The organism is Borrelia sp. RT5S (assembly GCF_021165755.1).
Classification (GTDB): Bacteria; Spirochaetota; Spirochaetia; order Borreliales; family Borreliaceae; genus Borrelia.
Window position 1 is genome coordinate 519,043 of sequence record NZ_CP088936.1, and the last position, 115,343, is coordinate 634,385.

Annotated in this window: 96 protein-coding genes, 3 tRNA genes and 2 pseudogenes (2 of these 101 only partly in view); 63 read left to right on the forward strand and 38 right to left on the reverse strand. The window is 33.3% G+C overall.

Annotation, left to right across the window (positions count from 1 at the left end):
- From rplO to LSO06_RS02625, 10 genes are all read left to right on the forward strand, one after another.
- Positions 1 to 320 carry the 3' portion of a 50S ribosomal protein L15 gene (rplO, locus tag LSO06_RS02580; RefSeq protein ID WP_231760513.1) on the forward strand. The gene continues 118 nt to the left of window position 1, outside the view, so the window shows 320 of its 438 coding nt (coding positions 119–438); its start codon lies off the left edge, out of view; the stop codon is at positions 318 to 320.
- Positions 321 to 332: 12 nt separating this feature from the next.
- A complete protein-coding gene (gene secY, locus LSO06_RS02585; RefSeq protein ID WP_231760514.1) occupies positions 333 to 1,637 on the forward strand; it encodes a preprotein translocase subunit SecY in 1,305 nt (434 codons plus the stop codon).
- A gap of 9 nt (positions 1,638 to 1,646) precedes the next feature.
- On the forward strand, positions 1,647 to 1,760 hold the full coding sequence (rpmJ, locus tag LSO06_RS02590) for a 50S ribosomal protein L36 (protein ID WP_002557090.1): 114 nt from the start codon (positions 1,647 to 1,649) through the stop codon (positions 1,758 to 1,760).
- A 9-nt stretch (positions 1,761 to 1,769) separates the two neighbouring features.
- Positions 1,770 to 2,147 carry a 30S ribosomal protein S13 gene (rpsM, locus tag LSO06_RS02595; RefSeq protein WP_231760515.1) on the forward strand — a complete coding sequence of 126 codons (378 nt, stop codon included), beginning with the start codon at positions 1,770 to 1,772 and terminating at the stop codon, positions 2,145 to 2,147.
- Between the two features lie 27 nt (positions 2,148 to 2,174).
- Positions 2,175 to 2,564 (forward strand): 30S ribosomal protein S11, encoded by a 390-nt coding sequence (gene rpsK, locus LSO06_RS02600; protein WP_231760516.1) that lies wholly within the window; start codon positions 2,175 to 2,177, stop codon positions 2,562 to 2,564.
- Between the two features lie 16 nt (positions 2,565 to 2,580).
- Positions 2,581 to 3,612 carry a DNA-directed RNA polymerase subunit alpha gene (locus LSO06_RS02605; RefSeq protein WP_231760517.1) on the forward strand — a complete coding sequence of 344 codons (1,032 nt, stop codon included), beginning with the start codon at positions 2,581 to 2,583 and terminating at the stop codon, positions 3,610 to 3,612.
- Between the two features lie 16 nt (positions 3,613 to 3,628).
- Positions 3,629 to 4,000 carry a 50S ribosomal protein L17 gene (gene rplQ / locus LSO06_RS02610; RefSeq protein WP_231760518.1) on the forward strand — a complete coding sequence of 124 codons (372 nt, stop codon included), beginning with the start codon at positions 3,629 to 3,631 and terminating at the stop codon, positions 3,998 to 4,000.
- A 74-nt stretch (positions 4,001 to 4,074) separates the two neighbouring features.
- Positions 4,075 to 5,616 carry a ribonuclease Y gene (rny, locus tag LSO06_RS02615; protein WP_231760519.1) on the forward strand — a complete coding sequence of 514 codons (1,542 nt, stop codon included), beginning with the start codon at positions 4,075 to 4,077 and terminating at the stop codon, positions 5,614 to 5,616.
- Positions 5,606 to 6,397, forward strand: coding sequence for a TIGR00282 family metallophosphoesterase (locus LSO06_RS02620; RefSeq protein WP_231760520.1), 792 nt, complete (start codon positions 5,606 to 5,608; stop codon positions 6,395 to 6,397). Before rny ends, LSO06_RS02620 begins: the two co-directional genes overlap by 11 nt.
- A complete protein-coding gene (locus tag LSO06_RS02625) occupies positions 6,378 to 7,169 on the forward strand; it encodes a TlyA family RNA methyltransferase (protein ID WP_231760521.1) in 792 nt (263 codons plus the stop codon). The genes LSO06_RS02620 and LSO06_RS02625 overlap by 20 nt, the downstream gene beginning before the upstream one ends.
- On the opposite strand, the gene LSO06_RS02630 is transcribed toward LSO06_RS02625, so the two are convergent.
- The gene (locus LSO06_RS02630; RefSeq protein WP_231760522.1) at positions 7,159 to 7,923 is read right to left on the reverse strand and encodes a GerMN domain-containing protein; all 765 of its coding nucleotides are present in this window, start codon (positions 7,921 to 7,923) and stop codon (positions 7,159 to 7,161) included. The genes LSO06_RS02625 and LSO06_RS02630 overlap by 11 nt on opposite strands.
- Before the next feature lie 86 nt (positions 7,924 to 8,009).
- On the opposite strand from LSO06_RS02630, the gene der reads away from it, so the two are divergent.
- The 7 genes from der to trxB all read left to right on the forward strand — a co-directional run bounded on the left by der (position 8,010) and on the right by trxB (position 22,239).
- Entirely contained in the window at positions 8,010 to 9,338 is a 1,329-nt protein-coding gene (gene der / locus LSO06_RS02635) for a ribosome biogenesis GTPase Der (RefSeq protein WP_231760523.1), read from the forward strand.
- Positions 9,335 to 10,588, forward strand: coding sequence for a hypothetical protein (locus LSO06_RS02640; RefSeq protein ID WP_231760524.1), 1,254 nt, complete (start codon positions 9,335 to 9,337; stop codon positions 10,586 to 10,588). The genes der and LSO06_RS02640 overlap by 4 nt, the downstream gene beginning before the upstream one ends.
- A gap of 5 nt (positions 10,589 to 10,593) precedes the next feature.
- Positions 10,594 to 11,280, forward strand: a complete 687-nt coding sequence (locus LSO06_RS02645) for an HAD family hydrolase (RefSeq protein WP_231760525.1) — start codon at positions 10,594 to 10,596, stop codon at positions 11,278 to 11,280.
- A gap of 16 nt (positions 11,281 to 11,296) precedes the next feature.
- On the forward strand, positions 11,297 to 17,887 hold the full coding sequence (locus tag LSO06_RS02650; protein WP_231760526.1) for a SpiroCoCo family coiled-coil protein: 6,591 nt from the start codon (positions 11,297 to 11,299) through the stop codon (positions 17,885 to 17,887).
- 30 nt (positions 17,888 to 17,917) lie between these two features.
- Positions 17,918 to 19,447: a phenylalanine--tRNA ligase subunit alpha gene (pheS, locus tag LSO06_RS02655; RefSeq protein WP_231760874.1), complete on the forward strand. Its 1,530-nt coding sequence runs from the start codon at positions 17,918 to 17,920 to the stop codon at positions 19,445 to 19,447.
- A complete protein-coding gene (pheT, locus tag LSO06_RS02660; protein WP_231760527.1) occupies positions 19,448 to 21,193 on the forward strand; it encodes a phenylalanine--tRNA ligase subunit beta in 1,746 nt (581 codons plus the stop codon).
- Between the two features lie 65 nt (positions 21,194 to 21,258).
- On the forward strand, positions 21,259 to 22,239 hold the full coding sequence (gene trxB / locus LSO06_RS02665) for a thioredoxin-disulfide reductase (protein WP_231760528.1): 981 nt from the start codon (positions 21,259 to 21,261) through the stop codon (positions 22,237 to 22,239).
- Between the two features lie 241 nt (positions 22,240 to 22,480).
- Here trxB and rlmB read toward each other — a convergent pair whose 3' ends face one another.
- From rlmB to grpE, 4 genes are read right to left on the reverse strand one after another with little or no spacing between them, the layout of a single operon-like run.
- Positions 22,481 to 23,215 carry a 23S rRNA (guanosine(2251)-2'-O)-methyltransferase RlmB gene (rlmB, locus tag LSO06_RS02670; RefSeq protein WP_231760529.1) on the reverse strand — a complete coding sequence of 245 codons (735 nt, stop codon included), beginning with the start codon at positions 23,213 to 23,215 and terminating at the stop codon, positions 22,481 to 22,483.
- A gap of 1 nt (position 23,216) precedes the next feature.
- Positions 23,217 to 24,317 (reverse strand): molecular chaperone DnaJ, encoded by a 1,101-nt coding sequence (dnaJ, locus tag LSO06_RS02675; protein WP_231760530.1) that lies wholly within the window; start codon positions 24,315 to 24,317, stop codon positions 23,217 to 23,219.
- Positions 24,317 to 26,215, reverse strand: coding sequence for a molecular chaperone DnaK (gene dnaK, locus LSO06_RS02680; RefSeq protein ID WP_231760531.1), 1,899 nt, complete (start codon positions 26,213 to 26,215; stop codon positions 24,317 to 24,319). The genes dnaJ and dnaK overlap by 1 nt, the downstream gene beginning before the upstream one ends.
- A 25-nt stretch (positions 26,216 to 26,240) precedes the next feature.
- Entirely contained in the window at positions 26,241 to 26,789 is a 549-nt protein-coding gene (gene grpE, locus LSO06_RS02685) for a nucleotide exchange factor GrpE (RefSeq protein ID WP_231760532.1), read from the reverse strand.
- Positions 26,790 to 27,049: 260 nt separating this feature from the next.
- On the opposite strand from grpE, the gene LSO06_RS02690 reads away from it, so the two are divergent.
- From LSO06_RS02690 to LSO06_RS02700, 3 genes are read left to right on the forward strand one after another with little or no spacing between them, the layout of a single operon-like run.
- Positions 27,050 to 27,532 carry a glutathione peroxidase gene (locus LSO06_RS02690; protein WP_231760533.1) on the forward strand — a complete coding sequence of 161 codons (483 nt, stop codon included), beginning with the start codon at positions 27,050 to 27,052 and terminating at the stop codon, positions 27,530 to 27,532.
- 45 nt (positions 27,533 to 27,577) lie between these two features.
- A complete protein-coding gene (gene nadE, locus LSO06_RS02695) occupies positions 27,578 to 29,128 on the forward strand; it encodes an NAD(+) synthase (protein ID WP_231760534.1) in 1,551 nt (516 codons plus the stop codon).
- Positions 29,121 to 30,701 carry a SpoIIE family protein phosphatase gene (locus LSO06_RS02700; protein WP_231760535.1) on the forward strand — a complete coding sequence of 527 codons (1,581 nt, stop codon included), beginning with the start codon at positions 29,121 to 29,123 and terminating at the stop codon, positions 30,699 to 30,701. Before nadE ends, LSO06_RS02700 begins: the two co-directional genes overlap by 8 nt.
- Before the next feature lie 60 nt (positions 30,702 to 30,761).
- On the opposite strand, the gene LSO06_RS02705 is transcribed toward LSO06_RS02700, so the two are convergent.
- Positions 30,762 to 31,214 carry a hypothetical protein gene (locus LSO06_RS02705; RefSeq protein WP_231760536.1) on the reverse strand — a complete coding sequence of 151 codons (453 nt, stop codon included), beginning with the start codon at positions 31,212 to 31,214 and terminating at the stop codon, positions 30,762 to 30,764.
- A 111-nt stretch (positions 31,215 to 31,325) separates the two neighbouring features.
- Here LSO06_RS02705 and LSO06_RS02710 point away from each other — a divergent pair, with 111 nt between their 5' ends.
- Positions 31,326 to 33,134 carry a hypothetical protein gene (locus tag LSO06_RS02710; protein ID WP_231760537.1) on the forward strand — a complete coding sequence of 603 codons (1,809 nt, stop codon included), beginning with the start codon at positions 31,326 to 31,328 and terminating at the stop codon, positions 33,132 to 33,134.
- A complete protein-coding gene (locus LSO06_RS02715) occupies positions 33,127 to 33,906 on the forward strand; it encodes a type III pantothenate kinase (RefSeq protein WP_231760538.1) in 780 nt (259 codons plus the stop codon). Before LSO06_RS02710 ends, LSO06_RS02715 begins: the two co-directional genes overlap by 8 nt.
- Before the next feature lie 498 nt (positions 33,907 to 34,404).
- Here LSO06_RS02715 and LSO06_RS02720 read toward each other — a convergent pair whose 3' ends face one another.
- Genes LSO06_RS02720 through LSO06_RS02730 form a run of 3 tightly spaced genes read right to left on the reverse strand, consistent with a single transcriptional unit; the run spans position 34,405 to position 37,110 of the window.
- Positions 34,405 to 35,211 (reverse strand): TIGR02757 family protein, encoded by an 807-nt coding sequence (locus tag LSO06_RS02720; RefSeq protein ID WP_231760539.1) that lies wholly within the window; start codon positions 35,209 to 35,211, stop codon positions 34,405 to 34,407.
- A complete protein-coding gene (locus LSO06_RS02725; RefSeq protein WP_231760540.1) occupies positions 35,198 to 35,815 on the reverse strand; it encodes a glucosaminidase domain-containing protein in 618 nt (205 codons plus the stop codon). The genes LSO06_RS02720 and LSO06_RS02725 overlap by 14 nt, the downstream gene beginning before the upstream one ends.
- Before the next feature lie 2 nt (positions 35,816 to 35,817).
- Positions 35,818 to 37,110, reverse strand: a complete 1,293-nt coding sequence (locus tag LSO06_RS02730) for a hypothetical protein (protein ID WP_231760541.1) — start codon at positions 37,108 to 37,110, stop codon at positions 35,818 to 35,820.
- A gap of 325 nt (positions 37,111 to 37,435) precedes the next feature.
- Here LSO06_RS02730 and LSO06_RS02735 point away from each other — a divergent pair, with 325 nt between their 5' ends.
- The 4 genes from LSO06_RS02735 to LSO06_RS02750 are packed head-to-tail and all read left to right on the forward strand — an operon-like array spanning position 37,436 to position 42,542.
- Positions 37,436 to 38,194 (forward strand): MBL fold metallo-hydrolase, encoded by a 759-nt coding sequence (locus LSO06_RS02735; protein WP_231760542.1) that lies wholly within the window; start codon positions 37,436 to 37,438, stop codon positions 38,192 to 38,194.
- A 20-nt stretch (positions 38,195 to 38,214) separates the two neighbouring features.
- A complete protein-coding gene (xth, locus tag LSO06_RS02740) occupies positions 38,215 to 38,979 on the forward strand; it encodes an exodeoxyribonuclease III (RefSeq protein ID WP_231760543.1) in 765 nt (254 codons plus the stop codon).
- A gap of 12 nt (positions 38,980 to 38,991) precedes the next feature.
- Positions 38,992 to 39,735, forward strand: coding sequence for a hypothetical protein (locus LSO06_RS02745; protein WP_231760544.1), 744 nt, complete (start codon positions 38,992 to 38,994; stop codon positions 39,733 to 39,735).
- The gene (locus LSO06_RS02750; protein WP_231760545.1) at positions 39,732 to 42,542 is read left to right on the forward strand and encodes a M16 family metallopeptidase; all 2,811 of its coding nucleotides are present in this window, start codon (positions 39,732 to 39,734) and stop codon (positions 42,540 to 42,542) included. The genes LSO06_RS02745 and LSO06_RS02750 overlap by 4 nt, the downstream gene beginning before the upstream one ends.
- On the opposite strand, the gene LSO06_RS02755 is transcribed toward LSO06_RS02750, so the two are convergent.
- From LSO06_RS02755 to fusA, 7 genes are all read right to left on the reverse strand, one after another.
- The gene (locus LSO06_RS02755) at positions 42,543 to 44,006 is read right to left on the reverse strand and encodes a hypothetical protein (RefSeq protein ID WP_231760546.1); all 1,464 of its coding nucleotides are present in this window, start codon (positions 44,004 to 44,006) and stop codon (positions 42,543 to 42,545) included.
- Between the two features lie 119 nt (positions 44,007 to 44,125).
- Positions 44,126 to 44,198, reverse strand: a tRNA-Lys gene (locus LSO06_RS02760).
- A 76-nt stretch (positions 44,199 to 44,274) separates the two neighbouring features.
- A tRNA-Lys gene (locus tag LSO06_RS02765) sits at positions 44,275 to 44,347 on the reverse strand.
- 76 nt (positions 44,348 to 44,423) lie between these two features.
- Positions 44,424 to 45,056, reverse strand: coding sequence for a tetratricopeptide repeat protein (locus tag LSO06_RS02770; RefSeq protein WP_370639785.1), 633 nt, complete (start codon positions 45,054 to 45,056; stop codon positions 44,424 to 44,426).
- Positions 45,053 to 45,403: a bactofilin family protein gene (locus tag LSO06_RS02775; RefSeq protein WP_231760547.1), complete on the reverse strand. Its 351-nt coding sequence runs from the start codon at positions 45,401 to 45,403 to the stop codon at positions 45,053 to 45,055. Before LSO06_RS02775 ends, LSO06_RS02770 begins: the two co-directional genes overlap by 4 nt.
- Before the next feature lie 70 nt (positions 45,404 to 45,473).
- Positions 45,474 to 46,169, reverse strand: a complete 696-nt coding sequence (locus LSO06_RS02780; protein WP_231760548.1) for a Bax inhibitor-1/YccA family protein — start codon at positions 46,167 to 46,169, stop codon at positions 45,474 to 45,476.
- Between the two features lie 14 nt (positions 46,170 to 46,183).
- Positions 46,184 to 48,262, reverse strand: coding sequence for an elongation factor G (gene fusA / locus LSO06_RS02785; protein ID WP_231760549.1), 2,079 nt, complete (start codon positions 48,260 to 48,262; stop codon positions 46,184 to 46,186).
- A gap of 408 nt (positions 48,263 to 48,670) precedes the next feature.
- Between fusA and LSO06_RS02790 the strand changes: the two genes are divergently transcribed.
- From LSO06_RS02790 to LSO06_RS02815, 6 genes are all read left to right on the forward strand, one after another.
- The gene (locus LSO06_RS02790; RefSeq protein ID WP_231760550.1) at positions 48,671 to 48,898 is read left to right on the forward strand and encodes a KTSC domain-containing protein; all 228 of its coding nucleotides are present in this window, start codon (positions 48,671 to 48,673) and stop codon (positions 48,896 to 48,898) included.
- Positions 48,899 to 49,243: 345 nt separating this feature from the next.
- Positions 49,244 to 50,170 carry a hypothetical protein gene (locus LSO06_RS02795; RefSeq protein WP_231760551.1) on the forward strand — a complete coding sequence of 309 codons (927 nt, stop codon included), beginning with the start codon at positions 49,244 to 49,246 and terminating at the stop codon, positions 50,168 to 50,170.
- Between the two features lie 71 nt (positions 50,171 to 50,241).
- Entirely contained in the window at positions 50,242 to 50,775 is a 534-nt protein-coding gene (locus LSO06_RS02800; RefSeq protein ID WP_231760552.1) for a tetratricopeptide repeat protein, read from the forward strand.
- Between the two features lie 116 nt (positions 50,776 to 50,891).
- Positions 50,892 to 51,524 carry a hypothetical protein gene (locus LSO06_RS02805; RefSeq protein WP_231760553.1) on the forward strand — a complete coding sequence of 211 codons (633 nt, stop codon included), beginning with the start codon at positions 50,892 to 50,894 and terminating at the stop codon, positions 51,522 to 51,524.
- A gap of 171 nt (positions 51,525 to 51,695) precedes the next feature.
- The gene (locus LSO06_RS02810) at positions 51,696 to 52,916 is read left to right on the forward strand and encodes a ribose-phosphate pyrophosphokinase (RefSeq protein ID WP_231760554.1); all 1,221 of its coding nucleotides are present in this window, start codon (positions 51,696 to 51,698) and stop codon (positions 52,914 to 52,916) included.
- A 4-nt stretch (positions 52,917 to 52,920) separates the two neighbouring features.
- A complete protein-coding gene (locus LSO06_RS02815; RefSeq protein WP_231760555.1) occupies positions 52,921 to 54,285 on the forward strand; it encodes an FGGY-family carbohydrate kinase in 1,365 nt (454 codons plus the stop codon).
- Here the strand turns inward: LSO06_RS02815 and LSO06_RS02820 are convergent.
- From LSO06_RS02820 to LSO06_RS02845, 6 genes are read right to left on the reverse strand one after another with little or no spacing between them, the layout of a single operon-like run.
- Positions 54,268 to 54,933, reverse strand: coding sequence for an SPOR domain-containing protein (locus tag LSO06_RS02820; protein WP_231760556.1), 666 nt, complete (start codon positions 54,931 to 54,933; stop codon positions 54,268 to 54,270). The genes LSO06_RS02815 and LSO06_RS02820 overlap by 18 nt on opposite strands.
- A complete protein-coding gene (gene coaE, locus LSO06_RS02825) occupies positions 54,917 to 55,528 on the reverse strand; it encodes a dephospho-CoA kinase (RefSeq protein ID WP_231760557.1) in 612 nt (203 codons plus the stop codon). The genes LSO06_RS02820 and coaE overlap by 17 nt, the downstream gene beginning before the upstream one ends.
- Complete coding sequence (polA, locus tag LSO06_RS02830) at positions 55,507 to 58,275, reverse strand: DNA polymerase I (RefSeq protein WP_231760558.1); 2,769 nt, start codon at positions 58,273 to 58,275, stop codon at positions 55,507 to 55,509. Before polA ends, coaE begins: the two co-directional genes overlap by 22 nt.
- Positions 58,272 to 58,670, reverse strand: a complete 399-nt coding sequence (locus tag LSO06_RS02835; RefSeq protein ID WP_231760559.1) for a hypothetical protein — start codon at positions 58,668 to 58,670, stop codon at positions 58,272 to 58,274. The genes polA and LSO06_RS02835 overlap by 4 nt, the downstream gene beginning before the upstream one ends.
- Positions 58,660 to 59,079 carry a flagellar export chaperone FliS gene (gene fliS, locus LSO06_RS02840; RefSeq protein WP_231760560.1) on the reverse strand — a complete coding sequence of 140 codons (420 nt, stop codon included), beginning with the start codon at positions 59,077 to 59,079 and terminating at the stop codon, positions 58,660 to 58,662. Before fliS ends, LSO06_RS02835 begins: the two co-directional genes overlap by 11 nt.
- Before the next feature lie 10 nt (positions 59,080 to 59,089).
- Positions 59,090 to 59,470: a response regulator gene (locus LSO06_RS02845; RefSeq protein ID WP_231760876.1), complete on the reverse strand. Its 381-nt coding sequence runs from the start codon at positions 59,468 to 59,470 to the stop codon at positions 59,090 to 59,092.
- Positions 59,471 to 59,814: 344 nt separating this feature from the next.
- Between LSO06_RS02845 and ligA the strand changes: the two genes are divergently transcribed.
- Positions 59,815 to 61,830, forward strand: coding sequence for an NAD-dependent DNA ligase LigA (ligA, locus tag LSO06_RS02850; RefSeq protein WP_231760877.1), 2,016 nt, complete (start codon positions 59,815 to 59,817; stop codon positions 61,828 to 61,830).
- Positions 61,831 to 61,832: 2 nt separating this feature from the next.
- Here ligA and LSO06_RS02855 read toward each other — a convergent pair whose 3' ends face one another.
- On the reverse strand, positions 61,833 to 63,659 hold the full coding sequence (locus LSO06_RS02855; RefSeq protein WP_231760561.1) for a coiled-coil domain-containing protein: 1,827 nt from the start codon (positions 63,657 to 63,659) through the stop codon (positions 61,833 to 61,835).
- A gap of 266 nt (positions 63,660 to 63,925) precedes the next feature.
- On the opposite strand from LSO06_RS02855, the gene LSO06_RS02860 reads away from it, so the two are divergent.
- The 6 genes from LSO06_RS02860 to crr all read left to right on the forward strand — a co-directional run bounded on the left by LSO06_RS02860 (position 63,926) and on the right by crr (position 69,797).
- Positions 63,926 to 65,761, forward strand: coding sequence for a hypothetical protein (locus tag LSO06_RS02860; RefSeq protein ID WP_231760878.1), 1,836 nt, complete (start codon positions 63,926 to 63,928; stop codon positions 65,759 to 65,761).
- The gene (locus LSO06_RS02865; RefSeq protein WP_231760562.1) at positions 65,748 to 66,209 is read left to right on the forward strand and encodes a hypothetical protein; all 462 of its coding nucleotides are present in this window, start codon (positions 65,748 to 65,750) and stop codon (positions 66,207 to 66,209) included. Before LSO06_RS02860 ends, LSO06_RS02865 begins: the two co-directional genes overlap by 14 nt.
- The gene (locus LSO06_RS02870; protein ID WP_231760563.1) at positions 66,206 to 67,069 is read left to right on the forward strand and encodes a xanthine dehydrogenase family protein subunit M; all 864 of its coding nucleotides are present in this window, start codon (positions 66,206 to 66,208) and stop codon (positions 67,067 to 67,069) included. Before LSO06_RS02865 ends, LSO06_RS02870 begins: the two co-directional genes overlap by 4 nt.
- A gap of 158 nt (positions 67,070 to 67,227) precedes the next feature.
- On the forward strand, positions 67,228 to 67,488 hold the full coding sequence (locus tag LSO06_RS02875; protein ID WP_231760879.1) for an HPr family phosphocarrier protein: 261 nt from the start codon (positions 67,228 to 67,230) through the stop codon (positions 67,486 to 67,488).
- 15 nt (positions 67,489 to 67,503) lie between these two features.
- A complete protein-coding gene (ptsP, locus tag LSO06_RS02880) occupies positions 67,504 to 69,225 on the forward strand; it encodes a phosphoenolpyruvate--protein phosphotransferase (RefSeq protein ID WP_231760564.1) in 1,722 nt (573 codons plus the stop codon).
- A gap of 2 nt (positions 69,226 to 69,227) precedes the next feature.
- Positions 69,228 to 69,797 (forward strand): PTS glucose transporter subunit IIA, encoded by a 570-nt coding sequence (gene crr / locus LSO06_RS02885; protein ID WP_231760565.1) that lies wholly within the window; start codon positions 69,228 to 69,230, stop codon positions 69,795 to 69,797.
- 22 nt (positions 69,798 to 69,819) lie between these two features.
- Here crr and htpG read toward each other — a convergent pair whose 3' ends face one another.
- The gene (gene htpG / locus LSO06_RS02890; protein WP_231760566.1) at positions 69,820 to 71,667 is read right to left on the reverse strand and encodes a molecular chaperone HtpG; all 1,848 of its coding nucleotides are present in this window, start codon (positions 71,665 to 71,667) and stop codon (positions 69,820 to 69,822) included.
- A gap of 119 nt (positions 71,668 to 71,786) precedes the next feature.
- Here htpG and gnd point away from each other — a divergent pair, with 119 nt between their 5' ends.
- Positions 71,787 to 73,181: a decarboxylating NADP(+)-dependent phosphogluconate dehydrogenase gene (gnd, locus tag LSO06_RS02895; RefSeq protein ID WP_231760880.1), complete on the forward strand. Its 1,395-nt coding sequence runs from the start codon at positions 71,787 to 71,789 to the stop codon at positions 73,179 to 73,181.
- 13 nt (positions 73,182 to 73,194) lie between these two features.
- On the opposite strand, the gene LSO06_RS02900 is transcribed toward gnd, so the two are convergent.
- From LSO06_RS02900 to LSO06_RS02915, 4 genes are all read right to left on the reverse strand, one after another.
- Positions 73,195 to 73,734 carry a BAPKO_0422 family outer member beta-barrel protein gene (locus LSO06_RS02900; RefSeq protein ID WP_231760567.1) on the reverse strand — a complete coding sequence of 180 codons (540 nt, stop codon included), beginning with the start codon at positions 73,732 to 73,734 and terminating at the stop codon, positions 73,195 to 73,197.
- Between the two features lie 111 nt (positions 73,735 to 73,845).
- Positions 73,846 to 74,367 carry a BAPKO_0422 family outer member beta-barrel protein gene (locus tag LSO06_RS02905; protein WP_231760568.1) on the reverse strand — a complete coding sequence of 174 codons (522 nt, stop codon included), beginning with the start codon at positions 74,365 to 74,367 and terminating at the stop codon, positions 73,846 to 73,848.
- A gap of 137 nt (positions 74,368 to 74,504) precedes the next feature.
- Entirely contained in the window at positions 74,505 to 75,017 is a 513-nt protein-coding gene (locus LSO06_RS02910) for a DUF3996 domain-containing protein (RefSeq protein WP_231760569.1), read from the reverse strand.
- Positions 75,018 to 75,099: 82 nt separating this feature from the next.
- Complete coding sequence (locus tag LSO06_RS02915; RefSeq protein ID WP_231760570.1) at positions 75,100 to 75,675, reverse strand: BAPKO_0422 family outer member beta-barrel protein; 576 nt, start codon at positions 75,673 to 75,675, stop codon at positions 75,100 to 75,102.
- 205 nt (positions 75,676 to 75,880) lie between these two features.
- Between LSO06_RS02915 and LSO06_RS02920 the strand changes: the two genes are divergently transcribed.
- The 8 genes and pseudogenes from LSO06_RS02920 to LSO06_RS02950 all read left to right on the forward strand — a co-directional run bounded on the left by LSO06_RS02920 (position 75,881) and on the right by LSO06_RS02950 (position 83,826).
- Positions 75,881 to 76,420 (forward strand): chemotaxis protein CheW, encoded by a 540-nt coding sequence (locus tag LSO06_RS02920; protein WP_231760571.1) that lies wholly within the window; start codon positions 75,881 to 75,883, stop codon positions 76,418 to 76,420.
- Positions 76,421 to 76,432: 12 nt separating this feature from the next.
- Entirely contained in the window at positions 76,433 to 76,744 is a 312-nt protein-coding gene (locus LSO06_RS02925; protein WP_231760572.1) for a hypothetical protein, read from the forward strand.
- A 24-nt stretch (positions 76,745 to 76,768) separates the two neighbouring features.
- Positions 76,769 to 77,105, forward strand: a pseudogene (locus LSO06_RS05825) (Hpt domain-containing protein); the annotation flags it as partial.
- 173 nt (positions 77,106 to 77,278) lie between these two features.
- Positions 77,279 to 78,934, forward strand: a pseudogene (locus LSO06_RS02930) (chemotaxis protein CheA); the annotation flags it as partial.
- A gap of 60 nt (positions 78,935 to 78,994) precedes the next feature.
- Positions 78,995 to 80,146: a chemotaxis protein CheB gene (locus LSO06_RS02935; protein WP_231760574.1), complete on the forward strand. Its 1,152-nt coding sequence runs from the start codon at positions 78,995 to 78,997 to the stop codon at positions 80,144 to 80,146.
- Complete coding sequence (locus tag LSO06_RS02940) at positions 80,146 to 81,915, forward strand: BB0569 family chemotaxis protein (RefSeq protein ID WP_231760575.1); 1,770 nt, start codon at positions 80,146 to 80,148, stop codon at positions 81,913 to 81,915. Before LSO06_RS02935 ends, LSO06_RS02940 begins: the two co-directional genes overlap by 1 nt.
- 76 nt (positions 81,916 to 81,991) lie before the next feature.
- Complete coding sequence (locus LSO06_RS02945; RefSeq protein WP_231760576.1) at positions 81,992 to 82,366, forward strand: response regulator; 375 nt, start codon at positions 81,992 to 81,994, stop codon at positions 82,364 to 82,366.
- A gap of 116 nt (positions 82,367 to 82,482) precedes the next feature.
- On the forward strand, positions 82,483 to 83,826 hold the full coding sequence (locus LSO06_RS02950) for a Sapep family Mn(2+)-dependent dipeptidase (protein WP_231760577.1): 1,344 nt from the start codon (positions 82,483 to 82,485) through the stop codon (positions 83,824 to 83,826).
- 113 nt (positions 83,827 to 83,939) lie between these two features.
- Here LSO06_RS02950 and LSO06_RS02955 read toward each other — a convergent pair.
- Together LSO06_RS02955 and pyrH are read right to left on the reverse strand one after the other, a co-directional pair.
- Positions 83,940 to 84,023: transfer RNA gene (locus tag LSO06_RS02955), tRNA-Leu, on the reverse strand.
- A gap of 8 nt (positions 84,024 to 84,031) precedes the next feature.
- Positions 84,032 to 84,721, reverse strand: coding sequence for a UMP kinase (pyrH, locus tag LSO06_RS02960; protein ID WP_231760578.1), 690 nt, complete (start codon positions 84,719 to 84,721; stop codon positions 84,032 to 84,034).
- A 230-nt stretch (positions 84,722 to 84,951) separates the two neighbouring features.
- Between pyrH and LSO06_RS02965 the strand changes: the two genes are divergently transcribed.
- The 9 genes from LSO06_RS02965 to recG all read left to right on the forward strand — a co-directional run bounded on the left by LSO06_RS02965 (position 84,952) and on the right by recG (position 97,849).
- Positions 84,952 to 86,019, forward strand: a complete 1,068-nt coding sequence (locus tag LSO06_RS02965; RefSeq protein WP_231760579.1) for a glycosyltransferase family 2 protein — start codon at positions 84,952 to 84,954, stop codon at positions 86,017 to 86,019.
- A 42-nt stretch (positions 86,020 to 86,061) separates the two neighbouring features.
- On the forward strand, positions 86,062 to 86,880 hold the full coding sequence (locus tag LSO06_RS02970) for an ATP-binding cassette domain-containing protein (protein WP_231760580.1): 819 nt from the start codon (positions 86,062 to 86,064) through the stop codon (positions 86,878 to 86,880).
- 28 nt (positions 86,881 to 86,908) lie between these two features.
- Positions 86,909 to 87,715 (forward strand): ABC transporter permease, encoded by an 807-nt coding sequence (locus LSO06_RS02975; protein WP_231760581.1) that lies wholly within the window; start codon positions 86,909 to 86,911, stop codon positions 87,713 to 87,715.
- 252 nt (positions 87,716 to 87,967) lie between these two features.
- Positions 87,968 to 89,566, forward strand: coding sequence for a glutamine hydrolyzing CTP synthase (pyrG, locus tag LSO06_RS02980; protein WP_231760582.1), 1,599 nt, complete (start codon positions 87,968 to 87,970; stop codon positions 89,564 to 89,566).
- 126 nt (positions 89,567 to 89,692) lie between these two features.
- Positions 89,693 to 90,280: a hypothetical protein gene (locus tag LSO06_RS02985; RefSeq protein ID WP_231760583.1), complete on the forward strand. Its 588-nt coding sequence runs from the start codon at positions 89,693 to 89,695 to the stop codon at positions 90,278 to 90,280.
- Between the two features lie 181 nt (positions 90,281 to 90,461).
- On the forward strand, positions 90,462 to 91,637 hold the full coding sequence (locus LSO06_RS02990; RefSeq protein ID WP_370639796.1) for a methyl-accepting chemotaxis protein: 1,176 nt from the start codon (positions 90,462 to 90,464) through the stop codon (positions 91,635 to 91,637).
- Positions 91,638 to 91,752: 115 nt separating this feature from the next.
- The gene (gene dnaE / locus LSO06_RS02995; protein ID WP_231760585.1) at positions 91,753 to 95,196 is read left to right on the forward strand and encodes a DNA polymerase III subunit alpha; all 3,444 of its coding nucleotides are present in this window, start codon (positions 91,753 to 91,755) and stop codon (positions 95,194 to 95,196) included.
- 11 nt (positions 95,197 to 95,207) lie between these two features.
- On the forward strand, positions 95,208 to 95,780 hold the full coding sequence (locus tag LSO06_RS03000; protein ID WP_231760586.1) for a YggT family protein: 573 nt from the start codon (positions 95,208 to 95,210) through the stop codon (positions 95,778 to 95,780).
- Between the two features lie 8 nt (positions 95,781 to 95,788).
- Positions 95,789 to 97,849: an ATP-dependent DNA helicase RecG gene (recG, locus tag LSO06_RS03005; RefSeq protein WP_231760587.1), complete on the forward strand. Its 2,061-nt coding sequence runs from the start codon at positions 95,789 to 95,791 to the stop codon at positions 97,847 to 97,849.
- Between the two features lie 4 nt (positions 97,850 to 97,853).
- On the opposite strand, the gene LSO06_RS03010 is transcribed toward recG, so the two are convergent.
- A complete protein-coding gene (locus LSO06_RS03010; RefSeq protein WP_370639797.1) occupies positions 97,854 to 98,660 on the reverse strand; it encodes a M15 family metallopeptidase in 807 nt (268 codons plus the stop codon).
- 102 nt (positions 98,661 to 98,762) lie between these two features.
- On the opposite strand from LSO06_RS03010, the gene LSO06_RS03015 reads away from it, so the two are divergent.
- The 3 genes from LSO06_RS03015 to murD all read left to right on the forward strand — a co-directional run bounded on the left by LSO06_RS03015 (position 98,763) and on the right by murD (position 103,018).
- Positions 98,763 to 100,103 carry an MATE family efflux transporter gene (locus LSO06_RS03015; RefSeq protein WP_231760588.1) on the forward strand — a complete coding sequence of 447 codons (1,341 nt, stop codon included), beginning with the start codon at positions 98,763 to 98,765 and terminating at the stop codon, positions 100,101 to 100,103.
- A 193-nt stretch (positions 100,104 to 100,296) separates the two neighbouring features.
- Positions 100,297 to 101,640, forward strand: a complete 1,344-nt coding sequence (locus LSO06_RS03020; RefSeq protein ID WP_231760589.1) for an MATE family efflux transporter — start codon at positions 100,297 to 100,299, stop codon at positions 101,638 to 101,640.
- Between the two features lie 25 nt (positions 101,641 to 101,665).
- Positions 101,666 to 103,018 carry a UDP-N-acetylmuramoyl-L-alanine--D-glutamate ligase gene (murD, locus tag LSO06_RS03025; protein ID WP_231760590.1) on the forward strand — a complete coding sequence of 451 codons (1,353 nt, stop codon included), beginning with the start codon at positions 101,666 to 101,668 and terminating at the stop codon, positions 103,016 to 103,018.
- Here the strand turns inward: murD and LSO06_RS03030 are convergent.
- Positions 103,015 to 104,064, reverse strand: coding sequence for a lipid II:glycine glycyltransferase FemX (locus LSO06_RS03030; protein ID WP_231760591.1), 1,050 nt, complete (start codon positions 104,062 to 104,064; stop codon positions 103,015 to 103,017). The two genes, murD and LSO06_RS03030, sit on opposite strands and share 4 nt — an antisense overlap.
- Before the next feature lie 19 nt (positions 104,065 to 104,083).
- Entirely contained in the window at positions 104,084 to 106,264 is a 2,181-nt protein-coding gene (gene metG, locus LSO06_RS03035; RefSeq protein ID WP_231760592.1) for a methionine--tRNA ligase, read from the reverse strand.
- A gap of 132 nt (positions 106,265 to 106,396) precedes the next feature.
- On the opposite strand from metG, the gene pta reads away from it, so the two are divergent.
- Positions 106,397 to 107,443, forward strand: a complete 1,047-nt coding sequence (gene pta / locus LSO06_RS03040; RefSeq protein ID WP_231760593.1) for a phosphate acetyltransferase — start codon at positions 106,397 to 106,399, stop codon at positions 107,441 to 107,443.
- Here pta and rsmA read toward each other — a convergent pair.
- The gene (rsmA, locus tag LSO06_RS03045; protein ID WP_231760594.1) at positions 107,414 to 108,268 is read right to left on the reverse strand and encodes a 16S rRNA (adenine(1518)-N(6)/adenine(1519)-N(6))-dimethyltransferase RsmA; all 855 of its coding nucleotides are present in this window, start codon (positions 108,266 to 108,268) and stop codon (positions 107,414 to 107,416) included. The two genes, pta and rsmA, sit on opposite strands and share 30 nt — an antisense overlap.
- Positions 108,256 to 109,551, reverse strand: coding sequence for a ComEC/Rec2 family competence protein (locus LSO06_RS03050; RefSeq protein ID WP_231760595.1), 1,296 nt, complete (start codon positions 109,549 to 109,551; stop codon positions 108,256 to 108,258). Before LSO06_RS03050 ends, rsmA begins: the two co-directional genes overlap by 13 nt.
- Before the next feature lie 102 nt (positions 109,552 to 109,653).
- Between LSO06_RS03050 and LSO06_RS03055 the strand changes: the two genes are divergently transcribed.
- Positions 109,654 to 110,364, forward strand: a complete 711-nt coding sequence (locus LSO06_RS03055) for a CPBP family intramembrane glutamic endopeptidase (protein WP_231760596.1) — start codon at positions 109,654 to 109,656, stop codon at positions 110,362 to 110,364.
- A gap of 13 nt (positions 110,365 to 110,377) precedes the next feature.
- A complete protein-coding gene (locus LSO06_RS03060) occupies positions 110,378 to 112,309 on the forward strand; it encodes an AMP-binding protein (RefSeq protein ID WP_231760597.1) in 1,932 nt (643 codons plus the stop codon).
- A gap of 18 nt (positions 112,310 to 112,327) precedes the next feature.
- On the opposite strand, the gene argS is transcribed toward LSO06_RS03060, so the two are convergent.
- The 3 genes in view from argS to LSO06_RS03075 are tightly spaced (at most 18 nt apart) and all read right to left on the reverse strand, a layout consistent with a single transcriptional unit that may run on beyond the window.
- The gene (gene argS / locus LSO06_RS03065; protein WP_231760598.1) at positions 112,328 to 114,082 is read right to left on the reverse strand and encodes an arginine--tRNA ligase; all 1,755 of its coding nucleotides are present in this window, start codon (positions 114,080 to 114,082) and stop codon (positions 112,328 to 112,330) included.
- The gene (locus LSO06_RS03070) at positions 114,075 to 114,665 is read right to left on the reverse strand and encodes a hypothetical protein (RefSeq protein ID WP_231760599.1); all 591 of its coding nucleotides are present in this window, start codon (positions 114,663 to 114,665) and stop codon (positions 114,075 to 114,077) included. The genes argS and LSO06_RS03070 overlap by 8 nt, the downstream gene beginning before the upstream one ends.
- An 18-nt stretch (positions 114,666 to 114,683) precedes the next feature.
- Positions 114,684 to 115,343: the 3' end of a methyl-accepting chemotaxis protein gene (locus LSO06_RS03075; RefSeq protein WP_231760600.1), read on the reverse strand. Its footprint extends 1,509 nt past the window's final position; 660 of the gene's 2,169 nt are visible here — the last part of the coding sequence; the start codon falls outside the window, past its right edge; the stop codon is at positions 114,684 to 114,686.

Here is a 115,343-nt window from a genome sequence, read left to right on the forward strand (position 1 = left end):
ATAGTTCGCCAAGGCCTGGATTTGAAGGGGGGCAAACTCCTCTTTATAGGAGACTTCCAAGGAGAGGATTCTCCAATTATGATTATAAGTTAAGATATGAGATTGTGGGGCTTGATGATATAGAGAAAAAATTTGAGCCTGGTGATGTAGTAAGTTGTAGCACTTTATTTGAGAAAGGACTTGTGGGCAGGAATGTTAAGAATATTAAAATTTTGGCTAACGGTGAGCTTACTAAGAAGGTTGATTTTGAAATTTCTCGCATTTCAAAATCTGCTGAAGAACTTGTAGTAAAAATGGGTTGTAAAATTAAGTTAATTTAGAATGGTAGTGGGATGAAAGATTTGTTTTTCAATTTGTTTAGTATCAAGGAGTTAAGGACTAAGTTTTTGTTTACTCTGTCTATTCTTTTTATTTTCAGGGTTGGTTCGTATTTGCCAATACCGGGAATAAATCCTGTGGCTCTCAGGAGCTATTTTAAGGCACAGGCAGATTTTTCGATCACTAATTATTTTGATTTTTTTTCAGGTGGTGCTTTTAGTAATTTTTCTGTGTTTATGCTTGGCATAGGACCCTATATATCGGCTTCAATCATCATACAGCTTCTCGTTTATTCTTTTCCTTCTCTTAAGAGAATGCAGGAGGGGGATGGTGGAAGAAAAAAGGTTAAAAAATATACAAAGTATCTAACGATTGTTGCGGCCTTGGCCCAGGGGTATGCTACTAGCCTTTACGCAAGAAGTATTCCAGGTGCACTTAATATGCCTTTTAGTAGATATATTTTTATTGCTATTTTGACTGTCACGGCTGGGACTTTTATACTTTTGTGGCTTGGTGAACAAATCAATCAAAGGGGAATTGGAAACGGTGTGTCTTTGATAATTTTTTCAGGAATAGTAGTGAGACTGCAGGCGGCTTTGTTTAATTTGTTTCAGGGGATGAGAGACCCTTCTCAAAATATTAATCCCGTTTTTGTGATATTGGTTTTAGGTGTTTTTGTTGTAGTCGTAGTGCTAATTATATATGAGTATAAGGCACAAAGAAGGATTGCTATACACTATGCTAGGGCAAGTTCAAGGGGTACTGTGAGTTCGTATTTACCAATAAAACTTAATCCATCGGGAGTTCTACCTGTCATTTTTGCGTCTGTTCTTATTACTTTGCCTTTGCAAATTTTGAGTGGGTTTGCTGAGACTTCTGCACTTGCAAGACAATTTTTATCCTATCTAAGACCCAACGGACTTTATTATAATTTGTTGAATGTAGTCTTAATAGTAGGGTTTACATATTTTTATTCGAAGATACAATTAAGTCCTAAGGATATAAGCAATAATATTAGGAAAAATGGAGGTACTATTCCAGGAATAAAGGCAGATGAAATGGAGGGCTATTTGGATAGTATTATGAATAGAACGCTATTTTCGGGCTCTATTTTTTTGTCTATTATTGCAATAATTCCATTTTTGGTGCAGACTATCTTCAGATTTCCGTATGATGTCTCAAGGATCGTGGGCAGTTCTTCATTGTTGATTATGGTGGGGGTGGCTCTTGATACGTTAATTCAGATTGATGCGTATTTAAAGACCCGAGGAGTGTCTCGTGGGAATGATAAAAAGAGTGCTTTTTTACAAAAAATTTAGGGGTAGGTTATGAAAGTTAGGGTAAGCGTGAAGCCGATTTGTGAAAAATGTAAGGTAATAAAGAGAAAGGGTGTTTTAAGGATTATTTGTGATAACCTCAAGCACAAACAAAGACAAAAATAAGGGGATATAATGGCTAGGATAGCGGGAATAGATTTACCTAATGGTAAACAACTTCAGATAGCTCTTACATCTATTTATGGCATAGGAAGGGCTAGAGCTTTGGAAGTCTGCAGAAAGACGGATATTGCGCCAGATAAAAAAGCGAAGGATTTAGATAATAATGAAATTAATAAGCTTAGAAAGATAGTTGAAAGTGATTATGTTGTCGAGGGGAAGCTTAGAAGTGAGTTGGCTATGTCTATTAAGAGGCTTATGGATATTGCATGTTATAGGGGAGTTAGGCATAGGAAGGGGTTGCCCTTAAGGGGACAGAGAACTAAAACTAATGCAAGGACTAGAAAGGGTAAGCGAAGAACTGTTGCTAATAAGAAAATAGCTGCTAAATAAGATTGTTTTGTATATGGAGGGTGAAGATTGAGTGCAAAATTATCGACTAACAAAAGAAGAGTAAAGAGGACTATTGGAGAGGGTAATGTTTATATACAAGCTACTTTTAATAACACAATCGTGACTGTATCGGATATAAGGGGTAATACTTTAGCTTGGGCAAGTGCGGGGGGTATGGGGTTTAAGGGGGCTAAGAAATCGACTCCTTATGCTGCTCAGATGACTGCTGAGTCTGCTTTGGGTAAGGTTAAGGATTTTGGTATTAATTATGTACATGTCTTTGTGAAAGGACCAGGGATTGGTAGAGAGTCTGCTATACGTGCTGTTGGATCGGCTGGTATAGTTGTTAAGTCAATCTCAGATGTAACTCCGATACCGCATAATGGGTGTAGGCCTAAGAAAACTAGACGAGTTTAATTGGAGGAACTAACTGATGTCTTTAGATAAACTTTTGAAAGATTTTACTATACCTGATAGGATTGAGTTTTTAAGGGGAGAGGATGATGGTTCTTATGGGAAATTTGTAATATATCCTTTTGAGAAAGGGTTTGGTGTTACCATTGGAAATACTCTAAGGCGAGTTTTGTTATCTTCTATTGAGGGGTACGCTATATCTGCTATGAGAATTCAGTCTAATCAGGGGGGATCTTCGAGGGCTGTTTCAAGTGAATTTGATTTAATACCTGGAGTTGTGGAAGATACTCTTGAAGTAATTGCTAATATTAAGAATATTCATTTAAAGCTAGACAGGGGGATTAGTAGTACGGTTATAAGTTTTTCTGTTAATGGTAGGGACACTAATGTGTTAAGAGCTGCTAATTTTGAAAGAGAGGGCGTTGAAGTATTAAATAAAGATTTGGTTATTGCTACACTTTCAGGTGATGCAAGTTTGGATTTTGAGTTTCAAGTTAATTATGGGAGAGGTTATGTTTCTTCTGAGCACAATGCTAGGTATTTGGAAGAAGTTAATACTATTGCGCTTGATTCTATATTTTCCCCAATAGAAAAGGTGTCATATTCTATTGAGGACACTAGGGTGGGGCAACGATCTGATTATGATAAGCTTATTATGGAAATATGGACAACGGGTGCAATTAGTGCTAATGATGCTATAAGAAAGGCTGCTTCTGTAGTGCGAGAGTTTTTACTTCCATTGGTGAATTTTGAGGATAAGATTGTTCAATCGCTTGAAAATTCTGAATTGAAAGAATCTGACTTGCTTAATATGAGTATTAAGAAGTTAGATTTGTCTGTTAGATCCTTAAATTGTTTGACTAAGGAGAATGTTAAAACTTTGGGGGAGCTTATTAGTAAGACTTCGGAAGAGCTTTCAAGGGCTAGAAACTTTGGGAAAAAAAGTTTAGAAGAAATAATTGAGAAGCTTAGTATTTATGGGTTATTCTTAGGGATGGCTAAGACGGAGGCTATTAAAGTATTAAACAAAAACGATAAAATATCTAAGTAAAAGGAAACTGTTTCATATGAAGACTAGGATAGGATTTAATAGATTAGACAGGAAATCAAGCCACAGGAGGGCGCTTTTAAGGAATATGGTAATTTCTCTTTTTAGGCACGAGAGAATAACTTCTACTAAAGTTAAGTTGGGTGAAGTTAAGAGATTTGCTGAAAAACTAATTACTAGAGCAAAGGTAGATAGCGTGCATAACAGAAGGGAAGTGTCAAGGTTTATACACGATAAGTATATTCTTAATAAATTATTTACCAATATTTCCCCCATTTTTAAAGAAAGAAAGGGCGGTTATACTAGGGTTATTAAACTAGGGCAGAGACGTGGAGATGCTGCTGAGATGGCTATTCTTGAGCTAGTTGATAAAACCCTAGAAGAAAAGTAATAGTCTTTACATATTAAGTATTTCCTTTTTAAGGAGTTATATTTAGTTAGTTTAGAGGATAAGAGGTAAGCTATATGTTGTATATTACTTTTTCTTCTATTCTTGCTGTTGTTATAGGCGTTGTATTAGGTTTTGCAATAAGAATTGTTTTAGATAGAATTTCTTTATTAAACTTAGGTAAAAAGCTAGAAAAGATAAAAGAAGAAGCAATTTTAGAGATAGGCAATGAAAAAAAGCAGATTATTTCGAATGCAAAAGCTCAGATGCTTAAAGAAAAGAATCAGCAAGATAAGGAAATAAGAGAACGAAGGAATGAAATTTTTAACTTAGAAAAAAGGTTTTTACAAAGAGAGGAGACACTGGACAAGAGAATGTCTGCTCTTGATAAGCAACAAAGTAGAATTGATTCCAGAGTTAAGGAATTTGAACAAAAAGAAAAGACGATACGAGAAAAAGAAATATCTTTAGTTAAAAAATTAGAAAATATTTCTGGCTTAACGAAAGAGGAAGCAAAAAAGATCGTCATTGAGAGAGTTGAAAATGAGGCTAGAAGGGATGCTCAGATTATTATCAATAAAAGCGAACAAGAGGCTCAGCTTTTAGCAGATAAGCTTTCAAAGGATATATTGGTATCCACCATGCAGCGCATGGTTACAGAAGTTAGCTCTGAATTTACTATTGCTTCTGTTGCATTGCCTAACGATGAGATGAAAGGCAGGATAATTGGCAAGGAAGGGCGCAATATTAGGGTGCTTGAAACATTAATAGGGGCTGATATCATTATTGATGATACTCCTGAAGCTGTTGTTATATCTTGTTTTAATCCAGTAAGAAAGGAAATAGCTAAAAGAACGCTTGAGAGACTTATTACAGATGGGAGAATTCACCCCGCAAGAATTGAAGAAGTTGTTCATAGTGTTACTAATGAAATAAATAATATTATCCTTGAAGAAGGAGAGAAGGTAGTATTTGATTTAAATATTCATGGACTTGATAAGAGACTTATTAGGGGGCTTGGTAGGCTTTACTTTAGAAGTAGCTATGGTCAAAATGTCTTAAGTCACTCAAAAGAAACAGCAATAATGGGTGAAATTTTAGCTAAGGAGATGAAGTTAGATCCTGTTGTCGTAAAGAGAGCGTGTCTTTTGCATGACATTGGTAAGGGCATGGAAAGTATTTCAGAGAATAGCGAGGGGCATGCCATTACGGGAGCTGAGCTTGCGCAAAGTTGTGGAGAGAGTGACATTGTTGTTAACGCTATTGCTGCTCATCATAACGAAATAAAACCAGAGAGTCTTGAAGCTATTGTTGTTCAAATAGCGGATGCTATTTCTGCATCTCGGCCTGGCGCAAGGCGTGAAAGTTTGAATAATTATATAAACAGACTTAAGAGGCTAGAGGAAATTGCTTATGGGTTTGAGGGCGTTCAAAAATGTTATGCAATTCAGGCTGGGCGTGAAGTTAGGATTATTGTTGACAATTTATTGGTTAATGACGAGAAAGCCACCATGCTTGCAAGGAACATTGCAAAGAAAATAGAAGTTGAGATGAGATATCCTGGTAAAATTAAAGTTACTATTATTCGAGAAACCAGAGTTATTGAATATGCAAGATAGTGGCATTATTAGGACTTTAATAATTGGGGATATAATAGGTGATTCGGGATTGAAAAAGATTTTTTTTAATCTTAAGATCCTTAAGGATAAATATAACGTTGATCTTGTTATTGCTAATGGAGAAAATTCGTCTGGGGGGTTTGGAATTACCCCAGAGATAGCAGATAATCTTTTTAAAGCTGGTGTTAATGTTGTTACTACAGGTAATCATGTCTATTCTGACCATAGTATAAAAGAATATTTAGATAAGCAGAAATATATATTAAGACCAAATAATTTTTCAGATTTACTTGAGGGACATGGTTATTGTGTTTTAAATATCAGAAATGAAAAGGTTGCTGTTGTAAATGTTCAAGGGTTTTTGGGAATGACTTTTATTGTTAAAAACCCTTTTGAAAATATAAAAAAGTTTGTAAATATGATCAAGAATAAGGTCAAAACTATTTTTGTTGATTTTCATGCTGAGAGTAATTATGAAAAAGAGAGCTTTGGATATTTTTTGGATGGACTTGTTACGGGAGTTGTTGGCACACACACGCACGTAATGACACAAGATGAGAGAATTTTAGAAAAAGGAACTGCTTATATCAGTGATCTTGGTATGACAGGCAGTTTAAATTCTGTAATAGGGTTTAGTCCTGAAATTTCTCTTAAGGGGTTGCTTGAGTGTGTTTCCCTGCGAACAGAGGTTGTTGAGGATAACGTGATTATACAAGGGGTTGTCATTACTTCTGATATTAAGACGGGACGTGCTTTAAAGATTGAGAGAATACAGAAATAGTTTACTTAATTTGCTTTGTCAAAGTTACCCTAATTTGACAAGAGATGAGTTGCGGATATTAATTTTAACTGGAAGTGTGTACGTCAATTCGCACAAGGAGCTCAATCCCAAGGTTTTACTGGTAAAGAGTAGTGAAATAAGTTTGGTACAATCCGAAGTTAATCAGTTTGTGTCAAGAGGAGGGGGTAAACTTTTAGAAGCATTGGAATCGTTTAAAATCGCAGTTAAAGGTAAGGTCTGTGTTGATGTTGGAGCTTCAACGGGTGGGTTTACAGATTGTCTTTTGCAAAAAGGAGCTTTGTTAGTTTATGCTGTTGATGTTGGCTTTAATCAGCTTTCTTATAAGCTGCGAGTTGACCCAAGGGTTAAGGTTTATGAGAAGACTAATATATTTGATGTTAAACAATATGACGTCTCCCCCAATTTAGCTGTTGTTGATGTTTCTTTTAGATCTGCAGTTGGCATATGCATAGATTTAATTAATAAGCTTTCTGACGGGTTTATCATTGCTCTTATTAAACCTCAGTTTGAACTTAAAGGATTAGATTTAGATATAAAAGGTTTTAGTGGTGTGGTCGATTCTAAACACCTGACTAAAATACTAGATAAGGTAATTAGAAGATTTTATGACAACAACTTACAAGTTAAAAACATACTAAAACTTAAAATCAAGGGAAGAAAGGGAAATCAAGAATTTATGTTTTTAATTACCAAGAACGCCCAGATGGAGCTTAATCAGTCTCTGGAACTACTTAAAAGTATTAATGATTGATACTTTGAAGTGTTTTTTTATCTAAAACGCCTGAGAAATTTAAATTGAAATCTTCAAGTATTATTGGATTATTGCCAATTTTTAAAGTTATTCCGTTAATGCCCTGGATCTCAAGGCATGTTAAGATAATCTGGTTTACTTGGTTGATTGTACCCTCTACTCCAAAGCTATTTTCATAAAATTCCTTAGATAGGTTGATGTGAGCAATACCATCACTTATGCTTAAATTTAGTATTTTAGTATTAATGGGAATTAAACTTAAATAGTTGTTTTTAAGTTCATATTCATTTGGTCCATTAATAAGTGCTTTTAGCGTTTCTTCAAGAATATTTTTGTCATAGTGAATAGTCCTTTTAATGTCTTGCTTTAAAAAATGCCCTTCAGCAGTAACTTTTATGAAATACAGTTTAACTGCTTTTTTCTTTTTTGAAAGTTTTTGTTGTTGGTGCTTAAATTCTTCTTCGATTTTTTGTATTTCAGGAGGTTTGATTAAAAATTTCTCATCACTAACCATCTTAACAGTTTCTCTTTTTGTATTGTCTAACTCAGCCTCTATTACTTTACTAGGTTTTGATGAATCAAATTCAAAGTTTTCATAACCAGTAATTTGCTCATTAAATATGTTCTTGATTAACGAATTTTTAACCATTAGCAATAAACAAAGTCCCGTAGCAAAAATGGCAAACAGTACCAGGAATACATCTGTCTTGCTAAAATTACTTCTCTTGCGTCTATTCCTTTTCTTCCTCTTCAACCGAACATCCGTCTATAATTGGCATAAACATATAATATCTGATATTATAATGAAAATAACTATATAAAGAAAGAGGCAAATTATCCTTGATTAATTCTAGGACGCAAGACTATCGTAGTGTTTTTATTGTAGGCAGGCCGAATGTTGGTAAGTCTACTTTGTTTAATAAGCTTTTAAACTCAAGAAGAAGCATTACGGACGAAACTTATGGGGTTACTAGAGATTTGATTAAAGAGATTTGTGAGGTTGATTCTTGTAGATTTTATTTGGTGGATACTGGCGGATTTACGCTTTTAAGGGATGAAGTTAGCAAAATTGTAGTTGATAAGGTTATCAACTCGCTTGATGGTGCTGATTTGATCTTGCTTGTTCTAGACGTAAACGAAATGCTATCAGAGGATTATGAACTTATTGAAATACTGAGAAAATATAGTGATAAGATAGTCTTGGTATTAAATAAAATAGACGGGCAGAGTAAGGAATCTTTGGTTTATGAGTTTCAAAAATTGGGATTTAAGAAGAGGTTTTTAGTCAGTGCGGCTCGTGGAAAAGGGATTAATTCTTTAAGGGTTTTTTTAAAAAATTCGATTGGTAAATTAGCAAGTGGCGGTGAGAGCGAGGAAAATGTTGATGTTAGAATTGGTATTATAGGCAAGCCAAATTCGGGCAAATCCACTCTTATTAACTTTTTGTCAGGAAGTGAGGTCTCTATTGTTTCTCAGGAGGCAGGCACTACAAGGGATTTTGTTAGGACGAAATTTCAAAGGAATGGAAGGACATTTGAGGTCATTGACACGGCTGGAATAAGAAGAAGATCGAGGGTAGATGAACTTATTGAGTATTATTCTGTAAGTAGGGCTTTAAGAGTGATTGATATGGTGGATGTTGTTTTTTTATTAATTGATACTAATGAAGACTTAACAGCTCAAGATAAGAAAATTGCTCACTATGCAACTAAGAAGGGCAAGGGTATTGTCGTTGTATTTACCAAGTGGGATTGTGTAGAGATCAAGAAAGGTTATTTTGAAGCCGTAAAGAATCGTGTTAATTTCTTTTTTCCACTTTTAAACTTTGCCCCCGTATTAAGAATATCCGTTCATGAGAAGATAGGTTTAGACGGTCTTTTTAAGGAAGCAATTAAATTAAAGAAACAACTTGAGCTTAAGATCAATACCGCTGATTTGAATAAAATGTTAAATTTGTGGATTAAGGATTATCATTTAAATACAACGCACAAGGTGAAGTACATAACCCAGGTTAGTGTTAATCCTGTCAGGTTTATTTTATTTGCTAATAAAATTACTAATTTTCCAAATTCTTACTATAATTATTTAGTAAATAACATTCGTAAGATTGGGTATGCAAATATTCCAATTCTGATAGAAATTAGAGAAAAGGCAAGAAGTTCGAAGTGAGATGTATACTTTTATTCCTAGTCATTATCAGGATCAATCTTTTAGCATATGGGAGTTTTTTCCACGATTTTACCGTTAGGGCAAACCACTCTCGGTATTTTAGTTCAAGCAATTTTTCAGAAAGGATCAAGCCTCACAAGCATTATACTACAAACGGTTATTATGTCGAGGTTTCAAGTTCAACAAAGGGAGATTACGTTTACTATTCTTTTTTCCATCGCAAAGACGGGGTATCCTATATTTTTCCAGGTTCTTATGTAGTTAAAGTTGGAAAGGATGGAATTGAGCAAATAAAAATATTTTTTATACACAGGGCAGATACTTTTATTAGAATAAAACCGAGTGGTTCGCATTCTAGTGCTGACTTTTATCTAATAAATACTTTAATACACAAAGAGGTCAAATTGCCTTTTAAGATCGTAGATATTGCTACGGGTTCTTTCCTAGAAATAGCTGATTATGTTAGCAGTTTTATTGACTTGAAATTTTTTGATCCTCAATATTTTGAAGTCTATGAGAATGTTTCCAGCATGGTTGACAAGTTTAGAACATTCTTAAAGAATTCTTCAATTGCTGAGGTTCCCGATGGTGCAATGAGCGATTTGGGAGAGATGGTGTATATTAAAACAGGAGAACCTCAAGGTGAGGTTGAGGGATTTAATTGCTCTGGGTTTGGTAAATGGGTAGCTGATTCAATTTACAAGACAATGACGAAGGGGCTTTTAAAAATAGAAGATCTTAAGGTAAAGCACATTGGAGTCAGGGGTAATAGTTTTACTGAAAAATATGAATTTAGTAGGGATTTGTTTTTTGGACTTGACTGGATCCGTAATATTGGATACAGGCTTAAAAATATTAATGCTGACTTGGATTTAACTAGAATTAAAGAAAATGATGTAAACAATGTTAGCTTCTTCAAATACATTGAAAATCGTGGGTATGAGATTGATAACTTAGAGTTTATTCTTTATTACTTAACGTTAAACGAACCTGGTCATATATATTTTGGTTCTATTAATACAACAATGAAAGGGGGGGCTTCTGGGAAAGTGTTTCATAAACACGTTGTTGTGTTATTTCCATTTATTGATAAAGAATCGATTTTTAGAACCTCTGTGATGGAGGTTAATAGTGAGACTTCAATTAAATCGCTTAGGAAAAGATATCCGAATTCGTATATCCATTTAGTTAGAGCAAAATCTATAAAGGGTGTGACTGTAGTTCCAATACTAAATAGGATAAATAGTTAGCTACTATGATAAAAGCTGTAGTATTTGATCTTGATGGAACTCTTTATCCTGAGATTAGTATGAATTTGGCAATGTTGCCTGAGTTTTTAAGAAATATTAGGTTTTTTTTGGTTTTCAAAAAGGTAAGAAAGGAAATAAGAATTTTACAAAGAGAAAAAAGTGAGCCTTCTAGCAGAGATAAATTAGTGTCTATGCAGATTGAAATGCTTGCTATGCGTTTAAGGTTTAGTAAGAGCAAGTGCGAATTTTTATTAAATAAGATTTATTATGGGGAGGCTTTTGGAAATAAATTTAAAAAATTTAAACCTTATTCTGGTGTGCGTGATTTGATTTACTCTCTTAAAGATAAGGGAATAAAACTGGGTGTGATGTCAGATTTTCCAATTGCAACCCGCGTAAGCAACTTGTTAGACATTAAGGACAGTTTTTGGGATGTTCTTTATTCATCAGAGGATACTGGGTATTTAAAGCCAAGCAAAATGGCCTTCTTAAGGATTATGGATGAGCTTGGTATGCAAGGTAGGCATATTTTATATGTTGGGAATTCTTATGAGTATGATATTTTAGGTGCTGGTGGAGTTTTAATGAGAACGGCTTATTTGTCTGGTAGAAAATTATTAAATAATTTGAAATGTGATTTCATTTTTAATGACTATAAGGAATTGCAAAAATATATACTTTTAAATATATAGATGGGTAAAATATTTTATGATAGATTTTGTAACCATTTTAGTTAATCTTTTATTGGTTTTTATAATTTTATTTATCTATAGACAATATGACAGGCGTTCAAGGGCCCTAGATAAGATTAAAAAATTTGTCGATATTGCCAAGGATAATCTTGAAGATTTTATTGAAGAGAAGACAAAAGAGATCAGCAATCTTGCCGTTGACATGGAAGCTTATCAGCGTTCTAGCATAGAGATTATAAAAAAAATAGATGAAGTTCAACAAAAAATTAAGAATAAAAGTAATGATTTTGCGGAAGTGGAGAAAAAGATTGCTTATCATGACTCTATGCTTAAAGAGCTAGATGACATGACGCTTAAAGTACAGGACAATATACAAAGACTGCAAGTCGATGGAAAAATCGTAGATAAGCTTTCAAAGACTTTAAAGCATTTTAATACTCAGATTGATTCTGTTGATTCTAGGCTGAATTCGGTTTTTGAAAAATTCGATAAGACAAATAAGGAAAATCTTGAGGCGATTAAGATTGAAAGTTGGAAGAAGTTTGACAACACCGTTGAAGAACTAAGCTTGAGAATGAATAATCTAGATCAAGATATTATGTCTTATCAAGAGTCTTTAGGAATTATTGAGGAGAGGAAGAGTGAAATTTTAGATAAAGGTAATGAGAAGCTTGATAATGAGTTTAAGGAATTTTTATTCAAGATTGAATCTAATATAGAGAGCTATAACAAGTCAATAGAAGAATCTTTGATTGTGTATGAAGACAAGTATAAATCGATAGAGGATTCTATTGAGCTTATACTTGAAAAGGCAAAAACTAAAATTAATGATAAGGAAGACTTTATTTTAAACAGATTGAATGAGGAGCTACAGGCAAAGTTTGATGGAGTATTTGTTTATGTCAATGAACGTTCTGTGCAAATGAGAGATAAACTTGAGGACAAGCTTATGTTAATAGATAACGAAATTTCTTCTGTAAGTTCTGTTTTTAAAGATAATGCTTATTCTAGATTGAATTCTATTGAAGAGACCATTAAACAAGAAATAAGACAATATGAAGAACAAGTTGCGGATATCTTTGATCAATTTAGGGTCCAGATTGAATCTAATGTAGGAGAGATTTATAAAGAGTATGATAATAAGATAAATCAGTTTAACAGTGATATAAGAGAGAGAATAGAACTTAGCCTAGATAACGCTAATTCTAGAATGGAAAGTGTAGAGACAAATGTTAAGACATTGTTAGATGAACTTGAGGAAGACTCTAATAAAATATATGTTGATTTTAAGACAAAGGTAGAGGGAGATATTGATAAATTTAGCGAAAGTGTATTTTCAAGGATGAGTAGCACTGGGAATGAATTAGAAACAAAGATTTCAAGTATTGAGGGAGATGTTCAGGATAAGATACTTAAGTTGGAAAACGGCTTGTATGCGGATCTTAAAAAGATCAATGATAGGCTTGTTAGTGATTATTCTTATTTAGATGAAAGTATTAATTCAAAATATAATACTCTCTTTGAATCTTTAAATCTGAAAAGTAGTGATTTAGAAAATCAGCTGGAAAGTAAGTATAAGAATATTGCAGATAAACTTGAGTGCAATATTGATGATTTTGCTATCAAGTACAATGAGAAATTTGACAAAGCTTTTGAAAAATCAAATATTGATTACCAGAATTTTGATGTTACTAGTAAAAAGTTAGAAGATGACATGAGATCTTTGAATGATTTGCTGAAGAAAGACTTTGAAATTTTAAGGTCAGATTTTCAATCCAATTTGATTAGCATCAGTGATGATATTGGTAGGGAAATATCTAATTTGAAGAGTAATTATAGTGAAGATATAGGTGAATTTATTAGTAAAATGGAAGCTACCAAATTGCAGTACGAAAATTGGCAGAAGGAAGTAAGTTCTAATCTAGAGAATATTGAGTCCAATTTGAATAAAACCAATGAAGAATTTTTAAATTTGATTGAAGTGCAAAGGGCAAAAGGAAAAGAGCTTAGTGAAAGTATCTTTGGCGAACTTTCAGATCATATTCAGAAGAAGGCAATGGATATGCATAGCAATTGGAAAGATGAGCTTATTGCTTTAAACAAATCTTTACTAGATATTAAGATCTCAAGTGAAGAGCTACTCTTATCAGCTTCTTCTAAAGTGGAGTCCTTAGAAAGAGATGTTAATGAAAGACTTGAGTACGTTTCATCAAAAACGGAGGATCTTGAAAGTTCAGTATTAGAAAAGTACAAAGAGTTGAAAGATATGTCATATAGGAAGGGCAATGATACATTGTTAGGCATTAAAGAGTTTATTGATAATCAGGCTGAAATAATTCATGATAAGGCCATTATGATGCTTAATGGCCTTAATGAAGAATTTTCTGGTAAAGAAGAGTTGATTAGAAACAAAATAGAAGAACTTGAATATAGATTGAAAGATTTTAAACTCGAGGGTGAAGATGTCCTAAGTAATTTTAGGACGGATCTTGATTCTTTTATTGAAACTAGAGTGCGAGAGTTTGCCGGAATTAAGAATGAGAATCAAAAGCAAATAGACAATTTTTTAAACTCGATATCTGAGGACATTTTGAGTAGAAAAGATATGCTTAGTGTTGAAATGGATAGCAAGATTACTGATTGGCAGGGGAAATTGAGCGAAATAGCAGTTAATATCGAAAATGTATTGACTTCAGGAAGGGTTGATATTAATTCATTAGAATCTGAGGTATCCCTAAAGGTTAGGGATCTTAAGAATACCATAGAGGGGCTTGAGAGTTACTATCTTGAAAAGATAGATGAATTTAGAAACCAAGGGAATATATATTCGGATGAGTTGCTGTCTAATATCATTAGTCATTTTGACGCAGACACTAAGGAGATAGAAGAAAATTTATCTAAGAAATTTGCTACGGTATTAGAAAGATCTGAAGAGTTTGTTAAAGAAGTTGACAGTTTATTGCAAGACAAAAGAACGGATATTACTTCATTTCAGGCAAATATTGATATTACTCTTGACTCTCTCAGTTCAAGGTTTAATGATTTAAACAAAGAGATTAATGAAAAATATAATGAGGTAATACTTAATTCTAGAGGGTATTCAGAAACTCTTTCAAATAAATTAGAGAATGAGATAGTATATGAGATTGAAGATATAAGCAAAAAATTGACAGACAAGATAGATGTTCTTAGTAGGAATATGAATGAAAATTTACAGAGTTTTAAATCATCTTTTGATGTGTCGAAGTATCAAGTTGAAAACTTTGAAATTAAGATTAAGGACATAATAGAAAAAGAAGAAATAAGAATTAATGAATTTTTAAAGGAAATTGAACAGCAATATGAAACCAGAAGAGAAGAAGCTGTTGATTACAAGAGGATAATGGACAATGATGTTGTTAAGTTAAAAGAGCAGTTTATAGAAAGGATTAATGAACTTAAGAGTAATATTGAGGATAAATCTGAGTTTTTAAATGATCTTTATAAGGAAAGATTTAAAGTTTTTGAAAATAATCTTGAAGAAAGGTATTCAACTTTTTTAATTGAAAGTGAAGGGGCTATTTTAAAGATTAGAGATGAAATATATAAAATACTTACAGATAATGATGAAAATTTGAGGATAAAAATAAGCGAGATTGATCGCAATTTTGAGATAGTGGAGGAAAGGTCAAAGGAGATTTTAGAGTTTGAGGAGAGTTTAAGAAAAAGGATAAGTGAGAATAACGACACGATAAGCTATCAATTTGATTTAATTAAGTCAGATATTGAGAAAGAAATGAAGATACAATTTGAGTCACATATGATGAGAACAACTGCTTCAATTGATGAAGAGATTGCAAAGTATGAGAATGGGATTAATAACAAAATATCTTCACTTAAGTTAATTGAAAATAGTTTTAAGGACATAGAAAAAGATTTAAAAGATAAAATTGGTAAATGTCATGCTGAAATCAGCAGTACTCTTGACTTGAAGTATAGAGAGTTAGAGGGGAAGTACAGTGAGAAGCAGGAGCAGATTGAGGGCAAGATAGAGGAGAGGAGTAGTTTTGTAGAAGAGATGATATTGAATAAGTATAGGGAGTTAGAGGGGAAGTATATTGAGAAGCAGGAGCAGATTGAGGGTAAGATAGAGGAGAGGAGTAGTTTTGTAGAAGAGATGATATTGAATAAGTATAGAGAGTTAGAGGGGAAGTATAATAGTATGCATCGTGATATGGAGGGCAGATTAAATTCATGTATTTCTGATTTGGGTGAAGAACTTGCCCATGCAAATACAAGAATGACAGGAGAAATTAGGGAACAGTTAAAAAATCTTGGAGAACTTAAATTAAGTCTAAGTAATATTGAAAAGGATGTTGTGAGGCTTAAAGAAGATTCTTATCAGAACGTGTCAACACATTTAAAGTTTATTGAAGAAGATTTTTTTGAAGACTTAAAGAAGAGAAGTGAGCATTTAAGGACTTCTTTGGAAAGTTTTGTTGAAGTGTCGGATCAGAGGATTGAGAATTTAGAAAGAGATATAGTTAAGAGTTTAGAAGATAAATCAGTCCTTATGAAAAGTTATAAGGTTGAGTTGCAGCAGGAACTTATTCTTAATAAGGAAAATTTTTACTCAGAATTTAGTAAAGAATTTGATATTAGGAAGAGAGAAGCAGAGAATAAAATGATTAAAATGGAAGCAAATGCTGCTAGTCGTATGGATGAATTTATTGAATTAATAGATAATCGTCAAAATAATGTTGACTCTTGGTTTTTAAGGGTTAAGGATGAGATGAAGAATTGGCAAGAAAGTACTTACGAAACACTTGAAGAGAAGACAAATGCTGCAGAAAGAAGTGTAAAAAGGATTGAAAGCGATATTTCTGTTATTGAAAATACTGTAAGGGCCATTAAGGATAGTGTTGAGCAAAGAGCAGAAGAAATTTTTAATGATTTGCAAGAAGATATTAAGAAGTTTAACGATAGTTCTAGTCTTAACTTGAATAATATTACGGATGAATTTAAGGATAGAATTTCAAACATTGAGAAAATTATTGGTTCTAGAGTTGAATCTCTGGATGAGAAGATCAATTTGCATATTGAGGAGGCTAGGGTTCAGATAGAGGAGAGAGTTTTAAATCAACAAAGAGATATTAAGGCTAGAATAGAAGAGGCTAACCAGAAATTGGAGGATGAATTTGGTTTAATAGTTTCAAGACTTGAGAGAGAGAAGCAGGAAATTGTAGATAAATTTTTAGATAATAAGGATGATTTTGAATCTCGAGTAGATATTATGAGAAATGATGTTTTAGATATTTCTGAGAAGCTAAACACATACAGGGTTGATATTGAGAGGACAATTCGGGAGAGCTATGATTCTTTTACTGGTTCTATGAAAGAGGATTACATTTCATTTGAAAATGAAATTAAGAGTGGTTTTAGTTATTCAGAAGAAGAAATTAAAGCTTTAAAAGATAGATTAAGTAATAGGGTTAATCAGATGGAAGTTGAGCTTAAGGAAACATGCGGAGCAATGTTTAAAGAGATAGATGAGAATGCTTCACAGCTTAAGTTGAAGATTTTGGATTATGATAGCGAGCTTGATCGATTTGTCGATGAAGTTAGGAATGATTTGACTTTATACAAGGCTGATTTAAATGAAGAATTTGAGAGCCGTTACTCTGCCATAAGTGTTCAAGTTGAAAAATACAAGGAGTTTGAAGTTGAATTGGCAAGAAATAATGATGTACTCAGAGAAGCTTATTCTTTCAAGGACAAATTAGAAAGTCTATGGGGCACTTTAACGGATGAGATGAAGCTTGTTCAAAACTACAAGAAAGATTTTGAAAAAATTAATAAAGAAATCAAAAATATCCAAAGTCAATCATCAGATATTGTTGAGGTATTTAATGATTTAAAGGAACAACAAACAGATCTTCAAGGTATTAAGAAGGATTTTGATCAATTTCTTGAGTTTTATGCTTCTTTTAGGGATAGATATAAGAGATTTACAGAAACTTATGATGAGATGCAAATTTATAAAACTAAGCTTAAGGAAATTAGGGAAGAGCAGAATAATATCCTTGATAATTATGATAGGATCAGTAACAAAGAGAGCATACTAAAGGCTACCGTAGAATCTGTTGATAAAAATTTTGACTTAATAATTGAAATAGAGAATAGAATGCAGTCATTGGTTAAAGAGGGTTCAGAATTTCAGGCAAGACTTGGTGAATTAAGAGTAATTATGGCGGAATTAATGGTAAATAAGAATTTATCGCAAGAAGCGTTGGGTAATGCCCAAACTCTTACAGAAATGCTAGCAGAGATTGAGAGCAAGTTGGAGCACACTAGAAACATAAGAGAGAGGGTTGCTAAATCTGAGACTAGACTAGAGAACCTAAATGTAGCTGCGGAAGAGAGAATAAAAACCCTTGGAATTCTTGTAAAGACAGAGTCTAAGTATAAGGATAATGTTGGGCTTAATAATGAAACCGTTCGAGATTCTGTTATTAAGCTTATGAGGCAAGGTTGGAGTGCTTCAGAAATTTCTAGGGCCACTAAATTATCCGTTGGAGAGGTAGAACTTATTTTGGAACTTGGAATTAATAGTAAAAATGAAGATTAAAGGGATAGTTTTGTGGACAATAGACTGGAAATGACATTAAAAACATTGCATCCTCTTGAGGTAGAAGTAATTCTTCGTTACACAGAGGGTGATAAAATTTCTGCTTTCAATCTTTCTGAGGATTTATCGTACAATGAGGGTCAATCAAATAAAGTAATTGAATGGCTTTCTTGTAAGGGTATTATTAGTGAAATTTTTAGAAAGGTTAATGTGTTTTATCATTTAACTGCAAAAGGGCTTGATGCTTTAGAAAATGGTTTGGTTGAAGAGAGAATAATCAATCTTGTATCTGGTAAGAGGGTTTTAGTTACCGATTTGTCGAAAGAATTGGGTGTTGAGGTTAAGGATATTGGCAAGGCATTTGGAAATTTAATTAAAGAAGAAGTGATATCTTTAGGTCCAAATAAGGAAATTATTGTTAAAGATTTAGAAAAACCTGCTAATTATAAAATGGTTAAAAGACTTCTTTTAAGAGCTCAAGGTGGCGGTATATTGGAAGACGCCTTGTCAGAAGATGAGTTGCTTGTTATTTCTAGCGTGTCTAAACGAAAAGGAGCTAGTGATACCTTATTTAAGGTTAAAGAAAGGTTGGATTTAAGATTTGAACTTACTAAGTTTGGATTGGAAGTAAGATCTGAGTATGTAGCTCGTGAGTTTCCAACGGATCAGATTGTAAAATTAACACCAGAAATTTTAAAAAAGGGATCTTATTTAGGTAAAAAATTTAGAGCGTATGATATTCATGTTTTGTCAAACAAGACTTTCATCGGGCGTGCAAATCCTTATTCTGAGTATATCGCTATGGTTAAGGATAGACTTGTGGGTCTTGGATTTGAAGAGTTTGATGGACCTTTGGTAGAGTCAGAGTTCTTTAACAATGATGCTCTTTTTATGCCTCAATTTCATCCTGCTCGTGATGTAAGAGATGTTTATTATATTAAAGAGCCAAATTCGTTAGGATCATTACCAGAATCTTTATTCTTTAATGTTAAATCTGCTCATGAGGGTGGGTTTAACACAGGATCGAGAGGGTGGAGATATAATTTTGATGAGAGTATTTCAAGAAGGTTAGTATTAAGAACTCAGGGTACAGTTTTATCGGCTAAGCAATTAATGAATGCAAAAAATCCTGGCAAATATTTTGGAATTGTTAGGTGTTTTAGGTATGATCAAGTTGATTCTACTCATGGAGCCGATTTTTACCAAACAGAGGGGGTAGTTATTGGGGATGATGTTAATGTTAAGACCTTACTTGGCCTGCTTGAGATTTTTGCTAGGGAACTTGCTGGGGCTACCGAGGTTAGATATGTTCCTGCTTATTTCCCATTTACAGAGCCTTCGATTGAAATACATGTGAAACATCCTATTCTTGGGTGGTTTGAGTTGGGCGGTAGCGGCATATTCAGGCCAGAGGTTACAAAACCATTTGGAGTTGATGTGCCCGTCGTTGCTTGGGGCATTGGTATTGATAGAATGGCTTTAATGCACTTAGGGCTAAATGATTTGAGGGAACTTTTTACTCATGATATTGGGAGTGTTATCTTAAGACGAGGAAGGTAAATGCCGAAGGTTGAAGTTTATAAGAGTATTTTATTGGAAAAAATAGGAAAGAAGCTAACAGATCGTGAACTCGCGTCTGTGCTTGAGATAGCCAAGGCTGAAATTGATGAGTTTGATGCAGGAAATGATAAGATAAAAATTGAGTTTAACGATACAAATAGACCAGATTTGTGGTCGGCTGTAGGGCTTGCGCGCCAAATTAAAGCATATCTTTTTGAAAGCCTGCCTTCTTTTGAATTTTTCTCCAAGGCTGATGATTTGAAAAAGTCTTATGGGCAGATTAGAGTTTCTACTCAGATGATGTCTGGTATTAGGCCTTTTGTTTTCGGATTTTTAGCAAAGGGAATGGTTTGTGATGATAAGACACTTGATGCTTTAATTCAGTTGCAGGAAAAACTTTGTCAGAATTATGGACAAAAACGTAGAAGAATTGCAATGGGAATGTATTCTGCGGAGTCTATTGAGTTTCCAATAAACTATATTGGATGCGGCCGAGACTATAAATTCATACCACTGGGTATGAAAACCGAGATGTCTATTGCGGAAATCAATGAAAGACACCCTAAAGGAATAGAATATTCTTCAATTCTTAAAGATTGCAATACGTACCCCTTGCTGGTAGATAATAAGGGTAACGTTCTCTCCTATCCGCCAATAATTAATTCTTATGATATTGGAGCTTTAAAGGTGGGTGATACTGATTTATTCATTGAGGTTACGGGGACTAATCTTGAGGCTACTCTATTATGCTTGTCGGTTGTTTCTTGTGATTTGTATGATATGGGATTCGATATTTTACCGGTAAAGACAGTTTTCCCCAATGATACTTTATTGGGGAAGGAAATAATTTGTCCTTATTATTTCCAAGATAAGGTGGGGATTAGTGTTGATAATGTTAACAGAATGCTTGGAAGCAAGTTAACCGCAAGTGATATGTGTCTTGATCTGAAAAAATTGGGGGTGCCTGCATTTACTTACTGTGATAGGGAGAGTGATTCTAGAAATGTAGACAAGATATATATCACCCCTCCCGTTTACAGAAATGATTTTCTTCATGAAGTGGACGCTATTGAAGAGATAATGATAGCAAGAGGGTTGGATAGTTTCAAGCCAGAGCTGCCCAGAAATTTTACTATAGGCAGACTCACCCAGATAGAAGAACTGTCAAGAAAAGTTAAATCTTTAATGATCGGAATGGGATTTCAGGAAATGATTTATAATTATCTAGGATCTAGGAAAGATCTAATTGAGAAGGCATGCATGGAAGAAGATTGTTTTCTCAGCATTGCCAATCCGATGACAGAAAATTATGAATATATTAGAGCCTCTATAATACCTGATTTGCTTAAGTCTGAAAGCATTAGCTCTAATTTTCCTTATCCACATAAAATTTTTGAAATTGGTAAGGTGGTTTTAAGGGAATCAAATAGTCTAGAGGGTACTGTGACTTATGATAATTTGGGGTTTTTGATGGCAGATAAGGATCTTACATTTAACGAAATTAGCTCTTTGTTTGCATCTCTCTTTTATTACTTACATATTGAATTTAAACTGGAAGAATCGAATGCAAGGCTCTATATAGTTGGAAGAGGAGCTGATATTTTTGTAGATGACTTTTGTATAGGTAATTTTGGTGAGGTATCGCCTTATGTGTTAAGTAATTTCGGAATTACTGTTCCGTGTTCTGTTCTAGAAATTAATATTAGCAATCTTTTAAAAGCTGCTCGGATATCCAAGACAGTGTAATGAAGTTATGTTAAAGAGTTTTATCTACATATTGAAAGGGTACAGAAAGGGAGGTAGAGGGAATTATGTTGAAGTTTGAGTCACTTGAGGTAAAGAAGCGAGACGCTAAAGAGAATTCGAGAGTAGAGATGAATTCTGTTGAAGATGTAATAATTGTTGGTTCAGGTCCGGCTGGGTTTACAGTTGGAATTTACTCTGTTATGGGGGGATATAAAACGGTTATTTTGGAAGGCCCTGAACCTGGAGGACAGCTTACAACGACAACAGAGGTGTACAATTATCCAGGGTTTAAAAATGGCATAAATGGAAGAGAATTGATGTTAAATATGAAAGAGCAGGCGGTGAATTTGGGAGCTACTACTTATCCTGAAACTGTAAGATCTATAGAAAAGAGAGATAATGTTTTTTATCTCTTTACTGATAATTATATCTATAAAAGTAAGGCTGTTGTTATTGCAGCAGGATCGGCACCTCGAAAGCTTGACAATCTTAAGAATTCGGATTTATTTTGGAACAGGGGTGTTTCTGTTTGTGCAATTTGCGATGGACATCTTTTTAAGGGCAAAAATGTGGCAGTAATTGGCGGAGGCGATACAGCAATTACAGAGGCCATTTATTTGAGTAAATTAACGGCAAAGGTGTATGTTATTGTGAGAAAAGGCTATTTAAGGGCTGTCGCTATGCTAAGGGAGAATGTTTCAAAGCTATCTAATGTTGAAATTTTATATAATTGTGAAGCTATAGAGGTTAATGGAGAAGGTTCTGTATCTAGAGTGAGAGTTGTAAATAATAGAGATAATTCTACTTTCGAATTAAGTGTAAGTGGGTTGTTTATGGCCATTGGGTACAGGCCGAACACAGATTTTCTGGAAGGATTTTTAGAACTCGATGAGGATGGGTATATTGTGACGCAAAATTGTGTTAAAACAAGTGTGGAGGGTGTATTTTCCTGTGGGGATGTTAGTAATAAGCTTTATGCGCAGGCTGTTACAGCGGCGGCCGAAGGATTTGTGGCTTCTGTTGAACTTGGAAAGTTTTTAGGTTAATTCTTTAACTCTGTTTTTAATAATAAGAAGTATCATACAACTAAGTTTTTAATCTTTTGTGCTGTGTCTTTTATATTAAGCAAATTCAAAAAAGACTCCCGATTTTTATTTGGTGTTCTGTTTCTTTGACTTTAGATCTACGCTGATCTTTTTCCGCTTTCTGTTTGCAACTTTAATCATGTTTGAGCTCAGGATCTGCTTTGTGTAGATTTTTTGCCTTCTCTAGGGCAGGAACTTGCTTTTAAAGTAAGTTAAGTTGTCTTTTGATTTCAAATATTAAAATGCCTGCTGAAACAGAGACATTCAATGAGTCTATTCTACCACTGGTTGGAATTTTTACTAAAAAGTCGGCATTTTCTTTCGTAAGTTTGTGTATTCCCTTCCCCTCATTCCCCATAATTAGTGCAATTCTGGTATCATCTATTTTAATTCTGTTTATTTCCTTTCCCTCGATATCGCTTGCGTATACCCAAAATCCGTTTTCTTTTAAAGATTTTATTGCATTATTTATGTTTGGAACCATTACTTTGTTGACGTACTGACTTGCTCCAGAGCTAGTGCGTAGGATAGTTGAGTTGTTTTTAGCACTTCGTTTCTGACTAATAATTACAAGATCAATGTTAAGCTGTTCTGCTGTTCTCAGAATTGCGCCAAGGTTTTGAGGATCTTCGATTCCATCCAGTATTAGGATAAATATACGATTTTTTTGTTTAAATTCTTTTAAAAGTTCCTCCAAACTTTTATTGCTAGTACTTGTATTTTGAAACTTTAAGTCCTGTAATCTTAGTGCAAATCCTCTGTGGTTACTGTTTCCAATTATGCTAGTAACATCTTTAACTTTGATTATTTTTATGTTGTGTTCCCTAGCTAATTCTTCAATGGCCCTGCTCTTTGGACTCACCTTTGAAAGGTACAACTCAAATCCCTTATTGTTTTTTATACTCTCAATGATGGAATTAGCATGTGTGATGTACATATTAAATTTTATCTAAGTTTACCGCATCGATATCTTTAATCTCTTGACTTAAGGCCTTCAGTAAATTAATGGCATTTTGATTTAGATTTTTAGGAATTTTTATTTTAGTAATTAAAATAAGATTTCCGAACTTTTCCGTCTGTAATATTGGCATACCTTCGTTCTTAATAATGATTTGTTCATCATTTTCTATACCTCTCGGAATTTTAATTGTGATTTTTTTTTCGGATATTGTTTTTATTTTTATTTCCTTACCAAGAGCTGACTGAGTAAAGCTTATTGGTAGTGCTGCATATAGATCCCTTCCGTTTCTTTTAAAAATTTTATGTGGTCTTATTGAAACTCTTACATAAAGATCACCATATTTTCTATTGTCAGGATTTATGCTTCCTTTTTCTCTCATTTTGATTTGTTGTGAATCATCAATTCCTGGTGGAATATTGAGTTCAATTGTTTCCTGACAAGTAAAACTTCCCCTTCCTTTACATGGCTTGCATGGATTTGATATTACTTTTCCGTTCCCATGACATTTCGGGCATGGTGTTGTTACCCTAAAAACCCCCCCCCCTTGCATTACGCGCCCGCTGCCATTGCACATGTTACATATCGAAGGATTTGTTCCTTTCTCAGATTTCTTCCCCAAGCAGGATTCACATAGTTTTTCCCTTGTGATATTAATATTGTTTTTGTAGCCAAGATAAGCATCTTCCAGTGATATTTCTATTTGATATGATACGTCCTTGCCCTTCATACTCTGGCCGTGTCTTCCTTGTCCACTTCTTCCAGTGAAGAATGAATCAAAAATATCTCCAAAATCTTCAAAGATGTCTGTAAATCCACTAAATCCGCCGGAAAACCCACTAAAGCCAGAACCTCCGCCTTCAAAAGCCGTGTGTCCAAATCTATCATATTGAGCACGTTTATTGTCATCCCCCAAAACTTCATAAGCCTCTGTAGCTGCTTTAAAGAGATTTTCGGCCTCTTTATTGCCCTGATTCTTATCAGGATGATATTTGATTGCTATTTTCCTATATGCTTTCTTGATTTCATCTTTTGAGGCTCCTTTTGAGAGCCCCAAAATTTCGTAATAATCTTTTTTCACTACCCCTTATCCTCGTCAACAACTTCGTAATCAGCTTCTTTGCCTTCACTACCTGTATTGTTTTGAGCATTGCCTTGACTTGATGCATTGGCCTGAGCATCCTTATACATTACCTCAGCTATTTTATATGAAGCTTGCTGAAGTTCTTCTGTTTTTGATTTAATCAAAGATACATCAGATCCTTCTAATGCGTCTTTAAGCTCTTTAATTTTATCTTCAATCGCCTGCCTGTCTTGACTTGTAATTTTATCGCCATGTTCTTTAAGAGATTTTTCTGTTTGATAAATTAAGGAATTGCCAGTATTTTTTGCTTCTATGTCTTCTTTTAGCCTTTTATCTTCCTCAGCATGAGCTTCTGCGTCTCTTACCATTCTCTCAATTTCATCCTCAGATAGGCCCGATGAGGATTCAATTCTAATCTTTTGCTCTTTTCCAGTTCCCATATCTTTAGCAGAAACGTGAACTATTCCGTTAGCATCAATGTCAAAACTAACCTCAATTTGTGGAACTCCTCTAGGCGCTGCTGGTATGCCGTCAAGAATGAAATTACCAAGCACCCTATTTTGAGCCGCCATCTCACGTTCCCCTTGTAAAACCTTAATATCTACGGAAGTTTGATTGTCAGCTGCTGTTGAGAAGACTTGACTCTTCTTTGTAGGAATTGTAGTGTTTCTCTCAATTAATTTTGTCATGACTCCACCCAGAGTTTCAATTCCTAAAGAAAGTGGAGTAACGTCAAGCAGAACCATATCTTTAGTTTCGCCTGTTAAAATTCCACCTTGAATAGCAGCTCCTATAGCAACAGCTTCATCAGGGTTTACTCCCTTGTTTGGTTCTTGACCAAATATTTCCTTTACAATCTTTTGAATAGCCGGTATTCTTGTAGAACCCCCAACCAGTATTACCTCATTTATGTCAGAAGCCTTAAGGCCGGCATCTTTAATGGCTTTAAGGCAAGGCTCTTTTGTCTTTTGAACTAGGTGATCTACCATCTGTTCAAATTTTGCTCTTGTTAGAGTGTATTGTAAGTGTTTAGGCCCATTTGCATCTGCTGTTATGAATGGAAGATTTATTGATGCTTCTTGAGCACCAGAGAGCTCTATTTTTGCCTTCTCAGATGCTTCTTTAAGTCTTTGAAGTGCCATTTTATCATTTGAAAGATCGATAGCACTATCCTTCTTAAACTCTGTAATTAAGTGTTTAATGATTTCATCATCAAAGTTATCCCCTCCAAGATGAGTATCACCATTTGTTGATTTAACTTCAAAAACACCATCTCCAAGTTCAAGTATTGAGATATCAAAAGTACCCCCACCAAGGTCATAGACAGCTACTATTTCTTCATGTTTTTTCTCAATCCCATAAGCAAGGGCCGCGGCTGTAGGCTCATTAACAATTCTCTTAACATCAAGCCCTGCGATCTTGCCAGCATCCTTTGTTGCCTGTCTTTGTGCATCATTAAAATAAGCAGGCACGGTAATTACGGCCTCAGTAACCGTCTCTCCCAAATAAGCCTCGGCCGTTTCCTTCATTTTCGTAAGAGTTGCAGCTGATATCTCTGGAGGTGACATCTGTTTCTTTATGTTAGAGATGTTTACACGAGCATCTCCATTTTGGCCCTTTTCTACCTTGTAAGGAACCATCTTGATTTCACTCGCAACTTCTTCAAACCTTCTTCCCATGAATCTTTTTATTGAATATATGGTATTTTCAGGATTTGTAACCATTTGGTTCTTCGCAACTTGTCCCACAAGTCTCTCACCCTTGTTTGTGTAAGCTACAATTGATGGTGTGGTTCTTCCTCCTTCTGAATTTTGTATCACGACAGGCTTCCCGTGTTCCATTATAGCAACACATGAATTTGTTGTTCCTAAGTCAATTCCTATGATTTTTCCCATATATAACCTCCTTTTATTTTTAACGTTAGTTTTTGCTTTGTGCAACTTTAACTTTCGCAGTTCTTAATACGCGATTATTGTAGCAGTACCCCTTCTGGTACACTTCTACTATTTCTGGAACTTTAAGCTTTTCTTTTTCTTCTATACTCAGTGCTTCATGTTGACTTGGATCAAAAGCATCACCAAGATTTCCAAATTTTTTCAAGTTGTATTTTTTGTCGAAGCTAGAGAGTATTTCACTTTCAATCATACTAATGCCTGACAGCAAAGTATCAAAATCCTTTGATTTCTTTGATGAATCTATTGCTCGTTCTAAGTTGTCAAGAAAGTTGACTATGTCTTTCATTATGTTCTCATTTGCAAATTTAACGAAGTTATCCTTTTCTTTTTCAAGTCTTTTTCTAAAATTTTCAAATTCTGCTTGTTTCCTTAAATACAAATCTTTCATATTTGAAATTTCATTTTCTAGTTCAGAAATTTTTTTCTCCATACTGAAGCTGTCTTTGTTTGGGAGCGTACCATGTTCCTGTTCTTGAGCCTTCTCAGATTCTTCATCTTTGTTCTTTCCTTCCATTTTAGCCTCCTTCCGTAAAGTATTTTATCTTTAAAGAAAATGTTTTACAAATTTTTTTTTGGAAGAATTTGCGGGGAATTTGACTCATTTTGATTATCTTTAAAGGAGTGAATTTTTACTATTCAATTGTGTTAGTATAATATTTACACATATTTTAAAATCAGGGAATTTTCATGTGTATTTTTTTGTCAAAAAATATTTATTTCTTTATTATTTAAAAGCGGTGTATACAAGTTTTCTGAGTGTCTTTGGAGGATTTTATGAGTATTTATGATTTTAGGGTAAGACTTGCATCTGGACCTGAGATTTCTATTTCAGATTATATGCGCAAGGTGTTACTAATTGTAAACGTAGCAAGTAATTGTAGTTATACAAGTCAATATCAAGATCTTGAAATGCTTTACAGAATATATAGAAGGAGGGGCCTTTTTATATTAGGATTTCCTTGTAATCAGTTTGGTTTACAGGAACCTGGTGCAAACGAGGAGATTTTAAGGTTTTGTCAGACAATTTATAATGTTTCATTTCCTATTTTTTCTAAAATTGAGGTTAATGGTGAGAATGCCCACCCTTTGTATAAGTATTTAACAGAAAAGTCTCCTCAAGAGTTTAAGGGAGATATTCGTTGGAATTTTACTAAGTTTTTAGTAAACAGAGAAGGAGAGATAGTAGATAGATATGATTCTAGAGTTACTCCAATGAGTATTAAGGGTAGGATTGAAAGACTATTGAATGTGAGGTAGCCCTTTTTGTTGTAATTTTTGCTGTTATTGCTTATGATTTAGCTTGTGAGAGTATGCATAGCTCAGATAAAGCATAGGGTTTCTAGGTTTGAGGAAACGTTGAGTGAATTTAAAAAAAATTGTGAATGTGCTTTGCAGAATAATGTTGACGTTCTAGTTTTCCCTTTTATGTATATTGGCCATTTTGAATATGAAAGTTTGCTAAATAGGCCAGAGTTTTTGAAATCTAACCTTGATTATCTTAATTTTGTAAAAAATCAAGTTGACAATAGACTATGTGTCGTATTTGGACATTATGATATTTGTGGAGGGAAGGTAGTGGACTGTTTATCTGTGGTAAGCGGCCGCGAGCTTGTTTTAACAACTAAAGAAGTTAATGTTCCAATTTTGTTTAGATATAAGGGAAAGAGCCTTGCCATCTTGAATTTTGAAGATGATTTTTTATCCAAAGAGTTTAAAGCTGAGAGTATGGCTTGTTTAAGGGAATCCCAATATCTCTTAATTCCATCAAAGTCTTATTTTACTAGGGGGAAAAATAATTTAAGACTTTCTTTTTTTAAAAGAATAGCTATTGAAAATAATATGGAAGTTGCTTATGCCAATTCATATGGTGTTCATGATCCAATTGTATTTGATGGTCTGAGTTTTTTTATTAACAAGCACGGCGAATTAGTTCAAGCTAAAGAGCTTGAAGAAGATATTTTACTAAATGAAGGATTTGCTTCGTTAGAGCTTGACTCTCCTTTTGTAATTCTTGATAGAGTGATCTCAGCGTTAGTAACTGCTTTAAGGGAATATGTTTGTCTTGCTGGATTTAATAAAGTTCATTTGGGTATTTCGGGAGGTATTGATTCTGCTATTGTTGCTTATCTTGCGTGTGTTGCTTTGGGTGGGGATAGAGTTACTGGTATTTCTATGCCCAGTAGGTTTTCGTCGCGTGGGTCTGTTGCTGACGCTAAGGAGCTGGCTAGAGGATTGGGATTTAAGTTGATTGACATGCCTATTGAGGCTGTGTTTTCAACCACTTTAGAATTTTTTGGTGATTATTTTAGTACAAAGGGAATTACTGAAGAGAATTTGCAGGCAAGGCTTAGAGGTCTTTTCTTAATGTCTTATAGCAACTCGAATCGTTCTTTGCTTTTAAATACTGGTAATAAAAGCGAAATTGCTGTTGGTTATTACACACTTTATGGTGACTCTTGTGGGGGGATTGCTTTGATTGGGGATTTGTTTAAAGGTGATGTGTATGAGCTTGCAAGACATATTAATGTAAAAGAAGGTAGAGATGTTATTCCTACTAGTATTATTTTAAAAGAACCTTCTGCTGAGTTAAGGCTTGAGCAAAAAGATAGCGATTCTCTTCCTACATATGAAGTTCTTGACGAGATTTTGAATAGATATTTGATTAAAAATGAACCTTTGGATCTTTTGTATAAATCTTTTGGAAAAGAATTGGTCGTAAAAGTGTTAGATCTTTACTCCGGTAGTGAACATAAAAGGAGACAAGGCGCTATGATAGTTAAAGTTTCTAATAAGACTTTTGGTAACGATATTTTGCTGCCTATATCAAAGGTTAAATTAGCGATAGATGAATAATGCTAATATTGTTAGTGTATTAAATGAATTTAACTTAAAGTTAGAAAAGATTTTTTTGCTGATAAATACTTATTCTTACGAGCTTTATAAAGAAACCCCTAGATATTTTTATGGTGATATTACTAATTATCTTGAGTTAACTCTAGAAGTATCGAATAAATTTAAAGAAGAGCTTGAAGCTTCTGAAGAATTAAGAGTAGGTAAGTTTCTTATTAAAAGCGTTAAGTGTGATTTAGTTTCTTATTTGTATCTATCTTTAGAGTTAATAGATAATTCTATGAGTTATGATGAGGTTAAAGATGCTGGTTTTGCTTTTCTGAAGGCTATTTCTTTCAAGATTTCATCAATAGTATCCTATACGGAGATTGAACTTGAAAGGTTAACTCTCTCTTCTGAGCATACAAGTAAGCAAGTTGTAAATAAAGATAGGCATAAAATATTAATTTTTTCTGGGGATGAAAGTCACAGTAAGGAACTTACGAGGTATTTCATGTTGAAATACGATGTTATATCCGTAGATACTATTGATTTTTTCAATAAGATGCTTTGTAGTGATTTTTATGATTTAATTATTCTTGATTTTTTTTCAGACAGAGATGTAGCTATAATTTTGAATTTACTTAAAGGAATTAAAAAAAATAGTCTTTATGAAAAAATTCCCGTCATTATTGTTTCTAATATAACTAGAAAGGATATTGTTACAATCTTTGTCCAAGAGGGAGTGGATGATTATTTTTTAAAAAGTTTAGATTTATTAGTGTTAGAGGCTAGGATAAGTGGGTTTATTGAGAAGAAAAAGAGCATAGAGCAGGGACAGAAGTATTTAGATCTCATACTTAAGAGCAGAGAATATCTTGAGAGTGGATTGCTTGAGGCTGGGAACTATGTTGAAAGCTTATTGCCTGATAAATTACAAAACGAGTTTTTTAGTACCGATTGGATTTTTATACCTTCAGAGAGAATTGGAGGTGATTTCTTTAATTACTATTTTGTTAGTGATGATGAATTAGTAATCTATTTAATAGATATTTCAGGCCATGGGGTAGGTTCTACTCTTTTATCTTTAAGTGTTTCAAGTGTTATTAACTCTTATGTTATGAATAATAATGATATTAATCCCTCCAAGGTTCTAGGATACATTAATAGTTATTTCGTTAAGTTTAGAAGTGATATGTTTATTACATTATGGTATGGGGTGTTAAATGTGAAGACAAGACAGCTGAGGTTTGCAACAGCAGGAGCACCTCCTGCTGTTGCTATAACCCATGGGGATAATTTTTGTCTCCATGCAAGAGGGATGATTCTTGGAATTGAAGAGATATATTCTTGTCAGGAGAGTGAGGTTTTATTGGATAAAGATTCTCACCTCTTGCTTTTCAGTGATGGTGTTTATGAAATTGAAAATAAGAAAAATCTAATAATGTCCATTGATGATTTTTATGGAGTAATTAAAGAAAATACACAACATTTGGATGACTTTATCTTAATGCGTATTTATAAGAGTATGTTGGGGTTATCTAAACATAACAAATTTAGAGATGATTTTTCCGTTCTAGAGTTCATTATCAAATAGCAGAGGTCCTTAAACGAAGAAAAGTTGACTATGCATAGTTCTTCAATCATCGGTACAATTCTATTTTTTCTTAATCTCTCGGGGTTTTTCTTGTTTTCTAGATTGTTTGTCTTTATTTGTGTTCAGTTCGGTAAGAGATCTCAGTAGTTTATTCAGTGTCCAAGTAGAAAACTTTATATAAAGTATTTTGAAGGGATTTTTTGTATTCCTGAGTAGTACTTTCAAGGATTCCAGGTTCATTATAGTTATTATCTCTCTTAAAATCTTTGGAAGATTATTAAAAACTTTAGAACCGACTTTATGACCCTCCATGATGAAATTCTGAAGCATTGTCTGGTCTTTTTTTTGCAATCTTCTCATGTACAATTTTAATATTCTCTCCTGGGTTCTCATTATTTCTGAATTTATTTGCTCTTGTTTTTTTGATACTTTTTTATTTGGTTCAATCATGGGCTTTCTAGGGAGAGATTTGTATGGATTTGTGCCCGGGATATGATTTTTCGTAATTTTCATCTACACTCACTCCTGTTTAAATAAACTAGGTTCCAGTTAATTTTATTAAGTTTTTTTCTTTTATACAACTGACATTGATATTTTGATTCTTTATTACTAAAATCTAGTGGTATGAAGAAATATTTAAGGATAAGTTTTTTAAATTTATTAATTGGTGTGGTTGTTTTGTTTTTGATCATATTTGTTCAATTTAGGGATTTAAGCTTGAATGTATTTTTATTAAAAGATTTAAAATTTTTGGTTGGTAATAAAGTTGAGGATGGTAAATATGCCCTGGACAATCTTACTCTCATCATAAGGGGAATGAGAATAAATTTATCTAAGGAAAACCCCCTCATTGTCCCTGATAGTGAACTCTATCTTAATCCTATTTCATATAAATTACAGGGCAATGAAATCTATGTCTATTTTCAAAACAATATTTTCTTGCTATTTTCGTTTGACCCAGAAGATAGCTTTAGTATTAGCTCAAATCTTTCCAGAAAGTTAATACTAACTTATGAAATAGAAAGTGATTATAAAATTTTTTTTGATGAAAATGTTTTAATTAGGAGCAGAGATTACTTTTTTGAAATTTTTTTGGGTAAAAATACTCAAATCAATGAGAGAGAAATTCTGATTAGTCCTCAAGAAATTTTTAAGATTGGAAATTTGAATAAAGAAATTGAAAAATCCAAAGAGCCTGTAACAAAGGAAGCATCTGGAAGCGTTTCTTTAGATATAAATTCTTCCGCTGTTTATGGATCAATTAAGGAAGTAGAAGAGGGAATTTTTGACTCGGCAATAGTTAGGTTTAAAAATAAAGCATATGATGCATGGAGTAGTAAGTCTGCTTTCAACGTTAAGCAGGGTGGATGGCTTAAGGGCAATGTATATTCTTTTGATGAAGATATATTTGTTTATCTTCTAGCGGAGTCTTTGACAAGGGCAGAACGTGAAGATATTTTTTTAAAGCTTGAGTCTTTAGCAAACCTTAATGAGCACAAACTGACATATTTAAGCTCAAGTTATTATGTTAATGAAGAAAAGATAGATAAATTTTTCAGTTATTTGTCTCTAAATAGGACTTTTATTAATTCTCTTGAGTCGGATAAGCTTTTAGGGTATTTAAAAGAAGATTCTTCTCTTTTGGAGAAGATTTTTTTATCTGAGAATGTTTCTCTTTTCAATGAGGCATTAAATATTTTAAAGGAGCCAGAAGTAGTACTGAGCTTTGACTTTAATGTGGTGCAAGCGTACAACATATTGTCTAATTACATTGTATTTTTGAAATTGAATAATGATAGTTCTGTTGTTGGGAAATTAAAAAAAGAGTTCGTTAATTTTATAGCTACCTTATTTCTTGTGTCTGGCAATGGGAAAGCCTACATACCTAGCGATAAGAATAATTTGTCTTGGGATTTTGAGTACACATTAAAGGTGGCCGGATTACTTAAAAGATTAGCTTATGCAGTAGGAGATGATTTAATATTAAGGGTTTCCTTTAACGCCATCTATTATGCCTTGATGAGCAAGGAGGTTGATCAGATTCCTTATGAAGCTTATTATGCAGATATTGTAGATAATGATTATCTTCCAAAATTTACCTTGATCCCAAGTATTGGAATTGGGAATTGGGTATATGGGGCATCAAAAATTTCAAATTACAATATTTCTGATGTTAGTTATTCCCTTGATTTCAATCGTAGTTTAAATTCTCCCGGGTATTTTTTCTTCAAAGGTATTTCAAGTCCTACTTTGGTTAGGTTTAGAAGTATTAATTGGTATACTGATCCTCAATTTTACATATATTCTGATGGATGGAGATATTATCCTGGTAATAGGATGTTGGTTTTAAAAATAACACCCAAAAAGAGTGAAGACACGAACATTTTATTAAGATTTGATGATGTTAAGATAGTTAGGAATATTGATGAATAATTTTGTTGATAGGGTTCAATTGATAATTGATGTTGGAAATACAAGTATTTCTTTTGCATTGTATATGCAAAATGAAATGCAGGTATTTTGTAAGCTTGAGATGAGGCATGATTTAAGTTTTAATGAGATTTATAAATTTCTCAAATTGAAATTTGATAGTAAGATCGATCAAGTATTTGTAAGTAGTGTTGTACCAATTGTTGATAAAGTGCTCATAAGTGCTGTTAATTCTCTTTATAAGGTGATCCCTTTATTTATCAGATTTGATTTGAATTACGATTTAAGCTTTGATCCGTATAGGGGTAATCGATTTTTGTTAGGATCGGATGTTTTTGCAAATCTTGTTGGAGCCATTGAGCTTTATAAGCTTGATAATGCTTTAGTTGTGGATATTGGAACGGCTTGCACTGTCTTTGCTATTAGTAGGGAAGATGGGATACTAGGGGGTATTATCAACGGAGGGCCTTTCACAAATTTTAATGCATTAATTAAGAGTGCATATCTTTTAAAAGAGTGTGCACTGACAACGCCAAAAGAATTGCTAGGGACCTCAACAATTTCTAGTGTTAATAGTGGAGTTATCTATCAGTACAAATATTTAATAGAAGGTGTTTATTATGATCTTGTTAAAAAATATGAGAGAGAATTTAATTTGATAATTACGGGAGGCAATTCTCATTTAGTTTTACCTTTATTAAGCATAAATTTTGTTTTCAATCTGTATTTAACCATTGGAGGAATTAGGATTTTGGGAAATTCCTTTAATGGTTAAAGGGGGCTTATTGTTGATATTTTAAAGCTTGTAAATATGTGCTATTATTGCGTTAACAGTAATAGTAGGAAGGGTATTTAGGTGAGGTTACTATTTGTTATTCTGTTCACAGTGGCTGTTGCTTTTTTTACTTCTTGTCCCTTGTGTGTGTTGGGGATTTATTTTTGTATTTTTGATTTTGTAAGTTATGGTTTGGTTAATCTTGTTTTCAGGTTCGTAAGAGAAAAAGGTTAAGTCTAGGGTTTAGTATTGTGTCTTGATTGCAGTGTTTTTCTACTACTTACGGGGAATCTTCTTGCTGCGTCTAGGAATACAAGCCTTTCTAAGTTGCATAGATGATTCGGTACCTAATTGCTAAATTCTTGAAATTGATTGTCTATTGTTTGTCTCCTCTTCAAGATTTTACCTGACTGTGTATCTTCTCCATAGATGAGCTTGCCCTTTCTTCATGTTAATGAGTTAATTATAGCTTGTACTTTATTTTTTATAAAATAGACATTAAAGCTTTAGAATGTTTGTGAATAAGTCTTCTTTTTTAAATTCTCTGTTGATACCAAATCGAGTTAATGAAAAATCATATTTAACAGGATCATTTTTATTACTCCTTGAGAAATATTGCGTAACTTCTATTGCTTTCTTAAGACTTACATTTTTATTATGTTTAAGACCAAACAGTTTAGAAGATATATCTGTCATATGAGTGTCCATTGGAACTATTAAGTTTGAAGGATTAAACTTATCCCAGACTCCTAAATCCACATCATCTTTTCTTATCATCCATCTTAAAAATAAAAATAATCTTTTGCATGCACTTCCCTTTGAGGGTTTTGGAATGAGTATGCCAAAGGGTTGCCCATTAATTTTTTCCATATAAGTTATTAGTTTGTCTAGGCTTGATATAAAGTTTCCATTTTCTTTGTAGATATTATAGAAAAGATTCTCAATTGTTGAGTATCTGTTTTGTATTTCCTTAATAGCTATTATCAGTCTTACTATGTCTTCTGTTTTAAAGAATCTGTAAATAAAGTCTTTATATATCGTATTTAGTTCATCTTTCGTGAGATGTTTGAGTTTTTCTGAAGGTTTTGTTCCCAATGGTTTTAAAACTCTGTTGATTCCTTCTAATATTTTTTCAACTCTACCAAGTGCTAGTGATGAACCAATAAGGCCCACAAGTTCAATGTCTTCTTTTTCTGTGTAGTTATATAAAAATTCCAGAGGGTCGGGATGAACGAATTCTCTCTTATTATATTGGTTATATATGGACTCTAGGATATCAAATGTAGTATCTCTAGCTTTTTGCACTGTTAAATTCTAGTAATTTAATCAATATTTTTTTTAATTTTTTGTCATAGAATTTGTCTTGTGCCCATTTGCCCGTAAGATCATATATAGTTGGAGCAGAACCTCTTTTTACAAGGTAGAATCTAGGATCGACCATATTGGAATTTATGTTTTGTCTTGAAGCATAAGCTTTTAAGTGTTGAATATGTGCTCTGATGCCTTCTTTAATGTTGGAAAAGGAATTGCCCTTTGTAAAATTGTCAGTGGCTCCTATGCCTGAGAAATTATGCTGTTCTTTAGAAACAATGCCATTAAATCTCAAAATTCCTGTCTCAAGTAACATCTGTGCGTAAGCAATGTCACAATTTATCCCCTCAATTAATGCCTCATCTATGTAGGTCTGTGCAATCAACTTGACATATTCTGATTCAAGATAGGGGTTCATTTTCAGCGTATATTCTACAAGATCCTCCACCTGACTTATCCCTTTGCTCAGAAGAAAAGGGATATACCTTTCTTCTTCTATTTCAGTGCTTATTTCAATTATGTCGTCTTCACAATAACCCGTCACGGTTAGCAATACTAATATTTTTGATATTACTAAGAGTATAGATTTTTTTGACATTCTTAAAATCCTCTTTCTTCGATAAATTTGTTAATTTCTTTAATAACAAACTCGAACCTTGGTAACATTAATTTTTTGTCTTTAAATAAATTGAAACTTTTTAAATACCTTCTACTAAATATGAAGTCAGAAATTTCTCCAACATTAGCCATGTTGATGACTTTAATAGATGACGAGGCCACTTGGGTTTCTTTTAATTCATTTTCGTCCTGTTTCATTAATAATTGCAAAGTTTTTATTTTGTTTAAAGTTTGAGGTTTTCCCCCTATGTTTATGTATTTAGTTATTTGTTTGTTTTTACTAACAATTGAGTTTGCGATATCTGCTTGATTTCCAATAGTAATTAATACTAATTTATCCAAGTTCATCTTTAGATCCAAAAATTCTAGTTTTTGAGTCGACTTAATGAGTTCAAAGACATTTTGAATCTCTTTAACCTCAGATGATTTATCTGCTCTCTCATCTAAAATTTTTGTAGGTTCTATTAAATACCTAATGACCTTATTTGAAATATCGGTTAATAAGCTATTATCATCATTCTTAATAAAGCCATCAGTATGATAGGATCGATATTTGGGCGCGTACAAATAAACAATATTGCCTCTCTTAACCAGTCTATTTACTAATGATTTAAACATCGAATCATGGGAGTGAAAGGGGAGTACAACGAACACACTGTTGTATAGCTTTTGGTTGTTGCTAATGAAAGCATTTTCATATACATTGGTGTATTTAGGTATGTAATTCATCTCGTTTATGAAAAACGGATTAAACTCGTAGGAAAGAAAAGGATTTTGGCTCTTAAGGCCCATAGTTAGGCTAGTTGGATACCAAACAGACAGATTTAAATTATTTGTGTGGTCTTTAATTCTGGTGAAACCTATTTTATAGTTAGACTGCTCATCCTTCGGGTAATCTGTAAACAGGCCGAGGTATGAAAATGTAGTAGCGATCAGTAATATCATTATTGAGGGTATTACTAATATTCCTTTAAAGAGTAAGGAATAGGTTATTTTCTTAAATTTGTTATGTTGTCCATCTAATCCTTTTCTCAGAAAAAGGATTGTGTTTAAGTTTTTCGCGATGACCATTACTAAAAAGAACAAAAATAGTGATCCAACATAAAACATAAGCGGCCTGATTTCCACCAAATAAAGATTTAGTAGAAAGAATATTCCTGGAGCAATTATCAGGTAATCCTCATGCGAGAATTCTCTTTTAAAATTGAAGAAGTTTATAATCAAAAAAACACTAAAACTCAGTAAAAATATAATCTCACAGAATTGCTCATTCATAAAAGTACTTTTTCCTTAAGTAATTATAAGCATAAAAATGTTATTTACAAAATAATTTCTAAATAAACAGCCTTGTAAATAAGAATTTGTAGGCTATATAATTGCTGCTTGATAAACCAGAGATAACCATCAATAAATGAGTTGTTTTTCATGACTTACAACGTCAGAAAATATTTTGATTAAAGGAGTTAAAGTTTTAAATTAGAGATATGCTTTCAGTCTGGTCTTTGTGTTTAATTTTCCGTAAAGGGTGGGTTTATTTATCCTTTTAGTTTATTGTGGTATGGTATAGTGAGATGTCTTTAAGAGTTGAAGGGAAGGCGATGTGTTGGGGATTTTTTTAGGGACGGGTGCGTCGAGTGGCGTTCCTATGTTAAACTGCGATTGCAGGGTATGTGGCTCAAGCTCTGATAAAAATAAAAGACTTAGAAGTTCATTTTTCCTTTGTGTATCTGGAGTTAACTTGCTAATTGACACAGGTCCTGATATTAGAACACAGCTTTTAAGGGAAAATATTTCTAGACTTGATTTGGTATTGTACACTCATGAGCACTATGATCATGTTATGGGGCTTGATGATATTAAATTTCATACAAGACAGGCTCCTTTGAATATGTACGCACGAGGGAGCACAATGCAGCATATTAAAAATGCTTTCCCCCACAATTTTACATCAAGGATGTCCATAAGTGGAAAGGCTAATATCATTCCCAAATTGGCAGTAGAGTTAGAACCTATTGTTTTTAAGGGAGTAGAAATAATGCCAATTCCTTTATTGCATGGGGACATAATTAGTTTAGGGTATAGGATAAACGATTTAGCGTATCTTACTGATGTTAAATCTATTCCTGATGTTTCTTATAAATATTTAGATGGCCTAGGTGTATTAATAATAGATGCTTTAAGAATAAAACCTCATCCTAGCCATTTAAATTTTGATGAGGCTGTTAGTGAGGTTAAAAAAATAAAGCCAAAAGTTGCTTATTTTACTCACATAGCACATGATATAATGCACGAAGACTTTAATTACTTAAATAAAGATAGTATTTATTTGGCTTATGATGGACTTCGGATACATATTTAACCTAAGGGGTGGTAGGTTTTGTGAATTTGATTTCTTGGAACGTGAATGGGATAAGAGCCCTTCTTAAGAAAGGGTTCCTTGATTTTGTTAAAAAGTATAATCCAGACATTTTGTGTCTTCAAGAAACTAAAGCATGCATGGAGCACTTGCCAAGAGAACTTATCAATGTTGAGGCGTATTTTTCATATTTTTCAAAATCCACAATAAAGGGGTATAGTGGGGTTGGTATTTATTCAAAGATTGAGCCTATTAGGGTAGAGAATATGGGTAGAGAAATATTTGATAAGGAGGGAAGGTGTCTTATTGCTCATTATCGTGATTTCGTTCTTATTAATGCTTATTTTCCCAATTCTCAATCTTTTAGAAAAAGGTTACAATTCAAACTTGATTTTTTAACGAATCTTAGGGATATTGTGAATTCATTCACAAATTCTGGAAAGAACCTCGTTGTATGTGGGGATTTTAATATTGCTCATACTGAGATTGATTTATCCAACCCTGGGATTAGCAGAGACTCTGCTGGGTATTATGTTGAGGAAACTACTTGGATGGATAGTTTTTTAAATGAGGGGTATGTTGATACCTTTAGGATGTTTAATAAGAATCCAGGTAACTATACTTGGTGGGATTATAAAACTAGAGCAAGAGAACGCAATGTTGGGTGGAGAATTGATTACTTTATTGTGAATGAAGTTTTAAAGTCTAGGATAAAGGATGCTCTAATTTTAAACGAGGTAATGGGTAGTGATCATTGTCCTATTTCTCTACATTTAGATTGGAGATAAATGAGGTTTTACATGAATAAATTTTTCTTGGTTATTCTTATTTTTTTTATTCACGGATTTGTTTTTGGGATTGATTTAGAAGATATTGATTTTTATCGTAGTCTTGATAGGGAAGAATTAGTATTTGTAATTCATTTGTTTGAGCGGGAAAAATATCTAAGTCAAAACGGTAATCTTTTAACATACATTGACTTGGCTAGGGAAGCTTTAGCCGAGAGAAGTATTCGGGTTTTGCAAGGCGATAGAGTGGGAGATGTACAACATGTTGAGTCTTTAAGAAGGCCGGATGGTTACAGTAGCGCTAGACTTGCTTTAAGTGCATCAAAGGCTTTAAATATTTTAGTTTATTGTGATGGCAAGGATAGATTTTTAAAAACCTTAGATGGGCGAAATGTGGGTGTTCAAAATGGTAATTTTGTAATTCTAGATTCCTTTCATAGCAAGAGCTATGGCGATGCCCCAAACGAATATACTACTATTGAAATTTATAAGGAAAGTATTTTAAATCCCAATTTTAATAAATTTGCATTAGATCAAACTGGTTCTTTTGTTTACATTAGTGAGTTAGATAAAAAGGTGTATCTTGATGATGTTTCAAATTTATCTAGGATGGAGCTTTTGTTTTTGTTTTATGAGCTGTTCCCTATTTCAAAATTAAAGAGTGTAGGGGATTGGTATGATTTTGGGTTTTCATCTATTCTTAAAGAGCTTAAAAAAGCTTATAATTTGGAAATAAATTCAAGGAGAATTAAATGAAGTATCGAGATGTCAGTAAAATGTTTAAGTTTATCGTTTTAATTTTAGTATTTCTTCTTTTGTCTTGTGCTCCTACTAAGTTAAGAACGGACAAAAATTTAGTAAGTGGTCAACTTGAGAATGGATTTAGGTATTATGTTTATGCTAATAAAACGCCGGAGAAGGCTGTTTATATGGGAATTTTATTTAATGTTGGCTCTTTGCATGAAGAAGAACATGAGAGAGGTTTGGCTCATTATCTTGAGCATATGGCTTTTAAGGGAACAGAAGATTATCCGGGTGGCGAGGGTATTTTGAAGGTTCTTAAAAAGTTTGGGATGGCATTTGGAGCGGATATTAATGCATATACTACCTTTGATAAGACTTATTATAGCCTTGATTTGCCCGATGGTAATAATGAAGAAGAAGTTGATGAGGCTTTAAATGTGTTGAAAAACTGGGCATCACAGATGGAATTGGATGAAGTAGAAATAGAGAAAGAGCGTAATATTATTATTGAAGAGAAGAAACGTGGAGAGCGTTATCCCAACAGAATTATTGAAAAAATATTTAAATTCATTCTTGGTGGTAGCAAATATGTGGACAGGTTTCCTATTGGACTTGAGGATAGAATTTTATCTTTTAAGTCGGGGGATTTTAAGGAATTTTATAAAAAATGGTACAGACCGGAACTTACTAGTGTTATTATCGTGGGAGACATTGAGCCTAATAGAATTGAGAAAAAAATAAAAGAAAAATTTTCGTCTTTTAAAAAACCTGAGGGTGAAATAGGAAAGATTAAGATAAATCTGGATACGGTAATGAATGAAAAATTTGCTAGCATAGAAGATTTTGAAAAACCGTTCCCTGGCATGGCTTTTATTAAAAAAGATAACTACGACATATCGCCTACGTCTAGTTACATTAAAAAAAAGGTTGAACAAGCCTTGTTGAATAATCTTTTTGCAAACAGGTTTGCCGAGTTGAAGACTTCTGGAATTAATTATTTTATGTCTTTTGATAAACAGGCTTCTCCATTAAGGTCGGACGATAAGTATATTCTAATTGATCAAATTTCTGTTGATTTAAATCCAGAATATTTAAAAGAAGGTATTGAAGAGTTTTTTTATCAGTTTGAGAGGATAAAGAAATTTGGATTTACGCAGGGGGAAGTGGATAAGGTGAAATCTCAACTTGTGAGTTCTTATAAGCTTAATAAAGATAACATAGAGAAGAGAAATTCATCTACTATTGTGGATGTTTTAGTAGAAGTTGCATCAGGAGGTACTGATCTGCTTGATATGCATGAGTATTATGATATTGCTGTTGATCATCTAGATAAGATTAGTCTATCTACAATAACGGGTTTTGCTAAGAATGAAGCTTATGTAAGTGATAGTGCTATCATTTATTCTTATTCCAATAAATCTCATCTTGGTTTGACTCTTGAAGAAATCCAGGGAATTCAAAAGCTTGCATTAGGAAGAGAGATTGCTCCTTATGAAGATGTATCAATTCAGGGAAAATTTTTGAAGGAGGATTTGGAGAGTAGAGATATTATTGATGAGAAAGAATTTTTTGGAGGAGTTTCATCCTTTACTCTTGATAATGGGGTTGAAGTTTACTTTAAACACAATGAGCATAAGAAGAATGTAGTTGCTCTTCAAGCAAGTTCTTGGGGTGGTTTGTCAAATGAGGATTCTGACCTTATACCTGTTTTGGATTTAGCACCGAGTTTAGTTGCAAATTCAGGGTATGGGGATTATTCTCAACTTCAAGTTGAAAAGTATTTAGCAGATAAGGTTGTAAGTTTAAGTCCAGCAATTAATTTTCAAAAGACAAGCATTAGTGGTAGTTCTGAGGTTAAAAACCTTAAAACTCTTTTTGAGCTTATATATTTTACATTTCAAGAACCAAAGATAGATGATATTGTTTTACAAAATACTATTAACGATATAAGGGCCGTCATTAAAAGCAATGAGAATAATTCTAAGTATCTGTTTAGACGAGCTGTTAGGGGGTTTTATAGTAATGATGATTATCGCCATAGAGATATTAGGGAATCTGATTTGAATAACATGACAAAAGAGATCCTTTTGAATTTTTATAAAAAGAGATTTACTTACGCAAATAACTTTAAATTTGTGTTTGTGGGGGATGTGGATTTAGATACGATTAAGACTCTTTCAAGGAAGTATTTAGGTAATCTTAACTCTAAAAAAATGGATGAGTTTAAAGATTTAGACTATTCTTACAAGAAGGATTCGGACAGAATAGTTATAAAAAAAGGTGAGGATTCAAGTAGTGTCGTGCATGTTTTCTATCCCTTTGAATTTAACTATACACCTGGGAATGTGTTAAACTACGAGGCGTTAACTTCGCTTCTAACAGATGGTCTTATTAAGCATATCAGAAGGGATATGTCTAGTGTTTATTCAATAAATGCATATTTTGACTATTCTATTAGAAAATATAAACATTCGGATGGTTTTGTGGTTGTAAATTTTACAGTAGAGCCTAGGGTACTTGATGATGTTTTAAAATCTGTTAATGAGTATATGTTAGAGAGACAAAAGACAGATTACACGGAAGAAGATTTTGATTATGTTAAAAAAAATATTATCAAAGAAGAAGAAATCAAATTTCAATCTAATTTGCATTGGTGTTCGTCTATATTAGATTTGGTTCTCCGGACAGGGACATTTGAAGATACTATGAGTGCTACATTTATTGAAAATAATTTAAATAGAGATACCATAAATTCATTGTTGAAGAAAATTAATTTTGAGCAGAAGACAGAAATTGTTTTGGTACCAGAGAAAGAATAATCAATTTGGATTTTGGTTAAAAGGCATTTTGTTATCTTTGCTTGTCACGTCTTTGAAAAGGATTAGTAGCTCTCCAGCTATTAGTCCTTTTGCGTTCCATAGTAGTTTTTCTAATTTTGATGCCAATTCCTCATAATTTTTGGCATCAGATTTGTGAAAATATTTGGTATTAACTAAAAACTCTGCAATGTCTTCTTTTGGAATTTGGAGCATGTAGGCATAAAATTCGTTTATTACTAGGCTATTAGACTTAATGTCATAGTCCTTGCTGTCTAAAAATTTGATCCAAGCTCTTTTATCTTTTTGAGGAACATTTTTATACCATAAAGCAGAGATTGCTTTACTAATATTAGCATCTGTAAAGAAATACATGTGTAAAATTTCATGCATGAATATTATCATTTGGGCTTCCCTTGATATAGTTGCATCTTCTGAGTAAGTGGCAAATGCAATATTCCTTGATTTATCTCTGACTTTTATTGTATTGTCTTCAATGTATGCTAGTTTGTTGTTTATAATAATGTTTCTTAATATGAGCTCTTCTTTGTTTAACTTGGTGTTTGATTTTTTAGCCATGTTGAAAAATGTAATTATATCCTCGAGTCTATAATTATGTCCGGCCCATCCTTTTTTATTTTCTAGTTCTTCGTTTGATAATATCCTTCCTCGAAAATTTTTCTTCTCCATAAAAAATGCCAATCTCTTAAGCATTAAAGATTGATCTTTTAGGTGTTTAAATTTTAATACGTATATTTCAGGTTTCACTATAAGGTTGAAGATTTCAAAAGAATCTCTTCTATAATTTTCTTTTTTATAGTTAAAAATAAACTTTAAATCAGAACTTATTGGTTTATTGATATCATAATAGTCATTTGTGTTGATATATCCAATTTCACTTATTTGAATCATCTTATTGTTTCTACTCAACCTTATTTCATCTTTTTCATTTACTAATGATGTGTATTTTGTGAAATTGGACAATGCTATTTTTTGAGATTCTTTCTCTGAATATAAATCCGAAATTATGGGATTTAATATTTTTTCTTGGGCTTTAAACCCTAGGATGGGAAAAGTATTCTTATCAAGATTAAATTCGATAGAATATTCATTTTTACTAATTGATACTTTTAGATTTTGGGGGTTTGTTTCTCCTATTTCCGTATCTGAGCTTCTTATTTCAATATTATTCAATACAATGGATGAAACATTAGCCACTTTGACATCTACTGTCAACTTTTCGTTTGAATTAATCAGCCTTGGAATCTTGTATGAATAAACACCGCCTTGATTAACAACTTCTATACTTGCGTTTTCATTTATCTGAAGGCCTGGCAAAAGGGTGCTTAACTTTTTATCATCGCACTGTACGATGATTCGACGACCCTCTCCTGTTCGCTCCACACCACCTGCATTCATCTCATAAAAACTTGCTAATGAAAACAATATCGTTAAGAATTTTTTCATTACCACACAAAAAAGAGAGAAACCAACAGGTCCCTCTCTAAAACATCCTCTAGGGGAGTCGAACCCCTCTTGCCAGGATGAAAACCTGGAGTCCTAACCGATAGACGAAGAGGACATAATGAGCTCAGTAGGACTCGAACCTACGACAAACGCCTTAAAAGGGCGCTGCTCTACCACCTGAGCTATGAGCCCCAGTAATAAATCAAATCCACCAAAGCCAATGGTACCATTCATTTAAAAATACGTCAACACAAGTACCCGGGTCTTTTGAGCTGCACAGGACTCGAACCTGTAACCGGCGGATTAAGAGTCCGACGCTCTACCACTTGAGCTAGCAGCCCTTTATTGTCAAACTAGTAAATAGGATAAGTCTTTATAAGTTCAATGTCAAGAATTATTACTACTTTTTTCGATATGTCAAGAATTATTACTACTTTCAATATCTTCTAGCAACTTTTTTGCTTCTAAGTGATTGGGGTTTAAGTTTAGCAATGTTGTCAGAGTTTTTCTTGCTAAAATTTTGTTTTTTGAGCTAATTCTTGCCTTTGAAAGTTTTAACAGCAAATTTTGGTTATTTGGCAAGAATCTTAGAGCGTTCTCATATGAAAAATCGGATTCATTGTATCTTTCAAGTTTGTAGAAAGAATCTGCCATTAAGTTGTATACCTTCATTATTCTTGCTCCATTTGGATCAAGGCCAATGTATTCTTGAAAATATTTGAGTGCGTTTTTGTATTGCTTTTGGAAAAAATAAGACTCTCCCAACGCTTGAATTATCCTTGAATCATATCTTTTTATTGCAAGCCCTTTAACAGATTCCAGTTCGGCTCTCTTGTATTCACCTGCTCCTATTAGACTCCACACAAGTATTACCCTTGCATCCAAATTGGTTGGGTTCCGATTTAATTCTTCTTGAGTATTTATAATAGCCTCTTGAAACCTGCCTTCTCTGTACAATAAAAGCGAATCCTCCCTATTCTGTGCAACCAAAAAACCCGAATATGAAAAGATAAGTAAGATCATCTTTAAGTAAAACATTTTCCCTATCATTCGACCTCCATTACACAATTCCCTTCAAATATTGCTCCTGAATCTATGAAAAGTTCTTTAGTTTTTATATTGCCAATTAATTTTCCAGTTTTGTAAATTTTTATAGCATCTAAGGCTTCAACACTGCCTTTCATTGTTCCATGAGTTAGGAAATTGTTGCATTTAATTTCCGCTTCCACATTAGCTTTTTCTCTTAAATACACTGAACTTGTAGATTTTATGAAGCCCTTAAGTAAGCCTTCAACTATTATTGGCTTATTACTTTCTATGTACCCCTCAAATTCGAAATTACCCCTTATTACATTCTGAGTATTACTTTCCTCAAATTCTAGACTGTCTACGCCCATCTTAACTCCCAAAAATGAATGCATACTGCATCCATTTTTGTCCTAAATATTAATACGCCACACTTTGCTTTCAGTCTCTTCTTTGCCCTAAAAACCTTAGCAGATATAGGAATAAGTTTATGAAATCTAGATAGAGCTTCAAGGAAGCTACAACTACCATCCTATTCTTAAGTTCAGTCCCATCCTCTAACATTCTGTTCATCTTAGAGATATTTTGAACATCATAAGCTGTTAAACCCGTGAACAATATTACTCCCATTATTGAGATTAAAAAATTAAGCCCCGAGCTTCTGAAGAAAATGTTGAAAACAGAAGCGATAATAATACCCCACAGCCCCATAACAAAGTAACTTCCCATTTTAGTAAGGTCTGTACTAGTCGTGTATCCGTAAAAGGACATTGCAAGGAAGGTTAGAGAAGTAATTCCGAAGGTATAAAAAACAGAACCTTGGGTGTATATTAGGAAAACAGAGGATAGTGTTACACCCGTTAACGCTGAGTACCCTAAAAAAAGAGCCGTTGCTGTACTACTTGATATTTTCTCAATTGCACCGCTTATTGCGTAAACAAGCCCAAACTGCACGAGTATTATTGCCATAAATGACATCGGGTTTGAGAAGATTATGGACCGCATAACCATATTCTCAGATGTTGTGTAGGCGAACACAGCAGATATTAGAAGACCAATCGCCATTAGTCCAAAAACCTGAGCTAAGAACTTGTTTTTTATTCTTATCTCCTGTTTATCTTGAGTTAATTCAAACATAATAGTTCCTCCTTTTATTTGTTTCCTTCATTAAATTTCCTACATAATTCATCAAATACCGAGCTTGGAACTTTACCATATCTTAAAAATTCCATTGAAAACTCAGCTTTTCCTTGTGTAGATGATCTTAAAACAGTGGAGAATCCAAACATTTCGCTTAAAGGTACCTCAGCTTCAACTTTTGAAAAACTCCCCTCTTCAAGAGATCCCAAGATTATACCTCTTCTTTGATTTAGAAGCCCAAACATGTTGCCCTGAAATTCTGTTGGGCCCTCAAGAGTTACTCTCATTATCGGTTCAAGTATAGTAGGTCTTGCTCTATTATAAGCTTCTCTGAAGGCCCCAAGCGCTGCGAGCTGGAACGCAATATCAGATGAGTCTACAATGTGGTATTGCCCATCGTTAATTGTAACCTTAATGCCTACAATCGGGAAACCGATTAAGGTACCCTTTTCCATAGCTTTTTGGAATCCCTTATCACATGATGGAATATATTCCGTTGGAATTACTCCACCCTTTATGAGGTTTACAAATTCGTAAGTCTGTTCCTCTGTGTCAAGCGGTTCCATAAACCCAGCTACTCTTCCAAATTGACCTGCTCCTCCTGACTGCTTCTTGTGTGTATAATCAAACTCTGCCCTTTCCGTGATAGTTTCTCTGTATGCGACCTGAGGCATTCCCGTATCAACCTCTGCTTTAAATTCTCTCTTCATCCTCTCAATGTAGACCTCTAAATGCAACTCTCCCATTCCCTGTATTATCGTTTCACTTGACTCGGGGTCCACATAGGTCTTAAACGTAGGATCCTCTTTAGTAAACCTTCCAAGAGCCTTGGCCATGTTATCGGCTGATTTCTTATCCCTAGGCTTAACAGAAAGAGATATTACCGGAGCTGGAATATACATTGATGTCATTGAGTAATTAATCGAGGGATCACAAAAAGTATCCCCCGAAGCACATTCTATTCCAAATAGGGCTACAATATCCCCGCTACATCCAAATTCAATATCTTCAGTATTATCGGCATGCATTCTAATAAGTCTTCCAACTTTAAACTTCCTAGAAGTTCTTGAGTTAATAAGTTCTTGTCCCTTTTTTAAAATTCCTTGGTATATTCTGACATAAGTCAATTGTCCATACTGACCATCTTCTAACTTGAATGCAAGAGCCACAGTGGACAAGCTATCGTCCGTTTTAAGATTAACTTCTTTTTCATTATCGTTTATGTCAAGCGCCACATTCTTAATATCATGTGGAGAAGGCAAAAACTTAGTTACAGCGTCAAGTAAAAGTTGAACTCCCTTGTTCTTGTAAGCGGAACCCATAAATACAGGACATAGCTTTAAAGCCAAAGTACCAGCTCTAATAGCGTCGCATATCACCGCCTCACTAACACCTTTTCCTTCCATATGAAGTTCCATGAGCTCGTCGCTAAAGTCAGCCAAAGCATCAAGCATTATTTCTCGTTTTTCTTTTGCCTCATTTAACAGTTCAGCAGGAATCTCCTTTTCTATGATTTCCGTTCCATCTTTTCCTTCAAAGTAGTAAGCCTTCATCAGTATGAGATCTACAACCCCAAGATGCTTATCTTCAAGTCCAATAGGAATTTGCATTAAAACAGAGTTTAGGTCAAGCTTTTCTCTGAGTTGATCTTTTACATTATGAGGATTTGCCCCAGTCTTATCGCATTTATTTACAAATGCAAGACGTGGCACATTGTATCTCTTCAACTGTCTGTCAACCGTAATCGATTGAGACTGAACGCCTGCTACAGAGTCAAGGACCAGTATAGCTCCATCCAAAACCCTAAGGGAACGTTCAACTTCAATAGTAAAATCAACGTGACCCGGAGTATCAATGATGTTTATCGGATGTCCTTTCCATTCAACGTGAGTTGCAGCCGATGCTATTGTAATTCCTCTTTCTCTTTCAAGTTCCATCGAATCCATTGTTGCTCCAACTCCATCCTTTCCTTTAACTTCATGAATAGCGTGGATTTTGTTACAATAAAAAAGAATACGTTCTGTAAGTGTAGTCTTTCCTGAATCAATGTGAGCACTGATACCTATGTTTCGCAGTTTTTTATAGTCCATGGGATGCTTTCCCTCCTAAGTTTGTGTATATAGAACACTAATTCCCCTAGCCATTCTACATGATTTTTTTCAAAAAATCTATTTCGGTTGTGTCAAGTAATTTCGATTTAAGACTTAAATTATCCAAAAGCGAAATACGCTTTCTGGTTGTGCTTAAAGGGTTTCATTGCTAGTCTGTGCTGATCTGTTGGGGCTTGTGGGTGGTTGAGGAGCCACTGTTATATTGGTTGATTTACTTCTGGGATCCCTTGACTAAGCTTTATCCAGTGTAATACAATCATGTACAAGGAATATATCATTTAGTAAATTTTGATTTTATTGATTAAAAGTTCTCATATTTAATGAATTTACTCTTTCTTTACTTTATAGTTTTATACTCCTAAGAACAATCATTTGGAGGGTATAAGTTTGAATACTTTAACAATATCTCATGAGTTGAGCAAAATAAGTCAGGTCGATTACGATTCCGCCTTGTCGGAGCTTTCGGTGTTTTTCAAAGATGGTAGGGCTTATAAGTATTTTAAGATTGAGCCAAGGCATTTTAGTGTAATATCTAAACTTGTTCAAGAGAGAAAATCGGTTGGCAAGTACTTAACGGAACATATTTTCAACAAATATGATCAAGAAAAGCTTTAATTTAATTATTTAGTGGAAAAGGGCTCCGTGTATTGGGGGTCCTTTTTTATTTGCTTATTTGCATTTAAATGCTAGCTTGATTTTTAAAATAAAGACTTTAAAGATAATTGGTTGAGTTTTGTCAGCATAATATGTATAATTAAAGGGGTTAATTTTATATTTTAAATGTGTTAAAGGAGGAAGATATGAAAAGGTTTTTGATTGTCTTGAGTTTGTTTTCTGTGTGTTCAGACAACTTTTGCTAAGGTCTTTTACTTCTCAGCAGGCGTTAATTTTCAGACTAGTCTTGAGTCGTTTTTTTTGTTCAATAAAGACACGGGTACGGTGCTTGACAATTGGTTGAGTATGCGGTTTTTCTCTATCTTGAAGGATTTTAAGAGGAAGGCTATGCCTCGCTTTAATGTTCTTGTTAACAGTGCTACTGCTGTTTACAATTCTTATCGGGGAAATTACAATGCTATTATTAGCTTGCCTGATAGGTTGAAAGCAATGCAGATAGCAGATGTTTTTGAACTGGATTTGTCTTCTTTAAAGGATGTGAGGTCTATTTTAGCTAATGCCCATCAGCTTAGAGATACTTTTTTAAAGTTAAGTAAATTAGATGTTGGGACTTTAATTGAAAGGTTAGATGGAGTTAGTGGAATTGGCATTAAAAAGTTTATGATGCAGTTAGGAGAGACGACTAAACATGCTGTTGAATTAAAGGAAATGGTATTTGACCAGTTGGGCGAGTTTGGAGTTGGTAGTTCGGATGATGTTTTTGCATTGTTGGATGGAATTTCTACTCCGGGAAATGCTTTAAACGATGCTTTAAGGAAAAAGTTGTCACCTTTGTTTAGTACTGGTCTTCAGGGATATTTTCAAGTTGGACTTCCTATTGTGGACAGTGATTTTTATTTTGGGTTTGAGCTTGGATTTGGTATGAATTTTGGAAGAATGATTGTGCCTAATGCTAGACTTTTAAGAGATTCTTCGTCCGATAATTTGGGGTTTGGAGTAATGCCAAGACTTTTTGCCAAGTATGATATCTATTATTTAGCTGCTACCCTTTTTACGGGCTTTGGTGATAAATCTTTGGTAACAGATCCTGTTTATGTTGGAAATTTGGGTAATGAGAATAAGATAACTAGTCCTTTCAATGTTATTGAGACCGGATTTAGAATAAGATTGGCATTTCTTAATTTGGAAACATCGGTATTGTTTTCTGTTAGTGATTTTAAATATAGGGACCTGAGACTTGGACTTGGGTTTGAGATTCCAATCATTATTTAGGTTTTTGTGTTTGATTGGTGTTAAATTTTAATTTATAATGTTTGTCCTAAGTGGACAAACTTTGTGTTTTTATGTATAAGGTGTTCTTTTTTTTTCCTCTTTGTTTAGTGTTATCATGCAGTACTCTTTCTAGAGAATATCAGGCCATCTCAGATGAGTACTATAAACTTGCCAAATTGAATGAGGAGCTTGGGAACAATCAAGCATCTGTATCACTTTATGAGAGGTCTATTAAATTTAATTTAAATTTAAATAATGCATCTAGCTATAATTTTGTTTTAGCTTATATAAATTTAAAAAAATATGATGAGGCTGAGTCTAGCCTTGCGTCTTTATTGGAGAGTGATCCTGACAATATTTTATTGATCAATTTAAAAGCTTACTTGTTTTTAAGGAAGAATAGTTTGGATGAGTCTTTAAAATTTTATTTAAAGACTCTAGAAAGTGCTCCTGCTAATAAGGAAGCGTTGTTTAATGTCTTCTACATCTATCATTTAAGAAATGATAAGGAAAATACAAAAAAATACATATTAAAGTATAGAGAATTAAATTATCCTGTCCCTTCCAGTGCAAGTGATATAGTCTCTTCCATCTTAGAGAATTGATTCTAAAAATGGTTTTTGTGGTATAATGGGCCAATATTTGTTACAACTGCTCTTGTACTAAAAGTTTAGGGTTTAGTATCAGAGTTTGTTTAGATATTTTTGGAGGTTTAACTAACATGAGAGTAAGGGTTTTATTTTTAGGTTTGTTTATGCTTGTTTCTGTCAATAGTTTTTCGGACACCACTTTTGAACTTAATCTTGGATTTGGAGTAGACATACCGGTTAGTGTTATTTCAAATTTTTATAATACGGCTTTAGATTTGGGAGAGAAGCTGAAGAAGGACGTGAGTTCCGTAGAGAGAGAGGAAATAGTTCGAAGTTTTTCGGATATGGTTAATGTGTCTAAGACTGGTTTAAGTTATGGAGGCCATGCTCAAATGGGAGCAAGATTTGATGATCTTTTGTCACTTGGGCTTGAACTTGGATTTGATTTGAATTTATTTAAGGCAATAAGTCGTGAGGGACAATTGAATGATAGCTTTTCATTTATTGGAGCATTAGAGCCCAGATTTTATACAAGATTAGATTTTTTTATTGGTGCTGTTGCATTATTTACTGGACCTAGATTGAATGTGGCTACTGGTGTTAAAGATTCTATTTTGGATGATCTTGGTGTGTTTGCTTGGGATTTAGGAGGGAGGGCTGTACTTTCTTTCTTAATGCTTGAGGTGTATTATAGTTGGAACATTAAGAACAATGTATTTTCTGACTTAAAGGTTGGATTGGGGCTCGAGTTTGGAATTATATAGATCGCAGCATAGCTAATAATTGGTTTTGGGGTGTAGGTGGTTGTTTGGTGCAATTTCCTCACCCAAGTGTATGGTCCGTTTGTTAAGGGTTTTCGTTGGTCTTTTGTGTATTTTGGTTGATTTAATGTAGAATAGAAGAAGTGTTTTTGTTTAAGTGGGGAGTTTTCGAAATTGAGTCTGCTTATTAAGAAGTCGATAGGAATTGTTGCTTGTCCTGGTGGGAAGGTGTTTGCTGGTAAAATCATTGGAGAGCTTAGAAAGATATTTCTGCATGCTGAAAGACAGGTTGTTGAAAAAATTTCTAAAACTTCTAGTTGTTTGAAGGAAGATATTTTAAAGCTTGAGGGAATCTTGCCTCCTTTTTTGGAAGGGCTTGAATTTTCTAACATAGGGGTTGATGAAGACATGTCGATTCCTGTGAAGTTCGTCAAATTTGCCAATGGTGAATTTAAGTCAGAGATCTTAAAGACCATAAGAGATAGAGATATTTTTATTGTTCAGGATGTTTCTAACACATTTCCAGTTGATGTAAATGGAAATGAAAAAGTAGTCATGACAATCAATGACCATATGATGAATTTAATGACTACAGTAGATGCATGTATTCAGGCTAAAGCGAATTCTGTAAGTGTTATCGTTCCTTCTTATCCTTACTCAAGACAGGATAAAAAACATTCAAGAGAGGGACTAACGGCAAGTCTCTTTGGGAGATTTTTAGAAGAGTTGGGAGTTAAACATATTTTAACATTAGATATTCATTCAAAATCCATTGAGAATGTTTTCAGAAGGTCGTATTTTGAAAATTTGAATGTATCTTACGAAATTTTTGAAGTTTTAGCCGATCTGATAGACATTAAAGATTTAAATTTGGTAGTTGTTTCTCCCGATACAGGGGCTGTTAATAGAAATAAGTTTTTCGCATCTAGTCTTAAGAGGCCTTTAGCTTTGCTTTATAAAGAGAGAGATTATTCAAGGGTAGTTCATAGTGTTAGCGACTCTAACATATCTGTTACTAAACTCTTAGGAGATGTTGAGGGTAAGAACGTTTTTATGAGCGATGACATGTTGGCCACTGGTGGAACTTTTATTAAGGCTGTAAAATTACTTAAAAGCATGGGAGCTAAAAAGATTATATGTGCAATAAGTTTGCCATTTTTTAATGGGGATGCTATTAAGTATTTTGACAAAGCTTATGAAGAAGGATATTTTTACAAAATCATAGGGACAAATGCGGTTTACCATGATTCTGAGCTTATAAATAAACCTTGGTATTGCGAGGCTAATGTTGCGCATATTTTTGCGGGTGCAATTTTTGCGATTCACAACAGGATCAGTTTACAAAAAATTCTGGATAGAAGTGATGATATTCAAAGTTTGATTTCGAAGAGATGATTTTATGAATGTGCTAAGTATTGATATTGGTACTAGTACTTTAAAGTCTGCTTTACTCAATTCTCAAGAAGGGGTCTTGGAGAGTTTTGATGTAAGTTATTTTGATTATTTCGTTGTTGATTTTAGAGATTTTGATTACAGAATATGGGTCTTTGCTTTAAAGAGGGTGTTTTCTAATTTCAGAGGTAGAGATGTGGATTGCATTTCTATTAGTGGTATCTCCCCGTGTTTAATAACTCTTGATTCAAATTTAGTTCCTTTGGAGGTTCTGCATTGGAATTCTTCTAAGGTATTTGGTGGGTTTAGTGGTAAGTCTGCTTTCTTGCCCTTTGTTCTGAGCACATGTGAGAGAGGAATTTATGATAAGGTTAGGTACTTCGTATCTTGTTTTGAGTATTTTATTTATTTGCTTACAGGTAATCTTATTACAAGCTATCCCAGTTCAGCTTATTTGCCTTTTATTTGGAGTGATATTGAGATAAGAGAATACAATCTTGATAAGAATAAATTTCCCCCCTTTTTAAGGATGGGGGAGACTGCTGGGAGAGTTACTAATAGTGCTAGTGTTGAATTTGGAATCAAGGGTGGGGTAGAGGTAATTAATGCTGGTATGGATTATTTAAGTGTTCTTGTTGGGAGTGGGGCGTTTTACCCTGGAATTGTGTCAAACAGAACGGGGACAAGTGAAGGTTTTAATTTAGTTTCAGACGAGCAGTTAGAAGGCCTCTCTTTGCAGTATCCTTATTTTTTAGATGATTTATTCGTTATTGGAAAAATAGTTCCTTCTGGGTATTTGATGCAGGTTCTTAAAGATAAATTTTTTCATAGGACTAAACCTTTTGTAGAGTTTTTTGAGGAAATATCTAGGGTAAATGAAATGGATGATATCTACTTTTATAGAAGCAAGAAAGAGATTTTTCCCGATCATATTTTAGTGGATGTACAAATAAAGGAAGATTTAAGCAAAGGTATTTTGGGGAGAGCAGATAATCCTTTACAAATAGGTATTGCAATACTTGAATCTTCTTATTTTGCGTTCTATGACAGACTCCTGCAGTTTCAATCTTTGGGAAAGGAGGTATTGGATATTTTTTTGAGTGGATCTAATTCAGATAATTTATTTTTAAATGAACTAAAGGCTAATATTATTGGTAGGGATTTAAAGATTTTTGAATTTAAACATTCAGAAATTATAGGTAATGCAATTTTGGCTTTTTGTCGTTTAAAAGAGTTTGAAAGCCTAGACAAAGCGTTTAAAAAGCTTGCTAAATTTGAGAGAGTTATACCGTGCAACACCAGCGTTCATGACATTTATGTAGAGAAATACCAAAAATATGTTTTGAATTTCGATTTATTTATTAATAGTTAAGATATAGGCATCTTTGAATGAATTTGATGTTGATATTTTTCCCAGATCTGATTTTGCTTCTGATATGGTTTTATAGGGCCCAGATCTGACTCGGTAGATATCTTTCTCATTTATTGTTGCTGAATAGATTTTTGCTTGTATTCTGTATTTCATTAGTTCCTGAATATTATTATCAGCTGCAATTGGGTCCGATAGTGATGCAAATTGTACGTAGTATTCCTTATTAGGGTCATATTTATTTTCAGATTTGTTGTAAGATTTCCTTTTTGTCTTTGCAATAGTTTTTGGTTTTTGGAGTGATTCCCTTGGGTGTCTTTTGGGCGTAGCATCTTGTTTTATGACTCGCATTTCTTTCCCGCTACCGATATTGCTATTTAAACTTTTATCTTTTTTAAGATCTTTTGTAAGGTCAATTATAATTTCATTTGCATTGTCGGTTATTTTTAATGTCTCTTCGGTATTTTCATTTTCCATAGCTTTTTTTTCTTCTGTTTCTTGTAAAACAATATTTTTGCTTGCGATGTCAGAGGCTAGATTTTTGTTTGGGAAGAAAATAATTATTCCAAGGAATATTATTGTACAAACGGCTATAATTGAAGTAAGCGCTACCAAAAAGCCTTTGTTGTTACTCTCATTCAAATCTTTCATCCATTACCTCTCTCATTTTTGTATCAATTTTTTTTTTCAGACAATCATAACTCCCATTGTTAATTATATTTATTATTTCTAGATTTAGAGTATTTTTATTGAAAAAAATACATTTTTGCCACTTAAGTATGTTTGTAATCAAATTATCATCGAAGTTGCGATTTAATTTCAGCCTTGCTCTTATCACGGTATCGCTTGCTTTTATTACAAATATATATCTGCAGAATTGCTCAAGATTTAATTTAAAAAGCAACGCAGCGTTTATTATGATTCTATCAAATGTACTCTCCAATATTTTGCTTTCTACTTCCTTTTGTATAAAGGGATGTGTTATTGCTTCTAGCTTATCCAGTTTTTCTTTATCATAGAAAACAATTTCTCTGAGCTTCAATCTTACTACTTCATTTTCATTATTTAATATTTTACTACCAAAGGCCTCAACTACTTGATCTCGCCTTTTATGTAGAGCTGTGTGTCCAATTTTATCTACATCTATCTCGTGATACCCATACCCACCCGTAATTATTTTTGAAACAGTATCTTTTCCAGTTGCTATTTTGCCGGTTATCCCAATTATGGATGCATTTCTCCCCATGATTTTCCGGTTTCAATATTTGAGTTTAAAGGAAGTCTTAACGGATAAGCATTTTCCATCTTTTCTTTGATTATCTTCATTGCTTCTTTGCATTCTTGTTCAGGAGATTCGACTAACATCTCATCATGAACTTGTAAAAGTATCTTTGACTTTAACTTTCTAATCCTAAATTCATCATAAACTTTAATCATTGCAATTTTCATTATATCGGCTGCACTTCCCTGAATTGTACTGTTTATCGCTATTCTCTCGGCACTTGATCTTTCCGTATAATTTTGGCTATTAATTTCTTTAATATACCTTCTTCTTTTTAAAAGAGTTTCACTATATCCATTTTTTCTTACAAAATTTATCTGGTTTGTCATAAAAGTTTCTATTTTGGAGTAAAGAGTAAAATAAGAATCAATAAACTTTTTAGCCTCTTCTCGTGAAATTGATAAATCTTTCGCAAGTCTAAAATCCGACATTCTATAAATTATTCCAAAATTGATAGATTTTGCCATCCTTCTCATTAAAGGAGTTACCTTATCTTTGCCTACTTTAAAAAGTTGTGATGCTGTTTCCGTGTGTATGTCTTTCTTGCTTTTGAAAGCTTCGATTAGATTTTCATCTTCTGAAAGATGCGCTAGTATCACAAGTTCAATTTGCGAGTAGTCACCAGAGATGAAAATATTTCCTTTATCCGGCTTGAATGCTTCCCTTATTTTACGCCCTCTCTCATCCTTAATTGGAATGTTTTGTAAGTTGGGTGAAGTGCTTGAAATTCTTCCCGTTGCTGTTCTTATTTGTAAAAAATTGGTGTGTATTTTATTTGTTTTTTTATTAACAAAATCTATTAAAATATCTGTGTATGTACTTTTTAACTTTGCAAGCTGTCTGTGTTGTATGATCTTTTCTATAGCATTATGTTGAGGTTTTACTGCTTCTAGTAATCTAATCTCTGTTGAGTCTTGCTTAGCATCTTCTGGGATATTCAGATTTAATTTTTCAAATAAGACTTCGTGTAGTTGCTTTGTTGAATTTAAGTTAAATTCAATACCTATGCTTTCAATTATTTCATTCTCAATTAATTTTAATTCTTTATCAAGTTCACAGCTGTATTGTCTTAGGTAATCTCTGTCAACATAAATGCCATTTTCCTCCATATCTGTAATAACTATGCTAAACGGCATTTCTATCTTCATCATCAAGTCTTCAAGATGGTCCTCTTTAAGCTTTTTTGTAAAGATGTTAAACAACCTGAAAGTAACATCAGCATCCTCGGCGGAGTAATTGGACACTATCTCAAGCGGTACCCCCTTTAAGGTACTATTTTTTGCAACTATTTCTTCGTATGTTATGTTCTTATGCATTAAATACTTTTCTGCTAAAAAATCAAGAGATACTTTTGTGTTTGAGTCAATAACATAAGCTGCTATCATTGTGTCGAAGTAAGGAGGAATAGGGTCAAATCCATTATATTTAAGTATTTTATAGTCGAATTTATAATTTTGACCAATTAGCTTGGGCTTCGTTTTAAAAAATTCATTAAATTTTTGTGCTATATATTCTTTTTCAATAAATTTTTTTTCTTTATTGTCTATTGGAATGTAGTAACCCTCAAATTCTTTAAATGCAACTGAGATTCCAATTATTTTGGCTTCATAAGCATTAAAAGATGTTGCTTCTGTATCTATTGCCACACACTGTGCTGTTTTTAGTTTTTCTATTAAGGAGTCAAGTTGTTCTTTAATCAGTATTGTCTCATATTTGGTATTTTCCTCTTGTATTGTCTTTAAATTGCTTGAATATGGCATTATTGTTTTTAAAATGTCTTTATCTGCTTGATTGATAATTGGGATATTCTTTTCAAAGATTGACTTTTGTGTTTGGTTTATGGATGTCTTCCTCAAGATATCTTTCTTGTAAGACTTAATTAGTTTTGTAGCAGAGTGCTCTTCAAACAGTTCAATGACGTCTTCTTTAAAATCCCCAAGTTTAAATTTGTCAAGGTCAGGCAGTTCTAAATCTTCTACAAGACTAACAAGTTCGTAGCTTAAGAAAGCATTTTCTTTTTCTTTTATCAAAATTTTCTTGTATTTTTTATTAATGGAATCTATATTCTCGTATATTTCATTTAATGTTTTAAATTCACTTAGGAGCTTGGCGGCTCCCTTTTCTCCAATCCCTTTAACACCCGGTATATTGTCTGATCTGTCGCCAACAATGGATAAATAATCCTTTATTTGAGAACTAGTTATTGAAAATTTTTTCTTCACGTAATCACTGTCCATTTCTACAAAGTTACCATTTTCGAGTTTAAGTATTCTAGTTTTATCTGACATCATTTGTAGTAAATCTTTGTCTGGAGAGATGATATATGTTAAATAATTACTCGATTCGGCTTTTCTTACAAAACTAGCGATAAGATCATCGGCCTCATACCCTTGTATCTCAAAAATTGGAATATTTGCCTTTATTAATCCTTCTTTTATCCAGTAGATTTGAGGTATTAAATCATCAGGAGGGACATCCCTTGTTGATTTGTAGTCCGGATATTTTTCTTTTCTAAAAGTTTGCGTTTCTGAATCAAAAGTTACAACTAGGCTTTCTGGATTTTTTTCTTTAATTATGAAGAAAAGAGTTTTAAAAAATCCAAAAAATGCATTGACATTTTCTCCTTTTCTATTAAACAAAGGACTGCTTTTCATTACGTGATAACTTCTAAATATTATATTTAAGGCATCGATGAGATAAATTGTTTTCATATCTTAATATCTACTAAAATTGGATTGTTTTGCTTAAAAAGATATTTAGAGAACGTTGCCTTTGGTATTGTTGATTTTCGTTCATAAAGTTCTTTCATCGTTCTGTACGAATTTTGATACAGCATGCATATTTCTTCTCTAAGTGAATTAATATCCTCTATTAAAGCCTCAACTTCTTTCCGTGTATCGTTCCTCCCCTCTAGCCATGAACTTATGGTGGTATAATAGCCGCTGATGGAAGCCAATATTAAATCTTTTCTAGGGTTTGTGAAATTTAATGTGCTAATCATCCCTTTGTTGACGTTCTCACTTTCAAACTCCAAAAGAGCTTTTAACTTTTTAAGTTCAAGTGCTAGGTCTTGCAAATACTTTTCTAACATTTGGTTAACTGACAATATCAATCCCTAATTTTTTGTTGTTAGTACTGTGGCCCTTATTAAGGATTTCCTTCCAAGCCACATGCAGATTTTTAAGATGCTTTATTATTTCTTGAATGTTGTCTCTATTTTTTTCTAGTATAACTCGTTCTAATTCTTTGTTTAAAAAAGAGTATATTGAAAACAACTGCTTAGAGATGACACCACCGTCTTCAAAATTTAGTGTAGACATCAATTCAATGATTATGTCTTGTGCATGGTACACCCTCTCATCAGCCTTTACTGTACTTTTTAAGTCTTCTTTTTGATAGAGTTCTTTAGCAATTTCCAAATCTTGTATGGCCCTCTCATAAAGCATCACCAGTAACAAGATAGGGCTTGATGTGTTAATCTGAGTTTTCTTATATATATCTTCTTTTAAAGTCAAGAATTTTCCCCTATTCCAATGTTTTTATTTGCTCTGTTATTTGATCCTCTCTGAAGGGTTTTGTAATATAACCCTTAGCGCCAAGTTCCAAAGCTTTTTTAATGAGCTCTTGTTTTCCAAGTGCTGTAACCATTAATACATTAATCTTTTTTGAAAATTTATTATTAATTTCATTCATCCTTTCAAGAGCTGTAATACCATCCATCCCCATCATTGTTATATCAAGGGTTATCAGGTCAATCTCTTCCCGTTGTTCAAACTCCCTAACTGCTTCAAACCCGTCCTCCGCTTCAAAAAATTCGCTAAAGCCTAATTTTTTCAATATTTTGATCAGATTTTTTCTCATAAAAATAGAGTCATCAACAACTAAGGCTTTTCTGTTCTCTTTCAACTTCCGCTCCCCGATTAATTCTAGCATAATAAGACGTCAAAAGTGATTTTAGACGCTCAATTAAAGATATAATTCATAATTCCCAATTTTGTTCTTTTTTAGTTATTTTCCCCAAACTTTAGGATCAATTTATTCATTTCTAAGGCAGTTAGCTGTTAAATTTATTTTAATTATTGGATTAGCTTTTTGATATTGTTTCAACCTCAAACTTTTAAATTTGTTATTTTGTGTCTGAGCCAGAAATTGCTTACACTTTTGTTTCATCTTTCAAAGATAACGTACATTGTTTGCATTATTTTGTTAGAATATACCTTGAATTTTTAGTAATTTTTGATGCTGAATTTATGAATAAAAAAGTAGAGAGAGAGATTTTATATTTAAAAAATTCGATCAAAAAATGGAACAAAGAGTATTATGTCGACTCAGCACCAAGTGTAGACGATTTACACTATGATAAATCTCTTTTGCGCCTTCGAGATTTAGAGAATAAGTATCCTGAATATAAAACATTAGACACCCCCACTCTTAAGTTTGGGAATGACCTTTTAAATGAGTTTAAAGAAATTGAACACTCTTTTCCTGTGTTAAGTCTAGATAAGGCTTATGATAAGAGGGAATTATTTTTATGGATTAGTAGGGTGAGATTGGGCGCTTCTAGCTCCAGCTTGGAAGTTTTGAATGGTGTCTCGGTTGAGCCAAAAATTGATGGATGTTCAATTGTTCTTTATTATGAAGATGGAATACTGAAGAGAGCGCTGACTAGAGGAGATGGACGGGTTGGGAATGATGTTACTGAGAATGTTAGAACAATCAAAAATGTTCCTTTACGTATTGATGAAAATGTTGACTTGGTATTACGAGGCGAGATTTATATTAGTAAGGAAAATTTTTTTAAAATAAATCAAACATTGAAAAACTCTTATGTTAACGCTAGAAATTTAGCCTCAGGTATACTTAGGAGAATAAATAGCAGGGAAGTTGCTAATTTTCCTTTAGATATTTTTGTTTATGATGCTTTGTATTCTAGCTTAAGCTTTAATACAAATCATGATGCTTTGAATAAGCTTGAAGGGTTGGGATTTAAAGTTAATCCTTTTTTTAAGATTTTTAATGGCAAAAATTTAGAAGAAGACATTATGAGTTATGTCAAAGAGATAGAGGATAAAAGGAATTCTCTTGAATATGAGATTGATGGGGTTGTTCTTAAGGTCGATAGTTTTAGTTTAAGGGAAGCTTTGGGACATACTTCGCATCATCCAAAGTGGTCAATAGCTTATAAATTTGAATCTCTTACAAGTATTAGCAAGGTGATTGATATTTTTGTTCAGGTTGGTCGAAGTGGTAAAATTACCCCTGTTGCGCATATTGAGAGAGTTTTTGTTTCTGGAGCTTTTATTGAAAATGCGACTCTGCATAACCAAGATTATATAGATTCTATTGGTTTAAATATTGGAGATATTGTTTCAGTTTCAAGGCGTGGAGACGTAATTCCTGCTGTTGAATTAGTAGTTGAAAAGCTTTCCGTTGGTAGTTTTAAAATTTCAAGTAGTTGTCCTTCATGTGGCACATTTTTAGTAAGTGAGGGGTCTCACCTTTTTTGCGAAAACAAAGGTTGTCCTTCTAGAATAGTTGAACGAATAAAGTATTTTTGTAGTAAAAAATGTATGGATATTGTGGGATTTTCAGATAAAACAATTGAGTTTCTCTTTAAAATGGGTTTTATACATTCAGAAATCGATCTTTATACTTTTAATTTTGATAAACTTATTGATTTGAAAGGGTTTAAGCTTAAGAAAATAGATAAATTTAAAAATTCAATCGAAAACAGCAAAAAGAAACCATTTAGAAAACTACTCCTCAGCATGAGTATTAAGGAAGTTGGGGAGAATACAATAGCATTGTTAATTGATAATAATTTAAACTCATTTGACTTGTTTAGTACTCTTTGTAAAGATAAAGAGAATGCCCTTGCAAAGCTTTTAAAAATTAAGGGAATAGGAGAAAGAACAGCTTTAAATATTATTGAGTCGTTTAATGATGATAATATTTTAAGTAAATTCAATATTTTAAAGGAATTGGGATTTAAAATGGAGGAGAACAAGGAAGAGAATCATTTAAATGATTCTTCTTTACTTGGGCAGAAATTTTGCATTACAGGCTCTTTTGAGGAATATTCCAGGCACATTCTTATTAAGAAATTAACTGAGAAAGGTGCCGTCTTTAGCAATTCAGTTACTAAAGATTTGGACTTTTTACTTGTTGGAAAGAATCCTGGCCTGAAAGTGAGAAAAGCTGGCGAGCTGGGTATTAAGATCATTGGTGTTTCTGATATTAGAAGTTTAATAGAACTTCAAGATTAGATTTATTTTATTACTCTTATATCCTTAAATTCAGATTCTAGGTCTTTGTATAAGGAATCTATTTCGTTAGTACTCTCTATTTCTATTAAATTTCTAAAGAAAGGTTCTTTGTGTTTCAGTGATGGGTTAATGAAATAATTCTTTATATGATGTCTTGAAATTAACTCATAAACTTCTCTTGCTCTGTATAAACTTTTTGTTGGCTCTATTTCAACATAGTATTTGTTTGGTTTTCTAAAAGCGAAGTTATTTCCCTTTTCTTTAAAGTTGTAGTTATTTAAATACGTGTCTGGATATATTTGAAAGTTGGCAGGTTTTATTCCGGTCATTTTTTCGTTATTTTTATGAGTCATTTCTTTAACCTTCATTTTTTCTTGTGGAAATGGTTCTATGCTGTTTGTTATTGCACTTTCTTTGCCCTGTTCTGGGGGGGAGGCCGCCTTGGAGGGGCGTATTTCTGAACGTTCCTCTTCTTGCTTGCCTTTTATTTCTTTGTGCTCTTTCATTAAAAGGTCTTTCTTTTCAGAATTTGCCAATTCTTTTTGAAGGGTTGAAATAGTATTTTCATTTTCTTTTAATCTTTTTTCTAATGCATTTATTTCATCTTGCTTGCTATTGATTTTACTTTCATTCTCCCTGTATGACTCTTCAGTTTTTTCAATTCTTTCTTTCAGCTCATTGATTATTTTTTCTACAGAAGATAAATTAAGTTCTATATCTTCCAAACTGTTGTTTTCATTATTATTTCTATGTAAATTTGTTAACTCCTTTTGGAGAGCTAGAATATTATCTTCATTGTGTGTAATTCTGTCGTCAAGTTCCCCAAGCACCCGATAATTGTTGTCAACATTATCTTCATTGTGTGTAATTCTGCCGTCAAGTTCCCCAAGCACCCGATAATTGTTACCAACATTATCTTCATTGTGTGTAATTCTGTCGTCAAGTTCCCCAAGCATCCGAGAATTGTTGTCAACATTATCTTCGTTGTGTGTAATTCTGTTGTCAAGTTCCCTAAGTACCCGAGAATTGTTATCAATACTATCTTCATTATGGGTAATTCTGTCGTCAAGTTCTCTTACCACTTGTGCTTCTGAATGGAAATGTTGTGGTTCTTGATCATAATACTCATTATTTTCTGTTGTGTAATCATAATTTTGATTTGGCACATGTTTACCCTGATCGTCATCATACTCTTGTTCATTTTCCTCATAAGTATCTTCTTGTGGCTCAGAATTATTGCCTAGTAAGTGTCCTTTTTTGTTGATTAACCTTTTTATCTCTTCAATTTCCTGTTTTAAGCTTTTTGCTAGATTCTCGTACTCTTCATCCTTCCTTTCAATATGCTCTGTATTCTTGTTTTGTAAAAGCCTTTCTATGTTTTCCATTTTATGTTCATAGCTTTCAATTTTAAGCTTTAATTCATCTATGTTTGTTCCGGGTCTTGCATCATGCATATTTGGATTTTCAAAAGAATATTTTTTTGATCTTAAGTATTGTGGATAGTGTAATTCTTTACCACGAAGGCTATCGTTTGTTGGTCTATTTTTGTCTAATCTTTGGAGCTGTTCCAAATCACTAAATTCAAGCTTATTTGATTTTCTACTATCAATATTAGATTTGTTTGAAGCACTGCCCTGTGGAGTTTTCCTGCTCTCATTATTCTCATTTTGGAAATCTTCACTTAAGTCTTCTTTTGGGATGTAAACAGCAGAGGGACTTATTATGGTATCGCTTGCAGCAACAGGTTCAGTTCCACTGAAAAGCGATGCGTATGGAAATAGAGAAAAAATATTAAGAAGTGTGAAAAGTTTCTTGCCACCTTTATCCATAAATATCCTACCGAGGGCGTTCGATGCCCACAATTCATGGATTGATACTAACATAATTTTTAAAAATTATCAAAAAAGGTTTAAAGCTCATATGGGGGTAATTTGGGGGTAAAGTAGACTGAGTTCATCTGATTAGATATTGCTAGTTTAGCTAACTTTGGTATTAGCAATGTTTCTTATTTTACATAGTAATTTTGTTGGTATTATGACATAATTGTGTAGTTTCTTAAGTATTAGTTTTCTTGGTGTATGTGAATTTAGAAAGTATGGATGAGATTTGGGGTTTGCCAGTTTGTTGTGGTAGTAGTGGTGCTATCATCGAAGATTTTACGCTTTCAGATGAATATAAAGACCATATTGCCAGCATTAGTTACAGGGATGATATTGTTCTAAAGTTCAACGATGTTGTTGGATCTGATGATTTTAATTTGAAGCTTTTTGATAACAAGATAGACTTTGAAGGTCAAATTTCTTTGGTCTTGTATTCTAGTAATCTGGATTCTTTATTAAAGGCAGAGGAAAGCGTATCTTTTAAGCTTAAAGCGATTGAGAAGAATGAAAGCTATTCTGAGTCAGTAGCTAGAGAATTTGATGGAAGAGAGACCCATAGATCTTGTTATGAGTTCTCAGATTATATAAATTGTTGTAATGAATCTCTTATGGTTAAAGTTTGCTTTAAGGGAGATTGCTTAATCATTGATGCTGATGTTGATAACATTGTTTTTTTGAAGAAAATTATTAGTGATAGTTTTTGTATTAGTAAGGATAAGATAATTATTAATTCTTTTAATAATTATTGCATTAATTCCCTTTCTCCAATTTATTTTAATGCTATTTTGCAGGGCGTAGTTCTTGCTACTAGGCTTAGGAGAAGAGTTAATATTGTCTACTATAAAAGACACTTTTTGATGGTGCGGGATTTGAGATTAAAATTTTCAGCTATTAATTGTTTATCGGCGGAAAATAAGCTTTCAAAAATTGTTTTGGACCTTGAGATCAACAGACCGTTGAATTTTATGTATAAATTTTATTTTAACTATCTCAAGCGTATTTTCAGTAATTTGTTTTTTGATTTCAGTGTGCATATTAACTTTGTAGGACCCAAGAGTGATATTGTATTTTTTTATGATAATCATCTTTTATTTGAGACTTCTGTTTATAATTTCGTTTATTCAAACTTGTATAATCTTGCGATGAGTTTTTCAATTGAACCCCTTAGTTATTTACTCTCTCATGTTAAGACGGAATACGATGAGTTTTTAAAATTTTTTGATCAGATGGATCTTAAAAATTCCATCATGAGGAAATCATCTTCTATAAGTTTAAATAATACCTATGGTATTTTTGATACAAGGAGGAAAGGCATAGGATTTAGTTTTATAGATATAGACGCTGTTCTTCAGGGAGGTAGGCAGACTATTTCTATGAGTTTGCATAAAGATAAATTAGAAGTATTTATCCCTTATAAAATCTTGGATGATAATTTAATCAATTATTTAAGAAATACTTTAGCTAGGGAATTTGAATTGTCGTATAACAATGTAATCTTTGTTGTAAGCGATGCTTTTGAAAATGATATTGGACATGGGGGGCTGATTAAAGAACCTTTCTTTATTGAAAGAGAAATTTTAGCTGTTAAGGGGAATCTTGCCTTGATGACTGGTAAAAATTTTAAAGGCGATTATCCTGTTGTAATTGAACAAGATTTTATTCTGCGCGCGGATGCTAAATTTAAGGTTGCATGCTCTCTTGAAATTATCGTAAAAATATATTCTTTTGAAATTACATTTAGCAATGTAACTTTTTTTGTGCAATGTGGCAAGATTGACAAAATTAAGCTCAATAATAAGAGGGCGTTTTCAGTTTTTAGTTTGGCAGCCAGCTATGTTTTTGGAAAAATGCATTATGATATTGATGACTCTCTAGAATTTAAGTTTATTGAAGCAGGGGAGGGTTTTTTTTCTTTCAGGGCATTATTTATTTCATCTGTTTCTGCAATTAGGGCAGCTTTAATTCAAGCTTTTGATTTTAATTTATCCAGAATTCCTATTGAGGTTGAAGATGTTCTTAATAAATGGAGTGTGAAGATTGATACTGATTAGTTTTAATTTGAATGGAGAAAGTCTTTCAAAGAGTGTTGATATTTCTTTAAGTACTAGAGACCTTTTGGCGAGCGTTTTTTATTCAGGTGAAAAAAATTTAATTGAGAGTGTTAATAACAACTTTTCATTAGTGCTTTTAAATCTGCAACCGATATATTCATATCTAGTTCCAGCTTTTATGTTAAATGGAAGTAGCGTCATGACAGTCGATGGGCTAAAGGGTACGTCCTTTTATAAGAATTTAATTAAGGTTTTGTCAGAAAATGACTTTGGGTTTTGTGAAAGCTGTTTTTCATCCAACGCTCTTTTATTTTATTATTTTTTGAAGAGTAAAGTGATAATTAGAACTGATATCTTGGGTTATTATCATACTTTGAAATGTTATTGTATTGATGTTAATACTTTTTTAGATGTTTACTTGAGGCTGGAAGAATTAGAGAGAAAATGAGCGGCATAAGAGTATATTACCCGGAAAATTTTAATTCACTTGTTGGTTTGTTTGATAGGGAATTAAGTAATTATATTGTGTATAACGAAATTGATTTTCATAAAAATATTGAAATTTTTAAAGAAAAAGACAAAGCAAGTAATTTTTTTTTGGTCAATAATTTTGAAAGATTTAAAAAAGTTTCACTTAAGAGTAATTTTTTAGAAATAGGTCCATGTGTTACTTACAATGAAATATTGAAATTTGGAGAGAGAAATATTCCAAGATTATTTTATGAGCTCATTGCAAAATTAGATGATAAAATATACTTAAACAGTGTTAACATTGCCAACGGGTTTTATTATAAGAACACTGTTTTTGATTTGCATCCTTTGTTTTTAAGCCTCGATGCGCAACTTGAATTTAGAGATGTTTTAACTAGAAAAACTTATACTTATAGTGCCTATAGTGTTAATAGGGATGATTACATACAAAGGCGCAATACTTTGTTTTTAACTAAATTAAAATTTCCAATTACAAATCTGTGGAACAAAAGCTTTTATGGTAGAGTGTTTGTTGATACTTTTTCATTTGAAATGTTAGAAAATGTAAACGTCATTTTTATTTGTGTTCTTTTAAATATCAAAAGAGACGTTATAAGCGATTTTTTGATAAAAATATTTTATGATGACAAGGTTATTACTTTAAGGGATTCTCAAGTTTTGCTTCTTAATAAATCTTTGCCTTTGTCGATTTCTGAGATTGAAGATTCTCTTAAAATGTTGGATAAAAATGTTAGAGATGCTAAAAACTGTAGCTTTGGCGAGAGGGACTTGAAGCTCATTAAAAGTTTCTATTTTGATATATTGGTTAGTTTTTGATCTTAGAAAAATTAGAAATGTTAAATAATCATTAATTTTTATTAATGTTTTATATGAAACTAATAGAATTAATTTATCAATTTGCTTTTATGTATTATAATGTTAATTCGTTAGTGTTTTACAAAAATAATCTTTTAAAAAAAGGGGTTCTTGAGTTTATGGTAAAAAAAGAAGCTACTATTAGAGCTATTAATGGCTTGCATGTAAGGCCGGCGTCGACTTTTGTGAAAAAGGCGAAAGAGTATGCTAGTGATATAACTGTGGAGGCTGATGGGAAATCTGTTAGTGGGAAGAGCTTATTTCGTTTGCAAACCTTGGAATTGTCTTCTGGTAAGAAGGTTTTGGTTTGTGCTGATGGGGATGATGAGGAGAGGGCTGCTGCTGAGCTTTCTGAACTCATTGAGTCTTTTAAAGAATAAGCTTGGAAGGTTTGTATGACTTTATCGGGAAAAAGAATATCTAAGGGGATAGGTATAGGAGAGGCTCTTTTTATTAGAAAAGATTTTGATGGTTTGATTGATAAATCAAAAATTGATTCTTCTCAAGTTGACGGTGAGATAAAAAAGTTTAATGACGCTAAGGTTAGAGCTGTTTCTGCGCTTGAAAAGCTTACAAGGAAGGCGGTAGCCCAACTTGGTGCTGACAAAGAGGGTATTTTTGAAGGTCAGATGTTGATTATTGAAGATGATGAGCTTACAGATACCGTTTTAAATTTCATTAGGCATGAAAATTGCGGTGCTGCTTACGCTGTTTATTTGTCTTTTGAAGAGTTGATTAAGGGTATGGAGGAGTATACTGATGTTTACCTAAAGGAGAGGGCTTCTGATTTCAGAGATATTAGGAATAGGCTTGTTTCAAACATTTTAGGGCAATTGACAGATCTGTCTGAAATTAATCGAGATGTAGTTTTGATTACTGAAGAATTAACTCCTTCTGATACAATGCAGGTTGACTTAAGTTATGTTAAAGGATTTTTGACTACAGTTGGCGGTGAGACTTCCCATGCTGCTATTTTAGCAAGGACGATGGAGTTACCAGCTCTTGTTATGTCTCCCCTAGATATTAGCAACATTAAGGATGGTGATAGGCTGATAATTGATGGACTCTCTTCAATTGTTATTAATAATCCATCAACTAGTGAACTTAATAAGTACATGAATAAAATACTAAAACATAATGAGATGGAGGAGGAGCTTTTTTCATTGAAAAATAAGAATGCAGAGACGAAAGATGGCATTACGATATCTTTAAAGGCTAATATTGGAACTCCTGCGGATATTTCTTATGTTAATAAGTATGGACTTGAGGGGATAGGTCTTTTCAGGACAGAGTTTTTGTATATGGAGTCTGTAAAGCCACCTACAGAGGATGAGCAGTTTGAAGCTTATAAGAGGGTTGTGGAGACTGTTGAGAAAAAGGGCGTCGTTACTATTCGTACTCTTGATATTGGAGGTGATAAAGAAATACCTTATCTGCATTTTCCAAAGGAAGATAATCCCTTTTTGGGGTATCGTGCTCTGAGGATGTACATGGACTATGAAGAGCTAGTGCAGGTTCAGTTTAATGCAATTTTTAGAGCTAGTCATTATGGCAAGGTAAGGATAATGGTGCCTATGCTTACTAGGTACGAGGATATTGATATAATTGAACATTTTGTAGGTAGGGCGAGGGAGAATTTGAGATCTAGGAATTTGCCTTTTGATGAGGATTTGGAAATAGGGTGCATGATAGAGGTACCTTCTGCAGCTTTAATTGCTACTGAGATTTCTAGTAGATTGAAGTTCTTTAGTATTGGGACTAATGATTTGACTCAATATACTTTGGCGGTAGATCGTGGTAATCAGAAGATATCAAATTTATATGATAAGTATAATCCTGCTGTTTTAAGACTAATTAAGAATGTTTTTGATGCTGGGAATAGCTCTGGAATTGATGTGTCTGTTTGTGGTGAGCTTGGGGGAGATGAGGCTGGGGCTTTGATTCTTGTTGGTCTTGGATTTAGGTCTTTAAGTATGGTTCCTAGTGCTTCACTTAGGATTAAATATTTATTAAAGAAATATACAATATCTGAGCTTGGTGAATTAGCTAATAGGGCATTAAATAGTAAATTAGAGTCAGAGACTTTGAAATATTTAGATAAATTTATAGGAGATTAGTTATGGGGTTTTTAGATTTTTTTAAAAAGGTCGCTACTTTGGATTTAATAGCACCTGTTAGTGGGAAGGTTGTTTCAATCGATAAAGTTCCGGACGAGGCTTTTGCTGAAAAAATAGTTGGTGATGGGGTTGCTATTGTTCCTACGGGTAGTGAGTTAGTTGCACCTTGTGATGGGACTATTGGTAAGATTTTCAAGACAAATCACGCTTTTAGTCTTGAAACTAAAGAAGGCGTTGAAATTTTTGTTCACTTTGGTATTAATACACTTAATTTGAATGGAAAGGGGTTTACAAGGGTTGCTGAAGAAGGGGTGGGCGTGAAGCAGGGAGATGTTGTTATTAGGCTTGATCTTGACTATTTAAAGGCTCATGCAGAATCAGTGGTTACTCCTGTTGTTATTGCGAATTCTGATGAGGTTTCAAGTATTGAGTACGTATTCGGTAAGTTTGATGATGGTTCTGAGTATATTTTACCTTCTTCTACTTCTTTAACAGAAGATATCAGAAATAAGATATCCCAGACCAAACCCGTTGAGGCTGGCAAGGATCTAGTTCTTAGAGTTAAAAAATAAGGGGCTTAAGCCCCTTATTTAGTTACATATTTTTCTCTAAAATTTCGTTTAGAATGCTAATGAATTGACTTGGGTTTTTGCTAGGCAGGCCTGAGGTTACTATTGCTTCTTCAAGAAGTATGATGCTTATTTTCTCCAGGCTTTCGCCGTCTAAGTTTTTTAAGTTTTGGACTATTTTGTTATTTGGGTTGAGTTCAAGAATAGGTTTTGTTTCCCTCACTTCTTGTCCCATTGACAGCATGATTCTTTGCATTTGATAGGTAGGGTCAGCACTGTCAATAATGATTGCTGATGGTTCTTTTATTAATGTGGCTGATAACAAAACATCTTTAACCTGGTCTTTAAGTATTTCCTTTACTCTTAATAAGACATCTTTAAATTCTTCTTCGGTTTTTTTAAAGTTTGCATCTTTTAATTCATCACTTGTTTCGTTTTTATTTACTGCTTTTAGTTTTGTTCCGTCGTATTCTGTAATGAAATTTAAAATAGCCTCATCGAGTTCATCATCCATAATAAGAGTCTCGTACCCTCTTTCTTTGTAAGCAGTTACAATTGGATTGGCTTTTAATATGTTTTCTCTTCCTCCGGTTATATAATATATGCTTTTCTGTCCCTCAGGCATTCTAGCTTTATATTCTTTCAAAGAGACAAGACCATCCACGCTAGAAGATTTGAATCTAATCAAGGATATAAGTTTTTTCCTGTTATCAAAGTCAGAATAAACTCCCTCTTTTAAACACCTGCCAAATTCTTTTGAAAACTCAGCAAACTTGGAAGAATCCGATTCACTTAGTTTTTCAAGTTCTCCTAGTATTTTTTTTACAGAAGACAACTTGATTTTGGATAGTGTTTTATTTTGCTGTAGGATCTCCCTGCTTACGTTGAGCGGTAAGTCTTGACAATCTATTACTCCTTTTATAAATCTTAAGTAATTTGGAAGTAAGCTGCCCTCAGAATCTGTTATAAAAACTCTGTTTATGAATAGCCTCACACCAGACTTAGGATTTGGGTAGTATAGATCGTAAGGAGCCTTGCTTGGTACATAGAAGAGGTTGATGTACTCAATGCTTCCTTCAGCTTTTGTATGAATATGGATAAGTGGATTTTCGTAGTCAAAAGTTAGATTTTTATAAAATTCATTGTATTCTTCATCAGTAATTTCACTTTTGTTTTTTATCCAAATTGCCGTAGTTTCGTTTGCTTTATCTTCTTTGTCTTCAAATCCCTCTTGTTTTCCATCTTTCATTAAGGGTTCCCTATATTTAATGAATATAGGATAGTTAATATGGTTTGAATATTTTTTTATAATCTCTTGAATTTTCCACTTACTAGCATACTCAGTTCCTTCTTCATTAAGGTAAAGGGTTATTTCGGTGCCCATCCCATCTTTTTCCGTTTGGTTTATTTCATACCCTGTCTTTCCGTCACTAGACCAGATATAGGCATTCTCTTCTAGGGCCTTTTTTGTTCTAACTTCAACTTTTTCCGATACGATGAAAGCACTGTAAAATCCAACTCCAAACTGTCCAATTAAACTTGAGGCTTTCTTTTCATCTTTTTTTAAGTTATTAATAAATTCTTTGGTGCCTGATTTTGCAATTACCCCAAGATGATTAATTAGATCCTCTTTATCCATTCCAATACCGTTATCTTTAATTCTAATGATTTTGTCATCAAAGCTTATTTCTATCCTTGGATCTAGGTTAATACCTTTAAATTTCTCATCTGTTAAGTTTAAAAATTTAAGTTTATCAATCGCATCGGAAGCGTTTGATATTAGTTCTCGTAAAAATATCTCTTTATGGGAATAGAGCGAGTGTATGATCAAATAAAGCAAATCATTAACTTCTGTGTCAAATTGTTTTTTCATGAAATTCTCCCCTCTTTCGTTTGGTTTAATCTTTACTTTTTCTATGATATAACATAATCTGAAAATAATGAATAAACTGGCTTTATTTGGAACGAAAAGTTAAGATAGGGGACAATGCGATGGATGTTGGTGTTTATGGGTTGGGTGTTATGGGTAGTAGTTTAGCTTTAAATATGGCTGATAATGGGTTTGATGTTTCTGTTTATAATAGAGACAATGAAAGGACTGAAGTTTTTCTTATAAACAATGCTCATAGGAAGATTAGTGGATTTAAAGATATTGAGAGTTTTATTAAAAGTTTAGAAAAACCTAGAAAAATTATTTTAATGATATCAAGCTCAGCTGTGGATAAGGTAATTGATCAAATTCTACCTTTAGTTGAAAAATTTGATATTGTCATTGACGGTGGAAATTCTCATTACAAGAATACTATGAGAAGAGAGAGAGAGATGTTTTCTAGAGATATTTATTTTGTTGGGCTTGGAATTTCAGGGGGTGAGGAGGGCGCTCGGACTGGACCTTCTTTGTTGTATGGGGGTAGCAAAAGGGCTTATGAGTTAGTTGAGCCGATTTTAAACAAGATAGCGGCCAAGACACAGAGTGGGGATGTTTGCTCTGCTTATATTGGTGAGAATGGAGCTGGACATTATGTAAAGATGGTTCATAATGGAATTGAATACGCCGATATGCAACTTATTAGTGAAGCATATTTTTTTATGAAGAAAGCTTTTAACTTAGATAATTTAAGGATTGCAGAAGTGTTTGAAAAGTGGAGTGAGGGAGAGCTTTCTAGTTATTTGGTGGAAATAACATCCAGTATTTTAAAATACAAAGAAAATAATGATTATTTGCTTGATAAGATTTTGGATGTTGCAAGCCAAAAGGGTACTGGGAAATGGACTTCAATTGAGGCTTTTGAGACAGGGGTGCCTGCAAATTTGATTTTTGAGTCTGTGTTTGCTCGGTTTGTTTCCACATTAAAACATGAGAGAGTAATTGCTAGTGACATCCTTAAAATGGATGTGGGTTCATTTGAATTTGATCTTAGTGATTGGATTTTGGATCTTTATTATGCACTTTTGGTTTCAAAGATATTAGCTTATGCTCAGGGTTTTATGTTGCTTAAGTCGGCATCCGTTAATTATAGCTGGGATTTAAACTTGGGAAAAGTTTCTTTGGTTTGGAGAGAGGGCTGCATAATTAGGAGTGTTTTCCTAGAAAAGATTAAATTAGCTTACGATAAAAATCCTCACCTTATCAATTTACTCTTTGATGACTACTTTTTAGAGGTAATCAAGAAGCATCACAAGTCCCTAAGACGAATAGTTTCAAAAGCTAGCGAAATCGGAATACCTTTGCCAGTATTTTATGCAAGTCTTTCGTTTCTGGATTCTTATTCTACTAATTACCTACCAGCCAATCTAATACAGGCTCAGCGAGACTTCTTTGGTGCACATAAGTTTGAAAGGCTGGACTCAAAGCTAGGTGAATTTTTCCATAGTAATTGGCAATAATTTAAATTGGGTGTTAAAGATAGTATTTTGCAAATATCCCTCCCGTTATGTTTGTCTTAAGGCCTGCATAGAGATGATGATATGCAAGAGATCTTGTGTTTGATATAAATTCTATTGAAGGTGCTATTTTAAAACCTATTTCTACCTTTTCTGCTAGGTCGTAAAAAAGAACTATTGGTGTTCTGACTCCAAATCCCAATTGTAGGTTTATTAGATCTGATTTGCGAGATGCTATATGCATGCTTCCTCCAATGCCTAGTCCAATAGATAGTTCTTCTATCAATGGTATTGTGAAGATCAAATCTAGAGCTGCGAGTGCAAATAGGTTGAAGTCGTATTTTTTTGAGTCAATTCCGCGGCCGGATATAATCATTCCGTTTGTACCTCCATATCCTATTTCAACATCAATGAACGGGAAGGACATAACATAATTGAAAACGGGGTTCCCAATACTGCCTCCAAACCCCACTCCTCTGTTTAGATATGAATTTCTTCCAAACATATCAGACCACGTAATTAATAGTAAAAATATTATTAGTGCCAGTTTCCTCATTATGCCTCCAGTAATTAAACATCTGACATTATACCACATATTAGTTTTAAAGATTAAATAAAGACCTGTAAGCTAAACTGAGGGTAGCTTGCTAGATGTTGTTTAAAGATTTTATACAATCCAAAACCTAAGCCCCAGAGTTGCAAATATTTCCCATTTTTGAGCTGGATTGAAACTTCCACCCCAAATGTTGACACCGGGTCCTACTTTTAAAAAAATATCAAATAATTTTTCACTAACTGAGAAATTTAGTATGAAAGACAGGCGCCCCCCAACATTCATCGAGCTATAAACTGTTTGAGTTTGCTTCCAATTTGGTAACCACCACATACCATATAGACCAATACCAAGTGCAACATCTACTAGACTGGATTCCTCTAGCAAATTGTATGTAGGGGTAATAAACTCCAAAGAGTAAAATATTGTGCTGATATTTCGAAACAAATTCTTCAACCCATTGTAAAGTCCAATCTCTATTTCAACGTTGGGGCCCAAGACCAACTGAAATGTAAATGGGAAAGGTCCCATTACTCCAAAAGCAAAGGACCCCCGACTTGTATACAAGCCGTCTGCTTTTGCTGAGGCGTTAAGTACAACCAACAACAGGGCTAAAATCAACACTATCTTTTTCACACTTCACCTTATATCCACAACTTTGCCTATTAAGTAACATACCCAAACTCTTTAAAATTGAAAATCCGTAATTTTGTTTGGAGTTCCGAATATGTTTTAAAGAACAAGAACATCTTTTCTTAGTATATAATCTTCATTTACACAAACCAGAACCTAAATCCAAGCCCTGCAAATACTTCCCATCTAAAACCTACTCCTTTGCTCCAAATATTCATTCCAAGACCGGGCGCTACTTTTAAAAATAAATCAAATCTGTGCCTAGATATTGCAAGATTTAAAAGTAAGGGCAGTCTCGCACCTACGTTCATTGGGCCACTGTTTGCTTGGCTATTGCTCCACCTCGATAACCACATAGTGCCGTAAGCACCGCCCCCCACAGCAAGCTCCAAAACGTTAGCTGCGCCTGGGAAGGTATATGCGTAGAAAATGTAATCTAATGCAAGAAACAGGGTTTTCCAATCTTTAAATAAGTTGTTTGCACCGCTGTAGAGGCCAAAATCTATATCCACGTTCCCAATGTTTAATTCTAATGCAATGGGAAACGGCAATAAAATCCCTGCACCGAATTTACTTCTTGATGTTGAATTTGCAAAAACAGGACTTAAGCAAAACACTAACGTTATTATAATGATTGTAATCTTTTTTTTCACGACAATTCCCCCTCTATAGGAATATGTAATCCTAGATTATAGAAATTCAACAGATTTTTGTTAATATAGCAGTTCGGGTAATTTAATTTTTAATCCAACCCTTTATTCCTACAGATAAATCTCCTCTTATTGGGAATACGAATTGCTTGCTAGGAGTCTGCCCGATAAAAAGGGACGGGGAGGTCCTTATGTTGATCTCAAAATTATCGCCTAACATTTTGTATTTTATTCCAGAAGGGATAGATAAACCAATTTTGTAGTTAATGCCTGAATAAGATATTTGTTCATATATTTCTGTAGTATTGCCAATTTCTAAAAACAAGCCAACGCCCATAAAGAAAAAGACAGTATTTACAATGTGTAGATCTGAGAATACATAATGAGCATGTATATAAAACATGAATTCTTTTGAGAAAAGATTTGTAATACTTGTGTGTATCATCCCTATGCCGATGTCAAAATTTTTTGTACTAAATTCCATTCCTGTCGGAAAGGGGAAGAAAATCCCGAATCCAAACTTTCCTCTTGAACAAAAATTAAAGGGATTTTCGATTGTAGTATTGGTAGAATTATTTTCTAATATTTCTCTTGAAAATATGTACTCAGGGGCGAGTTCTGCTAATAAGAACAGTATGAATAATAATTTTTTGTTTATCATTTACATTTTCTTTATTTTAAGAAGCTAATGAGTAGAGCTTACATGTTCATTATAAATAATGTTAAAACATTATTTCACATTTATTTAGTATTTAAATTTTTGATTTATAATTGGTGTTTAGCGGTGCGTGAAATAGTGCAGGGTTAAGGCGGCTGACATTATGACATGTTACTTGTTTTATTAGTTCTATCATTAAGAGGCACTTATGGAATTAGAAACGGATTTGCAGAGTATGCTGAGCCAGTATCTTCTGTTTAGCTTGGATGAACTTTATGCCATCGAGATTAAATATGTGGTTGAAGTACTAGAATACACTAAAATATCGAAAATACCAAGAACACCTGATTATATGGCGGGGATAATTAACAATCGGGGGAAAATAGTTCCGATAATCGATATTAGAAAGCAGTTTGGTATGGAAGAACGCAAGATTAGCGAGGAGGAAATTAAAAAAAATAAGGAAGTTGATGTTTCAAATATCATTATATTGACTCTAACATATGAAGGCGACGAGTTTAATCTTGGAATTTTGGTAGATTATGTTAACGAGGTTCTTGAATTAGATCCGGCTAGTATTGATGATACCCCAAAGATTGGTACGGGGTTTAACGCTAGGTTTATCTCAGGGATTGGCAAGAGTAAAAATAGGTTTATCATTATTCTTGACATAGAGAATTTGTTTGATGTTAAGGAACTTTCCAAATTTAGAAATACCACGATATATGATCCTGATAATGAGCAATAGGAGTTTTGTGTTATGCTTTATAAGCCAGAAGGGGAACTTGTAATAAATAGCATTTTTAGGGTTAAAGAGGATCTTTTAAATATTTTCAAAGAGATGCAGGAGGGAGATACTCTTACTGTTAACCTTTCAAGTGTAGAAAAAATTGATATTACTTTCGTACAAATTTTGTATGCTTCTAATAAATACGCTAAGAGTAGAAATTTATTTTTAAAGATAGAATATCCATCCGATGAAGTCCTAAGTTCTTTGCTATATGGTGGGTTTTTAAGCGATATTGAGGATGTTGATAATTTGGATTTAGGGTCTAGTTTAGTTGGATTTTAGTTTTATGTATTTAAAGGGAAACTTATGAACAGTAGAGATATGATTGATAAATTTAAAGATTCTTTTAAAGAAGAGTCTATAGAGAACATCTCAGATATCGAACAAGCACTTCTTAATATTGAGTTTGAATCGGGACAGGAAGTTATTAATTCTATTTTTAGAAACTTTCATACAATAAAGGGTAGTGCTGGAATGTTTGGGTTTAATTTTACTGCTTCTCTTGTTCATGAGATAGAAACTGTGCTTGATCCTATTAAAGAGGGTTCTGATGAATTTGGTCAAGCTACTGTTGATTCTACTCTAATGGCAGTTGATTTTATTCGCGAGTTAATTGAAGGGGATGAGGCTATTGATGAGGTTGAATTTAAAACTCGAGAAAGGGAGTTAGTAGAGACAATTAAAAGGGGAATAGGATCTTCTGCTGATGTTAAGCTTAGTGATGACTTAGAATCTAGTTCTAATTGTGAGGCTCAAGTAGAAGCATCTAGTGGTGTTGAAGAAGAGGCTGCCTCTGGATTATCTTTAGAGGGTGGATTTGAGGATGAGGCTTTAAATATCGCAACTAAGGTCTATAAAATTGTTTTCATACCAGCAAGGGGCATTTTGTTTCATGGCCACAAACCAATCAATTTATTAAAGAAAATATTGGATTTGGGTAATGGCCAGATTAAAGCTAAGGTGGGGGGCATCCCTGATTTGGAGTTAATATCTCCTGATAATGTTTATGTTAAATGGGAGATGAAATTAGAGACGGAAGAGAGCAGGAGTGTCATAGAAGATGTTTTTGTGTTCCTGGATGAGCAGTCGAAAGTTGTCGTTGAAGAAGTTGATAAGCTTTATGAGGTACCCGATGATTCCGATTTGTTGGAGGCGGGTACGGATGAGGTTAAGGAGGATAAAGATCAGAGTGAAATACATTCTGTGAAACAAAATGCGGCGTCAAAAACGAGAGAAGTTGAGAATAAAACGCCTTTTAGGGGCGATGGGGTTAATTTTAATTTTAGTGATGCTACTGCTAAGAGCAAGGTAAATATTGCAAGTATTAAGGTTGATTCAAAAAAATTGGATCACTTGGTAAATCTTGTTGGCGAACTTGTAACAATTCAGTCTAAGCTTTCAAAAGAGGCTGAGAATAAAGGTAGTAATGTTTTAAACTCAATTTCGGCTGAGTTTTCTTTGCTTATTAATGAGCTCAGAGATTATACAACAGGACTTAGGACTGTTCCTATTGAAATTTTATTTGTAAAGTTTCAAAGAATAGTTAAGGATTTATCTGCGCAGCTTGGAAAATCAATTCTTTATCATACTCAGGGCGGGGACACTGTTCTTGACAAAAGTATCATTGAGAAATTGAATGAGCCTTTGGTGCACTTAATAAGGAATTCAATTGATCATGGTATTGAATCAGCCGATGAGAGGGTGAAAGCTGGAAAGGATCCTAAGGGTGTAATTAAGCTTTCTGCACATCAGTCGGGGGATTCTGTTATCGTGGTTATTGAGGACGATGGTAGGGGACTTGACAGACGTAAGATAATTAAAAAGGCTGTGGAAAAGGGCATAGTGTCTGAAACTGTTTCAAAAACTTTATCGGAAGTTGATGTTTATAATTTAATTTTTGAACCCGGGTTTTCAACAGCTGGTGTTGTAACTAGTATATCTGGGCGGGGCGTTGGAATGGATGTTGTTAGGAAACAGGTGGAGTCTTTAAGGGGTAATGTTGTTCTTGAGAGTGAACTTGGGAAATATACTAGAACGAAATTAATTTTTCCTTTGACCTTGGCGATTATTGAAGGTTGGTTGGTAAGAGTAAAAGACGAACATTTTATTGTGCCTCTCTCTAGCGTTGAATCTTGTCTTGAGGCCGATAAGTTAATGTCTGAGAAGTGTGGTCTTGAGTGCAATAATAATGTTATGAACTATAGGGGAAGCATGATTAGCTATATACGTCTGAGGGAATTTTTTGAGATATCTAGAGAAAAAAGCGCTAGTGAGCATGTTGTTGTTGTTAATACGAATAGTGGAAAGATAGGAATTGTAGTTGATGAAGTGTTGGGACAACATCAGACCGTTATTAAAGCTTTAGGAAAAGTTTATTCTAGAGTAGAGGGAGTGTCGGGAGCTACAATACTTGGAGATGGTAGTTTGGCATTAGTAATAGATATTGATACGATAACTAAAATTATGAAGTAGTATGCTTTAATATTTGTGTATTTTGGGTTTTGGCAATGTAGAGTATACTAAGAGATAGAAATGAAGATATTGATAGTTGATAATCAGGGTTTAATAAGGCAGATTTTTGTCAGGGCTTTCAGTCAAGATTTGGATGTTGAGATTTTAAATCCGGGATCTAATTCCCTAAACCTTATTAATGTTTTTTTACAAAAATTCCCCGATTTGGTTATTATTGATGAGAGTACTGCTAAATCTAATTTTGGAAGCGCCCTTGAAAACGTTCTTAATAATATCTCACTTCCTGTTGTATTTATAGCAGAAGATGAAGAAAATCCAAATTTTGGATTTCTTAAGAATAAGACAGATAAAATCAAATTAGTAATAAATAAGCTTAATTTCAAGCTTGTCGTCAACTTATTTAGAAGTGATTACTTAAGTTTAGTAAAATCTGAGGTCAAAAAGCTTGGCAGTAATAAACTTGCTATTTCTTTTGATGTTAAAAGGATTAAAGCTCCTAATTTTTATCCTAAGCCTAGGGTTAAGAAACCTGGTACTAATGTTTCTGGTGTGACAAAGAGCTATAAGGTTGCAGATGTTATTAATGTTGCTCCTAAGAATGATCCAGATGTTGTTTTAAAGTATCAGGGTGTTATTAATAGACAAAGAACAGGGAAAGTGATTTTTGTTGGTTCTTCAACAGGGGGAACTGAGGCCTTAAGGGTATTTTTAAGATATTTCAGAAAAGATTCCCCTCCAATCGTTATTGTACAACACATGCCAGGTGGGTTTACAAAGTCTTTTGCAAAAAGCTTAAACAATGAATTTGAAGTTGATGTGAAAGAGGCTGAGGACGGAGATATTTTAAGACCGGGTCTTGTAATAATTGCAAATGGTAATTATCATTTGATTGTAAAATACGGTAATGGTAATTATTTTGTTAATTTATTAGATGGCCCTTTGGTCAGTAGACACAAGCCGTCTGTTAATGTTTTGTTTCGTTCTGCTGCTATGTATGCCGCGGGGAATGCTATTGGGGTTATGCTTACGGGAATGGGAGATGATGGGGCTGCTTGCATGCTTGAGATGAAGAATAGTGGGGCGTATAATATTGCCCAAGACCAGGCTACATCTGTGGTGTTTGGAATGCCTATGGAGGCGATAAAAGCAGGTGCTGTAGATAAGGTTCTTCCTTTAAATAAAATATCGGAATGTATTTTAAGGAGATCTTAATGAGTGAAGATAAGCGTTTTGATGTTGAACTTTACATTGGTAAGTTGTTTGCTGAGCTTGGGAATTTTGACGAGAGGTCGAGGCGGGTTTATTCAAATTTAAGCAAATCAATTCCTAAATTAATAGAAAAACTTTCAAAGGATATTAAAGATTTGTCTTTCAGTGTTGGGCTTATTTCTGATCTTGATATCGAAAATGATTATTCTTTGAATAATTTTATTTATAAGGCTATAAGAGTATTGAATGATTTTGTGTCTTATTTCAATGCTTCAACCGATTCACTTGAAGCTCAGTTTAGCGTTATAAAAGATAAAGTTAAGGACATAGAAATACTTGAAGATGTGATTGAAAAGATGAAAAAAAGTTCTCTTGATATGGAGATAATGTCTATTAATACATTAACGGTTGCCCTAAGAGCTGGAAGAGCAGGAGGGGCTTTCTCTTACATTACAAATGAAATTAAAACTTTAACTCAATCTATGATCAAACAGGCAGATCAGCTTACCAGTAGGGGTAGGGATATTAAGGCTGGGCTTGATCGGGCTAAGGAACAGGTGCGTGAAAACAATATGGCCGAGAATAAAATTCTTGAAGAATTTAAAGATAGCTTGATGAAGAACATAGACGAGTTTTCAGGAGAGATTGGCGAGGTTATTGCCTTTTATGATAGCATATTGGATACACTGAGCGAATTTAAATTCAAGTTTGTGAATGCTGTTTCTTATCTTCAGTTTCAGGATAGACTTACGCAGTCTTTGTATCATTTAAACATTATGTATTCCAATGTTGATGTTTTTAAGTTTAGAGATATAAGTGAACTTCAGAGATTGAAATTTTTGTCTATTTTCACAGATACGTCCAGAATGATAATCAGAGATGTTATTGATAAATTGGATGAAAATTTGAATGTGTTTGAGGAATTTGTTGACACGTCTATTTCATCTATTCAGACTATTAATGATTTAAAAGCGGAAAACTCTTTATACATCGATATAGCAAAAACTGTGGAATCTTTTTCAGTTATTTTATCGAATTTACTTAAAAGAATAGACGATGTAGAGAAAAATAATTCTAACTTTTTAAGTCTTTATTATGAACAGATTAAGTTTGTTAAGTCTTTGGAATTTATGTTCTCAAATATTGCAGCTATTTCTGCTAGGTTTCAAAATATTAATATAGCTTCTAAAATAGAGGTTGTAAAGAGAATTGAGCTTGAAGATATGGAAGGTAATATTTCTGAGATGTCAAAAATTATTGGCAATATTGATTTAAACATTAATAAAGGACGCGAGTTTTTAGATCAAATAATATTTTTCTTTGAGAAGATTGTAAAGGATTATGATAACAGGTTTTATCTTGAGAAGAGCTATTTTAAAAAATTTAAAAAATTATTTATGGAGATAAAGAGTAATATTTATGAGATAAAAAATATTGCTATTGATAGTATTTTGTCTTACGAAATGTTTTCGGTTGATTTTTTAGAAATATTTGAGGAAATTAAGATGGAAGTTTACAATATTAAAAATTTGAAAGGTAGACTTTTAGAAATTGAAGAGCTGGTAGTTAATATGGGGCAAGATATTAACTTTGAGCTTGATTTAGAGTTAGCTAGGGGTGGTATTGGTTCTGTTGAGATTGAAGACAAGGAATTTGTTCGAAGAATTGCTAATAGATTTACTTTGTTTATACACAAAAAGCATTTATTGTCTCTTATTGAAGATGAAAAGGATGTTCAATCATTAGATGAGGGTAGTGTAATTTTGTTTTAATTTTTATATAATTACCTAGGATGTTTTGAATGATTTTGGAGGCTTTGCATGGGGGAAATAAGTTAAGGAGTGTTGAATGAAGAAGAGAATTTTAGTCATAGATGATAATAGAGCCATCAGGCAAAGTGTTGCCTATATTTTGGAACAAAATGGTTTTGGGGTTTCTGAGGCAGAGGATGGTTTGGATGGTGTAACTAAGTTTAAGGAAGCTGTTGGACAAAGTGATAAGGATTTTGATCTTGTTATTACGGATATAAATATGCCTAATTTAGATGGTATAGGGGTAATTAAGCAGATAAGAGAATTTGGAAGTTTTGTTCCGATACTTGTTCTTACAACTGAATCTGAGCAATCAAAGGTTGATGAGGGCCGTAAGGCGGGCGCTACTGGGTGGCTTGTTAAGCCTTTTAATCCTGATACTCTTATGCAAACGATATCGAAAATATTTTAACTTGTACTTTCTGAATTAAATTCGGGGTTTTGGAGTTGCTTCGGGTATGATTGGTTGTTTATGTTTTGTATTCTGGGGATATAGGACATAAGGATTTGATTTTATGGGAGGCTCTTATGGATCTCAAGTTGAAGGAGCAATTTTATTTTGACTTAGGAGAGTTAGTTAGGTTTAATAGTGTTGTGGGCTCTCCTTTAAAAGATAAGCCTTTTGGGGAGCAGATTGATTTGTGTTTGAATAAAGTCTTGGATGTGGCCCGAGGCATTGGTTTTGAGGTTTACAAAGCTGAAGATGGATATTATGGGTTTGCTGAAATAGGGAAGGGTGATGAGCTTGTAGGTATTTTGGGGCATGTCGATGTTGTTGATGTTGGAAACTTGTCTCAGTGGCGTTCAGATCCCTTTAACCTTAGTTTTAGGGATGGGAATGTTTATGCTAGGGGTATTTTGGATGATAAGGGGCCTTTGGTGGCTGTTCTTTATGCTTTTAAGTCATTGGTTTTAGAAGGGTTTTCTTTCAAAAAGAGATTTAGGATGATTTTTGGTACGGATGAGGAAACTTTATGGCGTTGTATTGAGCAGTATAGAAATAGAGAAGTGCTTCCTGATTTTTCTTTCACCCCTGACGCAGATTTTCCGGTTGTTAATGCGGAGAAGGGCTTATTGCAGTTTGATGTTATTAGTGACGAGGTGGGGTGTATGGATTTCAACCTTGGTACTGGATATAATGTGATTCCTGGAGAATGTGCTTTTGAGCTTGGGGATTCTAATCGAGATGACTTTAGAATTTTGCTTGATGGTTTTGGGGATAGGATTAAATATAAATTTCATGAAAATAACGTTGTAATTCATGGTGTTTCGGCACATGCTTCATTGCCTGATGTTGGAGTTAATGTTGCTCCTTATGCATTAAATATCATCAAGTCTTTGGGAGTAGAGGCTAATTTTATCAAATTTTTTGAGGACAAAATTGGGTTTACTATCAATGGTGAGAAATTATTTGGTAAAGTCTTGGAGGATTTAAAATCTGGAAAACTCACTCTTTGTTTAACAAAGATTAGTTTATCTAAAACTTCTAATCAGGTTTTGTCTTTTGATATGAGATATCCTGTGGATTTTAAGAGAGAAGATTTGGTAAGCTTAATAAAGGATGCTCTGGTTCCATATTCTTTAAGTTATAATGAAGTTTCTTATCTTGATCCTATTTACGTTGATTCTGATTCAGATTTTGTTAAAACTTTGATTGAAGTTTACAAGGACTTTACAGGAGAAGTTGATGCTAGGCCTATTGCTATTGGAGGTGCGACTTATGCTAGAGCTTTAAAGAATTGCGTTGCTTTTGGTCCGCTGTTTAGGGGAGCAGACAATACGGCTCACCAGACTAACGAGTATATGAAGGAGAGTGATCTTTTAAGGCTTGTTTCAATTTACAAGGAAGCTATTAGCAAACTTAATGGCTAGAGGATCTGGTATTCAAGAGCTACCGGGGCTCTTCTCATGGGCTTGGGTTAACAATCAAGAGCCTTCCCAGAGGACGGTTGCCTTTTGGTTCTCGGTTAAAAGAGGGGCACGAATACCGGTAGTCGGAGTCGAACCGACACGAAGTTGCCTCCATCAGATTTTGAGTCTGACGCGTCTACCAATTCCGCCATACCGGCAATGAATTCTATTTTACTATAATAGTACCTAAAAAATCATTTTTTTTATTAAAAACTTTTTCTAAGTTTTTAATAAAAAGTCCGTTTAGCACATAAGCTTTAAGACCAAGTTTTAAGGCTAATTTGGTAGCTATTGGGTCGAACGGTAAGTTAGCCCCAGGGTCCCAGTTCTTTCCAACAATGTCTTGTAACTTCTCCCAAGTAATATTACTCAATCCCTTTGCATCATTAAATTTTTTCGGATCTTTATCGTAAACTTGATCTACATTCGTTAGGTTAATTATTTCATTCGATTTGAATTTCTCAGCAAATTTAACAGTAATGTAATCTGTTGAAAATCCCGGTTTCCACCCCGATGCAACTAGTATTCTTCCTTTAAAATTAAAATCTTTGGAAGGATCGCTTACAACTGCATCAATGCAGAACGGTTTCATTGATTTGCAAATAAAATCGGCATTTAGTTTGGTTGCCATTATTCCAATTTCATCAAGGTCATCATTTTCAAATTTGGGATTTAGTTGTTTATAAGCTTCTTGATATTCTCTTGCTGTTTTGCCACCACCTATAATTAATATTATTTTTCTTCTACTATCTTCTCTTATCCATTCAAAAATAAGATTCCTAAAATCTTTAATGTATTCTATATTGATTTTATCAGGAATAATTACTCCGCCACCAAGGCTAATTATCTTAAGCATTTAAACCCCTTTTCGCTGATAGGAATGTGTCTCTCTATTTTACCTTTCATTATATATTAGTATTTTGAGTTTATTTGAAAATAGGGTTAGAATAATGTAGATTCATTAACTATGCTGTATGACTATGCTGTATAATATTTGCTTGGACGTTATGATATGAAATGTTATTCAGTGATGGTAAATTATTCTATGCAGACTTTTGTAGGGTGGTGTTTATTTGGGAGGATGTTATGCATAAATACAAGGTCTCTGTGATTATTTGCTTTTTTAATTCAGATAGGACCCTTGAATTGATAATCAAAGATGCCGTTAATCAAACGTTAAGAGATAAGGAAATTATATTAGTTAATGATGGTTCTTACGATAATAGTTTACAAATAGCACAAAGGTATGCAGATAAGTATGATTTCATAAAAATTATTAATCAAAAGAATATGGGGATAGCTGCTTCTAGGAATAATGGACTTGAAAAAGCTCAGGGAGAATATATAGTTTATTGGGATAGTGATGATTCGGTCGAAAGTACTATGCTTGAGGTGTTATACAATAGGGCCAAGGCTGATAATTCGGATGTTGTTTGTTCTCAGTTTTACGTTTATTTTCTTGCAAGAAATATTAAAAGGAAATCTCTACTTCCTTTTCCTAATTACCCAATAACTGGTAAAGAGGCTTTTGAAAATTTATTATCGACTGTTTTTGCTAGTTTTTCTAGAAAAAACTTTGTTGTGGGTACATTGTGGGATAAGCTCATTAGAAGAGATTTGATTTTAAATCATAATATTAAACTACAAAATGTAGTATTAGAAGATATAGTTTTCTTGGTTCACGTTTTTTTAAAAGCAGACAAAGTTTCTTTTGTTAATAATTATTTCTACACTAATTTTCAGCGGATGGGGAGTGCCAGTTCTTCAATCAGTGTAATAAGTAGGACTATTGGAACTCTTGAGGTGATAGAAGCTTTGCTAAAAAATGAGAAAATATTCGAAAAGTATTTACGTCTTTATAAAAAATTTTATTTACAGCTTTATTATTTTATTTCTTTTAAACAAATTTATATAGTGGCCTGGAATATTAAAGATCGTCCTGTGTATAAGGCTTATAAGTCAAAACTTATCTCTGTCCTTAATGAAATTAAGGGTCATGAAGAGTTTAGGGAGTATTACTTAAATCTTAAGAGTTCTTCAGGGTTAAGCGAGATTCAAATATTGCCGAGAGTTATGTTGAAAGTGTGGGATGTTAGTGCAGTATTCTATGTTAATTTTGCTATATTCATTTATAGGGTTTTTTTGAAGAATTAATGTCTCTTGTAGTTAGTGGGAGTATTCGTTGGGAGAATATAGGTGAGAATAGAATGTTTGGATGTGTCCTTTTCTTATGACAGGTATGAAGTTTACTCAGATTTGAATCTAGTTTTTTCAAAGCCTCAGACTTACCTGATCTTAGGTAAAAATGGTGTAGGCAAGACTACTCTGTTGAAGCTCATCAGTGGGTTTTTAAAGCCGACTAAAGGAAAGGTTCTGTTTAATTCTTTAGATGTTTTCCCAAGAAATCCTCTAGCTTTGGAGAATTTGTTTTTTGTTCCTGAAGAATTTAAGTTGCCAAATATCTCTTTGGGTGAATATTGTAATTCTTTGTGTAACTTTTATCCAAAGTTTAATGAAGAGAATTTTAGGGAATGCTTATTGAAATTTGATTTAGATATTAATCTCAAGTTTTTATCTTCTTCATATGGTCAGAAAAAAAAGGGTGTTATTGCTGTAGCTGTAGCTACAAATGTTCCTGTTTTAATATTTGATGAGCCCACAAATGGTCTTGACATTGCTTCCAAGAATGTTTTCAGAGGTGTTATAAGTAGTTTAGAAAATAGAATGGTTTTTATTACAGGGCATAATGTTAGAGATTTGGTAGGTATAGTAGACCATTTGACTATTATTGATAACAGGAATGTTCTTTTTTCAAACTCAATTTCTCATATTAGTGAGAACTATAAAGTTAAAATTGTAGATAAGTTGAGTGGAGAAGAGCTTTATTATGAGGGAATAAGGGAGGGGTTTAGGGCACTATATTTTGAGGAAGGGAGTTGTGATAATGATGTTGACCTTGAGTTTTTCTTTTTATATGTGACTAGTGGTAAGGCAAGGAATTTAGTAAATGTTTAGCTTGAAAAGGTTCTCCAAACTTCTCAATATGGATTTTATTTATAATAAAAGATTATATCTTTATTGTTTTGTGTCAGTCTTTGGTGTGCTCAATTTGATTCATCTCTTTTCAAGGGTTTGTTATAATTTTAGTTTAATTGATCTTCCTGCTGATGGAATTATGTTTTTATTTTTTGCATCGTCCTATTTTGTGTCAATACATATGATGTTGAATCATTATAAGTTGATTCATGATCCGCTTGCAAATGTGTTTTATTTGGCTCTGCCCGTATCGACCCTAGAGAGGTATTTTTTTGTTTTGTTTAAATTTTTATTTGCGCTGCCATTATTTTTAATTCTTTGCTATTATTTGAGTTTAAATTTTGCTGTTTTACTAGATGGTGTTTTTTTAAAAGAAAGCGGGATTAATTTTTTTTCTTTAGGTCTCATTTTTAGATTTTTAGGAATAACTTATTTCCATTATCTAATGGCTTTTCCTATATTTTTAATATCTAGACTCTTGTTTGGAAGTTATCCTTTTTTAAGGGCTGTGGTTATAAGTGTTTTATTCTATATATTATTGGAGGCCTTTTTCAGTTTTGTTATATTTTTTACAGATAATAATTTATTTAAAATTACATACAATTTTAGTGTTTCAGATAAGGGACATTACTTGTTTTTATTTAATACTAGTTCTGCGCTTTTTTCTGTTTTGTTGTATCCCTTCGCATATTTTGTTCTCAGAAACTTGGGAAATTCAAACAGCAAGACGGGGTTAGTAATTTTGTTAGGATTAATCTCTTTTTTCTCCTTGCTATTCTTTTTGCTAGTAGCATCGCTAGCTTTGTTATACTAGATGCTTAAAGCATTATATGGTAGTGTGCTCGTTTAATTTAGTATTTTTTTAACACCTAGTTTCTTTTCTTTAAGTAATATTAAGATAGGGGTTCTACACTTGAACATTCGAGTGTGTTTTTTATTTTATTATTAGAATAAAGAGGTTAATTCTTAAATACATACAATCTTTGATAATTGTGTATATTCAAGAATATAGAGTATTTCAGTGTTCTATAAAAATTGAGTATTGTAATTTTTTAGGAGAGTTTTAATGAAAAATAATCTAAAGATTTTAGTGGTAACAGGAGGTGTAATCTCTGGCATAGGGAAGGGAGTGACATCAGCAAGTATTGCAAGATTATTTAGGGATGATTTAAAGATAACCCCAATTAAATGTGATGGGTATTTAAATACAGATCCTGGTACTATTAATCCTGTTGAACATGGAGAAGTTTTTGTGCTTGATGATGGTGGAGAGGTTGACATGGATTTTGGGCATTATGAGAGATTTTTAAATTTAAATGCTAAGTCTAATTGGAATATTACCATGGGCAAAATATATAAAAATATTATTGATAATGAGAGGCACGGCAAATACTTGGGGCGAACTGTGCAGCTTATACCCCATGTTACTGATGAGATAAAGGCAACAATTTTTAAAATTGCTAAAGAGGAATGCAGTGAACTTTTGGTGATTGAAATAGGTGGTACTGTAGGGGATATGGAGAATATTTTGTTTATTGAGGCTATGAGACAAATAAGATATGAACTTGGAAGTAGCAGTATTGCTTTTGTTCATTTAACTTATGTGCCGAGTCCTGTGGGGATTAATGAGCAAAAATCTAAACCCACTCAGCAGAGCGTGAAGACACTAAACAAAGCTGGAATTTTTCCAGACTTAATTATTGCAAGAAGTTCTCAGCTTTTGACAAAGCAAATAAGACAGAAAATAGCTATGTTTTGTAATGTTGATACTACCTCCATTATTGACAATACAGATGTTGCAACTATTTATGAAATTCCTATCTCTTTTTACAAACAGGGATTACATGAAATTTTAGGATCTAAATTTAAAATCAATATCAGCCCCAAGATAGAAGAGCTTGATAGATTGGTGAGTGTAATAAAGGGAAATCTTGTATCTCCTAGAAGGATAATAAATATTGCCATTTGTGGCAAATATGCCGAACTTTGGGATTCTTATGCATCAATATTTGAGTCTTTAATCCATGTATCTGCTAATTTAGATGTTTTAATTAAGACAACTATAATCGATAGCACCAATTTTGATGAAGAAATTTTAAGAAATGTAGATGGCCTTGTGGTTCCTGGTGGTTTTGGAGGCAGGGGGTATGAGGGCAAAATTCTTGCAATTAAGTATGCAAGAGAGCATAATATTCCTTTTCTTGGTATTTGTCTTGGCATGCAGCTTGCAGTAATTGAATTTGCAAGGAATGTTTGTGGAATACTTGATGCGGATACTGAAGAAAATTTTGAGGGTAATTTTACAGGTAATTCTGTTATTCACTTATTGCCTGAACAAAAGGAGTTAAAGGATAAGGGGGCTACGATGCGGCTTGGAGGTTATCCCGTGGTTTTGGAAAAGGGTACGATAGCTTTTAAGCTTTATGGAAAAGACAAGATTATTGAAAGGTTTAGACATAGATATGAGGTTAATAATGAATATCTTGATTTGTTTAAGAAAAATGGTCTTGTTGTCTCTGGATTTTCTGAGGATTTTAAAATAGTAAAAATGGTAGAAATACAAAAGAATAAGTTTTTTGTAGCCTGTCAGTTTCATCCTGAACTTATTACGAGGCTGGAGAATCCGTCAAAACTCTTTCTAGGACTAGTTAAAGCGTGTCTTTAATTATTCTTGGTATTATTTTGTAAAATCATCACATCTAGGGTGGAGCGTGAGTTTCTTTAACATGTTGCAAAGATTATAATATAATCTTTAGGATGTATTTTCGGGAAATGTTTATTAGGGGGTAGTGTGAAAGAGGAAAATATTAAGAAAGTGATTGCAATGAAAAGGTTAGTTAAATACTTTTTTGATGAGCTTAAATATAGGATGAAAATACCCTGTTTAAGGCAGAGTAATAAAGATATGAGTACGAAGTATATACTTCTTAATCTTTTCAGAAAGATAGCAAATCTTCCATTTAACAAGAAATATGAAATTGAAGAGCAATTTCCTCTTGATATTGCGGGGAAAATAGTACAGACGGATGCAGTTCTTATTAAGAGATTGGATTATGAGAGATGTGTTATTGTTGGTGTTATTGAAGCAAAAACGGATCAGATCGACCTTGATTATGAGCTTGAGAGATTTTTTCTTCAGGGAAATAAAGTTAACGTTCTTTTTTGGCAGCCAAAGAAGGTTATTCTTAAGCAGAATGAAGAATTAATTACACTAGAATCAGATGATATTTTTAGGTTCGATAACGATTTTTATTTACCGGAAGTGAAAGCAAAGTTGGAGGATTTCATCGAGATCTTTATGAGGTTTTTTTCTTATGAAGATATTCTATTTGAGTTTAATAAAGTAAAGGGTAAATATTCCTTAGTTAAGAATAGTTGAGATATTTACCCTTGATAAGGGTTAGTGTTTTGTTGGAACATCTATTTTGAAGGGAATTTGGTTTCGCAAAGTTGTTTGTGATGTTTTATGGCTTTTGAGATTATTTTGATTTGGAGAGTCACTGAGTCAGGCTGTGCTAGCATTTTTAGGAAAAAATTGTTTTTGTGGTAAAATTCCTTTTATGCAAAAATTTTCATTTTTTAGTAAGAAAAAGGCTGATTTAGGTAAAGAGTCTGAGTCCTTGGGGAGTTCTGAGGACAAGAAGAAGGATTTACGCGTATATGAGTACAAGGCTCCGGTTAAGGAGTTAGTAAAGGGATTTTATCATACCAAGGCTTCTGTTAGTAATGCAGTGCTTAGTATTGAGTTTTTGTATAAAAATATCTTTGCTAATTTTGATAATCTTGGCCAGATGTTTGAGACAGTTATTAAGATGACCAATGAAGGGCGTGAACGGGCGAGACTTATTTTTGGTAATATTGAGAATATCAACGAGGAGAAGTTGAAAAAGATTACCGCTGTTATTGTGAGTGTTCAGGGGAGTTTGGAGACAATAAATAGTTTCTTGGGTGCAACCAATATGATTTCTCTTAATGCCAAGCTTGAGGCAGCCAGAGCAAGGGAGTATGGAAAGGGCTTTTCTGTTGTTGCTGATGAGATTAAGCGGCTCTCGGATCAGGCGAAGAGTGTTGTGAACATGATTTCTGTTAAGGAAATTGAGGAGGTCTCTAGGGATTTAGTTTCTGAGAACATCAGAGGTTTGCAGTTGGATGTGGATAGGTTTTTCTCTTCTTTTCTTGAAGAACTTGATTCTCTTAATGGTTTGTTTAAAGATTTTATTGGATATAAGGATGGATTTTCTGCGTTAATTGATAGCATTGAGAGTATTGAAGCCAATGTTTATTGCTTAACAAGAAGCTGTGATTCTTTGTCTTGTTCTGATACCTTTATGTATTCTAATGATGAATTTTTAAAGGAATTGGAGTTTATCATTTCAGAACAGATGGCTTGGGTTAATGTTTTAAAGTTGATTGTAGAAGAGCAGAGATGTGTGGCTGTCCAAACGGAGCCTATGAAGCATGGGTTTGGTTTGTTTTATAAAGGTCTTTCCCCAAAGCAGTCTGATATTAAGGCAATATGGGATGATGTTTATTCTTGTTACCTGAATATGCATAAATTAGCAGTTGACATATTGAAAATATTTACAAAGGATGGTTTTGACGATGCCGAGTTAAGGAGGGCAGAAGATTTTTTAGCTCAAGTGGAAGGGATCTCAGAGGAGATTATTAAGAAGCTTGAGTATGTTAAAAATAAGGTATTTGAATTAGATAACAAGAATATTAGTGTTTTTGCGTAGATTTACCTTTCCTGGTGATTCTGTGCAAATACGTTAGGTAATTTAGTTGATGTTTGGCTGGGTTAGAGTATAATCTATTAAAGATCAGATTTTATTTTGATGAAATAAGTTGAGTATGAATTTGAGAGTTAGATTTGTGCATTTGCATGTTCATTCGGATTATTCTCTTCTAGATGGTGCTGCTCATATCACAGGTATTGTTGCGAAGGCGAAAGAGCATAATATGTCTCATATTGCACTAACAGATCATGGTAATCTTTTTGGTGCTATTAGGTTTTATAAAGAAGCAAGAAGGGTAGGGATAAGGCCCATAATTGGCATTGAGGCATATATGTCTAGTTTATCAAAGCATATAAAGAAGAATGATGATTTAGGAAAGCCCTCTTACCATTTAATTCTTCTTGCTAAAAATGAAATAGGCTATAGGAATTTATTGAAACTTACAAGCATTTCTTATCTGGAGGGATTTTATTATCGTCCTAGGATAGATAAGAGTGATATTGAAAAGTATTCTGGGGGCCTTGTCTGTACGTCTGCATGTATTGGTGGGATTATTCCCCAGCTGATTATGGCAAATAGGCTTGAAGATGCGAAGAATGAAATTCTTTGGTTTAAAAGTATTTTTGGGGATGATTTTTATCTAGAACTACAGCGACACGGGATTAGACAGCAAGATATCGTTAATGAGAAGTTGGTCGCTTTTTCTAAAGAACTTAACGTTGCATTAACTGTTTCTAATGATTCTCATTATGTTAATAAGGAGGAAGCAACCGCTCAGGATATTATTGTCTGCATTGGAACAGGAGCCAAGAGGAGCGATTCTAATAGGCTTAAGATGGAGACCAATGAGTTTTATCTTAAATCTCAGGAAGAGATGTGTGAACTTTTTAAAGACTTACCAGAAGCTTTGGAAAATACCGTAAGAATTGCAGAAAAGTGTAATAATTTCGAAATAAAGTTTCCAGGGCCTATTTTTCCTGAGTATAGGGTGCCTAGTGAGTTTGGCACACTAGGGCAATATCTGGAACACCTAACAATTGAAGGATTAGGTTTTAGGTATGGGGACCTGACGAGGGACATCAAAGAGCGTGCTTTATATGAACTATCAACAATAATTAAGATGGGGTTTGAGACTTATTTTTTAATTGTTTGGGATTTTATTAAATTTGCGCATGATAACGATATTCCTGTTGGTCCTGGGCGTGGGTCTGGAGCAGGTTCAATTGTTGCATACTCTTTAAGAATTACAGACATTGATCCTTTAAAATACAATCTTCTTTTTGAAAGATTCTTAAATCCTGAGCGTGTATCTATGCCTGACTTTGATATTGATTTCTGTTTTGAGCGTAGGGATGAAGTCATAAAATATGTTACAAGCAAGTATGGAGAGGATAGAGTTGCTCAGATAATTACGTTTGGAACTTTAAAGCCTAAAGCTGTATTTAAAGATGTTGGAAGGGTACTAGATATACCTTTTGCTGAGTCCAATGAGCTTACCAAGCTTATCCCTGATGGCCCTAAGGTTTCTTTAAAAGCAGTCTTAGCAGATAAAACTTTGAAAGAATATTTTAACAAGGGCCCTTTGTATAAGGAAATGATGGATGCAGCTCTTGTGCTTGAGGGTATGAATAGACATGTTTCAACTCATGCGGCGGGTATTGTGATTTCTAGAGCTCCTTTAACGGAGTATGTACCGCTTTACAAAGACTATAAACAAAATACTGTTTCAACACAGTACACAATGGATTTGCTGGAAGATTGTGGGCTTGTTAAGATGGACTTTCTTGGTCTTAAGACATTAACTTTGATAAAGAATGCAGAAAATCTGATTAAGATCTTTAATCCTGATTTTAAAATGGAGGATATTTCTGAGAGTGATGCTAAGACCTTTATGATGTTGTCTGAGGGGCGCAGTGCTTCTGTCTTTCAATTTGAGTCGGAGGGTATGCAGCAGGTTTTAAGAGAGGCTAAGCCTGATAGTATTGAAGATTTAATTGCTTTAAATGCACTTTATCGTCCGGGGCCTATGCAGTTTATTCCTCAATTTATTGCGGCTAAGACAGGAGCTCGGAAGATTAAATATCCTCATCCAGATTTAAAGGAAGTGCTACGACCAACTTATGGGGTTATTGTCTATCAGGAACAAGTAATGGAAGTTGCAAAAATTATTGGGGGGTTTTCTCTTGGAAAAGCGGATATCTTAAGGCGTGCAATGGGAAAGAAGAAAGAAGATGAAATGAATAGGATGAAGATCGACTTTTTAAAAGGGGCACTTCTTAAGGGCTATGATGAGGAGATTGCAAGTGATATATTTGAACTTCTAAAACCCTTTGCAGGCTATGGTTTTAATAAATCGCATGCAGCTGCGTACTCTTTAATAGCTTATCAGACAGCATATCTTAAGGCTAATTACCCTGAAAGCTTTATGGCAGCCAATTTAACAAATGAGATTAATAATAGTGAAAAGCTTTCTTACTATATTGAAGAAGCGAAGTCTATGGGGATTAGTGTTTTAAAACCTGATGTGAATCAGTCTTTTAAGGAGTTTCGTGTAATGGAGTCAGGTATATCTTATGGGCTTAATGGGATTAAGAATATTGGGGGGGCTATAGTTGACTTTGTTATTGCTGAGAGAGAGGGGAATGGTAAGTATCAATCTTTTGAGGATTTTATTAGAAGGGTAGACGATAGGGTTATAAATAGGAAATTTCTTGAGTCTGGAATAAAATCTGGACTTTTTGACAGTCTTGGCCAAAACAGGAGAACACTTGTTGAAAATCTTGATAGATTGTTGGAGGTTGTATCTAAGGATAAGAGCGATGAGAAACTTGGTCAGAATAGTTTATTTGGATCTTTTGGAGTTCATAAGGCTGTTCAGGAGGGTTTCCATTATGATTTACTTGAGGAGTATTCTTATTCTGATCTTTTAAGGTTTGAGAAGGAGCTTTTGGGTTTTTATGTATCTGGGCATCCTCTTGATCCATACAGAGTTGCAATAGAAAGCTTTACAACCTTGAATGTGGCAGAAGAGCTTGCTATTAAGAAGAATAGCATTGTGCAATTTGCCGGTGCTTTAAATTCAATAAAGATTATACATACCAAGAGAAATAATGCTAGGATGGCTTTCGGTGTTGTTGAAGATTTTAAAGGCACAATCGAAATTGTGATTTTTACCGAAAATTATGAGAGATACAAGCATTTACTTATTGAAGGTAATGTAGTTGGGGTCATAGGCAAGCTTACTTTTAGTAGAGATAAATTTTCAATAGTCGTTGAGAAAGTATTAAGTATTGAGGAACTGTCTGTCAATAAGTTTAATAATCTTCATATTAAATTTATTAATGAAAAATTAGGTAATTCTGATCTCCTCTACTCTTTAAAGGATAGAATCTTTGAGTTTGAAGATGATACGGGATTTGCACAAGTTTATCTTTATTTAGGCAGTAGTGATAGGAATTTGAAACTAAAAATGAGTTCAATTTTAAATTTTAAGCCGAATGAAGTTATGATTGATGAGCTGAAGCGACATGAGATAGTAGAGGATATTTGGTTTGATTAGGAGGATCGATTTTGATAGTAGAAACTTTGACTATCTTTTTAAACATTTATAGGATTTTGATTTTAATTAGAATTATTCTCAGTTGGCTCGTATCCTCAGGAATTAACACTAATGCATTTTTTAGATTTGTGTACGATGCAACAGAGCCGTTTCTGTCTATCTTTAGGAGAATCAAGTTTTTCAGGCTTGGTATGTATGATTTCTCACCAATTGCTGCTCTGATTACTCTTACAATAATTGAGAGAATGTTGTCTTATGGTGATTATAAACTCTCTACATTTATTATATTGTTTATTATTGAGATTTGGGGAATCTTTAGAAGCGTTTTTTTTGCTCTTATTTTTTTCTTTTTTCTAAGGCTAATCTTTTTGCTTCTACATCTATTTGATGGCTCTGATTTCATGAGAAGCGTTGATTCATTGTTAATTTCCTTATCTGTTAAAATAAATAACATAGTTACAGACAAGCATATGTCTTATGCTCTTAATCTTATGGTTGCATCCTTGCTACTTGCGGCATTTATAATTATTTTTGAGCAGGCCATATTTGCTATTAGTATTCTAGCTTCTTATTTGCCTTTTTAGGAATCTTAATGTTTTTGCACGAATTTCAATACGACTTGAAGGGTATAAATGGGCTTGGCAGCAAGGGAATTGATAAGTTAAACAGTCTTAATGTTACAAATATTAAGGAGCTCATAGAATATTTTCCAAAAAAGTATGAAGATCGTCAGAATATACAAAATTTTCCCGATCCCTTGGAAATTAGAAATTGTGAGCTTATGACAATTTTTACTGTCTTGGAGCATAGAAATTTTGGAGTTAATTTTAAAAAAAATTTAAAACTTATTGTTCAAAGTGAAAATAATGAAATATTTGAAATACTTCTGTTTAACAGAGGATTTTTAGAAGGAGTATTTAAAGTAGGTCAAAAGTTTTATATTTACTCTAAGTTTAATTACAGCGACTATAGTCAAATGTGGAGTTGTTCTAATTTTGATAGTGAACCTTTTAGTTACAATCCTGAAAGATTTAAAAAGATTATGCCGATTTATTCTCTTGGCGAGGGTCTTACTTCTAAAAAGATATCTTCTTATGTCAAGGAAGCTATTGTTTATTTTGTGAAGTTTGGGCATGCAGATATTCCTGAGTTTTTGATAAATAAATATTCGTTGTTGCCACTTCATGAGGCTTTAAATGAGATTCATTTTCCAAGTTCTCTGGAAATGCTTGATAAAGCTAGGGAAACCTTAATCTATAGGGAAGTTTTCTTACTTCAATTTTTTTCAAGGGGGAAAAATTGTGGGGTTTTTAATAGAGGGAGGAAACAGTTGTCAAGAAATTTGCTTGATCAGATTGTTGCAAGCCTTCCTTTTAAGCTTACAAGGGACCAAAGAGTCTCAGTTGATGAGATAATTAATGATCTTGGGAATAGTAAGCCGATGAGTAGGTTACTGCAAGGTGATGTTGGGAGTGGAAAAACTCTTGTTGCTTTTCTTTCAAGCATCCCTTTAATCGAGGCTGGATATCAAGTGGCATTTATGGCTCCTACTGATCTTTTAGCAAGGCAGCATTATAATAATTTAGCAAATATATTAAGTAATTTTAATGTCTCCATAGTTCTTTTAACGGGTGGTTTTAAAAAGAGAGAAAGGGAAGATGTTTTAGAGAAGATAGGGAATGGGACTGCAAGCTTAGTGGTTGGTACTCATGCCATTTTTTCTCAGGGAACCATATTTAAAAAATTAGCTTATGTTATTATTGATGAACAACATAAATTTGGGGTTGAACAGAGGGAAGAACTTAAAAGTAAAGGAGAGGAAGTAGATGTGCTTTTAATGTCAGCAACTCCTATCCCTAGAAGCTTAGCTTTAACTCTCTTTGGGGATCTTGAGGTGTCTTTACTTAAAAGGGGGCCTTCGGGTAGGATACCTGTTACCACTTATTTAGCCAAGCATGGTAATGAAGAAAAGGTTTATGAGTTTTTAAAGAATGAACTTGCAAGAGGGCATCAGGTTTATTTTGTTTATCCATTAATAACATCTTCGGAAAAATTTGATTTAAAAGATGCAACCAGTATGTGTTTGGAACTTAAGAATATTTTTATTCAATATACTGTTGCAATGATTCATTCCAAGCTTGAAGCACGTGTTAAAGAAGAAATCATGAGTGATTTTTACTCAAAGAAAGTAGACATTTTAGTTGCAACAAGTGTTATTGAAGTAGGTATTGATTGCCCAAATGCAACTTGCATGGTAATAGAACATGCAGAGCGTTTTGGACTTTCTACTTTACATCAAATAAGGGGGCGTGTTGGTAGGGGCAACTTGAAATCTTTTTTGTTTTTACTTTATAAAGAACCTTTAACAAAAGCAGGAAAATTTAGGCTTAAGACTATAAAAGAGAATGTGGATGGATTTAAAATAGCAGAGGAAGACCTTAAATTGAGAGGGCCTGGTAATTTGTTTGGACTTGAGCAGACCGGTTATTTAAAGCTTAAAATAGCTGATTTTGCTGAACACAAAGATATCATAAGTTTGATGAGGGAAGAACTTAATTTATTTTTTCTAAATAAATCTTTGTACGACGCATCGGATGTAGAATTGCTCGATAGACTTTTGTCTTCATATTTAAAATCTGTCGACAAAGAATAGTTACTTAACTTATATATTTTTGAATTAAATCTGAAATTGCAATTTTGTGTTTATTCCAGAATTTAAGGAGTTTATGTTGTAAGTTATTAAAGTATTTTTCTTGAATACCGCATGCTTGTTTTCCAATGTACATGTAATGCCAAGGTTCTGCCTTGTATCCAGTCTCTTTTTCGTAATTCTTTGGGTATGATAAAGAGAATCCGTATTTTGATGAATTTTCATAAATCCATTTCCCGGTTTTTGTGTCAAGTAAATTATCATCTATTTTTATGAAATCTACGGCTGTTCCTAATTGATGTTGGGAATGATTAGGCATTGCCGATTGTCTTTCTGCTGCTTTTAATCCGTATGTCTTAACATTGTGTTTAAATAAAAATTTTTGATATTCTTCTGTTCTGTATGCTGATACTATTTTAATAGTAAGCCCATTTTCCCTTGCTTTATTTACAAAGCGAATCAGATCCTCTATTAATATTTTTCTTAATCTTAAATCTTCTTTCCCAATACCCTTTAGTTCTTTAAAGTCTTTTAAATAAACTAAGTCAGTTGGTTTGTATCCATCAGGGATTGAGATTTTTTTATTCACATGCATTAAAAGGTTATTCTTTTCTGCTTCAAGGAGTGCCTTTATTTCTTCTAAGAATTGAATGGGGTTTGCTTTGATTCGTTTTTGATGATCTAATTCCATATCTTGAACAATGTTAAGCAAGTTTGCCAAGTCATCATTGGACATACCATTTGCGCTCAGATCCAGTATGCGAACTAATAGAATTGACAAAAAGATGTACAACAATTTCATGATAAGTGCAATTATAATATACTTTGTTGTAATTGAATAAATCGATGGTTGCATTTTTATGTATTTTAATCTGGATTATTTTTTTAATTGTAAAAGTGATAAAATGGGTGGAGTATGCTTAAGAAGTTTAATAGTTATGATTCTATACTAAGGGAGCTGTTTGTATTAGCTATTCCCACAGCTTTTGAGTCCTTTTTATTTCAGCTGGTAACATTCTTTGATAATTATATGATTGCTTACCTAGGGTCTGCCCAGGTGACTGGGGTTTCTCTTGCAAGTAGAATAAATTTTCTTTTCTTTATTATTGTATTTGGACTCGGGACTACTCTTAGTGCTTATGCTTCTCAGGCATTTTCTAAAAGCAAGTTTGGACATATAAGACAAGCATTCGCCTACGTTTTAATGATTGGTACAGCTATTGGGATTATGTTTTTCTTTATTTCCCTTATATTTTCAAAAGAGATTATTAGTTTCTTCATAGAGGAGAAAGACTCTTTAAATTTTGGAATAGAGTATTTAAAAGTTGTCTCTTTGTCCTACATTTTCATGGCTTATTCTTTTCTTTCTGCTATGGGTTTTAAGAGTTATAAGGATGTAAAAATACCTTTGGTTGTAACCATCATTGTTGTGTTGGTTAATATTGTTTTTAATTACATATTCATTTTTGTGCTTGGTATGGGTGTAGGTGGAGCAGCATACGCTACCCTGCTTTCCAGAGTTATTGAGTTTGTCTTTTATTTGTTTTACAACCTTTTCAATGTGAAGTCTTATTATCACCTCAGGCTAGATGATTTTTTTGTTTCAAAGAGTGTAAAAGTGGCCAATTTAAAGATACTCATTCCTGTTTTATTGCATGAGATTGGTTGGGTTTTAAGTGTAACTGTTTTACATGCTTTTTATGCACGACTTGGTAGTAGTGAATATTCATCTTTTGCAGTTGCATCTAATATCTTGGACTTGTGTTTTGTTTTAATGCATGGGACGGGAGTTGCAACTGGTGTTATTGTTGGTCATTTGATGGTAGACGATAAAGAGCATGTTAGGTCGGTTGGAATATTTTTGTCGGTTATTGGAGTCATTTTAGGGTTTTTTGTAGCCTTGCTTCTTCTTTTAATGGCTAGGGTCGCTCCTATTATTTTTGGCAATCTAGATTCTCCTGAACTGGTTGGAGTCTTTATTTCTGTATTTGCCAGTATTGTTGTCTTTAAAGGGTTCACATCGCAGGTACTTGTTGGTGTCTTTAGAACTAGTGGGATACCTAATGTTTGTTTTTATATTGAGGTAGGAGTAATAGTTTTTTATACATTGCCCGTTGCTTATCTTTTGGTTTTTTTCACAGAATTTAGGTTTCCGTTGATAGTTTTTATTGTAAATCTTGAAGAAGTTATTAAGAACATACTTATTTTAATAGAGTTTGGCAAAGGCAATTGGATAAGAGAAATTCAATATGAATAACAGACTTGAGCTACAAGAATATATTATAATTGTAGTGATTGGGATATTGTATGAGTAATATGGGTTTTAAATTCATTTTAGTTTCATTTAATAAAGGGAGTCCTTCCGCGTTGTTGTAGTGGTTTTGTTTTAATTAAATACTTCTGTAATTTGTGCGATGTAAAGTCTGCTTTTTTTGTGTTGAGGAGGTGTTGTGTATTTGTTAGACAAAACTAAGAAGGGCGAAGTTTATCGAGACCTTTTAAATATTGCAATCCCAACGGTTATTGAGTTTTTTTTATTTAATGTTATTTCATTTACAGATAATATTATGGTATCTTATCTTGGAGATTATCCTGTTGCTGGAGTTTCTCTTGCGAATAAATTTTTTGAACTCTTTATTACCATTGCCTTTGCTGTGATGGGTGCCTATAACATATTGGCGACAAGACAATATGCTAGGGGAAATACTGAAGATTTTAAAAATACGTTTTTTATTAGCATTTTAATTCTTTTGTTGTTTTCCTTTGTGTTTATATTTGTTTCGTTGTTTTATCCGTACTTTTTTCTTGGTTTATTGTCTGATGATGCTAGAGCTATTTCTTATGGAATATCTTATCTTGATATTGCTGTTTATTCTTTTGTGTTTGCAGTTGTTAAGGGAATTATTGCAAACTCATTAAAGATCGTTAAGATTACTAAAATTCAGGTTATTACATCCGTCATTTCAGTTATCTTAAATGTAGTATTTAACTATTTATTTATTTTTACGTTTGCTATGGGAGTAATGGGGGCTGCTATTGCAACTACATTGGTTCGTGGCATTGAGCTTGTCTTTTATCTTTTGTATACCGTTTTTAACAAAAATTCTCATTTTCATCTCAGACTTAGGAATTTAAGAATCAAGCCTGTAATATTTTCTCAGTTAATCAAATTTTTTATTCCAATATTCTTAAATGAGTTTATTTGGTATTTGGGGTATTTTGGTTTAATTGCTATTTTTGCAAGAATTGACACTGCTAAATATGCTGCATACAGTATAACCTTTTCCACTTATTTTATGGGATTTAATGTAATCAATGCGTTTTGTTTTTCTGTCAATATTGTAATGGGACATGAGATGCACAATGATAAGGGAGAAATAATGGCTGTAGCGTTTTATTTGGAAAAGATAGGTGTTATTCTTGCTATCCTTACAGCCTTTATATTATTAGTTTTGTCGTTCATTTCACCTTATGTTTTTTATGAGCTAGAGTATGCAAATCTTACGGGAGTTATGCTCAGATACTATGCTATTTCGGCTTTCTTTACATCACTTGCGTTTCAATATTTATTTGGATTTTTCCGAGCGGGTGCATCACCAAACTTTGGTGCTATTATGGAGGGTTCTGTAACTTTGATTTATACGATACCCATTGCATACCTTTTAGCAAATTATACTCAATTTCCATTTGAGATTATTGTTTTCATTCCAACCCTTGAGGATGTAATTAAGCTTGGTATTTCTCTGCCTTATTTCCATAGCACTAAGTGGATTAAATCTGTTAAAACGGGTTAATTGTTTTGTTAGAATTAGTTGTGTCATGCGTTTGGATGAAATAGGAAGTAAAAAATTTTTGGTTATGGGCTTGGGACTTCACGGAGGTGGTCTGGCCGTCTCAAGGTTCTTGTTAAAACACGGTGCTAGTCTAGTAATTACTGATTTAAAGAGTGAATTGGAATTGGCTTCAAGCATAAAGTCTTTAGAAGAGTTTAAAGATAAGATTAGATATGTTTTGGGATATCACAGCGAAGATGATTTTAAGGAAGCAGATATCGTTGTTAAGAATCCTGGGGTGAGCTTTAAGAATAGATATTTAAAGCTTGCAAAAAGAATTGAGACCGACATTAGTTTGTTTTTAATGTTTAATAAGAATCCGATAATTGCTGTTACAGGAACTAAGGGGAAGTCAACTCTAGTGTCACTTTTGCATCAAGTTTTAGTCACTAAGTATCCAAAGGCTAAAATTGGAGGCAATATTGGCATATCTCCTTTAAGCTTCCTGGACGATCTTGATGCTACCTCTCCTGTTGTTTTAGAGCTTTCTTCTTGGCAGCTCCATGATCTTGAAAATTTAGACCCTATTATTAGTATTATTACTAATGTTTATCATGATCATCAAAATTACTATTCAAATTTAAATGATTACGTGGAGGATAAATCAAAGATTTTTACAAATCAGGATTCAGGAATTTTTATATCTCAAGACAAAGCTTACCATGATTACTTCCACAGATTTAAGACTAAAGCAGAAGTTGTTTTATTCTCAGAAGTCATGCCCTTAAACTTTGAAAATGATATACTTTATTTAAGAGATGAAAAAATTTATTTAAATGAAGAGTTGATTACCACTCTTAGCGAAACGAGGCTTATTTTATTAATAAATAAGTTAGTAGCTGTATTTGTTGCAAATTACTTAAAGTTAGATTTGAATCTTGTATCTAGTATTGTTACTGGGTTTAATGGAATTGAGCATAGATTGGAGTTTGTAAGAGAGATTAATGGTGTTAGGTATTATAACGATACAGCATCAACGATTCCGGATTCTACAGTTTTATCTGTTAAAAGCTTAAGGGAAGAAGCCTTTATTAATCTTATTGTTGGTGGGACTGATAAGGAACTTAATTTTTTAGTTTTTGGTGAAATTTTAAACACGGTAAAAACTTGGATTTTATTAAGGGGTAGTGCTACTTTAAAGATTATTAAGTTTCTTGAAGATAATAATGTTGATTATTTTGTCTTTTCTTCAATAGAGGAATGTGTTTGTTATGCGAGAAGAATTTCTGTTCAAAATGATATAGTTTTATTCTCACCGGCTAGTGCCTCTTTTGAGCTTTTTAAGAATGAGTTTGATAGGGGGTTTAGGTTTAAGAAATTAGTCAATGACATGATTTAAATTCTTTTTTTTATGATTTTGTAGTACATGTATCTCATTATTTCAATAACTTTGTAGATTTTATATAGAAATCTTTTATAAACAAAGTCGTAGCATCCGATTCTGTGGATAATCTCTCCTCCAAATCCGGTTTTGAATTGAAATAGCCCAAACATAGGGTGTTTCTCATCCGCAGTAGGAGGAATGCCTAAAAGGTCGTATTCGTTCACGGAATAGCTTTTAAGCATTTGTATTGCAGCAAATTGTACGGCATAGTTGGGCATTAAATGCCTATTCTCTCCGCTTGAAGCACCATACAGATAAGTGGCTTTGTCATTGTAGAGTCCAACAATTATTCCTGATATTAGCTTTTCGTTATGTGTAGCTATTATTAGTTTGATGTTTGAGTTTGTGTCCTTCCTAAATTCTTCTATTAAATTTTTTATGTAACTTTTTGAGTGAATGGCAAATTTATCTCTTCGAGATGTCTCTTGGTAAAGTTTGTAAAACTCATCAAAATATTTAAATTTATCATCTATGATTACTTTTATATTTTTTCTACTACTAAGCCTGATATTGTACCTTGTTTTTTTTTTCATTTTAGCTTGAATAACGTCTAATGAATCTTTTAAGGTTATTATTGTTGTATTTGAGGGTTGTATGTCATTAAATGATTTTTCAAATCCTTCCAGTTTAATCTTTAGTGGAGTATAATCCTCTTTTAAGCTTCTTGAGGTGTAGTACATTAAGTCAAATCTTAAAAAGATAGTATTTTTATGTAAATATTTCTTTACAATCTCGCTAAATTGTTTAAGCTTGTCACCAAGTTCAGTTAGGTTAATCTCTTCAATTTTTTTGTTTGAGAATTCTGGGTGAGCAATGTATCCTAGATAAAAATTTCCAAATATCTTTCTTTGCATCACAAGAACCTTACTAAAACTTTTACTTCCTACTGCGACTGCTTTCCAGGGGCTTTCTTTCTCTGAGGCCCTTTTTACAAGGGTCCACAACATACTTTGAAGATAGTTCTCACTCAGACTCTCTATTTCAATTTTTCTAATATTCATTTACTGCCCTAGAATAGAGTTAGTATACTATCCCATTAGGGATTTCTCTAGATAGTATTTTGTCTTTAGAGTGTTCCAGTACCAAGTTGACTCCGTTTATCTTAAGTTCTCCGTTTTCTGCTACAATCTGAGTCTGCATAAATTTATCTATGCTAATCTTTGGTGGGTAATTTAATTCTTTCTCAATATCACTTTCAAGTATTATTCGCTTGCCAGGTGTAGGATCATCTTTAAAATGTTCCATGATGATTACCTTAAAGTTTTTATCTCTATCTTCGGTCGAAATCAACATTCCTTCAGATTTGATTCCTCTAAATTTAGCAGGCTTTAAATTGTCAACTATTATTATATGTTTTCCAACTAATGCCTCTTCCCTGTAATAGTCTGCAAGGCTGCTTACAATTTGTTTGCCGTCAAGAGTTCCATCGTCAAGTTTTAAAATGAATAATTTTTCCGCATCTGGACTTCGTTCTATTGCTTTCACTTTTACAACTTTTAAAAATACTTTTTCACTAAATAATTTTGCAGGATCTTCTGTCTGTTTGCTTTGCACCCTCTTACCTCCTGAGTATTTTAATTTTAAATTATCGATCAATTCTTTTTCTAGTTTTTCAAATAATACCTCAGTAGTTTTAATCGTACTTAACCCTAAATTTGTTCCTAAAAATTTATTGGAAATTTCGTAGCTGTCTCCAAAAAATTTTCTTATTTTATCGCTTGTTTGGGGTATAAAGGGTGACATTAAAATTGATAAATCTCTTACTAGGTATATTAGATTTAACAACAGCTCTTTTGTTGCCTCAGGATTGCTGTCTTTTGTTTTCCACGGCTCTTTATCTTGGAATATTTTGTTACCCATGCTTGAGATATCAAGAATATCCTTTAAAGCTGCCTTGAGTTCTGTCTTGTTGAAAAAAGCTAAAATTCTTTCATATTTGTGATTTATTTCTTCCCAAAAATCATTTTTGATTTCTATTTTATCTATGCTGTCTCCAAAAAATCTTTTGTAAAACGTTAGAATTCGATTGATGAAATTTGAAAAATTACCAATAAGCTCAGTGTTTGTTCTCTCTAAGAGGTCGTTCCACATAAATTGAAAGTCAGATTTTTCAGGTCTGTTATAGCATATATAAAATCTCCAAATATCAGCAGGTATTCCGGTAACAATAGCGTCATTGCCAAATATTCCAGTCCCTTCGGATTTTGAAAATTTGAGGTTTTCATAGTTTAAATATTCGCTTGAAGATATTTTGTTAAGCATTGTCCAATTTTCTTTGCTTGCAAGTTCCACGGCAGGAAAGACAACAGTATGAAATAAGATGTTATCTTTCCCAATAAATTGCACTAAGGTTGTCTCTTTGTCATTTTTCCACCAAGATTCCCAGTTTTCTACAAGTTCTTTTGTAATTGAAACATATCCAATCGGGGCATCAAACCATACATAAAATACTTTATTCTCATACCCCTTTTTGGGTACTGGTATGCCCCATTTTAAGTCCCTTGTTATTGCCCTCTCCTTAAGACCATCCCTTAAAAATGCATTTGTCATGCTAACAGCATTGGTATTCCAATTAGCATTCTGTGAGCTTATTTGTATCCAGTTTTTAAGTTCGTCATTTATTTTTGGTAGGTTAAGGTAGCAATGCTTAGTTTTTTTTAAAATAGGTATATTTTTGCAAATCATGCACTTTGGATTTATTAAGTCAGAGGGGGCTAGCAGCCTAGAGCAGTTCTCACACTGGTCTCCTTTTGCGTTATTCCCGCAATTTGGGCACTCTCCTGTTACGTATCTATCTGCTAAAAACATGAGGTCATGCTTGCAAAAAAATTGTTCACTTTCTTTTTCCGTAACATAACCATTTTCTTCTAACTTTAAAAACAACTTTTGTACAGTTTCACTGTGATGTCTATTAGTTGTGCGACCAAAAACGTCAAATTGAATATTAAACCATTCATAAATTGATTTATGTATTTCATAGTATTTGTTGCAAAGTTCTTCAGGACTAATTTTTTCAACTAGAGCTCTAATTTCTGTAGCTGTACCGTATTCATCTGTGCCGCAGACATAAAGCGTTTCCATGCCGATCATTCTTGAATATCTTGCGAAAACATCTGCTGATATAACTTGTACCAGATTGCCAAGATGGGGTATGTTATTCACGTACGGCAGTGCAGCTGTGACTAAATTTCTTTTCTTCACCTTATACTATTTCCCTCTTACTATAATATGTTCATATTTTAGTGCTAATTTAATTTATGTATATTATACATTTATTATGGATTTTTATTAAATGGGCATTCTCTTATTGAGGGTAAGGATATGGGGATTATTATGGGTGTTTTTAATTTCAAAGATTATGTGTTTGGTAAGGCACGGGAAGAGGTAACAAGAAAGGGAGCCAAGGCTAGCATAGTTTTTCCTGAGAGTAGTGATGTAAGAATTTTAGAGGCAACAATTGAAATATTAAAGGAGGGGCTAGCAGGTCTTGTGGTTCTTATTGGAAAAAAAGATAAGGTTTTTAAAGATTTAAGAGAACTTGTAGGATTTGAGGATGATATTTCAGCAAAGATAAGAGTGATAGATCCCAATTCATTTGAAGGTTTAAATAGATATTTAGACGAATATTTTAGCTTAAGACAAAGTAAGGGATTAGCTTTAAGTAGAGCTAGAGTGGAGATTCTAGACGAGGTCTCTTTTTCTATGATGATGGTAAGGCTTGGAGAGGTTAAGACTTGTGTATGTGGATCTTTGCTATCCTCGGGTAAGGTATTAAGGAGTGCTTTGGCTATCCTTCCTAGGCTTGGGGGGACTAAACTTGTATCTTCTTTTACTCTCATAGACACTAAGGGTAGCGATGGTGTGAATAAAGCTTGTTTTGGACATGAGGGTGTTTTACTTTTTGCTGATTGTGCTGTAGTTATTAATCCTACTTGTACGGAACTTGCAGAAATTGCAATACAGAGCGCAAGCTCTTTTATGAATATTTTTAAAACAGAGCCAAGGGTAGCTCTGTTAAGTTTCTCTACAAAAGGGTCTGCATATTCAATTGAGGTTGAAAAGGTGCGGTGTGCCTTAAAAATTGCTAAAAGTAGGGAAAAAGATTTGCTTATTGATGGAGAACTTCAACTCGATGCAGCTTTAATTAAAAGCATTGCAGATAAAAAATGCGGTGATTCTCTAGTTGCTGGAGCTGCAAACATATTGATTTTTCCTAATTTGGAATCTGGGAACATTGGATATAAACTTGTTGAGAGGTTGGCTTTTGCAAGGGCCTATGGACCTTTTTTGCAAGGATTTAAAACTCCTGTTAGTGATCTTTCAAGGGGTTGCTCCGTGGATGATATTGTATTAGCAAGTGCACTGATGATAAGTGGTTAGTTTGTTTGAAATTGCAATGAATTCTTGAACAGAAATCTCTTCTGGTCTTTTATCTAGAAAGTTTTTTAAAAATTCTTCTTTAAGTATTTTTTCGTTTTTGACAAAATTAACGATTGTGTTTTTGAGTTTTTTTCTGCGACTTGTAAATACCGTTCTAACTAGTTGGTTAAATTCTTTAAACTCTTTAATTTCCTGATTTTTAGGAATAAGCTTGACGGTTGTAGATCCTACCCTAGGAATTGGATAAAAGTTATTCTTGTCGATATTCATGATTTTAGTTACATTAAAGTGTGACTGGACTAAAACTGTGAATGAAGAGTAATTTTTGTTTCCTTTTGTTGCAAGCATTCTATCTGCCAGTTCTTTTTGTACTGTAAGTACCATTTGCTTTAATATTTTTCCTTCAATAAGCGTGTATATTACTTTTGATGCAATGTTATAAGGTAGATTTGAAAATATTTTATTAACACTTGTTTTTTCTCTCTTATGTGTCTTTAAAAAATCACCTTCTATTAACTTAAAGTTTTCAAACTTTCCAAATTGTTCGTTTAAAATTTCTGAGTACTTGGGGTCAATTTCAAAAGCTGTTAGAAAATTTATTTTTTTAAGTAAAATAACTGTCATTGAGCCAAGTCCGGGGCCTATTTCCCAAACTTTCTCATTTTCTCTTACCTCAAGAGCATCTATTATTGATTCTCTTATATATTCATTTATTAGGTAATGCTGTCCCCATATTTTCCTTGGAGCTATATTTTTTCGTTCAAGCTCAGTTTTGATACTGTTTATGCTGTTATAATTTATCCTCATGGACACTAATGATAGCATGTAGGTGATCTTAAGGATGCTTGCTCTTTGCTATTTTTCTGCTTTTCTAGTTTGCAGATTATATAAATTATTGTTAGTATGCTTGAGAACATAAATATCCCTATGTTATGGTTTTGAATTATCGGGAATTTGCTACAAATTATTGCTATTTCCTTTATTGCCCTAAAAATATGGGTATTTATTAGGTCAAATAATAAAAATAGATGCGTATTTAAAGTATAAGATACTAGACTTAGTGATTTTATTACTAGGAATAATAACATAAGAGGGGTAACTATTATGTTTGACAAGATTGAGATTGGAGGTAGATCAAAATTATTAGCATAAACAACGGGAGCTGTAGTGATTTGAATCAAAAGTGTTGTAAAGATAGAAGATATAAATCCATTTAACTTGTATCTGTCTTTAAGAAAAAGAGAAATTGATATACCAAGCACTGCTAGATAAGATAGTTTAAATCCTGTTGAACTTAGCGTGTGAGGCAGCACAGTGGCATTTAATGTGAAACTAACAGATAGAGCACTTAATAAATTAATTTTCCCATAAATTAATCTGTACAGCATAAGTATTTCTAGCATGATAAATGCTCTCAGAGCAGATGATGAAAATCCTGTTAAGATTAAATAATTGAGTAATATCGTACTCAGAATTAATAGCCTCAGTATCTCATTTTTTATTGTTAAAAAGAGTAGGTAATGAAATATAATGTAGATCAAATAAAAGTGTAGGCCAGATACCACCAGTATATGAAATAGACCTGCTTTTTGAAATAAATTACGCTCATATTTTGTTATCTCTGATTTATTATTTGTTAGAATTGCTTTTGAGAAATGGGAATAATAGGGGTTTATTGCATTGAAAAATGGATTTAATAGCCTACTATATTGATCTCTGATCTTTACGAGTATTGGTCTTTTAATAAGGTGGATTCCGTTCGTTTTAATTTTAAATATATCTCCAATTTTGTATTGATTTTTAATATTTTTAAATATAAATTCGTGATGTTTGCCAAATCCATCTATTGAGTCAACCTTGGTTTTTAAATATTTTGGCAAATAAGTAATATTTGTTATTTTGTACGCATCATCTTCAAATCTTTTAAAGCCTAGGCTAATTTCAAAGATTAATAATAGGGTTATGTTAAGCATAAATGTGAGAGAGAGATGGGCATTTCTTTTCACTAAAGAAAGCAATGTTAAGGCTAAATTCAAATGTATTAGGTTAAGCTCAAAGTAATATCGCATCAGCAGGTTTAATGAGCTTATGATAAACAACAAAATCACTAAAAATCTCTTTTTAATTTGTTTACTACATTATATATAAGATCATCTTTAAGGGAATAAGACAAGATTTGACAATGTTGCGTATATGTTTAATAATTTGTTATGAAATTATTAAATAATAAATACCCCATCAGATATGCTCTTTTGGAAATGTTTTTAGTTTGTGTTGTCTGTACTCATGTGTCTCCTTTTGCAAGTGTTGATGAGGATCTTTGGAATTTTAGTGGGAATCATTATGTTTATTGGCTTTATAGTGCTTTTTTAATTGTTTTTATCCTACATTTTGCCAGATTAACAAGTACCTTTTACTTTAGAGATGAATTTTGCATACCTAAATTTAGGTTAGTTTTTATTTTGAAAGCATTTTTAATTTTTGTTAAGCTTGTCATTTGTATTGTTTTCCTGTTACTTATTCTTTACTTATGTTTTGAGTACTTTTTTCCAGAATCATGGAGATCTTGGGTTGAGGCAGATGTTGGTAGTTTTAGATGGAGCATAGGCAGTAAGGAATCGCTTTATTTGATGGCTATTACCTCCCTTTTTACGGGAGCATTTGAGGAATTGTTGTATAGATCTTTCATTATTACCAAACTTAAACAATTGGGGTTTAACTCATTTATTTCGGCTATTCTTAGTAGTATTATTTTTGCCATTGGGCATGTTTATTATGGATTTATTGGTGCATTTGTTACGTTTATTCTTGGTTTTGTATTAGCTTTTATTTATCTGAGACATAAAAATGTGTATTATGCAAGTTTGGTCCATAGTTTTTATAATACTGCTGTTAGCACCGTCATCTTTGTGTTAAGTTAGTTAAGGAGGGTTTATGCTGGATACTATACCTAAACGTTTTAATGAAGTTGTAAAACTTTATGGTGATCTTGATATTTTTATTTATAGGGAGAATGAATCTAAAGAGCATAAGAGACAGATATATTCTGATTTTTGGAGTGAGGTTAAGGGTATTGCATCTGGTCTTCTGCATTATGGTATCAGAAGGGGAGATAAGGTAGCACTTATTTCTGATTCCAGAAGGGAGTGGATCATTGTTGACCTTGCCGTTATGAGTTTAGGGTGCGTTGATGTGCCAAGGGGTAATGACTCGCCTGAGGATGAAATATCATATATCATTAATCATTCTGAGTCTGGATTTGTGTTTGTAGAAAACGATAAGCAGCTTCAAAAAGTACTGGCTAGGAAACAGGAACTTAGATTTGTTAAGTGTATTTTTGTTATCGATGGTGATAAGCTTTATGAGGAAAAGTTGGGGTTGATTACGGTGGTTTCTTATAAGAAATTATTAAGTATGGGAAGTATTTATTTGAATAATAATCCTAGGGCATTTAATACCGAACTTGAGCAGGGGTCGGGGAAGGACCTTGCTACTATAATATACACTTCAGGGACAACTGGATTTCCAAAGGGTGTCATGCTTCGTCACGAATCTTTTATTTTTCAAATAGATAGGATTTATGATTATCTTCCGTTGCTTCAACCAGGGAAAATAATGATATCTATTCTACCACTCTGGCATTCATTTGAAAGGGCTTGTGAATATATACTTGCTCTTAAAGGTATGGCAATTGCTTATTCGAAGCCGATTGGACCCATTTTGCTTAAAGATTTTGCAGCTTTAAATCCCCATGCAATAATTTCTGTTCCAAGAATTTGGGAAGGAATAAGGATTGGCATTATTAAAAAGGCGTCGGAGTCTCTTGTAAAGAGAGCTTTATTTAGCGTTTTCTTGAGGATTGGAATTCTTTATGTAAAGCTTAAGGAAAAATTTTTAGGGCTTATTCCTATTTATAGGAAATCAAATTTGTTGGTTTCCTTTTTTATGAAATTTATTTTTCTTGCAGGATTAGTTTTTCTTTTCCCTTTTAAATTTTTGGGAGATCTTTTGGTTTTCAGAAAAATAAGGAAAGCACTTGGAAAAAGATTTGAGTTTGGTGTCTCTGGCGGGGGATCTTTGGTAGAATACGTGGATTATTTTTTCAAAGCGGTGGGTGTTGTGGTTCTTGAAGGTTATGGTCTTACAGAGACAGGCCCTGTTTTAAGTGTGAGGCGCTTAAGGCGGCCTGTTGCTAAAACTGTTGGGCCTTTCCTTCCAGACATTGAGTATAGGGTGGTTGATGGTGATGGGGGGTTTTTGCTTCCCGGAGAGAAAGGTGAGCTTTGGGTAAGATCTCCTCAGGTTATGAGTGGCTACTTTAAGAATGAATTAGTTACAAAAGATGTTTTAACTCGAGACGGATGGTTTAAGACGGGCGATTTGGTCCGTGTGACGGTTAATCATGAGATTTCGATTGTCGGTAGAAGTAAAGATACGATTGTGCTAAGGGGAGGGGAAAATATCGAGCCTGAGCCTATTGAGAGGGCTTTATCGAAATCTTTACTTATTGAAAATGTTATGATTGTCGGGCAAGATCAGAAGTTTTTGGGAGCTGTTATTGTTCCTAATTTTGAATCGCTTGAGAAATGGTCAAAATCTAATGGTGTACTCTTTTCTTCGCGTGACGACTTGTTATCTAGTGATGTTGTTAACAAACTTTATTCTAAATGTATTTCAGATATAGTTAACACTAAGTCTGGGTTTAAAAGTTTTGAGAGAATAGTGGGGTTCATTTTATTAAAAGATTCTTTTGTTATTGGTGAGGAACTTACCAATACTCTTAAGCTTAAAAGGTATTACATAATTGACAAGTACCACAAAAAGATAATGTCAATATTTAATAAGGATGATTTTGAATTGGTGTGAAGTAGAGTTTAGTTAGCTCTACATTTTTCTCATGTAGGGGATGTTTAGCAAGCTCATGCAATTTTTTATTGTCTGCAGAACTGCTCTAGACAGGCTTATTCTTGCATTTGTGAGTTCAGGATTGTTTGTATCTATTATTTTAGTTTCTTGGTAGTATGTGCTAAAGCTTTTTGCAAGAGAATAGGAGTATTGAGTTATTAATGAGGGATTTAGGTCCCTTGAGGCTTTTATTATATGTTCTTCAAATTCAGAAACAATCTTAATTATTTCCCATTCCTTTTCCTGTTCTAATAAGTCTAGATTAAAAATTCCCCCAGTTAGACCTAGTGTGTTGTATTTTTCAAGTATGCTATTAATCCTTGCTCCTACATATTGAATATAGGGACCCGAGTTGCCAATAAATGATAAGCTTTCCTCTTTATTAAATAAAATATCCTTGTGTATAGCCGTTTTTAGTAGATAATAGTGAATAGCTCCTAGTGATATGCCTAAGGCCGTTTTTTGCAAGTTTTCCTCATTTGAATCTCTCTTTTTTAACTCCAGCATGGTTGAGTTTACTAAATCATTAATTAAATTATCAGCATCAACCACATTTCCTTCTCTTGATTTCATTTTACCCTCGGGTAAATTTACCATTCCATAAGATAAGTGTATTAAATTATTCTCTTTCGTAACACCCAATTTATCCGCAACAAAAAATAAAATCTTAAAATGATGAATTTGTTCGCTTCCAACGACATAAATCATTTCATCGAAATTATATTCATTCTTCCTAGTTACTATATTGCCCAAGTCTTGAGTAAGATAAATGGATGTTCCATTGGCCCTTAAGAGAACTTTTTCTTTAAATTTTTTGTCTGTGTCTGTATTTTCTTCTGTGTGTATGTCTATGCATATTGCCCCATCTTCTCTTCTGTAGCATAAACCCTCTTCTAAGCCCTTAAGCACAACCTCGCGACCAATTTCAAATATTTCACTTTCAAGATAAATTTTATCGAATGTAATATTTGTAAGAGTATAAGTCTCCTTTATTCCTTCAATTGCCCATTTATTGAGTTTTTGCCAAAGTTGAACTGTTTCTGTGTCCCCTTCTTCCCACTTACATAGTAATTTTTGTATTTCTTCTTCTGCTACGGCATTGTCTTTAGCATATTCACTGTATTTTACGTAGAAGTCGCCGATTAAATGGTCTCCTTTTTTCAAAGAAAGCTCAGGGGTTGTGTTATTCCCAAATTTTTTATAAGCAAGCATGGATTTGCAAATATGTACACCTCTGTCATTTATCAGGTTTATTTTTATTATCTGACCACCAGCAGCTTTCAATATTCTTGATAAACTTTCTCCAATAATGTCATTTCTAAGATGCCCTACATGAAGTGGTTTATTTGTGTTTGGTGCTGAGAATTCTATTATTATTTTTTTGTTCTTAAGGGAATTATTTGTTCCATAGTGCTCCTTTTCCTCATTGACCTTCGTAATTGTATCTCGAATGAACTCTTTTCTATTAAGCTTAATATTTAAATAAGATCCTACCGGTTTGGTCTCATACTCAGCTCCAATCTGTTTTATTATCTCTTCAGCAATAACAGACGTACCAAGTCCCAATATTTTGCTAAATTCAAATATTAAGATTGACAAATCTCCCATTTCGCTCTTTGGGGGTTTTTGAATTATAGTGGTTACTTTATCAAGCTCAATATTCTTTGTTAAGGCAAGTTTCTTTATTGTTTTGCTGATTTTATCTTCTAAGTCTTTCTTTATTTTACTAATCATTCTTTTTCCCTTTAATTTTTATTAACGTGTTAATCAATACAAAGACTAAAGATGCTACTAAGAAAACATTTGAGCTATAAGCTGGTATTTTGCTTATGTTGATTTCCCTAATTATTGATATTTTTGTACTTAAAAATTGTAAATTTCCAGTGTTTAGTATTTCTCTAAAAATTGAAATTATTGAGCTTAACGATATGAATGTTATTATTGGTAGTTTAGAATATTGCAATATTTTAGTAGGTTCTTTTAGGTTTTTAAAAGGTTCGTTTTTATGAAATGATACTATAATAACTATTAAAATAGGGATCGAAAATTTTAAACTCTTATAGAGCGTAGGAGTCGTGTAGTACATAAAAAGGTAGGTTAAACTAACAAAAATTCCTATTATAAGTAAGTAAATTCCCAATATTTGATTTCTCAGTTCTATCTGGTTAATAATTATGGCAGGTAACAAGATACAGAGAGATATCCAAACTGATATCATGGCTCCTTCTAGAAAAGTTTTTGTATAAGCAAAAATAGGGAAAAGCATCAAATGAGTCCTTAAATACTTCTCCGTAACATAAAATGTTTTCTTTTGCATAAAGTACCTTTAACTATTTTATTTTGTTTTAAATTGGTTTGTGTCCGTATTAATATCTACAATATGGCTTGAGTTTACTGTTCCAAAAGTTTTAATACTTTCAATCGCGCCTATTAGTTTTTTGATCTCTTCTTTAAGGCTTTTCATTGAATTTGAGACAGTCATGTTAATTTCTTCCAAAACGGAAACAGTATTAATAATCTCTTTATTCCCTCTAAACATTTCATTTGAACCAATTTTTACTTCATATGTTATCTCTCTCATTGTATTTAAAGCCTTTAGAATCTCCTGGCTACCAATTGATTGTTCTTGCATAGTATGGTTTATTTCTTCTATAACCTGTACCACGAGATTTATTGAATCAAATATCTGGTTGAAAGCTTTGTTCGTGAGCTCAGATGTTTTTACCGTTTTGTTGATAGAATCCATTATTTCATTTATTGAGGCCGCAACAGACTCTGATTGTGAAGTAACTTGTTCCGCAAGATCCTTGATCTCTTCTGCAACAATCGCAAACCCTTTTCCAGCCTCACCAGCATGAGATGCTTCAATAGCTGCATTCATTGAGAGTAAGTTTGTTTGGCTGGCAATGGATGATATTAGAGCATTTGCTTCTTGAAGTCTTGTTGAGTTTTTATAAATATCCTTAATCTGTGTAATAACTTCTTCTTGTTTCTT

Excerpts from the sequence above, each read along its gene's own strand:
- LSO06_RS02775 (WP_231760547.1), bottom strand. The coding sequence starts at position 45,403 with ATGGGCGTAGACAGTCTAGAATTTGAGGAAAGTAATACTCAGAATGTA.
- grpE (WP_231760532.1), bottom strand. The coding sequence starts at position 26,789 with ATGGAAGGAAAGAACAAAGATGAAGAATCTGAGAAGGCTCAAGAACAG.
- LSO06_RS02780 (WP_231760548.1), bottom strand. The coding sequence starts at position 46,169 with ATGTTTGAATTAACTCAAGATAAACAGGAGATAAGAATAAAAAACAAG.
- fusA (WP_231760549.1), bottom strand. The coding sequence starts at position 48,262 with ATGGACTATAAAAAACTGCGAAACATAGGTATCAGTGCTCACATTGAT.
- LSO06_RS02795 (WP_231760551.1), top strand. The coding sequence starts at position 49,244 with ATGCGGTTTTTCTCTATCTTGAAGGATTTTAAGAGGAAGGCTATGCCT.
- trxB (WP_231760528.1), top strand. The coding sequence starts at position 21,259 with ATGTTGAAGTTTGAGTCACTTGAGGTAAAGAAGCGAGACGCTAAAGAG.
- LSO06_RS02815 (WP_231760555.1), top strand. The coding sequence starts at position 52,921 with ATGAATGTGCTAAGTATTGATATTGGTACTAGTACTTTAAAGTCTGCT.
- LSO06_RS02915 (WP_231760570.1), bottom strand. The coding sequence starts at position 75,675 with ATGATAAACAAAAAATTATTATTCATACTGTTCTTATTAGCAGAACTC.
- dnaK (WP_231760531.1), bottom strand. The coding sequence starts at position 26,215 with ATGGGAAAAATCATAGGAATTGACTTAGGAACAACAAATTCATGTGTT.
- LSO06_RS02935 (WP_231760574.1), top strand. The coding sequence starts at position 78,995 with ATGAAGATATTGATAGTTGATAATCAGGGTTTAATAAGGCAGATTTTT.
- LSO06_RS02820 (WP_231760556.1), bottom strand. The coding sequence starts at position 54,933 with ATGAAAGATTTGAATGAGAGTAACAACAAAGGCTTTTTGGTAGCGCTT.
- htpG (WP_231760566.1), bottom strand. The coding sequence starts at position 71,667 with ATGAAAAAACAATTTGACACAGAAGTTAATGATTTGCTTTATTTGATC.
- pta (WP_231760593.1), top strand. The coding sequence starts at position 106,397 with ATGGGTGTTTTTAATTTCAAAGATTATGTGTTTGGTAAGGCACGGGAA.
- LSO06_RS03030 (WP_231760591.1), bottom strand. The coding sequence starts at position 104,064 with ATGAATATTAGAAAAATTGAAATAGAGAGTCTGAGTGAGAACTATCTT.
- LSO06_RS02725 (WP_231760540.1), bottom strand. The coding sequence starts at position 35,815 with ATGTCAAAAAAATCTATACTCTTAGTAATATCAAAAATATTAGTATTG.
- LSO06_RS03060 (WP_231760597.1), top strand. The coding sequence starts at position 110,378 with ATGCTGGATACTATACCTAAACGTTTTAATGAAGTTGTAAAACTTTAT.
- LSO06_RS02855 (WP_231760561.1), bottom strand. The coding sequence starts at position 63,659 with ATGGATAAAGGTGGCAAGAAACTTTTCACACTTCTTAATATTTTTTCT.
- LSO06_RS02715 (WP_231760538.1), top strand. The coding sequence starts at position 33,127 with ATGAATAATTTTGTTGATAGGGTTCAATTGATAATTGATGTTGGAAAT.
- LSO06_RS02730 (WP_231760541.1), bottom strand. The coding sequence starts at position 37,110 with ATGAATGAGCAATTCTGTGAGATTATATTTTTACTGAGTTTTAGTGTT.
- pheT (WP_231760527.1), top strand. The coding sequence starts at position 19,448 with ATGCCGAAGGTTGAAGTTTATAAGAGTATTTTATTGGAAAAAATAGGA.
- LSO06_RS02925 (WP_231760572.1), top strand. The coding sequence starts at position 76,433 with ATGCTTTATAAGCCAGAAGGGGAACTTGTAATAAATAGCATTTTTAGG.
- secY (WP_231760514.1), top strand. The coding sequence starts at position 333 with ATGAAAGATTTGTTTTTCAATTTGTTTAGTATCAAGGAGTTAAGGACT.
- LSO06_RS02990 (WP_370639796.1), top strand. The coding sequence starts at position 90,462 with ATGCAAAAATTTTCATTTTTTAGTAAGAAAAAGGCTGATTTAGGTAAA.
- LSO06_RS02965 (WP_231760579.1), top strand. The coding sequence starts at position 84,952 with ATGCATAAATACAAGGTCTCTGTGATTATTTGCTTTTTTAATTCAGAT.
- LSO06_RS02940 (WP_231760575.1), top strand. The coding sequence starts at position 80,146 with ATGAGTGAAGATAAGCGTTTTGATGTTGAACTTTACATTGGTAAGTTG.
- rpmJ (WP_002557090.1), top strand. The coding sequence starts at position 1,647 with ATGAAAGTTAGGGTAAGCGTGAAGCCGATTTGTGAAAAATGTAAGGTA.
- LSO06_RS02875 (WP_231760879.1), top strand. The coding sequence starts at position 67,228 with ATGGTAAAAAAAGAAGCTACTATTAGAGCTATTAATGGCTTGCATGTA.
- pyrG (WP_231760582.1), top strand. The coding sequence starts at position 87,968 with ATGAAAAATAATCTAAAGATTTTAGTGGTAACAGGAGGTGTAATCTCT.
- dnaE (WP_231760585.1), top strand. The coding sequence starts at position 91,753 with ATGAATTTGAGAGTTAGATTTGTGCATTTGCATGTTCATTCGGATTAT.
- LSO06_RS02605 (WP_231760517.1), top strand. The coding sequence starts at position 2,581 with ATGTCTTTAGATAAACTTTTGAAAGATTTTACTATACCTGATAGGATT.
- rny (WP_231760519.1), top strand. The coding sequence starts at position 4,075 with ATGTTGTATATTACTTTTTCTTCTATTCTTGCTGTTGTTATAGGCGTT.
- LSO06_RS03015 (WP_231760588.1), top strand. The coding sequence starts at position 98,763 with ATGCTTAAGAAGTTTAATAGTTATGATTCTATACTAAGGGAGCTGTTT.
- argS (WP_231760598.1), bottom strand. The coding sequence starts at position 114,082 with ATGATTAGTAAAATAAAGAAAGACTTAGAAGATAAAATCAGCAAAACA.
- LSO06_RS02755 (WP_231760546.1), bottom strand. The coding sequence starts at position 44,006 with ATGAAAAAATTCTTAACGATATTGTTTTCATTAGCAAGTTTTTATGAG.
- rsmA (WP_231760594.1), bottom strand. The coding sequence starts at position 108,268 with ATGCTATCATTAGTGTCCATGAGGATAAATTATAACAGCATAAACAGT.
- LSO06_RS02920 (WP_231760571.1), top strand. The coding sequence starts at position 75,881 with ATGGAATTAGAAACGGATTTGCAGAGTATGCTGAGCCAGTATCTTCTG.
- gnd (WP_231760880.1), top strand. The coding sequence starts at position 71,787 with ATGGATGTTGGTGTTTATGGGTTGGGTGTTATGGGTAGTAGTTTAGCT.
- LSO06_RS03070 (WP_231760599.1), bottom strand. The coding sequence starts at position 114,665 with ATGCAAAAGAAAACATTTTATGTTACGGAGAAGTATTTAAGGACTCAT.
- LSO06_RS02750 (WP_231760545.1), top strand. The coding sequence starts at position 39,732 with ATGAAGTATCGAGATGTCAGTAAAATGTTTAAGTTTATCGTTTTAATT.
- LSO06_RS02870 (WP_231760563.1), top strand. The coding sequence starts at position 66,206 with ATGAGCGGCATAAGAGTATATTACCCGGAAAATTTTAATTCACTTGTT.
- ligA (WP_231760877.1), top strand. The coding sequence starts at position 59,815 with ATGAATAAAAAAGTAGAGAGAGAGATTTTATATTTAAAAAATTCGATC.
- LSO06_RS02975 (WP_231760581.1), top strand. The coding sequence starts at position 86,909 with ATGGATTTTATTTATAATAAAAGATTATATCTTTATTGTTTTGTGTCA.
- polA (WP_231760558.1), bottom strand. The coding sequence starts at position 58,275 with ATGAAAACAATTTATCTCATCGATGCCTTAAATATAATATTTAGAAGT.
- pyrH (WP_231760578.1), bottom strand. The coding sequence starts at position 84,721 with ATGCTTAAGATAATTAGCCTTGGTGGCGGAGTAATTATTCCTGATAAA.
- LSO06_RS02950 (WP_231760577.1), top strand. The coding sequence starts at position 82,483 with ATGGATCTCAAGTTGAAGGAGCAATTTTATTTTGACTTAGGAGAGTTA.
- rpsM (WP_231760515.1), top strand. The coding sequence starts at position 1,770 with ATGGCTAGGATAGCGGGAATAGATTTACCTAATGGTAAACAACTTCAG.
- LSO06_RS02710 (WP_231760537.1), top strand. The coding sequence starts at position 31,326 with ATGAAGAAATATTTAAGGATAAGTTTTTTAAATTTATTAATTGGTGTG.
- coaE (WP_231760557.1), bottom strand. The coding sequence starts at position 55,528 with ATGGGGAGAAATGCATCCATAATTGGGATAACCGGCAAAATAGCAACT.
- LSO06_RS02705 (WP_231760536.1), bottom strand. The coding sequence starts at position 31,214 with ATGAAAATTACGAAAAATCATATCCCGGGCACAAATCCATACAAATCT.
- LSO06_RS02945 (WP_231760576.1), top strand. The coding sequence starts at position 81,992 with ATGAAGAAGAGAATTTTAGTCATAGATGATAATAGAGCCATCAGGCAA.
- rlmB (WP_231760529.1), bottom strand. The coding sequence starts at position 23,215 with ATGTACATCACACATGCTAATTCCATCATTGAGAGTATAAAAAACAAT.
- LSO06_RS02900 (WP_231760567.1), bottom strand. The coding sequence starts at position 73,734 with ATGAGGAAACTGGCACTAATAATATTTTTACTATTAATTACGTGGTCT.
- LSO06_RS02650 (WP_231760526.1), top strand. The coding sequence starts at position 11,297 with ATGATAGATTTTGTAACCATTTTAGTTAATCTTTTATTGGTTTTTATA.
- LSO06_RS02770 (WP_370639785.1), bottom strand. The coding sequence starts at position 45,056 with ATGATAGGGAAAATGTTTTACTTAAAGATGATCTTACTTATCTTTTCA.
- LSO06_RS02690 (WP_231760533.1), top strand. The coding sequence starts at position 27,050 with ATGAGTATTTATGATTTTAGGGTAAGACTTGCATCTGGACCTGAGATT.
- pheS (WP_231760874.1), top strand. The coding sequence starts at position 17,918 with ATGACATTAAAAACATTGCATCCTCTTGAGGTAGAAGTAATTCTTCGT.
- LSO06_RS02805 (WP_231760553.1), top strand. The coding sequence starts at position 50,892 with ATGAGAGTAAGGGTTTTATTTTTAGGTTTGTTTATGCTTGTTTCTGTC.
- LSO06_RS02645 (WP_231760525.1), top strand. The coding sequence starts at position 10,594 with ATGATAAAAGCTGTAGTATTTGATCTTGATGGAACTCTTTATCCTGAG.
- LSO06_RS02745 (WP_231760544.1), top strand. The coding sequence starts at position 38,992 with ATGAATAAATTTTTCTTGGTTATTCTTATTTTTTTTATTCACGGATTT.
- murD (WP_231760590.1), top strand. The coding sequence starts at position 101,666 with ATGCGTTTGGATGAAATAGGAAGTAAAAAATTTTTGGTTATGGGCTTG.
- rplQ (WP_231760518.1), top strand. The coding sequence starts at position 3,629 with ATGAAGACTAGGATAGGATTTAATAGATTAGACAGGAAATCAAGCCAC.
- LSO06_RS03055 (WP_231760596.1), top strand. The coding sequence starts at position 109,654 with ATGAAATTATTAAATAATAAATACCCCATCAGATATGCTCTTTTGGAA.
- LSO06_RS02700 (WP_231760535.1), top strand. The coding sequence starts at position 29,121 with ATGAATAATGCTAATATTGTTAGTGTATTAAATGAATTTAACTTAAAG.
- ptsP (WP_231760564.1), top strand. The coding sequence starts at position 67,504 with ATGACTTTATCGGGAAAAAGAATATCTAAGGGGATAGGTATAGGAGAG.
- LSO06_RS02860 (WP_231760878.1), top strand. The coding sequence starts at position 63,926 with ATGGATGAGATTTGGGGTTTGCCAGTTTGTTGTGGTAGTAGTGGTGCT.
- recG (WP_231760587.1), top strand. The coding sequence starts at position 95,789 with ATGTTTTTGCACGAATTTCAATACGACTTGAAGGGTATAAATGGGCTT.
- crr (WP_231760565.1), top strand. The coding sequence starts at position 69,228 with ATGGGGTTTTTAGATTTTTTTAAAAAGGTCGCTACTTTGGATTTAATA.
- LSO06_RS02620 (WP_231760520.1), top strand. The coding sequence starts at position 5,606 with ATGCAAGATAGTGGCATTATTAGGACTTTAATAATTGGGGATATAATA.
- LSO06_RS02800 (WP_231760552.1), top strand. The coding sequence starts at position 50,242 with ATGTATAAGGTGTTCTTTTTTTTTCCTCTTTGTTTAGTGTTATCATGC.